Genomic DNA, 112195 nt, shown 5'->3' on the forward strand with positions numbered 1-112195 from the left:
GGGCTGCGCGAGAGCCGCGTGATTGCGCCGGGGCCGGCAACGGCCCCGATTTCCGCCATGGGCAGGCTGCGACGGTTGCGCTATATAAAATTCCCGAAAGGGAGTCTCGACCATGCTGACATTTTATTTCGCGCAAAGCACCTGTGCGCTGGCAAGTCTCATCGCGCTGGAGGAGTCCGGGCTTGCCTATGAAGCAAGGATGATAAGCTTCAAGGACAACGAGCAGCGCTCGCCGGAATATCTGAAGATCAACCCGAAGGGCCGCGTCCCGGCCCTCGTCACCGATCGCGGCATAGTCACCGAAACGCCGGCGATCCTCGCCTATATCGCGCAGACCGTCCCAGCGGCCAGGCTCGCGCCGCTCGACGACTCCTTCGAGTTCGCCCGCCTGCAGGCCTTCAACAGCTACCTCTGCTCGACCGTGCATGTGAACCATGCACACAAGCGACGCGGTTCTCGCTGGGCCGACGATCCCGCCGCGCACGAAGCCATGCAGGCCAAGGTGCCGCAGACCATGACGGAAAACTTCGAACTCATCGAGGAGACGATGCTCGCCGGCCCCTGGGTCATGGGCGAGCAGTATTCCGTCGCCGATCCCTATCTCTTCACCATGACCGGCTGGCTGCGCGGCGACGGCGTCGACCCGATGCGCTTCGCCAAGGCCACCGCCCATTACGCCCGGATGATGGATCGCCCGGCGGTGCAGCGGGCGCTGACGATTGAAAAGGGATGAGGCGTCCCTTGCTTCCTCCCCATCGTGTCGGTCGGCGAGAGGAGGTGAGGGTGGCTCATGCGGGCAACCCTCGCCGTGGCTGAGTTGGTGTCACAAGGACAGGAATGAGGTGCAAGGAGGGCCGGCGGCATCCAATCCATTGCCGTTGTTTGCGCAAAAGACCAAAGCAGCAATCATGCACATTTCGAAAGCGGCCGCGTCTCGTATCGCGTTGGCTTCGGCGCCGGATAGTTTAAAGGCAGATCGGCCATTTGCCGCAGCGACATTGCGGCGATCTCCGGATGCGACAGCGGATCATCGGCCTCAGGAGCCTTCGCGTCGGTTGCCTTATTCAAGAAAAACTTCAGCAATGACATTGCATGCCTCGCTTTCTCTGGTTCGCAAATGCACAGTGTGCGGCGATAATACCTCGCCGCTACAGGTGCTCCGCCTCAATATCGGAGCCATGAGGAACCTTTTCAATTGAGATTATCAGCGACGCGCTATAGAAAAAATATATGCGGAATCTCAACTCGGTGCATTTGAACGGGCTACGCGCGCTGGAGGCCGTCGGGCGTCTCGGTTCGCTGCAGCTTGCCGCGGAGGAACTCGGGGTCTCGATCGGTGCCGTCAGTCAGCAGGTTATCAAGACCGAAGCGCAGCTCGATCAGCTGATTTTCGAGCGCACGTCGAAGGGCATGGTGATGACGCAAGCGGGCGCGCCGGTGCTTGCCGCTCTGACGGAGGGTTTCAACCGTATGTCGCAGGCCGTCTCGATCGCGCAGCGCCGGGACGACGCGACGCTGACGATCTCTGTGGCACCCGTCTTCGCCGCTCGATGGTTGGTGTGGCGGCTCGATCGTTTCGCCGCGCGTTTTCCGGATATCAAACTGCGCATCGATGCGACGACATGCCTCGTCAATCTGTCGACATCCGACGTCGATATCGGCATCCGAGTCGGCGCCGGGCAGTGGCCCGGCGTCACGGCCGAACTGCTTGTGGAGCAGGAAGTATTCCCGGTCTGCGCACCGCACATGGCGCGCGATCTGAAGGAGCCCGCCGATATCCGGAAGTTGCCGGCCGTCATCGATGGCCGCGCCATGTTCGGCTGGGAGGTCTGGATGCGGGAGGCGGGCCTCTCAGGTTCGGCGCCGGCGACGCGCCACGTCTTCAACGACGCTTCGCTCTGCCTCGACGCGGCCATCGCCGGGCAGGGCGTCATGCTCGCCTGGCAGACGCTGGCAGACTATTCGCTGCAGGCCGGCCAGCTCGCCGTCCCCTTCGCCATCCGCGCGAAGACCGGTTTCGGCCATTATTTCGTGACAGCCGAAGGCGCGCGTGAGCCGAAGAAGGTGCGGGACTTCAAGGCCTGGATCCGCGAGGAGATGGCCGGAACGGTGAAGCTCTTTTCTTGAGGGCGTGACTGACAGCGTGCTGCGCTTCGCTGGCATTGGCATTGTATAGCTCGTGGGGCAAAGCTGTTCGCTAGAACCACATTTGCAGAGGACGATCCATCACAGTGCCCATTGGCGTCGCACACGCAGAACTGATCGCGGTCCTTGCCGCCGTAACCGACGAAGACCCGCGCGTCATGACGGTCAGGACTGGCGAGGCGCTGCCTTCCGGATCCTTCGAGATGGGGCACCGCACGCTGCAAAGCGGCCTGCGGGAGTGGATTCAGGAGCAGACGGCGCATCCGGTTGGCTATCTTGAACAGCTTTACACCTTCGCCGACCGCGACCGGCAGAACGAGATCCTCGGTGGACGGACGATCTCGATCAGCTATCTGGGGCTGGTGCGGGAGCACCCGGCCCCGGGTTGGCATAGCTGGTACGAATATTTTCCGTGGGAGGACCACCGCAAAGGCAAGCCGCCGGTCTTCGACGCGCTTGTCGACCGGCTGCGGCGCTGGGAAGCGACGGATGCCGCTCGCCAGCAGAACCGCAAGCGCCGGATCGCCTTTACCTTTGGCCTGGATGGCGCCGCATGGAACGAAGATCTCGCTCTGCAACGCTACGAACTGCTGTACGAGGCGGGTCTGGTGGCGGAGGCGGGCGCAACCATGGCGGAGAACCCGGGCCGCCGGATGTTTGCCGATCACCGGCGGATTCTCGCGACCGGAATAGCCAGGCTTCGCGCGAAGATCAAGTATCGCCCGGTCGTCTTCGAGCTCATGCCGGAGAGCTTCACGCTGCTGCAGCTTCAGCGCAGCGTCGAAGCGCTGGCGGGCCTTACGCTTCATAAGCCGAATTTCCGCCGGCTGATCGATCAGCAGCAACTGATCGAGGAAACCGGCGAGATGGCCAGCCAGACCGGCGGCCGCCCAGCGAAGCTCTTTCGCTACCGGCATGCCGTTCTCGAAGAACGCGCGCTGTCCGGCTCGAAACTCCCGCTCTCCCGCGCTTGACATAAACTCAAACTGAGAATAATTAGCTTGCCCTAGAAATACTCGTTTCGAGTATATTCAAGTATAAAGGAGCCCGCCGTGAACTCTCCCGTGTCCGCGCCCTCTCTCTATGACCGTGTCAGCCGAGTCATCCCCAAGGCGGAATGGCTGACTTTCCAGGACGATGTCGAAGCGATCCTCGATCTGAAGCGCCGCCGCAACGCCGTCATCCTCGCCCACAATTACCAGACGCCGGAGATCTTTCACGGCGTTGCCGATATCGTCGGCGACAGTCTGGCGCTGGCGCGCAAGGCGATCGAGGTGAATGCCGAGGTGATCGTGCTTGCCGGCGTCCACTTCATGGCCGAGACCGCCAAGCTGCTTAATCCTGGAAAGACGGTGCTCATTCCCGACATGGGCGCCGGGTGCTCGCTGGCGGATTCGATCACGCCGGAGGATGTCGCGCTGCTGCGCCAGGCAAATCCCGGCGTGCCGGTGATCACCTATGTCAATACCTCGGCGGCGGTGAAAGCCGCCTCGGATATCTGCTGCACCTCGGGCAATGCCAAGCAGGTGGTCGAATCGCTTGGTGTGCCGCGCGTGCTGATGATCCCGGATGAATACCTTGCCCGCAACGTTGCAAAGGAAACCGAGGTTGAGATCATCGCCTGGCATGGCCACTGCCAGGTGCATGAGCTCTTCAACGCAGATGATGTCCGCCAGCTTCGGGAAAATTATCCGGGCGTCACCGTGCTCGCCCATCCGGAATGTCCGCCGGATGTCGTCGCCGAAGCGGATTTCGCCGGCTCCACTGCCATCATGTCCGATTATGTCGGGAAGAAACGACCGGCGCGCGTCGTACTGCTCACCGAATGTTCGATGAGCGACAACGTCGCAGTGCACCACCCGGATGTCGAATTCATCCGGCCCTGCAATCTCTGCCCGCACATGAAGCGGATCACGCTCTCGAACATCCGCACGGCGCTTCAGGAAAACCGCCACGAAGTCACCGTCGATCCCGCCATTGCGGTTGCCGCGCGGCGTGCCGTGGAAAGGATGCTGGCGATATGACCGAAATCCTCACCCATCTTGCCGGCCGCCCGGTCATCGTCGGCAGCGGCATTGCCGGGCTGATGGCGGCGCTCACGCTGGCGCCGCAGCCGGTGGTCCTGATCACGCAAGCCGCCCTGGGCGCCGAGACCTCGAGCGCCTGGGCCCAGGGAGGCATCGCAGCAAGCATCGGCACGGATGACAGCGCGGACCTCCACCTTGCCGATACGCTTGCTGCCGGTGACGGCCTATGTGATCCCGAGACCGCCGCCGGAATCGTGAGCGAAGCGCCAGCGGTGATCGCGGCACTTGAGAAACTCGGCGTCCGATTTGATAGGAATGCCGAAGGTCGGCTAGCGCTCGGGCTGGAGGCCGCTCATTCCTGCCCGCGCATTGTACATGTCGAAGGCGACGGCTCCGGCGCTGCCATCATTCGCGCGCTGGTACGAGCCGTCTCGGCCACGCCGTCGATCACCGTGCTTGCCAATTTCGAAGTCCGGCGTCTTTCGCTCGCAGACGGTGCGATCGGCGGCGTCCTTTGCGCGTCCGGCGGAAAGTCTTTCATCGTGCCGACGCCGTATGTCCTCTTGGCAACCGGCGGCCTCGGCGGCCTCTACGAGGCGACGACCAATCCGGTCATCAATTTCGGCCAGGGCATCGTCCTCGCTGCAAGGGCAGGCGCGGTGCTTGCGGATATGGAATTCGTGCAATTCCACCCGACGGCACTCCGCTCGAAGCGCCGGCCGCTGGCGCTCGTCAGCGAAGCGGTGCGCGGTGAAGGGGCTATGCTGGTCAACGAGCGCGGCGAGCGCTTCATGGCGGATCAGCCTGCTCAGGAACTTGCACCGCGCGACGTGGTGGCGCGCGCCATCAGCGCCGAGATCGCCCGCGGCGGCAAGGTCTATCTCGATGCGCGCGAGGCACTCGGCGCTCGCTTTTCAAGCCGATTTCCGGTGATCGATACTCTCTGCCGCGAAGCCGGGATCGATCCGGCGCGGCAGCTGATCCCGGTTGCACCGGCCGTGCATTACCACATGGGCGGTGTCGCCACGGACAAGAACGGCCGCAGTTCCGTCCCCAGCCTCTGGGTCGCCGGCGAAGCAGCATCGACTGGCCTGCACGGCGCCAACCGCCTTGCCAGCAATTCGCTGCTCGAAGCGGCGGTCATGGGCATGCGCTCGGCCCGGGATATTGCCGGCACGACCGTATCCCTGCGGCCAACAGTGATCGAACCGCTGCCCCCGCAACCCGACGCATCGCCGATCCGGCGGATTGTCTCCACGCATCTCGGCGTGCTGCGCAACGGTGGTACGATCCATGGCGCGATCGGCGCGCTCCTGCCCTTCGTCGAGAAGGAGGGACCGGCAACGGATCCTGCCACCGTCGCGCTGTTGATTGCCGCCTTTGCGGCGCTGCGGACGGAGTCGCGCGGCGCCCATTCCCGAACCGATTTTCCCCTCAAGCACGTGCATGCCAAGCGCCAAAAGATGAATTTTCCTCATGTTTTAAACTTTGCGCGGGCCGTTGCATCCGACCCCTTTGCCAGGAGTGCCTGACATGACGCTTGTTCCCCTGCCGCGGCTGCTGATCGAGCCACCCGTCCGCGATGCTCTGCTGGAAGATCTTGGCCTTGCTGGCGATATCACCTCGGCTGCCGTCATTCCGCTGGATCACCGCTCCACGGTCGTCATGGTGGCCCGCCAGCCGGGCGTGATCGCTGGGCTCGACGCCGTCGCGCTGGCGTTTGAGCTTGTCGATCCCGCGATCATCATGACCCCTCATGTCGAGGACGGCGCGGCGGTGGAACCCGGGGACGTCATCGCCACGATCGAAGGTCGCTCGCGCGCCATTTTGACCGGAGAGCGGACGGCGCTGAACTTTCTCGGCCATCTTTCGGGCATCGCCACGGTGACGGCCGGGATCGTGGCGGCGATCGGCGGTACGAATGCCTCGGTCGCCTGCACCCGCAAGACGACGCCGGGACTGCGCGCCCTGGAGAAATATGCCGTGCGAGCCGGTGGCGGCGTCAACCATCGCTTCGCGCTTTCCGATGCCGTGCTGATCAAAGACAATCATGTCGCCATTGCCGGCGGCGTCGCCGAGGCTATTTGCCGGGCCAAGGCCGGCGCCGGCCATATGGTGAAGATCGAAGTCGAGGTCGATACGCTCGACCAGTTGCGTGAAGCGATGGAGACCGGCGTGGATGCCGTCCTGCTCGACAATATGACCCCGGACCAGCTTCGCCGGGCGGTTGAAATCGTCGCCGGCCGTGCGATCACCGAAGCTTCCGGGCGGGTGACGCCGCAAACCGCAGGTGCGATTGCCGCTTCCGGCGTCGATCTGATCTCGGTCGGCTGGCTGACGCACAGCGCGCCGACGCTGGACATCGGGCTCGATTGGAAATCCAGCCAATCGGAATAGGTGATCGAACTGTCGTTGGCTCAGACCGGCTCTTTCGAGCGTATCGCCTGCATGGCGAGATAGGCCGGGCGGGACTGGCAGCGCTTCAGCCAGGCGTTAACCTTCGGATGAGCGTCGAACAGTGCCTGTTGCGTCTGGCCATAGCGCAGCACTTCCGCAATGTTGAGATCGGCAACGGTGAAGCGGTCGCCTAAGATCCACTCCTTGTTGGCGAGGTGCTTTTCCAGCACGGCGAGGGGGCGCTTCATGGAGCGGCAGGCGACGTCGATCGTGGCCTTTCCGGCATCGGTGTTTTCGTGCTCGTTGTCATAGGTCACGACGATCCTTACCGTATGCGGCTCGAGTTCCGCCAGCGCCCAGAAGGTCCACATCGTCAGCAAACCGTCCTCCTCGACGGTTTTGCCGGAAATCGGACCGCCGTGCTTGCGCACGAGATAGAGATTGATCGCCAACGACTCGTGCATCACCAGCTCGCCGTCCTGGATCGAGGGGATCTGCGCCATCGGATTGATGGCAACGAATTCGGGCGAGAGCGTATTGATCGGTGCGTCCGGCGCCAGCGGATTGGCAAGCCGCTTCGCCTGGATCACCGGAACGGAGGTGAAGGCGATGCCGAGTTCCTCTGCCGTCCAGTAGACGCGCGCAGCGCGCGAGCGGTAAACGCCGTAGATTGTCAGCATGCTTGTCCCCCTTGAACGTTGCGCGCAAATTAGAGCGCTGCCGGGCCAAGGGAAAGCGGCTGGTCCTGATGGGTCAATGAAAGCTTTTGATGCGTCCTAGCTGATGCGGTTCCGCTCGATGGTGAGATGCGGGTATCGCTCTCTGCCTGCTTGCGTGAGATCCCCGGAGACCTTTTTTTCCCATTCGAAGCCTAAGACTGCGCCCTCGGTCATTTCCTGGAAGACGTTGTCGGTGATCACAGCCGTGCCTGAACCCTCCGCAACCGAGACCGCACAGCCGACAGGTGCCTTGCGTACGACATTTCCGGTGACAACGAGATTGCGCAGATACGGCCCCCAGCCGAGCTGCATGGCCCAGAGCGGCGCGTCTTCGATGACATTGCCCGAGATGGTCGTGTCGGCTTCCGCGGCAATTCCGATGCCGAAGCCGACCTCGGATTTGTAGGGGCCGTCGCGCCTCAGGTTCCGCACGATATTGCCGATGACGGTGGCTAACCTTCCGCCTTCGTTGAAATTGGCGATCGAGATGCCGTTCGCAGCACCATCGACGAGGTTGGCGGATATGACGGCGCCTTGAAAATCGAACTCTGCATAGATCGCCGTTTCGCCGGAGCGCAGGCATTGATTGCCGGTGATCTGCACGTTGTCGCCGGAATTGGCCCGCACGGCGGTAAAGGCGCAATCGGCAATCTGGTTATTTGCCACCATCACGCCGCCGGCGCGGAAGACATTGATGCCGTTGCCGTTCTGCCCCGTGCCGCCGTCATCCGCCCTAATGCGCCTAACGCGGTTTCCGGCAACAACGGTGCCATCCTCGCCCTTTTCCCAGCGGTGCACGAGGATGCCGCCATTGCCGCAATCGGCAACCGTGTTTCCGGTGATCGCAAGCCCGGTGGAATCGACAGCGAAGATACCGGCCTGCGCCACCCCTGAAATTCGGCTGCGTTCGATCCGGCCGCCGCAGCGCTCCAGGCGCAGGCCATGCTTGCCGGCCTCGGCAATTTCGCAGTTGTCGATGTGCACCTCGGCAATGCCGGTCAACTGCACGAGGCCGCTATTGTCCTCGCCGCTCATCCCGCCGCCACCCTCGATGACGATGCCGGAAAGCTCGATCCGCCGGGCGCCTTCGGCCGAATTGACACTGCCTTGAAGAACAATCCGCGACGCACCCGGGACGCCGATAATGCGGGCATTGTCCGGTAGCACGAGGTTCGAAGCTTCATAGGTCCCGGCCGGAAGATAAAGTGGCGTGTCGCTGCGTGCCGCCTCGTCAATCAGAGCCTGCAGCCCGCTCTTTGCCACGCCGGATGCATCCAGCGCCCCGCGCAGTGCGGGCCGTTTTGACGTAGCGAAGGCGCGACCGGCCATCGGCAGGATCAAAGCCGCACCGACAAAGCCGAGCATATCGCGCCGCAGATACATCAAGGAGCCTTTCGCCGTCCATACGACATCATTCGTGCCAAACGAATGTATGTTCTGACACAGAATCCTTGCCGCGAAGTATCTTGGGGAGCCTAATTTCCCCTGAGCTTGCCGATCGCCTCGATCTCGTTCGTCCAGATGCCGCCGGAATAATCGGCAGGCAGCTTTGCCAGCATTTCGGGCGTATCGATCCCCGTCGAAAAATCGCCGCCGCGATAAGGGCCGAGCGCAAAGACCACGCTGTTTCCAGCCTCCATGCGATTGAGGAAACGGTCCGGCCAGCCCCAAAGCCACGGAGCGATATTGACCGGCACCAGCATCATCGTGTTCTTGCAGGCTTGCGGCACCATGCCCGTCCAGCCGTAGCCGATATAGCCGAGCAAGCAGGCTTTGAGGCTTGCGCGCGATGCCGTCTTGATGTCCGGCGCCAGGCGGCGGATGGTTTCGATGGGCTCGTCGCCGCCATAGACCATGATCAGTTCCCGGCGCTCGGCGGGCAGGGCATTGAGGACGGCAGCCAGTTTCTCGCCTTCGGACGGATCCCGGCTCTTGACATTGATCAGCAGTCGCCTGTCCGGAAACGTCTGAAGCAGCTCAGCAAGCGTCGGCATCTGGCCGATGCCGGTGCCTCGGAATGGAAAGGTCTTCCCGCCGTCGGCCGTATAGCCGTAGCCGATATCGAGCGCCTTCATCTCCGCCATCGAGTGCTCGCGGGTGACGCCGTGCCCGTTCGTGCGGCAGTCGAGCGTCCAGTCGTGGAAGATCGCGAATTCCCCGTCCGTCGTCGGATGGACATCGACCTCGACGATATCCGCACCCAGATCGAAGCCTGCGCGCATCGAGCGGATCGTATTTTCCAGATAGTCGTGCTTCGGCGGCAGCATGCGTGCCGCCGTGCAGGTGTCGTTCGTCAAATTGCGCTCGTCGAAACGCTGCGCGATCCCGCGATGTGCCAGCAGCACCGGCTTGCCCTCCCGGTGCGATGCCAAACGATCGGTATTGTTCAGATAAACGGCAGCGGCGAAGACGGCGGTTGCTGCTATGCTGTAACGCAATTTCCTTCTCAAAACGGTTCCCTCCCCAACGAATGTGGCAAATCGCTAAGGCGAGATTTGGGTCGATCTGCGGCAGCCGGCGGCAGGCAGACGGAATTGCGGGAAACTACTGGCTCTCGGCCCGTTTCCCGCTATCTTCCCGTTGATGATGCGACCCGATGCTCTTCTTTTTTCGGCTCCCGAAGGGCTTTATTGCCCGCAGGGCGGATTCTATGTCGATCCGGTGCGGCCGGTGGAGCAGGCGCTCGTTACTCATGGCCATTCCGATCATGCCCGCCCGGGCCACCGGCATGTTCTCGCGACGCGCCAGACGCTCGACATCATGCGCCTGCGCTGCGGCGACGGTTTCTGTGGCAGCGAGCAGGCCGTCGGCTTCGGCGAAGAGCTAGATTTGAACGGCGTCAAGGTAAGCTTCCATCCGGCAGGCCATGTCCTCGGCTCTGCTCAGATCGCGATTGAAAAGAGCGGCACCCGCATCGTCGTTTCCGGCGATTACAAGCGCCGTCCGGACCCGACCTGTGCGGCCTACGTGCCGGTGCCCTGCGATGTCTTCATCACCGAAGCGACCTTCGGGCTGCCGGTGTTCCATCATCCCGATCCGATGGAGGAGATCGGCAAGCTGCTTGCCTCGCTCCGGCAGTTTCCGGAGCGCACCCATCTGATCGGTGCCTATGCGCTTGGCAAGGCCCAGCGCGTCATCCGTCTGCTGCGCGATGCCGGTTACGGCGAGCCGATCTATATCCACGGGGCCATGGAACGGCTCTGCGAATATTATGTCGGCCAGGGCATCGACCTCGGCGACCTGCGGCCGGCCACCATTGAAAGCCGCGACAAATCCGCCTTCAAGGGCGCCGTCGTCGTCGGTCCGTCGTCGGCCTTCGCCGATCGTTGGGCGCGCCGCTTCAACGAACCGCTCCCCGCCTTCGCCTCCGGCTGGATGATGGTGCGCCAGCGCGCCAAGCAGCAGGGTGTCGAGCTGCCGCTCGTCATCTCCGACCATTGCGACTGGCCGGAACTCACCGAGACGATTAGCGAACTCAGCCCCGCCGAAGTCTGGGTCACCCACGGCCGCGAGGAAGCGCTCGTCCGCTGGTGCGAACTGCAGGGCATCAAGGCGAGGCCGCTGCATCTGGTGGGTTATGAGGACGAGGGGGATTGAGGAAGATGTGTGGGACTATTCGCAACGACCCGCCCCCAACCCCTGACCACAAGGGGCACGGGTTACGATACGGCTCCCTTTCGACCCAATACGGCGTCGCTTCATGCTGCATCTTTGCGAATGGAACGCGGTGGGCACGGCGTCGAAGCCCCTCTTCCTTGTTGGGAGGGGTTGGGGAAGGGTCTTCAGAAGAAATGGCTTCTCGACCGGCCGGAGCGGTCCCATGAAACCCTTCGCCGACCTCCTCGACCGTCTCGTCCTGACGCCCAGCCGCAACGGCAAGCTGAAGCTCCTGACCGACTATTTCCGCGACACACCCGATCCGGACCGCGGCTATGGCCTTGCGGCGATCGCCGGCACGCTCGAAGTGCGCAACGTCAAGCCTGCCATGCTCCGCGATCTGACGCTTGAGCGGATGGACGAGGTGCTGTTCCGCTACTCCTACGACTATGTCGGCGACCTCGCCGAAACGATCTCGCTCGTCTGGGACAACGAAAAGGACGTCGAGCGCTCCGCCTTCGTCCAGCCGCGCCTGGGCGAGGTCATCACCCGCATGAATTCGCTCGGCCGCACCGAGGTTCGCAGTTTCGTGCGCGATACGCTAGACCGGCTGGATCCGTCTGGCCGCTTCGCCTTCATCAAGCTTGCCACTGGCGCCATGCGCATCGGCGTCTCGGCACGGCTTGCCAAGCAGGCGCTGTCCGATCTCGGTGGAAAGGACGTGATCGAGATCGAAACCCTGTGGCACGGTCTGGAGCCGCCCTATGAATCGCTTTTCGAATGGCTGGAGGGCAAGGGCGGCAAGCCGGTGCTCGCGACGCCGGCGATCTTCCATTCCGTCATGCTCGCCCATCCGGTGGAAGACAACGATCTCACCAGCCTCGACCCGGCGGATTATGCGGCCGAATGGAAGTGGGACGGTATCCGGGTCCAGCTTTCCCGCTCCGGCGAGACGCGCAAGATCTATTCACGCTCCGGCGACGACATCTCCAATGCCTTCCCCGATATTGTGGAGTCCATCAGCTTCAACGGCGTGCTCGACGGCGAACTGCTCGTCGGCGGAACCGCACGCTCGAACAGCCCGACGAGGACCTTTTCCGACCTCCAGCAGCGCTTGAACCGCAAGACGGTAACGGCGAAGATGCTTGACGAATACCCGGCCTTCATCCGTGCCTACGACCTGCTGTTCGACGGCGAAGAGGATGTGCGCGGCCATAGCTTCATCGACCGTCGCGACCGGCTTTCGGAGATTATCGAGCAGGCGCCGCACGATCGGTTCGACCTCTCGCCGCTCGTCGCCTTTTCGACATGGGAGGAATTGGACGAGCTGCGGACGTCGCCGCCAGACCCGGTGATCGAGGGCGTGATGATCAAACGGCGGGACAGCATCTATCAGGCGGGCCGCATGAAGGGCCCGTGGTTCAAGTGGAAGCGCAATCCTTACAACGTCGACGCCGTCTTGATGTATGCCCAGCGTGGCCATGGCAAGCGCTCTAGCTACTATTCCGATTTCACCTTTGGTGTCTGGGCCGAGACGCCAGACGGCGAACAGCTGGTGCCTGTCGGCAAGGCCTATTTCGGTTTCACCGATCAGGAGTTGGAGCTGCTCGATAAATTCGTCCGCAACAACACCATCGAGCGTTTCGGTCCGGTTCGTGCCGTGCGCGCAGATCGGGAGTTCGGCTTCGTCGTCGAGGTCGCCTTCGAAGGCATCAACCGCTCGACGCGGCACAAGTCCGGTGTGGCGATGCGCTTTCCGCGCATCTCCCGGCTACGGCCGGACAAGCCTTCCTATGAGGCAGATCGCCTCGAAACGCTTGTCGCGATGATCGACGAAAGCCGTGGAATGGGCCCGCCTGCGCGACAATGACGCAGGGCCGGATTTCAACGCAATGTGTATTGGCCGAAATGCCGATCTGGTGCAGATATTTGAGTACCCCGGGGGCTATCGGGTGCTGTGTCATGTCCCTTGACGACGATCGAAATGCCTTTTTCCGCCAACGCCGCGCTGTCCTTGCCGGTATTGCGGGTGCCCTCATGCTTCCCCGCGCCGCCTGCGCCTTTAATGTTCCGGATCAGCCGCGCCTGATCACCCACGACTATGCCAAGGTTCGCCGCCGCTTCCGTACGAAGCTGCTGCAGAAGGGGCCTGCGCCGGACAAATACGAGGCATTGGCCACGCCGTCGGATGGCGAGCAGATATTCTACCGCTCGGGCGCTGGCGGCGAGCTCGAACTGGCGGCCTGGGTCAGCAAATACAAGCGCGGGCACCACGCAAGGCCCGGCGTGCTTTTCCTTCATGGCGGCAACGCCATGGGTGCTGGCCAGTGGCAGCTCCTGAAACCCTATGCCGAGGCGGGTTTCGTGGTGCTGATGCCGTCTGTCCGCGGTGAAAATGGCCAGATGGGCAATTTTTCCGGCTTCTACGACGAGGTGGACGACGTTCTTGCCGCCGCCGACCGGCTGGCGCACCTGCCGGGTGTCGACCCAAGCAGGCTGTTTGTGGCGGGCCACAGCATCGGCGGCACGCTGACCATGCTTGCCGCCATGAGCACCCACCGTTTCCGCGCCGCCGCCCCGATTTCCGGCAATCCGGACGCCTTCCGCTTCTTCAATCGCTACCCGCAGGACATCCGCTTCGACGACGCCAACAAGCACGAATTCGAGGTCCGCTCGGCGCTCTGCTACGCGCAAAGCTTCAAGTGCCCCGTCCACGTCGTTCACGGCACGGAAGAGGATCAATTCAACGACCGTGCCGGCCTGCTCGCTGCCCGCGCCCGTGCAGCCGGTATCCGCATCGAGACCGATAGGGTGGCCGGCAACCACACCTCCGCGCTGCCGGCCGAGATCGAGCAAAGCATCCGTTTTTTCCGTGGGGTGGCCGCTTGAACGCGTCTTCAATTTTCGCCGCGACGGTCTATATTGGACGCATGATGGCGCAAATGGCAGACGAGATCATTCCGAACGACTTCCCGGAGCTGAAATCGCTCCTGATGGATCGTGATCCTCTATGCGCCATTTCCGCAAAGGAAGCCTTCGCCCTTTATGAGCGCAACTGGCGCTTTGTGGATGTTCGCAAGCTCACCGAACATGAAGCGCAGCTTGTGCGCGAATTGGCGAGCGTCTACGGCCACGGCGTCGTGCTCGTGTGATGTCCAGTCCCGTGAAGCCGGCGCATTTTCGGATGCTGACGCCAGCTTCACGCCAGCCGCAAATGCCATCCTCCCGCCAGATATCGCTCCGCTGACAATGGATAAAGGGTGGGTTTATGGATTTTTCGCGCCGGGTGTTTCCCTTTGCCGGCCTTGCCGTGGCGGCCCTTGGCCTCAGCGGCTGCAACATTCTGATTCCTGATACGGGCGCGACTGATCCGGCCCGCTTCGTGCAGGAGACTTCGCCGGTCTTCTATGAGCCGCCGGGCGTTGATCCGCGCAAGGTAAGGGCGATCCCCGATCCGCCGGTGCCGCAGGTGCGCGATCTCTACTCGACGCAATTTAACCAGACCTACGGCCTGCCGGTCACCAATCCGGTGAACGCCGCCTTGTACGGCGAGCTTCGCGATGGCGACTTCCTTTTGCCGGCCATTCCGGTCAGCCGCGTCAGCCCCGCGTATCTCCGTCAGGAAGTCGACTACCCGACGCAGGAAAAGCCGGGCACTGTCATCGTCGATACGCGGGCCCGCCATCTCTATCTTGTCGAGCCGAACGGCAAGGCGATCCGCTACGGCGTCGGCATCGGCCGCGAAGGCTTCGCCTGGTCGGGCCGCGGCGTCATCCAGTGGAAGCAGAAATGGCCGCGCTGGACGCCGCCTGCCGAAATGGTCTCGCGCCAGCCGGATATCCGCCCCTTCTCGGCCGAAAACGGCGGCATGAATCCTGGCCTCGGAAATCCGCTCGGCGCCCGCGCCATGTACATCTTCAACGACGGCCAGGATACGCTCTATCGTGTGCACGGCACACCGGATTGGCAATCGATCGGCAAGGCGACCTCGTCGGGCTGCGTGCGCATGCTCAACCAGGATGTCGTCGACCTATACGACCGCGTTCCGGCCAAGGCCGAGATCGTTGTGATGTAGCGGCGCAACAGGGGGGCGATATCGTCTGTCCGCACGGGGACACGACTTCGTGAGGGTATGGTTTATTTGGCCGCGGCAGATAGATTTCCGACTCATCACCGGCGTTGAATGAACCAACAGGGGTGCGTGCCGCATGCCGGCTCTCCCCGCGACACAAGGAACTCCGTCCCGCGCATGAGTCTCGAAAAATCTCTCTCCCGCCGCAACTTTCTCTCCTTTTCGGCTTTGACGGCGGCCTCCGCGCTTGCCGGCTGCGCTTCCACTTCGGCACCGAGCGTCCAGCCCGTCGGTTTCCGTTTCCCACGCCCTTTCGAGACGACGCCCGCTCCCACGGATGCCGAGCTTGACGTGATATACGGTCCCATCGAGGATGGCGGCTTCCTGATCCCCGCCGTCCCCTACCAGCAGATCGATCCGCGCTACTATCGCCAGCAGGTCATCGACCCGACAGGCGAGCGTCCAGGTACGATCGTCGTCGATACGCCGTCGCGCTTCCTTTATCTCGTCCAGCCTGGCGGGACAGCGATGCGCTACGGCGTCGGCATCGGACGCGAAGGCTTTGCCTGGTCCGGTAACGGCGTCATCCAATGGAAGCAGAAGTGGCCGCGCTGGAAGCCGCCGAATGAAATGGTTGCCCGCCAGCCGGAACTCGCAAAATATTCGATCGAACGCGGCGGCATGGAGCCTGGCCTCCTGAACCCGCTCGGCGCGCGCGCGCTCTATATCTTCTCGAATGGCGAGGATACGCTCTACCGCCTGCACGGCAATCCGGAATGGCGGTCGATCGGCAAGGCCGTTTCGTCCGGCTGCGTTCGCCTGCTGAACCAGGATATCATCGATCTCTACGACCGCGTGCCGAACAAGACGCCGATCGTCGTGTGGCAGTGATGAATGAACTCGACTTCCTTCCGCTTCGGAAGGAAGTCCTTTTGAGCGGCCTCAGCCGCCCGCCGGCAGATGGCCGGCAGCCAGTCCTGCGCTGTTATAGGCGGGGCGGGGCGTCGGTAGTGCGATTGGCGATCCTTCCGGCGGCATGACAGTGCCTGGGGCCGTCGATGCCGGGGAAGCAGCCGGAATGGCGGAGGTCGTGGTGGCATCCGGTATCGATGCCGCATCGGGCATGGCCCTCGGGATTGGCCCCTTCTCCGGGAGCAACACGTCGATTTTTGTGGAAGTCGCGAACGGTTGCACGCCTGCGAACTGAACCGGGCCTGATAGCCGCGGGTCGGAAACGTAGTTCATTGCGACGTCATAGGCCGGCAGCGGTGCCGGCGTTTGCAAGGCTCCGTCCCTGCCGCGCTTTTCGTAAAAGACGTTGCCGCCGGCCTCGACGACATAATGCATGTTGCGATAGGGGAATTTCAGGCCGTCGGTGTGGAAGAACATGGCGTTCTGCACGCCGGGATGCCGTTCCCCGCGCAAGATTCCGTCCACGGCAGAATCAAGTTCCGGCCCCGTCTTCGGGTCGACGACCCTGGTCATGACGCCGGGCGCGAACTGCTTTTCCTGCGCTACCACTTCGCAAATCGTGTCGGGATAGGCGGGCGATGTGAGCCGGTTCATTACCACGGTTCCGACCGCCATATAGCCATCGCGATCCGCGTGTTCGGATTCGAAATACATGGCGCGCTTCAGACAATCGCGGTCCCGTGCCGTGTAATTATAGGTCACTTTGGCTGATGCTGGTTTGGCGGTGGAAGAAGGACGTGCAGTCGGCGGTGGCGCCTTGGCGGCCGTCGTGCACCCTGTTGCAGCCAGTCCGGCAAAGAGAATCCCGGAGATGGTTTTGCCCAATGCGTATCGCGCCCTCAACGGCCGGTGCCTCCTATTGTTATAGTCCAGCCCAAATCACGTCGCGAAAACGTTTTAACTCACGTTCGTAAATATTCCAAACACATTTCGTGATTCACGGAAAAATACTGAGATTTCAAAGGGAAGGGGAGGTCTCTAGCGGCAAATTCGCTAGGCGGCCGCCCTGGAAATGCCCACCCGGCAGCCGGATGCTTCGAGTGCGGCGCTGGCAACGTCGATGAAGAGCCGGCGGAACCAGACGGAGCGTCCATCCGCCCGGTCGACGCGGCGGTAAAGCATCGTGATCGGTTCCGCAGGCAGCGGGATTGGCGGCACTGAAACCGTCAGCCCATGCAATTGCGCCATGCAGCGGGCGATCGATTCGGGGATCGTCGCGATCGCCGGCATCGCCCGCAGCGCCGTCGGCAAGGCGGAAAAGCGGGGCACGGTGGCCACCACCTGCCGGCTGCGCCCCAAGCGGGCGAGTGCGATATCGACATTGGTCGAGCCATTGCTGCCTTCGAACGAGACGCCGACATGGTCTGCCTTGGCGAAGTCCTCAAGGGTCAGCGGGGTCTTCAACCTGAGCTGCTTCTGATCGTAGATCGAGATCGAACACTGGTCGAAGAGCGGATCGCGGATATGCCAGGAGGCGGGCTCGTCGTGGATCGAGACACTGAAATCATAAGCGCCCTCGTCGAGCAGACGTGCGGCATCGCGTTTGTGGAAGGCCACACCGACCAGCCGGGCGCCCGGCGCCAGTTCCCGCAGGCGCGCCGCGAGCGGACCGAAGAACGCCGATTCGAGATTGTCGCACAGGCCGATGCGGAATTCGCCCTTCCAGCTGGCGGGGTCAAAGGCGGCGGGCGGGCGGATGGCCCGCTCGATGCCGGAAAGCGCATCCTCGATTGCCGGCGCGATGGCGAGCGCGCGCGGCGTCGGCTGCAGGCCGCGTCCGACGCGGACGAACAATTCGTCGTCGAGTGCTTCGCGCAGCCGCCGCAGCGCCGCCGAAAGTCCCGGCTGGCCAAGCAGCAGCCGCTCGGCCGCGCGGCTGACATTGCGTTCTTGCATCAGCACCGAAAAGGCCAGCAGGAGGTTCAGGTCGATTTTCCGAAGGATCGCGTCATTTATCATTATCAGTAATACCTGGCATGGTTACTATCAATTTGCAATAGGATTCGGAGATGATCATCTTCTCGTTCCTCTGCCGCTTCCTCCCAACCAGCGCGGCAGCAAAAGGAACGATCTCGATGACTCTCACACAATCTCGAAGAGGGGCGGGGCTGGCATTGCTGTTGCTCTGCGCCGCCAATTTCCTTGACGCCATGGACGTTTCGACCATCGGCGTCGCGCTTCCCGCCATTCAGGCCGAACTCGGCATGCAGGCAACTTCGCTGCAATGGGCCGTCAGTGCCTATGTCCTCGGCTACGGCGGCTTCCTACTGCTCGGCGGCCGCGTTGCCGACGTTTTCGGCCACCGCCGCGTCTTTCTCTGGTCGCTTGCCGTCTTTGCAGCTGCGAGTATCGCGGGCGGCTTTGTCGACAGCGGGCCGACGCTGATTGCCGCCCGTTTGATCAAGGGCATCGCCGCGGCCTTCACTGCACCGGCCGCGTTGGCGCTTCTGCTTTCCGTCTTCGGGGAGGGCAGCACCCGCGCCAAGGCACTCGGGGTCTTCTCCTCCACCGGCGCCGCCGGCTTCGTGCTTGGCATGGTGCTCGGCGGTGCGGCCACCATTTTCAGCTGGCGGGCGACGCTCGTCATGGGCGCTCCGGTAGCGATCCTCACGCTGGCGATCGCGCCATTCGTCCTGCCCGCAGACGAGCGCCGGGGAGCCGTCCGTCCGCGTTTTGACTGGGCAGGCGCCTTGACCATCACCCCCGGCCTGCTGCTCTTCGTCTTCGGCATCACCAACGCCGCAGCCGACGGCTGGAGCGCCTTTCCCACCTGGGGCGCACTGACGGCGGCGGCCGTCCTGATTTCGCTCTTCCTTGCCGTTGAGGCCCGGCATGCCGATCCGATGGTACCGCTTGCGATGTTCCGCCGGGCAAAACTCAGCCATGCCAATGCCGTCGCCGCCCTTTTTCAGGGCGTTTATGTCGGCTTCCAGTTCATTGCGACGCTCTATTACCAGAACGAGCTCGGCTGGTCGGCCTTCAGCACCGGCTTCTGCTTCGCTTTGGGCGGCGTCTTCGTCATGTTCCTGGCGCCACGCTTTGCCGCGATCGCGCAGAACCGCGGCACCACGGGCCTCATGGCGCTCGGCGTGGCGCTGCAGGCAGCAAGCTATATCTTCTGGGTCGCGGCTGTCGGTGACATCAATCCGATCCTGCTCGTCGTCCTGTCGCAGGTCCCGCTCGGCCTCGGTTACGCGCTGACCTATCCCTCCGTTCAGGTCGCGGCACTCGCTGATGTCGAGGAAGACAAATCGGGCCTGGCCTCCGGCATGCTCTTTGCCGCCTTCCAGATCGGCGGCGGCATCGTGCTCGCGGCCGCCTCCGCGGTCTTCGGCGCGGCGCCGTCCTTCGGCTGGGATCCTTATGTGGCAGGCGTTGCCTTCACGGCGTTGCTTTCCGTCGCGGTCGTGCTTCTCGCCGCCCTCGGTCCGAGGACGTCGCCGTTGCGAGCCGCAGCCTATCAGGCCGCCGAGTAAAATCTGCGAACGCCCGCGCTCAAAGGCGCGGGCGATTTCTCACACGGCTGCATTCAGGTTCCCGCGCAGCTTCTGCAAAGATCCTCGGATTTCCGCCATTTCCTCAAGCGTGCAGCCGGCCGCCTGGCCGATGGCCGTCATGATCGTTGCCGCCTCGCTCTTCATCGAACGACCCTTCGGCGTCAGCGAAACGATCACCTGCCGCTCGTCGCGTGCGTCCCGGGTGCGCTTGATCAGCCCGGTCTGCTCCAGCCGCTTGAGCAGCGGCGAGAGCGTGCCCGAATCGAGGTCGAGCTGCTCGCCGATCGTCTTCACCGGAAGTTCGGCTTTTTCCCAGAGCACGAGCATCACCAGATATTGCGGATAGGTGAGGCCGACCTTGTCGAGGATCGGCTTGTAGGCGCGCGTGAAGGCATGCGCCGTCGCGTAGACCGCGAAACAGAGCTGTTTCTCCAGCCGCCTCTCCTCTTGCGGGATTTCCATCGTCTTTGCCATCTGCGCTTTCATTGTCCTGTTCCTTTGAGGGGTAATTCTCCTCTTTTCAGATTCCGAATGCAATTTGCGAAATTCACTTGCGTACAATTTAATTGTGCAATATATGAAATCCAGCCCCAACGCAAAGGAGACTGACATGCCCATCCTCTATACGACCCAAGCTTCCGCCACCGGTGGCCGCGCAGGCCGCGCCGTTTCCGAAAACGGCGTTCTCGACGTGACGTTGACTGTTCCGAAGGAACTCGGCGGCGATGGCGCCACCGGCACCAATCCCGAACAGCTCTTCGCGGCCGGCTATTCCGCGTGCTTCCTCGGTGCCTTGAAATTTGTCGCGGGCCAGCAGAAGGTCAAGATTCCGGAAGACACGACGGTTTCCGCCAAGGTCGGCATCGGCCCGCGTGAAGACGGCACGGGCTTCGGCATCGACGTGGCGCTCACCGTCAATATCCCCGGCCTGGATCAGGCCGAGGCTGAAAAGCTCGCCGCCGCCGCCCACATCGTCTGCCCCTACAGCCACGCCATGCGCACCTCAACCGAAGTTCCGGTCATGGTGGCCTGATGCGGAATCACCTTCTCCCCGCCGGGGAGAAGGTGGCCGGCCGGGATGAGGAGCGACAAATGTATCTTTGCTTTTGCCTCAGACGCTCGCTCATTGCGTCCTCATCGCCTCGGCTTCGCTCCGGCACTTCTCCGCGGTTGGGGAGAGGAAACGAGCGGCACCCTTTTCATCTGAAATAAAACTGCTATATTATCTCCAAGGAAAGGATGCGCCGATGACCTCGTTGCATTTTCAGGACAGCCGCCGGACATCCGAGGCCGCGGTGATCACCAAGGCGGCGGTCAATGCCGCGGACCGGCTCGGCATCAGCGCCCGCGTGCTTGCCGTCGTTCTCGGCGTGTCGGAAGCCACTATCTCGCGCATGAAGCGGCAGGATCATCTTCTGGAGCGTGGCAGCAAGTCCTTTGAACTCGCTGTCCTGCTTGTCCGTCTCTTCCGCTCGCTGGATGCGATCGTCGGCGGCGACGAGGCGGTCGCCAGGCAATGGTTGCGCAATGCCAATACCGCGCTGGGTGCCGCACCGCTCGAAAAGATCGCTAGCATTTCCGGATTGACCGATGTCCTTGCCTATCTGGACGCCCGCCGCGCTCTCGTCTGAGGCGCGCGCGATATCCGGCAGTTTCTGGCGCCTGGTGGAGGCGCAGCATCATATCTCGACGCTGAAGCTCGTCGACACGCTGGAAGAGCAGGCGCTGCTCGAAACGCTGCTCGAGAAGAGCAAGCCGGCGCTGCCGCCCGAATGCGCCGACCTCGACTATCTGCTCGCCACGCCCTTCCGCTACGGCGCCGTCTACCCGCATGGTTCGCGCTTTCGCAGGGCAGGGCGCACGCTCGGCGTTTTCTACGCTTCGGAAAAGGTGGAGACGGCGCTTTCAGAGATGGCCTTCTACCGCCTGCTCTTCTTTGCGGATTCTCCTGAGACTCCACTGCCTGCGAATGCGGCCGAATACACCGCCTTTGCGGCTCTCGTCGCGACGAAGGCCGCGCTCGATTTGACTTTGCCGCCGCTCAACCGCGATCGCCCGAAATGGACCGATCCCATGAATTGCGAACCCTGCCAGGCCCTTGCCGATACCGCCCGCGCGATCGGCACCGAAGCGATCCTTTATGAATCCGTCCGCGATCCGCATCACGGCAAGAATATTGCGCTGCTGACGGCCAAGGCCTTCAGCGCCCGCGAACCGGCCGAGCGCCAGACATGGCGTATTCGCCTGTCGCCGGCAGGCGTTCAGGCGCTGTGCGAATTTCCGAAGATGCGGATCGGCTTTGCCAGGAGCGACTTCGGCAACGATCCACGCATCGCCCGTTGATCAGGTGAGCGCCTGCAGCTCGCTTCGCAGCCGCTCGCCGCTGCCGCCAGGCAGATTCTCTTCCAGCGCTGCATGCGTCCTTTCCCAGATTGGCAGCGCTGCGGAGAGCACCGCCTTGCCGTCCGGCGTCAGGCTGAGCAGCCGCCCCCGCTTGTCTTTCGGATTTTGCGTTACATTTACCCAGCCACGGCGTTGCAGCGGCTTTAGCGCCGCCGTCAGCGTCGTCTGGTCCATGGCGAGAACATTGGCCACGGGCCCCATCGGCGCCGGCTCCGGCCGGTTGAGGGACATCATCAGCGAAAACTGCCCGTTGGTGAGCCCGACTGGACGAAGCGCATCGTCGAAAAGCCGTGCAAGTGATCGCGCGGCGCGCTGAACATGCAGGCATAGGCAGGTGTCCCGTACCAGCAGTGTCGTCGAAAAGGGAATTTTTATCGCGTTTGACATGCTCTATTTCTATTGATATCAATGTATTTTGTCAAGCGAATGAGAACGAATGCCGGTCTTGCCGGCGGCGCCGGAGGAGGGCGCTCGCGATGCAGAATCAAGTCGTTTCCCGTGAACAATGGCTGGAGGCCCGCCGCGCGCTGCTTTTGAAGGAGAAGGAAGCAACTCATCTCAGAGACAGGATCAATGCCGAGCGCCTGGCCATGCCCTGGGTCAAGGTCGACAAGGACTATGTCTTCGACACCCCGCAGGGAAAGAAGGGCCTATCCGATCTCTTCGATGGCCGCAGTCAGCTGATGATCTACCATTTCATGCTCGGTCCGGACTGGGAGGCCGGTTGCACCGGCTGCTCGTTCCTTTCCGATCATGTGGATGGCGCCCTGCCGCATCTCAACCATCACGACGTCACCTGGGTCGCGGTTTCGCGCGCGCCGCTCGCCAAGATAGACGCCTACAAGAAGCGCATGGGCTGGAAGTTCCCCTGGGTTTCGTCCTTCGGCAGCGATTTCAATTTCGACTACCACGTTTCCTTCAGCCCGGAAGATCTCGCCAAGGATAAGGTTTTCTACAATTTCACCGGGATTGAACCCGCCGAGGCCCATGACGAACTGCCGGGGCTGAGTTCCTTCTACAAGAACGAGCGGGGTGAAATCTTCCATACCTACTCTAGCTATGCCCGTGGGCCGGAGGAACTGATCGGCACGCTGATGATCCTCGACCGCGCCCCGAAGGGCCGCAACGAGGAGGGCACGATGGATTTCGTCAAGCGCCACGACGAATACGAGGGCGCTCAAAAGACGCAATCCCGTCACTGAAATCTGCGAACATCGCCAAGGGAGAAGGATGATGGAAACTGCAAAAGCGTTGGAGGAGCACCGCTTCCTGGAGAGGATGGTGGGCGTATGGGATGTCACGGCATCCGAAATGACCGGTGACCAGCAATGGACGGAGATCGTGCGCTCGCTGCACGGCATCTGGTTCGTTGCCGAAGGCAATGGCGAGATGCCGGGCGGCGGGGCTGCCACCACCATGCTCACCCTCGGCTACAATGCGGCCAAGGGCAAATATGTCGGCAGCTGGATCGGCTCGATGATGGACCACATGTGGGTCTACGAGGGTGATGTATCGGCCGACGGCAAGGTGCTCAGCCTCTATACCCGTGGCCCCGATTTCCAGACCCAAGGCGCCGAGCAGGACTACCGCGAGCAGATCATCTTCGCCGATGACGATCACCGCACCTTCAACTCGTCGGCCAAGCAGCCGGACGGCAGCTGGAAGCAGTTTATGGAGGCGCACTACACGCGCAAGCCGTGATTCCGAACCAAACCCGATTCCATAGGCACGAAAAGGAAAAAGATCATGGCTTCCGACACGCATGGAAAATTCATCTGGTGCGAACTGATGACGGCGGATACCAAGGCAGCCGCCGGCTTCTACAGCTCTGTCATCGGCTGGACGACGAAAGAGATGCCGATGGAGGACCTTCCTTCCCCCTATACCATCTTCGAGGCGGACGGCCGCGGCGTTGCCGGCATGATGACATTTCCGGCCGAGCTCGAAGGGCAGGGCATTCCGCCGAACTGGACAGGCTATGTCTGTGTCGACGATGTCGACCAAGCCGCGAAGGATTTCGAGGCGAACGGCGGCCAGATCCGCCGCCCCCCCGAAGACATCCCGACCATCGGCCGCTTTGCCGTCGTCGCCGACCTGCACGGGGCCGTCCTCTGCATCATGACGCCGCTGCCGATGGAGGGCGATAGCGGTTGGGAGCCGGAAATGGGTACGCCCGGCCATATCGGCTGGCACGAACTGATGGCCGGCAACATGGAGGAAGCCTTCGCCTTCTACTCGAAGGTCTTCGGCTGGACCAAGGACCACGATTTCGACATGGGCGAGATGGGCGGTTATCGCATCTTCGCCGAACATGGAAAACAGATCGGCGGCATGATGACCAAACCCGCCGGTGTGCCGATGTGCTATTGGGGCTATTACTTCAACGTGCCGGCGATCGACAGTGCCATCGAACGCATCAATGCGGGCGGCGGCAAGGTAATCGTCGGTCCGATGGAAGTGCCCGGCGGCAGCTGGATCATCAATGCGACGGACCCGCAGGGCGCTTACTTCTGTCTCGTCGCGCCGGGCCGCTGACCTCGCAGCAACATCCCGGAAACGGGGAATCGAGATACGGAAAGTGATCGGCGGCGGCCCTTGGAAGCGGGCCGCCCCTTCATTTGAGCGGCTAAATCCGTTCCGCTAATCTGTTAAATTTATTCAAATTTTATCGTTCCGGCCAAAAAACGCCCCGCAAGGTTAACCCTTCCTGAACATTTTTGGGTGGATGCATAATCGGCTATATCTGCGTGGTTAAGGAAGTATTGCAATTAGAACGTCCGCGTAATTGATTGACCCCAGTTTTTCATTTTGGGGTACTGTCATGTCTATCGAAGAAGATCTGCGCATCTCGAACGTCGACGGCGAAAGCGCGCCGCACGAATTTCTTTCGGATATTCGCGAAGCTTCATACGACGAAACAAAGCCTGCCGAAGTCGAGCGTGTCGAGCTTGCCCAGGCGCAGAGCAGCGAACAAGCCCCGAAGACCGATCGCGTCGAGAATGTCGCGCCGGCACCTCAAAGTGGCAATCCCAACCAGGTTGTTCCGGACCAGAACAATGTTGCCCACCTTCCGGCCGGTGTTTCGCTCGACGACATCCGCATCGAGGGAAGCAACTTGGTGCTCGTCCAGGCAGACGGAACGGAAATCGTTATCGTCAACGGCGCCTTAAATGTCCCAACCTTCATGCTCGGCGACGTCGAGCTGCCGCGCGACACGGTCATCGCGGCGCTGAACGACAGCAACATCAACGTCGCCGCCGGCCCCGATGGCGGCGACACCGCAACCCCGGCAGCTCCGAGCTCCGGCGCCGAATTCCAGGATACGATCCAGCAGGATGGCGACGCCCCGCCCGAACTGGCGCAGCTATTGGCGGATACGCAGCAGCTCGACGCGGCCTCCGACAATGGCCCGGAACTGTTCGACGACGTCCCGGTAATCTCTGAGACGCAGCTTCTGACCCTGACCGAAACGGCAAACGGCGAGGGTGGCTTCGAAGAGCAGACCGTTACCGGCCAGTTCGGCTTCGATGGCGGAGAGGATGTCGGCGTCATCACCAGCATTGGCTTCGTCGGCACCACGAATATCGACGAAGAAGGCGGCACGGATGGCACGCCGAATGGCCTGACCTCCGGTGGAAAGCCCGTCACCGTCACCGTTTCGGCCGATGGCCTGACGATCACCGGTACCGTCGAAGGCAGCGCAACGCCGATCTTCGTCCTCAAGGTCACCAACATCGAGGCCGGTGCCTTCACCTTCACGCAGTCCGGCCCGCTCGACCACCCGGATCTGGGCCAGACAGGTGCTGCCGACACGCTCCGGCTGCGGTTCAGCTACACCGTCACCGACAAGGACGGCGATTCCGCAACTGGCACTGCCTCGATCGATATAAACGACGACGGCCCGGGCATCGATCTCGGCGAAGGCACCGATAACAGCGCGGTCAATGAAGCGGGCCTTCTCGGCGGCGAGAGCGCTGCCATCACCGGCAGGATCTCCCTCGGCGTCGACTGGGGAGCCGACCATGGCGTCCAACGCGACCTGACCTTCGACGCGCAGAGCGCACCCGAAGGCCTGACCTCGCATGGCGCAGCGATCCACTACGAAATCTCCGCAAACGGCCACACGCTGACGGCCTATACAGGCCCGGAGTCCGGCGAGGGTCGCATCGACGTCTTCGTCGTCAAGCTCGATCCTACCTCGGCGCACGGCAGCTACACCTTCCAGCTGTTGACCAGCATCGACCATCCGCAGGGTGAAACGCAGTCGCAAGACACGCAGATCGGCCTGTCGTTCGATGTGACCGCCAGCGACGCCGACGGCGATACCACGGCTAGCAGCTTCATGGTAACCATCAACGACGACGTGCCGAACGGCAACGATGCCGTGAACGAAGCCGTCATCAACGACGACCTGCAGGAGTTCTTCCCCGGCAATGCGGGCGGTGAAGGCGATGCAGGAACCGTCACCACCGTCAGCGGCGGCGCAGGCTCGCTGTTCACGCCAGGCGCCGACGGCTTCAAGAGCGTCGTGCTTGGCGAGCAGATGAGCTTCAGTGCCATCTTTAAGGGCGTCGACGGCTTTGCACACACGGAATCGGTCCAGTGGGGCGAACCTTCGATCAAGGGGACGGACACGACGTTCACAGCCACCGGCGGCACCAGCGGCCAGACGGTTGCAACTCTGGTCGTCCATGCCGATGGCTCCTACGAATTCATTGCCAGCGCGCCGCTCGTTCATTCCGATAGCGGAACGGTCGAGGACGAGCTGTCCCTGACGGTCAACTACACCGTCACCGACGGCGACAACGATAGCGCAAAGGGTTCGCTTACCGTCACCATCAACGACGACGTCCCGGTCGCCAACATCGTCACGGCTGAAACCGTGCTGGACGACGAAGCTCAGACGACCTTTGCAGGCAACAACGGCGGCAGCGGTGATGTTGCAGATGCCAAGTCGGTAACCGGTGCTGCAGGTGCATTGTTCACGGCTGGTGCCGACGGCGTCGCTTCCGTCGCCTTCACCACGCCCCAAGGCATCAAGGCCATCTACAATGTCGACGGCCATGGTGTTCAGGAAGCTCTCACCTACACGACGACCACCGGCGAAAACGGCGAAACCATCCTGACGGCAACCGGCGCTGACAGCCATGCCGTCGTCTTCACCCTGACGGTCGGCGCTGACGGCAGCTACAAGTTCGATCTCTCCGCTCCGCTGGTGCACCCGACCGTAGGCGCTTCCGAAGAAAACCTGCCGCTCACCATCGGCTTCACGACGACTGACGGCGACGGCGACACTGCGAGCGGCTCGCTGACGATCAACGTCAACGACGACGTCCCGGTCGCCAACATCGTCACGGCTGAAACGGTGCTGGACGACGAAGCTCAGACGACCTTTGCAGGCAACAACGGCGGCAGCGGTGATGTTGCAGATGCCAAGTCGGTAACCGGTGCTGCAGGTGCATTGTTCACGGCTGGTGCCGACGGCGTCGCTTCCGTCGCCTTCACCACGCCCCAAGGCATCAAGGCCATCTACAATGTCGACGGCCATGGTGTTCAGGAAGCTCTCACCTACACGACGACCACCGGCGAAAACGGCGAAACCATCCTGACGGCAACCGGCGCTGACAGCCATGCCGTCGTCTTCACCCTGACGGTCGGCGCTGACGGCAGCTACAAGTTCGATCTCTCCGCTCCGCTGGTGCACCCGACCGTAGGCGCTTCCGAAGAAAACCTGCCGCTCACCATCGGCTTCACGACGACCGACGGCGACGGCGACACTGCGAGCGGCTCGCTGACGATCAACGTCAACGACGACGTCCCGGTCCTTTCGGAAACGGTTGTCGGAGTTACTGCCGACGAAGGCGACATTTCCAATCTCCTCCTATCACAGGGCAACAGCCCCAATGACGGCACGGCGGATGGTTCGTCTTCGGAGCCCTCGCTGTTTGGTCTCGGCGATGCGGCGACTGTCTCCGGATCGGTCGCCTCTACGGTTGCCTTCGGCGCCGACGGTGAGGCTCGAGTCGGCAGCTTCTCGTTTACTGCCGACGCCACCCAGACACTCTCCGCATTGCAGCTATCGTCGAAGGGCGGCGAACTGTCCTACACGATGATCGGCAACATGGTCGTCGGCTATGTCAATACCGGCAGTGCGGGCTATAACCCGTTCACCGACCGTACGGTCCTGTCGCTGACGCTGAACAGCGACGGCAGCTTCAAGTTCCAGCAGTACGACCAGCTCGACCATGCACCGGGTGCCGGCAATGACCTGAAGTCTGCTGCAACGACGATCTCCGGCATCGACTTCGGCTCCGTCATCCAGGCGACCGACGGCGATGGCGACAGCGTCACGCTCGGCGGCAAGCTGGTCGTGACGATCACCGATGATCTGCCGACCGTTTCGATTTCTCTGACGGGCCGTACGGACACGCATGACGAAACCGGTGGCCTGAATGCCGGCAGTAACGATACCGGCGCGCTCTCCGCCTTCGCAGGCTTGGAAAGCGGCGAAAGCCTGCATGCCTTGGGTTATGCCCGCAACGGCAACGCGATCGTCCACTACGGCTCGAGTGCCGGTGCGGACGAGCCGAAGAGCGTTTCGCTGACGCTTGACGTCACGAATGCCAATTCCGATCTGAAGACGGCCGCGGGCGAGGCAATCACGCTGACGGAAGAAAACGGTCTTGTCGTCGGCCGTGATGCCCATGGCGATGCCGTCTTCGCGATCAGCATCGACAGCTCTGGCCGCGTCAGCATCGCCCAGTATCAGGCAATCCAGCATCCGAACAGCGGCGACGTCAATGACTTGGTGAACCTTGCCGGTAAGATTTCCGCTGTTGTCACCGCGACCGACTTCGATGGCGATGTCGCAACCAGGTCGATCGGCATCGGCGGCAAGATCCAATTCCGCGACGACGCGCCGGTCCTGTCCGGTCCGGCGGTTTCCGTCACCGCCGATGAAGGCGACATCTTCAATGTCCTGTCGCAGGGCAACAGCCCCAATGACGGCACGGCGGATGGTTCGTCTTCTGCGTTCAATCTGTTGCCCCTGGGCTTTTCTGCAACGGTGACCGGCTCCGTCGCCTCGACGGTTGCCTTCGGCGCTGACGGGGCGGCTCAAGGCGGCGGCTTCTCGTTCACAGCCAATGTAGCCCAGACACTCTCCGCATTGCAGCTATCGTCGAAGGGCGGCGAACTGTCCTATGCGGTGACCGGCAACATGGTCATCGGCTATGTCAACATCGGCAGTGCGGGCTATAACCCGTTCATCGACCGTCCGGTCCTGTCGCTGACGCTGAACAGTGACGGCAGCTTCAAGTTCCAGCAGTACGACCAGCTCGACCATGCGTCGGGTGCCGGCAGTGACCTGAAGTCTGGTGCAACGACGATCTCCGGCATCGACTTCGGTTCCGTCATCCAGGCGACCGACCGCGACGGCGATAGCGTCACGCTCGGCGGCAAGCTGGTCGTGACGATTACCGACGATGCGCCGGAGGTTGGTTCGAACGCGAACGTACAGCTTGACGACGACGCGCTTGCGGGCGGCAATGCAGGCGGCAACGGCGACGTTTCACCGAACCTGGCGAATGTCTCCGGCATCCTGGCACATTCCTATGGTACGGACGGTGCAGGCACGGTACTCTTGACGGGAGCCGGCCTTGCGTCGAGCGCCGCGAGCGAAGGTGCCTTTTCGCAGACGGTGAGCGCCGACGGGCTGACCATCGTCATCCATCAGGTCCAGCATGGGGTCTCCGTCGATGTCCTGACCGTGACGCTGACGAACGCCAGCTCCGGCGCCTATACGTTGACGCAGAACCACGCGATCCAGCATGCGGCTGGAAACGGCGAGAACAACCAGGGCTTCACGATTGACTACCAGGTCACCGACGGCGACGGTGACGCCGCCACTGGCTCGCTCACCGTCTCCGTCAATGACGACACCCCAGTCTCCACCGGCACGATCATCAACGTGTCGACCGACGAAGTTTCCTCGATCACCGGCAGCCTCGAGACATTGGTCTCGCCCGGCGCCGATGGGATCGGACGGTATGGCGTCGAACTGACCAATCTGTCTTCGATCCTGACTTCACTGAGCTCGAATGGCGTCGCACTCACTTATACGGTCGTCGACAACAGCTTGATCGCCAAGGCCGGTTCGGCCCTGATATTCACTTTCGCCGTCAATGCTGAGACGGGGGCCTACACCTTCACGCAGAACGGTGCGCTCGACAATATCGACAGACTGTTGATCAACGGCAACGTGATCACCCCAGCCACGGCGCTCGACGCGCCCGGTTCCCATTTCGCACTTGCAGATGTCGGGGGTAACAACCTCGCCTTCGAAGGCCGGATGGGCGATGGCGACGCAATCATCCGCGTCACCAACGACAGCAACACGAACCAGACCTGGACCCTCGACAACCACGGCGTAGGTACGGACTATGTCCTTAACATTCCAGCGCATACGACCTGGTATGTGAATGTCGGCAATGTCGCCAACAATACGCAGTTCGATCTGGACGGAAGTGGCGCTCCGAACGGCGTTACCGTGGTCAACAACGGCCATGGTGGCAATATTGTCGCCATCGATGGTGATACGTCCTTGGCCCTCGACCTGTCGTCGGCGGTGACGGTGACCGACGGGGACGGTGACAGCGTCGCGCTCAGCGGCCAGCTTATCGTCACTATCAGTGACGACGTGCCGGTTGCCACCGGTACGGCTCAGACGCTTACCCTCTCAGAAACAGGTCTTCCGGTCGTCGATTTCGCCAGCCTGAACATCAACATCGGCGCCGATAGCAAGAACACCCATGTGGAGATCGGCACAGATAGCAACGGGCTGCCGATCATCAATGCCGGCCTCACCTCCGACGGCGTGGCGCTGCAGTATATCGTCCGTGAGACGAATGGCGTCGATCAGGAAATCGTTGCGTTTAAGGCCGGCGATACTCCTGACAATCCGGTCTTCATCGTCAGTGTCCTGCATCCCGGCAGCTTCGCGACGACGCTCTTTCAGAACCTCGATCACGCCGCCGGCAGCGACAGTCTCTCGCTGAACCTCGTGGCGCGCGTCTTCGACGGCGATGGCGACTATGTCGATCAGCCCTTCGCCATCAATGTTGCAGACAGCGTTCCGACGCTGGTTGCAAACACGACGGTTTCCGGCAATGTCGTGGAAGGCGGCCCGACCCTCGAGACGCACAGCTTCGCGTCGGGTACGGTCAATCTTGCCATCCCGGACGTCAGCACGATCAGCTCGACCATCACGGCGCCAGCCGGCGGAACGATTCACGACGTCAACGTGTCAATCAATCTCACTCACACCTTCATGGCGGACCTTGAGATTACGCTCATTGCCCCGGATGGCACCAGGGTTCGGTTGGTTGACGACAATGGCGGAAGTGGCGACCCGAACGGCACCATCAAGTTCGACGACGAAGCTGCAAGCTCCTTTACCTCTGCCATCCAACCATACGTCGGCACATGGCGTCCGGCGATCGACCAGCTTTCCCTGCTCGACGGTAAGAGCATGGCGGGAACCTGGACGCTGGAAATCCGGGATGATCTGGGGGCCGATGTAGGCACGCTGCGCAACTGGACGCTCGAGATTGAGTCCGGCCACGACGTATCGTCTGACACTATCGATCTTTCCTCGCTGGTTTCCGTTGGTGCTGACGGCGCTGCGGTATTCGCACTGAAGACCATCGCAACCGCGGAAAATCTCGGTACGGTTACGGCCGGTGGCCAGCAGGTGAAGGTGGTTTCTGACGGCACCACGCTCACCGGCTATGCCGAAGGCACGCCCGGAACGCCGCTCTTCACCCTGACGGTCTCCGCGAACGGCACAGCCACCTTCGTGCTGCACGGCGAATTCGATCACGCCGCCGGCAGCGACAAGCTGGCGCTCGATCTCGGTGCCTATGTTCAGGCGCTCGACAGCGATCATGATGCCGTGACACTCGGCGTCGGCCAGTTCGTCGTCAACGTCGCTGACAGCCTTCCGACGGCAACTGACGTGGCCGCGGCCATGTCGGAGAACGAGAGCAAGAGCATCACGCTCACCGAAGGTACTCACTTCTCCTTCAGTGCTGATGAGAACGGCGCTGCCCTGTCCATCGGCACGCCGAGCTACACCGGAGTGCCGGCCGGTCTCACGCTGGGCATGCCGTCGATCACGCTCGGCGCCGATGGCCGGACCATCTCGATCGTACCCGGCACGGCATTCGACGGCCTGGCGGCAGGCGAAATCGCGGTCCTTCACATCCCCTTCACGGTCACGGACGGCGATCATGACTCGGTTACGAAGGATATCGCCGTCACGATCACCGGCGCGAATGATGCAGCAGACATCGGCGCGCCGACGGTTTCGGCGGTGACGGAAGATACGGGCGTGGTCGGCGGTCTCTTAAAAGCGACGGGCACGCTCTCAGTGAGCGACGCCGACCATGACCAATCGTCGTTCCAGACGGCGGTGACGAGCGGGGCAGGCAATCTCGGCACTTTGATTCTGGGAGCGAACGGCAACTACACCTATTCGGTGTCGAATGAAGCCGTTCAGTACCTGCAGGACGGTGAGCAGAGGACGGAAACCTTCACGATCAAGTCGGCCGACGGCACGGCGGAGGATGTCAGCTTCACGATCAACGGCGCCAATGACGCGGCGGTGATTGGTACGCCGACGGTTTTTGCGGTGACGGAAGACGTCGGCGTGAACGGCGGCTTCCTAGAAGCCACCGGCACGATCGCGGTAAACGATACCGACCACGATCAGTCGTTGTTCCAGACGGCGGTGACAAGTGCTGCAGGCAATCTCGGCACCTTGGTTCTGGATGTGAGCGGCAACTACACCTACTCGGTGTCGAATGCGGCGGTTCAGTATCTACAGGGCGGTGAGCAGAGGACCGAAACTTTCACGATCAAGTCTGCCGACGGCACGGTGAAAGATGTCAGCTTTATCATCAACGGCATGAATGACGCGCCGGTGATCACGTCGGGCGCGACCGGAAGCGAAGCCGAAAACAGCCCGGCCACAAATGTCGTCTACCAGATCGTCGCGTCCGATGCTGATGCGGGCGCCAATCTGACCTACTCGCTTACAGGATCCGACGCGGACAAGTTCAATGTTTCAGCAACCGGTGCGGTGACCTTCAAGACCTCGCCGAACTTCGAGGCTCCGACAGATGCCGGCGGCAACAATGTCTACGACATCATCGTGCATGCCAACGATGGGGCCGCCGATACGACAAAGGCGGTCGCGATTACGGTCACGAACGTCGCGGAAGGTTCCCCGCTATCCGTCAACGAGGCAGCCAGCCTGACCGGACGGTATGCGTTCGCTGACGACAACGGCTCGCCGAACAGGGTCAACTACAATGTTGCGAGCCTGTTCAGCGGAGGGGCGGGGACGGTCAGCCACAGCTTCGAAAAAGTCTATTCCACGGGCTCCGATGATTGGCTTTCCCACAGCGGCAGCACTGTCACGGGCAATCCAAGCACCGTTGACTTCTGGGATTGGGATGGCGATGCCGGTCTTTACATCTACCGGGTGACTGCCGCGGACTCCCAGCTCAGCCAGCAGTCGACCTATGTTGCTTTCAGCGCGATCGAGGAGTGGGGCACCACCTATTCCATCACCAACAATGGCAACGGAAATGAGAACGGATTGAGTTGGATCAATACGTTTAATGTCGACGGCGATCTGATTTTCATTAACAGCAATCTCAATGGCGCGCTGAATGCAGGTGGAGGTCACGACGTGGTGATCGGCTCCGGCAATGCCGAGACGGTAAACGGCGGCTCCGGTAATGATGCACTGTATGGGATGGGCGGCGGCGACACGCTAAATGGCGGCTATTCCACAGACTTCATTGACGGTGGAGACGGAAATGACAGTCTCTACGGCGAAAATGGAAATGATGTTCTGCTCGGCGGAGCCGGCAACGATATCCTCGTCGGCGGCGACGGTGACGACATCCTTGTCGGCGGCTCTGGCCTCAATACGATGACCGGCGGCGGCGGCAGCGACACCTTCGTCATCGATGCAGCCGCCTTGAAGGAAGTAAGCCTCGTTGACGTCATCACGGACTTCAAGAACAGCCAGGGTGACACGCTTGACGTTTCCAACCTCCTCAACTCGCTCCTCGGTCACGAGGCGAATGAGGCGGAGGCGCTTGCGAACGTCAAGGGCACGGTTGCCGGAGGCAATACGACGATCAGCGTCAATGACAACGGCACCTGGCACGATGTCGCGGTGCTTCAGAACTACGCGTCGACGGTGAAGATCATCTACGATGACGATCATCACTCGAGCACGACGCCGGTCGCTTGACCGGCTCGCGTTTCGGTCTTGGAAGAGTTGAACCTGGAAAAGGCGCTTCGGCGCCTTTTCTTCTACCTCACGCCGTGGGCAGCCTGGCAATCACGATCGGCTCGCCATCCTCGGTCGCGCTCTCGAACGCAACCTCATCTGCAAGTTGCCGGATCCGGTTGAAGTCTTCCGGCCCCTCGAAGAGGGCGCCACCGAGCTTGATCTGGAGGTCAAGCGGCGCTTCCTCGGTCTCGAAGGCGGCCTGCGAGACGCGCCTGCGGATGCGGGCGCCGATGTCCTGGGCGTTTTCGGGGGTAGCGCCGGGCAGGAAGATGCCGAGCTCGTTGGACGCGAGCCGGGCGACGAGGTCGCCGCTTCTGACCGAACTCTTGATGATGTCGGCCAGCGATAGCATCACCGTGTCGGCCCATTGCGGGCCGTAGCGGCGGCTGATTGCGTCGAGCGTCTCGATGACGACGGCGATCATGATGCCGCCGGTATCGGTCGCGATCTTCCGGCGGCGGTCGGAATAATTCTGCATCGCAGCGGCAAAGGCGGTGCCGTTGAGCGCATTCGTCACCGGATCATGCCGGGTGGCGTGGTTCATCTTGGCGCGCAGCGCCGCAAGCTCCGACTTTTGCAGCTGCAGCGCCAGGAGCAGCGGAAATGCAACAAGAAACGAAATTGGAGGGATGCTCACAAATCCTACCAAAAATGGTTTATCCGGGATTAGAAGGTTTAAGATAAGTAAAAGACCGAGCGATCCTGCCGTGCAGCATGATGCGCCGATCGCGGCGCGAAACAAGGCGGGTTTTACTGTGGCTGGGGAGTAACGGTTAATAAAAATCATGGGGTCGGATTACTCACTAGGGATGAGTGTCAAGCTAACCGTGAGCACAACAAGTACCGGTTAAAAAATCCTGTAAAATTGTTGCTTTAGGGGTGGAAACCTCATGAGTTAACTGTCTTCGCAGGAAGGTGGCTAGGGCTGTTGGAGTGTTGATAACTTAATGCTACTGACTTATCCGAGAAGAAATTTCGGTATATGGGGTAGCCGGGGCTAATCACAGGTGATGAGGGGCATCAAACTTGTTTAACGGCAAAAGAATTTTTGCAGCTTTGTCTGCGACTGTTGCTTTGAATTTTGCATTTTGCGTTGACGCCAATGCTATTTCGCTTCAGCAGGCTATTGAAAAAACGATGAAGACGAACCCGCAGATCTTGCAGGCTGCGAAGGATCGTGAAGCAATCGAGTTTGAACTTCGCCAGGCGCGTGGGCTTTACTTGCCCTCTATTGATCTCGACGCGGGGATTGGCCGCCGGCGGCTGTCGAATTCTACGACAGGCACTCTGACATCGGATACCGATTACTTGTCGCCGGGCGATGTCGGTCTCACCGTTACACAGCGGCTTTTCGACGGCGGCGGCCGCCGTGCACAGGTCGAACAGCAGGCATCGCGCGTCGATGGCGCCTCTTTCCGCGTGCTGGAGCGGTCCGAATCGCTGGCGCTCGAAGTGACGCAGGATTATCTCGAATACATTCTGCAGAATCAGATCGTGAAGGCCGCTCAGGATAATATGGCCTTCCACAACCAGATCCTCGGCAATATCGAGCAGAGCATCAAGGGCGGTACGTTGACTGATGCTGACCGCCTCCAGGGCGTCGAGCGCCAGCAGGCTGCGGCTGCCCGTCTGCAGGAAGCTAAGGAAGAGCTGGAGGCGACGAAGATACGCTTCCTCGAGGACGTTGGCGAGCCGATCACCGGCGCGCAGACCCCGACTTCGGTTGCCAAATACGTGCCGAAGACGGTCACCGATGCGGTCTTCGTGGCCACCAAGAACAGCCCGCGCATCTATTCCGCCAATGCGGATGTCGATGCGGCCGATGCCGGCGTGCGCGGCGCGCGCGCCAACTATCTGCCGAAGGTCGATCTCGAAGGCATCGCCCGGGTGGGTGACGACATCAATGGCGACGATGGTAATACGAATGACTACCAGGTGCGCGTCGTCGCCCGCTGGAACCTTTATCGCGGCGGCATCGATGTTGCCCGAGAGCAGGAGCAGATCCGCCGTGCAGGCGAGCAGCGCTATGCGCTGGCGCAGGTGCAGCGCGAAGTCGAGCAGTCGGTCCGCACAGCGTGGAACGAACGCGTCAGCCGCGGCAAGCTTGCCGGCATCCTCGGCCAGCAGGCCTCGACCAACGCCCAGCTCGTATCGTCCTACCGGCAGCAGTTCAGCGTCGGCCAGCGCTCGCTGCTCGATGTGCTCGATGCGCAGAACACCAATTTCAATACCAGGGTTCTTGCCGACACGGCGCGCCTTGCGTCGGTCTTTGCCGAGTACAAGATCCTGGCCGCTTCCGGCAATCTGCTCCAGACGATGAAGCTGAAGCCGGTCGAACAGGCAAAGGAATATGCACGGGAGGAGTTTGTTGTCCCCGCGGGCGTCGCAGATCCGGGATATGTCGAGCTTCAGTCGCATCAGAAAGCCGGCATGCCGATGGACCTTCTAGCGCCTATTCGACAGCAGTAGTCGAAACGGCCATGGAAAAATGCTGAACGTAGCGCTCGAGACTTCAAGCGGCACCCCGCTCCAGACCTTCAAAGCCGCTTTCAAGTCCGTCGCTGCGTTCTATGGCCGGCCGAGCTCCGATACGGTTCTCTTCTCCGGCCTGCCGGACGAGATCACCGAATCGCTCGAGCTCGATGACGTAGAGCAGATGGCCGAGCGCATCGGCCTCCAGGTCATCAGGCATCAGGAACGCGACTGCCGCCTGGGCAATTTCGATTGCCCGGCCATCGTTTGCTTTGTCGATGGCGGCGTTCTTCCGCTGCTCGAAGTGGCGGAGGACGGCTCGTATCTGACCGATATCGTTCCGATTGCCGGAACACCGATCAAGTTGGCGCCTGAGCAACTCGTGGCGCTGAATCCCGCGATGGCCTTTGCCTTCACGCTCTATTATCAGAACGCTTCCGAAGAAGCGCTGGTCGGCAATGCGGTGGAGATCGAAAAGCGCCATTGGCTGGCGACGACGCTGATGCCGTACTGGCGCACCTATGTCCGCGTCATGGTGGCAGCGCTCTTCATCAACCTGATTGCGCTCGGCTCGCCGCTTTTTACGATGAACGTCTATGACCGCGTGCTGCCGAACAAGGCGGTGGCGACGCTGTGGGTTCTCGCAGCAGGCATCTCGCTTGCCTACATCTTCGATTTTCTGTTGAAGACGGCTCGCTCGTCGCTGATCGATTACGCTGGCCGGAAGGCCGATCTCAGGCTCTCGCAGCTGATTTTCGACAAGGTGTTGAACTCGACGCTGGAATCGCGACCGCTCTCGACCGGCGAATATGCCAACCGTGTCACGCAGTATGAATTCGTCCGCGAGTTCTTCACGTCGAACACCATCGGCGTGCTGATCGACAGCCTCTTCGTCTTCATCTTCTTAGCCGTCATTTACCTGATTGCCGGCTGGCTGGTCGTCATCCCTGCCGTCGCCTTCGTCCTGTCGGTGGCGATCGGCCTTTGGGCGCAGGCGCAGATCGGCAAGCGTATGGCGACGGCCGCAAACGAAGCGTCCCGCCGGCAGTCGCTGCTCGTCGAGACCATCTCCACCATCGAAACGCTGAAGAGTCTGCGCGCCGAAGCAACGATGCTGCGCCGCTGGCAGGAACTCACCAAATATTCGAGCCGCACGAGCGAAGACATCAAGCATATCTCCACCAACGCCATCAACCTGACGACGTTCATCCAGCAGATGGTGAGCGTGCTGATCGTGATTGCCGGCACCTATGAGTTCTCCGAGGGTCGCATTGCCATGGGTGCGATCGTTGCGACCGTGATGCTCGCGGGCCGCGCCGGTGCGCCGCTCGGCCAGATCGCCATGACGCTGGCGCGGTTCCGTCAGGCGACCATGTCGCTGCGCATCCTCGACAAGATCATGGAGCAGCCGGACGACCGGCCTTCTACCGTCGGTTTCGTCAATCGCCAGATCAAGCGGGGCGGCTTCAGCTTCCAGAACGTCTCGTTCCAGTATCCGGGTTCGGACTATCCGGTTATCAACGGCCTGTCCGTCAATGTGGGGCCGGGCGAGAAGATAGGTATCATCGGCCGCATCGGCTCGGGCAAAACGACGCTCGGCCGCCTGCTCGACGGCCTTTTCTGTCCGTCGTCGGGCCGCGTTCTAATCGATGGCGTCGATATCCGGCAATACCATATGGCGGAAGTGCGAGCCGCCGTCGCCGTGGCGGGCCAGTCCTCCGATCTGTTTTCGGGCACTGTGAAGGAAAACCTCCTGATCGGCCGCGCCGATGCGACGGACGAAGAAATCCTCGAGGTCGCCACCATGACCGGCGTCGATGAGTTCGTCTCCAACCACCCGCGCGGCTTCGACATGCCGGTCGGCGAACGCGGCACCAATCTGTCGAGCGGCCAGAAGCAAGCGCTGACGATCGCTCGTCTGCTTTTGACCAAGCCGAAGATCGTCTTCCTGGACGAGCCCTCTGGCGCGATGGACCTCGCCACCGAGCGTCATCTGATCTCCAAGCTGTCCGGCGCTTTCGGTCGCGATACCACGCTTCTGATCGCCACGCACCGCCACAGCATGCTGGAGCTCGTCGACCGCCTGATCGTCATCGACAAGGGCCGTATTGTTGCCGATGGCCCGAAGCAGGCCGTGATCGAGGCCATGCGCAGACCGGCGGGTCAGCAATGAACGCAAACCGTCTCGACCACCCCCCGCTTTTTGCCCGCGCCATCCTGGCGCTCTGTGCGCTTTTGATTGCAAGCTTCATCGGCTGGGCGGCGATTGCCAGCGTCGATGAGATCGCCCGTGGCGAAGGCAAGGTCATTCCCGTTTCGAAAACCCAGATCATCCAGTCGTCCGAACCTGGTGTCGTCCAGCAGATTGCCGTGACGCTCGGCCAGGTGGTCCGCAAGGGCCAGCTTCTGGTTCAGCTCGACAATACGACGACGGCATCGACGCTTGGCGAATCCGTTGCCAAGGCACGCGCGCTGGGCGCCAAGGTTGCAAGGCTGAAGCTGGAGGAGGCGGGCCAGTACGAGATGCCCTATGTCTGCCCGCAAGACATTCTTGCTGTCGCCAAGGATGTCTGCAGCAACGAAGCGAGCCTCTTTGCCGCCGACCGCGCGAGCTACGAAAACAAGCTAGGCGTCCTCAAGGAGCGGGTGAGGCAGCGCGAAAACGAACTCAACGAGGCGCATGCCAATATCGCCCGTCTTCGGGACAACATCGCCGGAGCGCAGCGCCAGTACGACCTGATCAAGCCGCTCAGCGACAAGAAGCTTGTGGCCCAGACCGAAATGCTGAAGGTCGAACGCGACCTGACGGACCAGCAGGGCCAGCTCAAGGTCTATCAGGAAAGCATCGATCGCCTGGAGGCCGCCGTGCAGGAGGCGACGCTGCAGCTCGGCGATCTGGCGCTTGAACTGCGCCAGCAGGCTTTGACGGAAAACGCGACGACGCTTGCCGAACTATCTGTCGTCGACGAGACGATCCGCGGCGCCTCCGACCGTGTCAAGCGCACTGATATCCGCTCGCCGGTCGATGGCATCGTCAACACGCTTGAAGTCAATACGATCGGCGCCTATGTCGATCCAGGCCGCGTCATCGCCGGCATCGTGCCGACGGCCGATACGCTGCTCATCGAAGCGAAGATCTCCCCGCGCGACGTCGCTTTCGTGCGCCGCGGCCAGTCGGCGATCGTCAAGGTCACGGCTTACGACTTCTCGATCTTCGGCGGGCTCGAAGGCGTGGTGGAAAACATCTCGGCCGACAGCCTGGTCGAAAAGGAAAAAGGCGAGACCTATTACCTGGTTCAGGTAAAGACGGACAAATCGGAGCTGGAGCGTGACGGCAAACTCTATCCGATCATTCCCGGCATGGTGGCCTCGGTCGAAATCATGACAGGCAACAAGACGGTCCTCAGCTACCTGCTGAAGCCGATCAACAAGGCGCGTTCCGAAGCGCTGACGGAGCGGTGAGATGCTGATAGCCAAGCCCCGCTCGACCGATTTGGCCAACGCCGCACCCACCGAGGAGCCCCTGCCGGTCATAGGCGCGGAGGAAATCGAGCCGCGCTTCCGTGCGGTCGTCGGTCGGGGCGGCGAACGCCGCGGCATCCGCCTGGAGCGCATCTATTGGGATGGGCTTGGCCGTATGTCCTCCGCCGGCAAGATGACGACGTCCGATCTGGTGCACTATACGGCCTCGCAGATGCCGGAATCGGGCAACCTTGCCTCGCTCCTGCGCGTTCTCAGCCTGAAATGGGCATTGCGCCGACTGGACGCCGTTGAGGACGTCGCCTCGATGGCGAACCTCAATGCCGTCATCCAGGCTTCGCCGTCGCCGACGATCCTGCTCACCCAGGACAAGAAGATCCATCTCTTCAACGATCCGTTTCTCTCGATGCTGCGCCAGCGTCTGCCTCTGGGCGATACGGCGCAGTTGACCAGGAGCCTGCGCTTTTCCATCGATACTCAGATCGAGCAGGCGATCACGACGCTGAACCTGAACCGCGGCAAGACGCTGAACACCGGCTTCAGCATCGGTGTCGGCACGCAGTCGATGCGCGGCCAGGTCAACCTGGCGCTGGCGCCGACACACGAAAAATCGATGTTGATCGGCTATATTTCCCGCTACTGAGCGATGTGTGAAACAAAAAAAGCGGCCGGATCATGCGACTGCTTTGAACGTCATGCGTTTTGGCCTGTCTCAGTGTGCCGCTCCTTCGCCCGGTGCGACCTTTTCCAGCGGCATGCGGGAGGCAACCTGCTTGTTGCCGGCCCGCAGCCCGTGCAGATACCCCTTGCCGCCGGTGATGGAAAAAAGCGGCTGGTAGTCGGGCAGGCGGCTGTCGGGCAACACCTGGTCGCGCATGTTGTCCAGAATGAAGTGGTTGCCATCGACGGCGACCGAAAGCACCGCATGGTAGAAGTGGCGCTTCTGGTCGAAGAGCACGACGATCGACATGTCTTTCATGTCGACGCCCTCGGCGCGAAGTGCTGCCATTTTCAGGATCGCAAAATCTTCGCAATCGCCCTGCTGGCGGGCGAGCGTCTCGGAAGGTGCTGCCCAGTGATCCGCCGCCTGATAGGTGTCCATGTCCCGGCGGTAGCGGATCGCGCGATTGACCGCGACGTTCACCGCATTCAACTTGTCGCGGATCGAAGCTTGCCCGGTCTTGGCTATTGTCGCCTTGATGACGTCGGCCGCATCCGAGCAGCCCTTTGCGTCGCACTTAATGGACCCGCCGCTCGCCATTTCGCCCAGCGAAGGCGCGAAACGCTTGACCGCGGCAAGACGCTTGAACGGAATGGTGACAGAGCCGAAGACCGCGTCGTTCGAAGAGGCGGCCTTGCGCGGTATGTCCGGCTTGACGGAGGCGGTCGTTTCCGCTGTGAACGATGCGCTCTCGACCTGTCGCAATTGCATCACTGTGGTGAGATTAATCGTCCGAACTGCGCTTGAAACGTCGCTGGCGGCAGTTCTGAGGAGGTTGAAGACGCCTTTCATGCTGCCTGCCTGTGCCAGTGTGTAAGCAGTATTGGCTGTCAGCATTGATGTATAGGACGTCGCGCTGGTTTGCATTTCCGGCATTTTTGCCGCCGCCTGTGCGTTGGGAAGCAGCGGTGCGAACGACACGAAAGTAAAAGCTGCAAGTATTTTTGCTTTTGTTTTGCGCTTCATCGGGTTGTTTCTCCCTGTTTGAGAGAAATGTACCGAATAGCTATAAATATGCCGTTTGGAAGCGTAGATAAGCGTAGTATAAATATTCCGCAAAAAGACGCATAAAACTTTAGTTTTCGCGTCAACCAAGTTTGGGGGAAGGGTTTGATTTTCGCCCGCGTCCGATGCAGGAATAGGCGCCGTCAAAAAAGGCCGCAGAAGGCCGGGACGCCGCATTTGGGGGAAGCAGTGACATCGCATTCGAAGCTACGGACCGAACCTTCATATGGTTTACGCGGAAGGCTCGCTGACGCGATTCTGGCAGCCCGCACGCTGCCGCTGCTGGTTCTCCTTGCCGGCGCCGCAGGCTGCCAGTCGGATGCGGACGGCCTGAACACGGTCAAGAATACCGACATCAAGGCGCCATCGAGCAAAGTCGAAGAGACCTTCGGCGAGACCGGTACGGAGATCACGCTGCTGCTGCCGAGAGGTGCGAGCGGCGTTTACGAGGGTGCCGCCCGCGATGTGCGCGACGGCGCAGCGCTCAGCGTCGGCGAGCTCGGCAACGGCCAGGTCTTCATCAAGGTCGTCGATGTTTCGGGCGGCGCAGGTGCCGTGCCTGCCGCCGTCAGCGCCGCCAAGGCGCGCAATTCGTCGTTGCTCATCAGCTATGCTTCGCCCGCCATCACATCTGCAATAGCCGCTATGTCTTCCGATCAGCGCCCGCCATTGGTCAATCTTGGCGATGACGCTCCGGCAGCTGCCGGCAATGTCTACAACTTCGCCTCGGACGAACTCGACAGCGCGCTCGAAGGTATCCGGGCGGCTGCGGCGGGCGGCCACAAGAAGGTGATGGTTTTCGCGCCTAAGGATTTTCCGCCCGCCTCTGAGATGCGGCTCGCGGATGCCATTCGCGCAGGCGGCGGCACCTATGCCGGGACCGCACGTTACGATCTCAGCGATGCGGCCGCCGCCAATGTCGTGCAGCAGTCGAAGGCCGAGCTTCAGCGGGCCGATACGGTCGTCATCCTCGGCAAGAGCGTCATCGTGCCTACGGTCGCCAGTGCGATTAAAGCAAGCGGCCAGGCAAATCTCGTTCTTGTCGGCACCAGCGCCTGGCCGTCCCATGCCTACGCGGACCCGGCCGTCGCCGGCGCCATGATCGCCATGGTCGAACCGGATGATGCCAGCCTGATCGCCGACCGCTACAAGCGCCACCATGGCCGCACGCTATCTTCGGACGCCGCCTACGGCTACGACGCCGTCGCCATCGCCGCCGGCATCATCCGCGTGAAGGGCCCGGCGGGCCTGACTGCCGAGAACCTGACGATGAAGACCGGCTTCCGCGGCGTCACCGGGCTCTTCCGCCTGACCCCGGGCGGCAACGTCGAACGCAAGCTCAGCCTCTTCACGATCACTGGCGGCAAGCTGAACCTTTTGGGTGCTGCGCCGAAGGCATTCTAAGGGGTTTCCACTCTCATCCCTGTGACGAGCCTAGGAATGAAGACTGAAGTGCCGGCTTGCCGCCGGCACCTTCTCCCCGAGGGGAAGGGATATGTTGCAACGTTTCCGATCCCTTCTTCCCAGCTGGGATGAAGGAGGGGTCGAGACCGTTGGCTCGCGCCTTGCTGGTCAGCCCCTTGGCCAATCATCCCTACCAGCTGCCGACGCAAAGAACCCCTCGGGGCTCTCCACTTCCACCAGCCGCCGCTTCTCGATCAGCCAGAAGCGGTTGCCGACGGCGCGCACGAAGCTGCGGTCGTGGGAAACGAGCAGGCAGCTTGCCTGGTGCGCCATCAGCTCGCCTTCCAGCGCTTCCTGCCCGTCGATGTCGAGATGGTTGGTGGGTTCGTCGAGCAGGTAGAAGTTCGGGTTGGAGAGCCGGAGCACCAGCATGCCGAGCCTTGCTTTCTGCCCGCCGGAAAGCTGGCCGGTGGGACGGCCCTGCATTTCGATCGACATGCCGGCGCCGGCCAGCAGTGCGCGCGCCCGCTGATCACCGACGTCGAAGCGGCGGATGATCGTGTCCATCGGCGTGTCGGCATCGGGCAGATCGGCAAGCGCCTGGTCGCCGTAGCCGAGCGCCAGCGAAGGCGTCGCCTTGATGCCGTTTCCGGCCGTATCCGGGTTCGCGATCGCCTTGCGCAGCATAGCGATCAGCCGCGTCTTGCCGGCGCCGTTTTCGCCGAGCAGCACGATCCGGTCTCCCTGGCAGATGAACTGCCTGCCGGTCTTGAAGAGCAGCGTGCCGTCCGGCGTCTCAACCGTCGCATCGTCCAGCGTCACCAGCACCTTGGCATGCGTGCCGCGATTGGCAAGCCGAATCGCACCCGCCGAACGCTCCAGATGCGCGGGTTTCGCCACATCCTCGAGTTTGTCGGCGCGCTGCTTCAGCTGTTTGGTCTTGATGACCAGCAGGTCGCTGCCGGAATTGATGCCGATATTGTTGAGCTTCGCCGCCTGCTTTCGCAGTTGTTCCGCCGTCTTCATGTCGCGCTCGTAGCGGCGCGAATCTGCCGCATCGAGCTCGTCGATCGAAGCCCGCGCCCGGGAATAGGGCAAAGCGAAGATCTGCGATTGCTCCGGCCGCAGGAAGAGCGTGCGGTTCGTCACGGCGTCGAGGAAGGCGCGATCATGGCTGGCCAGGATCACCGGCACGTCGCGGGGGAGCGCATTCAGCCATTCCTCCAGCCGGGCGATCTTGCCGAGATCAAGATGGTTGGTCGGCTCGTCGAGCATCAAGAGGTCGGGTTCGGTCACCCAGATACGGGCAAGCATCGCCAGCCGCTGCCACCCGCCGCTGAGCGCCGAGAGCGAACGCCGGTGCAACTCCTCCGGCACCTCCAGAGATCCCAGCACGACATCGACGCGCCAGCTCTCGGTTTGCGTCTGCTCTGGAGCGAGCGCATCGAGAACGGCGTCGTAGAATGGCATGGCGAACAGAGCCGGCGGCACATTCTGCTCGACATAGCCGACCGTCAGCCCGCGCGCCCGCGTGATGTCGCCTTCGGTCGGCCCCAGCGTGCCGGCGATGCAGCGGAAAAGCGTCGATTTCCCGCGGCCGTTGCCGGCTACGATGCCGATGCGGTCGCCGGCATTGACGACGAGATTGAGCCTGGAAAACAAAGGGCTCGACAAGGTGATGCCGAGATTGCGGATATTGAGGAGGGTCATGATCGTTCTCTGGTCTTGACCGCGCGACCATCCATCGAGGGCTCCTGGCCATCATCGATGCGATGCGTCAGCGGTGGATCGAAATCGCAGGCGCTCAAGCGATAAAGCTCGGCGCTGCAGGCCACAAAGGGCAGACCAGAAGAGAGGTTTTGCGAGAAACGGTCTCTGGTCAGCCCTGCAAACGCATTTGCAGGGCGTTGACGGGGCCGCGCTGCCGGTTGAACCGGAAATAGTAATTATGCACGCGACCCTCCTTTCTCTTTAGAGTGCACGCATGAAATATCATCACCTATGCAGGAATGCAACCAAAGCGCTCGCATCAGGCCCTTGCCCCTTGTGGGCGAACTTGCGCAAGACGGGCTGGCTGTTATAAGCGGCTTGACCGGGAAATTCTTAATTTAGGAGAGACGACCATGGCGGGCGATGCCGACGAATACGTCTATGACGAAGTGACGGGCGAATGGCGTCCGGCTTCGGAATTGGCTGCCGCCGCGCAGGCGGCCGTCGAGGTCAGCGACGCTGCCGGAAATGTCCTCAAAGACGGCGATTCCGTCACCCTCATCAAGGATCTGAAGGTCAAGGGTGCCAATCAGACCCTGAAACAGGGCACGGTCATAAGGTCGATCCGGCTGACGGACAACCCGGATGAGATCGACTGCCGCCACGACACCATCAAGGGCCTTGTCCTGCGCACGGAATTCGTCCGCAAGCGTTGAGGATACAAATTTCGCCGAGCCAGGCATTCTAAGCCCCTTGGCATCCCATCTGCCGGCAGGGCACAGGGAGGTGAGCTTCCGAATGGCCTCACCCTTCGGGCTTGCCTCCGCGACCTACCGCTTCAAACTTCCGAGAATGCCGCGCACCAGCGCCCGGCCGACCTGCGTCGCAACTGTCCGCGCCACGCTTTTCATGGCTGCCTCGACGACCGTCTCTCGCTGATAGCCGGACGAACGCCCGCGCGATTGGCCGCGGTTCGGCTTTTCGTCGTCGCTGCCGCCGAAACCGGGCAGCGTCCAGCCAGAGGTCGTGCCGGCACTCGTCTGCTGCGCTTCGGCCTCTTCCTGCGCCCGCTTGGCGGCTTCCGCTTCGGCAGCCTTCTTCGCGCGGGCTGTGAGCATTTCGAAGGCAGAGTCGCGGTCGACATCTTCGTCATAGATCCCAAGTACCGGGCTCCGGTCCATGATCTGACGGCGTTCCGCTTCCGTGACCGGGCCGACGCGGCCGGATGGCGGACGGATCAGCGTGCGCTCGACGATCGATGGCGCGCCCTTGGTCTCCAGCGTCGAAACCAGCGCCTCGCCGGTGCCGAGATTGGTGATCACGGTGGCGCAATCGAAGGCCGGGTTGGGGCGGAAGGTATCGGCGGCTGTCCTGACCGCCTTTTGCTCGCGTGGCGAATAGGCGCGAAGCGCATGCTGCACGCGGTTGCCGAGCTGGGCGAGGACCGTTTCCGGCACGTCGAGCGGGTTTTGGGTGACGAAATAGACGCCGACGCCCTTAGAGCGGATCAGCCGCACGACCTGCTCGACGCGTTCGGTCAAGACACGCGGCGCGTCGTTGAAGAGCAGATGCGCCTCGTCGAAAAAGAAGACGAGCTTCGGCTTGTCCGGATCGCCGACTTCGGGCAACTCTTCGAAGAGCTCGGAAAGCAGCCAGAGAAGGAAGGTGGCGTAGAGCCTGGGGTTCATCATCAGCTTGTCTGCCGCAAGCACCGAAATCTGACCATAACCGTTGTTGCTGGTGCGCATGATGTCGGTAATCTTCAGCGCCGGTTCACCGAAGAAATGCTCGGCCCCCTGCTGTTCGAGTACGAGCAGCGCACGCTGGATCGAGCCGATCGACGCCTTGGAGATCAGGCCGAACTGGCTGGAAAGCTCGCTCGCATTCTCGCCCATGTAGTTCAGCAGCGAGGAGAAATCCTTGAGGTCGAGCAGCGGCAGGCCCGCCTGGTCGGCGATCTTGAAGGCGATATTGATGACGCCCTCCTGTGGCTCGGAGGCATCCATGAGGCGGGCAAGAAGGAGCGGCCCCATTTCCGCGATCGTGGTGCGGACCCGGTGGCCCTTCTCGCCGAAGAGGTCCCAGAAGATCACCGGGAACTGGTCGAATTCGTAATCGGCAAAGCCGATCTGCTCGGCCCGCTTGGTGAGGAATTCCTTCGCATCGCCCTTGGCGGCAATGCCAGAAAGATCGCCCTTGATGTCGGCGGCAAAGACCGGGACGCCAGCCTTGGAAAAACCTTCCGCCAGCACCTGCAGCGTTACGGTCTTGCCGGTACCGGTCGCGCCCGTCACCAGGCCATGGCGGTTGCCGAATTTCAGGTCGAGATATTCCGGCTTGTTGATGCTGTCGTCCGTATTGCGGCTGGCGCCGATGAAAATCTTGCCTTCCTCGAGCATGAAGCAGTTCTCCCTTCGGCCGATGCCGCCGCTTGCGTTTGAAATGCGGAGATCGCAATAGGCCGCATTCATCTTACTATCGTCCACCTGTTATAAGCAGGGACCGGGATGCCGACAACTGTTTGCATTGAAAGCAATTCCGGGGAAAATGACGGCTCTCGGCGACGCGGCTTGAGTTGCGGACGAAACTCGAATAACGTTGACGTCAACGTCAAATAACAGGAGGCTGACGATGAATGAAGTTGTGACCCAGATTGCCGATCGCGTGGGCATTGCGCCCGATCTGGCGGAGAAGGCGCTGGGCATGATGCTCGGTTTCCTGCAGCGTGAAGGGGATGATGCAGCTGTCGCCAAGATGATAGAAGCCATTCCCGGCGGCGCCGATCTCGTCGCCCAGTATAACGGCGAAGGTGCCGGTGGCGGCGGTCTGCTCGGCGGTTTGATGGGCGCGCTCGGCGGCGGCGGAATCATGGGCCTCGGCCAGCAGCTCATGAGCCAGGGCCTCGGCATGGGCGAAATCACCTCGCTCGCCAAGGAAACCATCGCCATTGCCAAGCAATATGCCGGCGAAGAAGTCGTCGACGAGGTCGTCGCCTCGGTCCCGGGCTTGAGCCAGTTCGTTTGATCCGGCATTCATGCCGAAACGGAAGGAGCCTCGCTTCCATGTGAAGCGGGGTTTTTATTTGTGCTTCGCATGCACCACGTCCAGCGCATGCCATTGCCGCCGGTCGCGTTCGATGAGGCCCTCGGCGCAGGCAGGCCCCATGCTGCCAGGGGCGTAGGCTTCCGGCTCGCCGCCCTTCGCCCATAGGTCGAGGAAAGGCTGCACCGCCGCCCAGCCGGCTTCGATGCCGTCGGCCCGCTGGAACAGCGTCTGGTCGCCGATCAGGAGGTCGTATATCAGGGATTCGTAGCCGGTCATCTTACCGATGTCGAACTGGTCGGCATAGCGGAAGTCGAGCGAAACCGGCACGGTATCGACCGAAAGCCCTGGCGATTTGATTGATATCTCCAGGCTCATGCCTTCGTCCGGCTGCACTTGTATGACCAACCTGTTCGGCGGCAGCCGGCGCGTGACGTCTGTCTCGCGGAACTGCGCGAAAGGCACGGGCTGGAATTCGACAACGATTTCCGTGTCGCGCAGTGTCATCGCCTTGCCGGTCCGCAGGTAGAAGGGCACGCCCGCCCAGCGCCAAGTATCGGCATAAAGCTTCAGCGCCACGAAGGTCTCGGTCTTGCTGCCGGGCGCCACTTGCGGCGTCTGGTGATAGGCGGGGATTTCCACCCCGTTCAGGGTCCCGCCGGAATAGACACCGCGAACGCCGTGTGTTGCCGCCTCCTCGGGCGTAAAGACCCGCAGTGCCTTCAGCACCTTGCTCTTCTCGTTGCGGATCGCTTCGGCGTCGAAGCTGTTCGGCGGCTCCATGGCGATCATGGCGAGGAGCTGGAACAAATGGTTCGGCACCATGTCGCGCAGCGCGCCCGTCGCGTCGTAAAAGGCGCCGCGACTGCCGACATCGACAGTTTCGGCCGCGGTGATCTGCACATGGTCGATATAGCGGCTGTTCCACAGCGATTCGATCATCATGTTCGCAAAGCGCGCCGTCAGCAGGTTCTGGACGGTCTCCTTGCCGAGGAAATGGTCGAGCCGATAGATCTGGCCCTCGCCGACCTTGTTCAGGATCTGCGCGTTCAGCGCACGGGCCGAGGCGAGGTCGGTTCCAAAGGGCTTTTCGATGGCGATGCGACGGAAGCTATTTTCACTCTCTGCGGCAAGTCCGTGAGCGGCGAGCTTCTCCACGATACCGCCGAAGAAGCGGGGCGGCACGGCGAGATAGAAGGCCGCATTGCCGCCCGGCGCCGACGAGAGCCGTTTGGCGATCTCCAGATAGATATCGTCGCCGGTGAAATCGCCGGAAATATAGCTGATCCGCTGCCGCAACCGTGCCCAGGCCGGATCCTTGACGAGCGGTTCGCCGTCGCCGAGGCCGGCCAGGAAATCGTCTAGCCGTTTGAGCAGCATCTCGTCGCCGCCGGGCTCGATGCCGATGCCAAGTATGTCGAGATCGTCGCCGACCATGGCGCCGCGGGTGAGATTGATGATCGCCGGAACGAGAAGCCGCCGGGTAAGGTCGCCGGTCGCCCCGAAGATGACCAGAGTGGTGGGCGGCGATGGCTTGGCGTCTGGCATAGGGATTGCTCTCCGTGATTGTCAGCGCCGGAATATAAGGCCGCCGGGCGCTACCGCAAGCATGGCCTGTTGTCACCAGGTCTGCTTCTCCTCCCCCATCAAGTCATTGGGCAACGTTCCAAGCGCTCGATCTCGGGCAAGGCTGCGGCAAGCAAGAGGTTGCCCTCTGCGCTGTCAATTATCCTATGCCTGTCACAGCAATCGAGCGCGCCGAAGTCTTTGGGCGCAGGAGGTTCCCTTCAGGGCAAATGAGTCCTTCACGGCGCGAACGCGCAGTGGCTGGATCTCTGTGACAAGCACAAAGATGAGGGAGAGTGTGGTCGCTGCCTTGCCAAATCATCCCCCGGGCACGGCGCGGCGACTGCGTCGCACTCCATGAAACGTGTCGCGCTTAACCCTTCACCGCCACCATGAAAATCCGCGGGAAGCCGAGCAGCACCCGCCCGTCCGCCATCTTCGGATAGGCCTTCTCGACACGCCCGAGATAATCTGCGAGAAACGCCTCGCGATGCTCTTGGTCGGCAGTCGCAAGGTAGGGCATCAGGCCCGTTGCCTTCACCCATTCGACGATGGCCGCGGCATCCGCCATCGGGTGGTTGTAGATCGTGTGCCAGATATCCAGGCGCTCGGATTTGCCGATCAGGCGGCTGTAATAGGCCGACGGCTGGGAAAGGGGATTGCGGCGCACGCTCTTCTTTTCGAAGGCCGTCTTCCATGGTCCGGCATGGGCGCTTTCCTCCATCAGCAGATGCGTCGGCTCGCCGAGATTGTCGGGCATCTGCACGGCGAGCACGCCGCCCCTGGTAAGCCCGTCCATCAGCCGGTCGAAGATGTCGAGATGGTTGGGCAGCCACTGGAAGACGGCATTGGCAAAGAGCAGGTCGGCAGGCTCATTCGGCTGCCAGGTGGCAAGGTCAGCCTCGGTGAAGGTGGTGTCCGGAAGCCGTTTGCGCGCCGCTTCCAGCATGTTGAGGTCGCTGTCGAGGCCGGACACGCCATCCTTGCCGTAGCGGTCGACGATGAGTTGGGTCGAATTTCCCGGCCCGCAACCGAGATCGATCGCCTTGCTGACCCTTTCCAGCGGCACCTGCGCCAGGAGATCGCGCGCCGGGCGCGTCCGCTCATCCTCGAACTTCACATACTGGCTGGCAGACCAGGCCATGGGCACCTCCTGTTTTTACCCGTGTTCCGATACGGCAATGGCTCAAAGCGCGTCATGCTAGCAGCAATTCTTGGCCGATTGTATGCGGCGTGTTGCAGCTGTCTTCGCATTGCCTGCACGAGCGGGCTGCATTATTGATGTCGTTCCTGGGTTGGGGGTTTCATGAGAGCCGGTTTCGTCTTTGCCGCAGTCTGCCTATCGGTCGGCGCGATGTCCGCAAGGGCCGAGCCGGCCGCTCCGCCGATTTTCCTTGTGGAAGACATGGGCAATGCGCGCGACCAGCATGTATCCAGCCATCTGGAGCGCTTTGCCGTCTACAGCGGTGCCGACCGCGCCCTCGATGAAGACGATATCGCCAGGCTCCGGCAGGTCGATGCCGCACGCCAAAGGGCGGCCGCCGCAATGCCGTTCTTCACCGGCGATCTCGATGCCGACGGGCGCATGACGCTCGACGAGTACAAGGTCGCCAACCTCTATGAAAGCCGCGACGAGGCCGAACTCGGCATGAAAGCGCGCTTTGCGAATTTCGATCGCAACGGCGACGGTATCGTGACGCTCGACGAAGCGCTGAAATCACCGCCGCTGCCTCGCATGCCGTTCGCTGACGGACTGAGCAATACGGAACGCGTCGCCGCCCAACTGGCGCTCGACCCCAACAAGGACGGCAAACTGACGGAGGATGAGTTCAAGACGCTCCTCCTTTCCGTCTTCGCCTTCTACGACAAGAACGGCGACGGCGCTCTTTCGAAAGCCGAAAAGGCAGAGCGCGCCGCAACCGTCAGGCATTTTAGGGAAGAGCAGGAGAAGCGCAAGAAGCCGTAGAGAAAGACGGCTTCTTGCGGCCCGTCAGGCCGTTGCGGCCCCTTTGACAATCGCCGCTACATTCGGGACGACCGTCGCGAAACGGTCGGCGATCTCCGCCAGCGCCGTACGATGTACGGTCTCGGCCGGGATCATGCTGCCGAGCGGATCCGGCAGATCGCGGCTTAAGGCGGCGGATTGCCCGAGCGGTCGCGTGCGGCTGACGACGACCCGTTCGATCGCCGATCTCGTCATCGCGCCGCGGCTCGGCGACGTGCTGCGCGGGCTTGCGGACGTCGAACTCGAAATCGTCACCGATATCCGCGTGCAGAGCCTTGCCCAGCGCGAGGCCGATATTGCCCTTTGGCTGCGGCACCCGAAGAACAGTGATCTCACCGGAAAACGCGTGGCGACGATCGGATACGCTTTCTACGCCTCGAAAGCGGCCGCCGAGACTGTTGCGGAAAGCGGGCCAGCCCGCCTCATCGGATTTGACCTGGATAGTGACGGCGTGGCCGAAGCGCGCTGGCTGGAAACGAAATTCGGCCCGGACGCCTTCGTCTTCCGCTCGAGCAGCAATGTCGTGCCGGCAAATGCCGCGGCCGCCGGGCTCGGAATCGCCATGCTTCCGCGCTTCGTCGCAAAACAAAATCCGGCTCTCTGGTCGAGATCGATTGCGGCGAGGCTATGCCCGATCGCGAACTCTGGATGCTTGCCCCGGCCAATCTGGTCGATATCCCGCGCATCCGCGCGGTATGGGATGGCGTGGCCGAGATATTCGCTGTGTCGAAGGATAGGCTCTAAGCCGATCTTGAGGCAGACGCTGACGGATGCCTCGAGCTCTCCGGGCCACGGTTGGTCATCCACCAGATCTCTCTATCGGAAGGAAACGTGACTGCTGACCAGCCGGCCATTGCGAAGATCATGGATCATGAGGCCTGGAGGATCGGTGACAGGCGGTTCATGTGTGGGATCGAGCAGCAAAGGATTGGCGGGACAGATCGAGCCGCATATGTATGCCGGAATGCCTGCGATCAGGCTCGACATCGGCCGATGGACGTGGCCGCTGCAGATTGCGATGGGGCGCCTTATGCCACTCGATAGCAGGTCGCCCAAGGCATCTGCACCCCTGCACATGACATCATCCAGAGGCGATATTCCCGTGGGGAAAACATGGTGATGCGTGAAGAGCAAGGGCATGCCCGATGGACCGCTCGCCAGCGTCTGCCGCAACCACGGAAGATGTTCCGTAACGTCACCATGGGCATGTCCGTCGACGCAGGTGTCAAGGCCGACGATCAACGCGTCTCCATGGGGTTCGGCAAAATGCATTTTCTCGTCATCGCCCCAATGGCCGGCCTCGGGCATCGCCTCGCGCATGACGGTGCGGTCGTCAACGTTGCCGGGGAGGATCAAGGTGCGGCACGCGAGGCTTTGCAACGCAGCAATGATCTGCCGGTAGCCCTCCCGCCAGCCGCCGTTGACAAGATCCCCGGTCACCACGACGATAGCCGGCTGCATCGCGGCGAGCCAGGAAATTGCCCTCTTAAGGCGGGCAAGGCCGTCATTGCCGGGGCTGGCGTGGATATCGCTGATCTGGGCGATGAGCATGGCGCCACCTCATTCAAAACCGCGTAATCACGCTGATCCCGGTTCCTTCCGCCCGGTCCATCGCCATCAGCGCCGGTACAGCCTCTTCCAGGCTGATTGTCTGGCCGATCAGTTTCTGCGGCGCGATCTTGCCGGCGGCAAGCATGGAGAGCATGGCATCGTAGCGCCATGCCTGCATGCCGTGGCTGCCGTAGATTTCCAGCTCATGGCCGATCACCAGCGCCATGGGGACTTGCGGCGTGGCATATTCGCCGAGCATCAGTCCGATCTGCACATGGCGGCCGCGGCGGCGCAAGTTCTTGATCGAGTTGAAGCAGGTCACGGGATGGCCGAGCGCGTCGATCGACACATGCGCGCCGCCCTTGGTGATCTCGCGCACGGCTTCCGCGACATCGGCAACCGCCGCCGCGTTAATCGTCGCCACCGCGCCGCATTCGCGCGCAAAGGCAAGCTTCTCTTCCGAAATATCGATCGCGATCGGATTGGCGCCGAGCGCGCTGGCGATCATGATCGCCGAGAGGCCGACGCCGCCCGCGCCATGGATGGCGATCCACTCGCCGGGGCCGGTGCGTGCCTGGTCGGCAACGGCGCGGAAGGAAGTGGCGAAGCGGCAACCGAGGCTCGCCGCCGTCGCATCGTCGATGCTGTCGGGCAGATGCACGAGATTGGTGTCGGCATAGTCGATCGCGACATATTCGGCGAACGAGCCCCAATGCGTGAAGCCGGGCTGGAACTGGTTCGGGCAGACCTGCTGATTGCCGGAGTGGCATTCGCTGCAATGTCCACAGCCGGAAACGAACGGCACGGTCACCCGGTCGCCCGCCTTGAAGCGCACCACGCCCTTGCCTGTGGCGACGATCTTGCCTGCAAGCTCGTGTCCCGGCACATGCGGCAGGCGGATATCCGGATCATGCCCCATCCAACCGTGCCAGTCGCTGCGGCAAAGGCCGGTCGCGCCGATGGCGATGACGACGCCATCCTCGGTCGGAGTCGGGTCGGGCACCGTGCGAATGTCTGGGCTCTGCTCGAAGGCTTCGTAATACATGGCTTTCATTGGACGGCCTCCAGCTCTTTTGTTTGAGATTCCGCCGCCATGATGCCACGCGGGAGCCTGCGATTCCAACACTCCGTTCGATCATTTCCGCTGATGGACCCATCGCTTTCATGCGGGCGAACGCGCATGATTGTTGCGGCGATATGGGCGGTTGCGGCATTTTTCTTGCGTCCCGCTTGAGCGGCCGAATTTCCGCTTGACCCTGTCTGCAGGGAAGGATTTTGCTTCTCGGACATTGGCAAGGAGAAGATCATGCCCGTCGATACATCGCCCCGCACGACCACCTGGACCCGTGTCGAGGGCGAGTGGCTTGTCGGCAACCCGCCGCTGATCGGCCCGACCTCGCATGCCATGTGGCTCGCGTCCATGGTCTTCGACGGTGCCCGCTGGTTTGATGGCATCGCGCCGGATCTCGACCTGCACTGCCAGCGTGTCAACCGCTCAGCCGTCAATATGGGGCTGAAGCCCATCAAGACGGCCGAGGAGATCGAGGCTCTCGCCTGGGAAGGCATCAAGAAGTTCGACGGCAAGACGCCGATCTATATCAAGCCGATGTATTGGGGCGAGCACGGTTCGCCGGGCAGCGTCGTATCCGTCGATGCGGAATCGACCCGCTTTGCGCTCTGCCTTTTCGAAGCGCCGATGGGCGGCCATAGCGGTTCGTCGCTGACCGTTTCGCCCTTCCGCCGCCCGTCGCCGGAAACGGCGACGACGGATGCCAAGGCCGGCGGGCTCTACCCGAACAGCGGCCGCGCGATCGCCGAGGCGCGAAGCCGCGGCTTCGACAATGCCCTGATGCGCGACCTGAATGGCAATGTCGCCGAAACGGCATCCTCCAACATCTTCATGGTGAAGGACGGCGTGGTCTTCACGCCGGTGGCCAACCGCACTTTCCTCGCCGGCATCACCCGCGCCCGCGTCACGGGGTTGCTGGACCAGGCAGGATTCGACGTGCGCGAGGTGACGCTCTCGGTCGAAGACTTCATGAATGCCGATGAGATATTCACCAGCGGCAACTATTCAAAGATCGTCGGCGTCAACCGCCTCGACGGCCGCAATTTCGAAGACGGCCCGGTCACCCGCAAGGCGCTCGATCTCTATATGGACTGGGCCAACGGGCGCAGCCACAGCCAAAGCGGCGAGTAGCAATCGGCGCGCAGGGGAGTGCGAACCGGTTGCAGCCTCACGAGAAAGGTACGCGCGGATCCTGCACCAAGTAGAACTCGGTAACCGGCGTGACGTCAGTGATAAAAAAGCCAAACGCCGGTCGGTCGAGGGGATCAACCTGGCCACTGGTGAAGCGCAGCCGGTCGAATTTCTCGAAGTGGTTCTCGAAACGGGCAAACCGGTTGGACGAAATGAGGTCCGGATTGGGGTTGGTCTGATCAAATGACAGACCGTCGTAAAAGTCGCTCGGTTTGCCAAGAATCTCTTGAAGTTCGAATTCGAACTCGATCCAGGCCAGTCCGCTTTCGTTGAGAGTGACAACGCGCAAGTGGAAGGCGCCCTCGGGAAACCCGTGATGTTGAATCGGCCTTTCGGCCCTAATCACCAAAGTGACGGGGCTGGCCGAGTTCAGTTCCTCGTTGATTTCGATTGGATCGGCTTTTGTACCTGAGCCTGTAACGGACAGGATGCGGAAGCCGCCAAGCTCATCGGAGAAGGAATAATCCCCAGCATACCAACGTCCGTCGTCAGCCGGTCCGGCACTGATGAGTGACAGTGTCAGCAACGCAACCAGGATTCGCATGTGACGCCTCATCGTGAGTTCCTCTGGAGCGCCGTCTATCCGTGCAGCGACCAAGTGACCGAAGTACCGGCGAGAGTTTTCCTCAGATGCTCGTTCGCCTCCACGCCCGCAGCATCCGCGGCATATTCCGGTTTCAGCCGGTCGAGGAAATACATCGTCATCTTACCCTTGTTTTTCACGTCAAGGGCACCTCGCGGGGTGCAGTCGAAATATGATTTTACGTGTTGGTAGGTGCTTTCGGAGATGTTCACCTGGTCTGCTTCGTCCGTGCTCTCCATACGAGCTGCGATATTCACCGCGTCGCCCCAGACGTCGTAGGCGAACTTCTTCCGGCCAACGACGCCGGACATCACACTGCCGGTATGCAGGCCAACGCGGAGGTGCCAGGGCCGCTGCCCGATCGCGACCCAGCGCTGGTTCGACGCCACGACAAAGCGTCGAATCTCGAGAGCAGCAAGGCAGCTGCGGATCGGATGGTCCTTGCGGCCCTGCATCAGGCCGCCGGCGCACATGTAGGAGTCACCGATCGTCTTGAGCTTCTCCAGCCCATGTCGCGCGACGATGGTATCGAACTCGGAGAAGTACATGTCGAGGTCATCGACCAACTCCCGAGGGGAGAGTTCAACGGCTGATTTGGTAAAGTCGACGAAGTCCGTAAAAAGGATCGTCGTCGAAGGGTGGTGGCGGGGCTCGACCGAGCCCCTCTCTGTCAATTCCGCGGCTATCTTAAGTGGGAGGATGTTGAGGAGCAGGCTGTTCGCGCGCTGCTTCTCAGCGGCCAGTTCCTGCTGGGAGCGCAGCACCTCGGCCATCCTCAGGCGCAGTTCGAGCTGGGCGATGGTCTGGCGCGCGAGGCGACGGATGCCTTCGGCAGCCTCGAAGGCGAGCTCGCGCGGGGTGAGGTCCAAGATGCAGAGCGTGCCGAGCGCATGGCCGCCTGAATCGATCAGCGGCATGCCTGCATAAAAGCGGAAGAAGGGTTCAGTCGCAATGAACGGCAGTGCCTTGAAGCGATCGTCGGCGTGGGTGTCGGGAACCACCAGCATGTCGCTACGGCAGAGCGCATAGGCGCAGCAGACGCCGCTGCGGGGCACTTCTTCGATACCGGGAGGAACTCCGTGACGGGATTTGAGCCAAACCTTGGTGTCGCCGACGATGTTGACCATCGCGATCGGGGCACTGGCAATCAGGGCGGCGAGATCGGTGAGATCGTCGAATCCGGCTTCCGGGTCTGTGCCGTAAACATCATAAGCCCGTACCGCGGCCAAGCGCTCAGCCTCGTTGTCAGGTAGAGGGAAGTCCATGCCGGCGCCCTCCATCGTGCGAAGCCAAAATGGCCCGCCCGTTCAGATCGGGCGCGCGCGGCTCGGCTTTTGTCGATCATCGGTTCGGTCTTGTTCTCGGGCCCTGCCGTGGCGAAGCAGCTCACGCCGCCCATTCCACACCTACTGCCACCCAAAACTTACTCTCGCTATCTCACTTAATCAATGAGGCCGGCTGCTATCCAGAGAAGCTGGGCGCCTTCGATCGCGATCAAGTTAGGTTGGGAGCAATCATGCGCGTCTCGCCGCTTCCTGCAAGCGGGGCAAGCTCGATCCACATTCGTTCCAAGTGTCTGCTTCCTGCGCAGGCGGACGGTGCGCCAGCGCCAACTATGGGCCGAGTTCGGCCGCTAGACCGCCTTTCGCCTTGCCCGACCGTCATTTCAGGAACATTAGCTCACTGTCCTCGTTTGGCGTCTATCACCCCAAGATGAGGGACGTAATCATGTCCGACAACCCGTTCGACACCAGCCGCGGCAATGGCGGCGAGACGCATCAGCATATTCCGGAAAAGGGCCCCCACGAGGGCCTCGATCATCTGACGACTAATCAGGGCATCCGCATTTCCGACAATCAGAACAGCCTGCGCTCCGGTGAGCGCGGCCCGACGCTGCTCGAGGATTTCGTGCTGCGCGAGAAGATCTTCCATTTCGATCACGAGCGCATTCCGGAGCGGATCGTGCATGCCCGTGGTTCGGCAGCGCACGGCTATTTCGAGCTGACGGAAAGCCTTTCCGGCATCACCAAGGCCGATCTCTTCCAGCGCAAGGGCGAGAAGACGCCGGTCTTCGTGCGCTTCTCGACGGTCGCCGGCGGCGCCGGTTCGGTCGACACCCCGCGCGACGTGCGCGGCTTTGCGGTCAAGTTCTATACGCAGGAAGGCAATTGGGATCTGGTCGGCAACAACATCCCGGTCTTCTTCATTCAGGATGCCATCAAGTTTCCCGATCTCGTCCATGCGGTGAAGATGGAGGCTGACCGCGCCTATCCGCAGGCCGCCAGCGCCCACGACACTTTTTGGGACTGGGCGTCCCTGATGCCCGAAAGCACCCATATGCTGATGTGGGCGATGTCCGACCGCGCCATCCCGCGCTCTTTCCGGATGATGCAGGGCTTCGGCGTCCACACGTTCCGCTTCGTGGACGCTGAGGGCAAATCGACTTTCGTGAAGTTTCACTGGAAGCCTAAGCTCGGCCTCCAATCGACCGTCTGGGACGAGGCGCTGAAGCTGCAGGCGGCCGATAACGATTTCCATCGCCGTGATCTTCACGAGGCGATCGAAGCCGGAAACTTCCCGGAATGGGAACTCGGCCTGCAGCTTTTTGACGAGGACTTTGCCAGCAAGCAACCTTACGACGTGCTCGATGCCACCAAAATCATTCCGGAAGAAGTGCTGCCGCTGAAAATCGTCGGCCGCCTCGTGCTGGACCGCAACCCGGACAATTTCTTTGCCGAAACCGAGCAGGTCGCCTATTGCCCCGCCAATATCGTGCCCGGCATCGATTTCACCAATGACCCGCTGCTGCAGGGACGCCTCTTTAGCTATCTCGATACGCAGAAATCGCGCCTCGGCACCGCTAACTTCCACCAGCTGCCGATCAACGCGCCGAAATGCCCGGTCATGAACTTCCAGCGTGACGGGCAGATGCAGATGAACGTGCCGACGGGTCGAGCCAATTACGAGCCGAACAGCCTTGGCGTGCATGGCGAGGGAGGCGGGCCGCGCGAATGTCCCGTCACCGGCTTCCCGACATTCAGCGCCGCGTCCGGAAAAGAGGAGCAGGGCGACAAGCTGCGCATCCGCGCCGAGCTCTTTGCCGACCACTACAGCCAGGCGCGGCTGTTCTGGAAGTCGCAGACGCACTCGGAACAGGCCCATATCGCCTCGTCCTTCGTCTTCGAGCTTTCCAAGGTCGGCCTGAAGCAGGTGCCACCACGCATGGTCGGCAACCTGCTGAACGTCGATCCGGAGCTTGCCAAACGGGTCGCCGAAGGCCTCGGCATCGATCTCCCGCAGAAGAACCCGGCCGCCCGCGAGCCGATCGACATGCCCCCGTCGCCGGCACTCTCGATCCAGAAAAACATGAAGCAGACGATCGAGGGCCGCAAGATCGGCATCCTGATCGCCGACGGCAGTGACGCTCACGCCCTGCAATCCCTGGTGAACTCGATCGAGGATGCGAATGCCACGGCTTTCGTCGTTGCGCCGAAGGTCGGGAAGGCGAGGCTTTCGGACGGCAGCACGATCAAGGCGGATGGCCAACTCGCCGGTTCCCCGTCGCAGATATTCGATGCAGTCGCGGTTCTCCTGTCCGGGGAGGGCACCGGGATACTGCTGAAGGAAGGTGCCGCCGTGCAATGGGTGATGAATGCCTTCGTGCATCTGAAGGCGATCGGCCACACGCCGGAAGCCTTGCCCCTGCTTCACAAGGCCGGCGTCGAACCCGACGAAGGTGTCGTCGCATTGGACGGCGCTTTCTTCGAGGCCGCCGCCAAACGCTACTGGTACCGCGAGCCGAATGTGCGCATGCTAGCATAGATGTGTCGCGCCGCGGAGCGCTTCCTGCCCGTGGACAAGTGCCGGGAGGCCACGTCAAATCACCTTCTTCCCAGGGGAGAAGGTGCCCGAAGGGCGGATGAGCGGCGCTCCCTCGCGCTTTGCGGTAGGCGACGCACAAGCAGCCAATGGAGCTAGCTCGTTTTCTCCCTCGGCCGCACCATCCACGCATAGGCAGCACCCGCCAACAGCAGCACGCAGGTGCCGAGAAAGACCGCTCGCATGCCGATATGCCCGCCCACGAAGCCGCCGAGCACGGGGCCAGCGACCTGACCGACGTATTGCGTCGAGATGGAGTAGCCGAGTATGCTGCCTGCGGCACTGTCCGGCACGCTGTGGCGGATGACGGCGGTGATGCAGGGCAACAGCCCGCCGAGCGCAATTCCCATCAGGAAGCGCAGCGCGATCAGCTGCCACGAATTGGTGACGAAGGCCTGCGGGATCAGGAGCAGCGCCGCAACAGCAAGCGCACCCGCAATCACCGGCCAATGCCCGATCCTGTCGGCGAGCTTGCCGAGGCGCGACGCCGAAAGGATGCTGCCGAGTGCTGTCGCCGACATGACGATGCCGGCGGTCATCGTTACGCGTCCCTGATCTTCGACCAGTTGCGCCACGTAGACGGTTATGATCGGTTCGATCGACATGTTGGCGAGCATCAGAAGTAGGCCGGTCGCCAGCATCGCGACCACCGGGCCCTTGTCCGGTATCGCTGGCCAGCCGCCGCTTGCCTTCGCCGCTTGTCTGCGGGCGGGGGACTTCTCCTCCTTGAGCAGGAAGGTGGTCGCCAGGAAGGCGAGGAAGATGACGCCGCCTGCCGCCAGGAACGTGCCGCGGATGCCGATGATGGGCGGCAGCGCCCCGCCGATCAGCGGTCCGACGAGATTGCCCGCCATGATGCCCGACGACAGCACGCCGAGTGCCCAGGCCGAGCGGTCTTTCGGCGTCTGCGTCGCGACCAGCACCATGGAGCCCGAGGCGTAGCCGCCTGCAAGTCCTACGAAAAGCCGGAGCGCCACCAGCTGCCAGACGTTCTCCGCCATGCCCATCAGCGAGATTGCGATCGTCATGCCGAGGCTGGCGCGCACCAGCATCAGCTTTCGCCCGTAGATATCGCCGAGCCGGCCCCAGAGCGGCGCGACGAGCGCGGCGGCAAAGAAGGTCGCGCCATAGGCGATGCCCGACCACTGCACGGTTGCGGCATGCTCGCTGACGCCGAGTTCCGCGACATAGAGCGGCAGGAAGGGGAGCAGCAGCGTCATTGCCACGATGGTGGTGAAGGACCCGGTCAGCGAAATCGCGAGGTTTCGTTTCCAGTAGGCGGACCCGGCCGCCGCATCTGCCGCGTCCATCTGCGTCTCTGTCATGTCGAAATCTCTATGGGTACCGGTTTGGAAGAAGCGGAAACTTACGCCCCGCCGGCTCCGGTGCCAAGGACGGATCGGGCTTGAACCGTCCGGCAGTTTGCGTTTTGCCCTACTTGTTGCTATAAACTGATTGCAATATGAAACCGGATGTCAAAAGGAGAGCGGCAGTGACCGCAGCGACCCGCGAAGACACCGTCCGGGGCCTTTACAAAGCCTATGTCGAAGGTCGTAAGGGTATCGTCGACGGCACGCTGAGCGAGGATTTCACCTTCTCGAGCCCGCGTGACGATCATATCGACCGCAACGCCTATTTCGACCGCTGCTGGCCGGAACCGCCGTTCGTTCGGGGCATCGAGATCGAATTCCTGGCGATCGACGGCGATGAGGCCGTCGTGCGCTACCGCGCCGAAAAAGCTGACGGCACCGCCTTCCGTAACATGGAGGCGCTGCGCTTCAAGGACGGCAAGCTTGTGTCGGTGGAGGTCTATTTCGGGCGTGAGGTTGTCTGACCGCATTGCCTTGGTCAAGGTGGGCTGGGCAGTCGGCAGCCTCGCCCGTGTTGCAGAACAGGCAACGCGGCGTTGATCGGCCCTCAGCAGCAGTGTGTCTTCAGAGCTCTCCTGTGCCGGGAGCGGGTTGTATCCGCGCTCGCAAGATATAGCCGTGACAATCAACACCGCCTCAATGGTAGCGTCGCGTTGTCAGCCCGAGCCAGGCGCCAACCGAGCGCAAAGTTCGGTAGTTTTCTAGCATTGATCGAGGCTTATTTCCGCAACAGCGACCCATAGATCTCAGGGCCTGCGCCAAATCGGAGGTGCCGACCATCGTGTCGTTGATCATGCGCCATTCGTCCCTAGAAAAACCGGATCGCCGACGTCGAGATGATGACGAGCGAGACGGCGATCATCAAGGGCCTTACCGGCAGGCGCTTGACGAGCATCGCGCCGAGCGGCGCGGCGATCACGCCGCCAACGATGAGGCCGACAGCCGAACGCAGTTCCGACCAGCCGAGCGTCAGAACGAAGGTAAGCGAGATGGTGAGCGTCACCGCGAATTCCGTAAGGCTGGTAGAGCCGATTACCTTCTTCGGATCGTGCCCGCGACTGACCAGCGTGCTGGTGACGATAGGCCCCCAACCACCGCCGCCGATCGCATCGAGCACGCCGCCGCATAGTCCGGCCGGCGGCACGATCCAGTCCTTGACGTCGCGCGGCCAGTGCGGCTGGAATGCCTTGAAGAGGATGACGAGGCCGATGGCGATCAGATAGGCCGAAACGAAGGGCTCGATCGCCTTGCCTTCGACATTGGCGAGGATATAGGCTCCGACCGCCCCGCCGATCATCCCTGCCGGCGCCAGACGCGCCACGAGTTTCCAGTCGACATTGCGGTGATAGACATGCGATGCGCCTGATGCTGCAGTCGTGAAAATCTCCGCCACATGTGTCATCGCACTGGCATTTGCGACCGGCACGCCAAGCGCCAGCAGGCTCGTCGTCGAAAGCACCCCGAACGCCATGCCGAGCGCGCCATCGACGATTTGCGCGCAGAAACCGACCAGCACGAAAAAGAAGAAATCAAGCGTCATTGAACTCCCCGAACTGGCGGCTTCGCAAGGGAACACGCAAAAGGCGAGAAAAGTTCCTTTCGCAATGTCCGGCAATCGCTTGCTTCAGGCGCCAAGTTTCGCGCGATAACGCCTTTGGAGCAATGGAAGAATCGTATGTGGCTGAAGCGGTCGAAGCGTTCATCAAACGCTGGCAGGGCCAAAAAGGCGGCCCGTAAAGACCGCTCTTCCTGACGGATCTTTGCGGTCCTGGGCCTGCACGGCGATCCCGCCTCCACGGCCACCGAAGCAACGTCTACGTCTTCGAAAGGGTCATGCGCGAAACGGCCAAGAGGGCTCGGTCTTCCGTAAGAGCATCGATCTTTACAAGCGCAACTGCTTCATTCTCGAAGCCAAAAGGAAGCTCGCCGGCCGGCAGGATGCGCCGACGCTGCCGCGGCATCGCTTGAGGTTTCTGCCGCAGTCGAAAAAGCACTTGGGACGAGGGCAGGCAGCATTGGCTGCAGCTAACTGACGACGTGATTGATCCCCGTCGCGTTGATTGCGGGTTCATGCCCGAGGATTTCACCAGACCAAAGCTGCAATAGCTGCAGAAACGAGAAGGAAGAGGCTCTCTTTCACGCCGCGAGATGAGTTGCCTTGGCGCATGGATTCAACGTTGTGGCATTTTGCTACAATATTTTGCGCTTAACCATACCGCTTAGGCTTTCGTTCATCCTCCGGCATCAGTTTGCGCCCCGGTGGCTGGGAACCAACCATTGAGGATCGGAAGCTATGACCCATGCACTCGTGCTTTTCTCGGCCGTAACCGCGATCGTCGTATCGATATCGGCGATCGGCAGTCAGCCGGCGCCGAACAATTCGAAATGGCCGGAAATCCATCCGGCGAAGACCTCGCGTGTTCTTTCAGCGCCTGAGCGTTGATGAACGGCCAGTTCATTATCGGTTCAGGACCGCACGGCTAAATCTCGCTTCGGCTGGATTTATGGAGACTCGCAATGAAGATTATCTCGCTGGCAGCAGCGCTCGTTATCGGAGGCCTTTCGGCAGTTTCCGCCGAAGCGATGCCGATGGCGCCGGCGCGTGCCGATACCGCCGCCCCGTCTGCGATCACGAAAGTCGATTATGCCTGCGGGCCCGGATGGCGCCTGAACCGCTGGGGCGAATGCCGCCCGCGCTTCCACCGTCCGCCGCCGCCGCGCTACTGGCATCGCCCGTCGCCACGTTGGGGCTGGGGCTGGGAGCGTCCGCGCCATCGACGCGACCGCGACTGGGGCCGCTACGACCGTTATGACCGCTACGAGCGCAGCAGCTTTTGAGCGGCGCAGCGATCGGTAAACGCTGAGATTGACGAAGCCGGGACGAAATGTCGCCCCGGCTTTATTTTGCTTTCCGGGTTGCCACCTTCTCCGGCGTCGTCGCCAGCGCGAATTTCGCGATTTCCTCCTGCGTCAGATAGTAGAGCCGGTCGGGTGGCGTCTCCATCGCATGCAGCCAGAGGCCGGGCTTGATGCCCATGTCGCCGAGATGGCGGGTGACGCCGGCCGTTGTGCGCTGCGCCTCCGACATTGCGCGCTCCGGCGAAAGCTTCTCCTTCGAGCCGTTGAAGACCTGATGTACGCCGATGACGGCGCCATCCTCGGCCTCGCGGGTCACGCCGCCGGCCATGATGATCGGGCAGGAGGAAGCGCAGAGCGCGCCGCTTGCCACCCTGGTGCCGATCTTCCGTTCGCGAATGAGCTTCGACATCGCCAGCGCATCGCCGACGGCGCCGCCCGGCGAATCCAAAGAAACGGTCTTCACATATTCGCCGCGCGCCGCAATCTCTTGTTCGAAGCGGGCGGCAGCGCCGAGCTCGATTGCCCCCTGCGCCAGAAGTACACCGCCCGGCTGTAGCTCGAAACGGATCGGCTGCTTGAGCAGCTCGATGCTGGTCGTGATCTCGGAAGGTGGCGCCTGCGGTCCACCCTCCGTCAGCGCCGGCGGCAGCACCGGCATGGTCTCCGGCTGTGCCGGATCGAAGCCCGGCAGCTTGGCGTTGGCGGCGCTGATCTCGCGCCAGTCGATGACCGCAAGCACGATCGAAGCGGCCAACAGCGCGTGGAAGGCGTGCCGTACCAGCGTGCCGTCCTCTGTGGAAAGCACATAATCCTTCAGCCGCTGCCCTGCCGTTTCCAGCCTCATACAGGCGGTCCCTTCCTCGGTCCCTTGCCAGAGAGATCGAAGCTCGCAATGTTCGATTGGTCCGGCGTTTCCGTTTTCTCTGCCTCAGTGAGCGCGGCTTCGAGATCGAGGCCACGCTGCTGGACGGCCCGCTGCACCTCCAGTGCCTGCAGAAGCTCCGCCGCGGTGATCCGCTCGGCAAATGGCAGGCGCTGGTCCTGGCGCCGCAGCGTCGAGTGGACAATCGACAGCATGAAGATCAGCACCGCCGGCAGGATATCGATCGAGATTGCGCCGGCCCAGCTCGGGATGAAGTCGGAAGCATAGCGCAATACGGCTTCGGCAGAGGAGAGGGGCACGAACCGCCGCTCGGCGACCGGTTCGCGCGAAAGGATCTGGTCGGCCGCCTGCGACAGCACCTTGGATTGTGCCGCAACCGAGGATCGGATCGTCTCCATGACCTGATCCTGCCGGTTGGCGAGATCGGCCTCGCGGCCGTCAGCGACGGGGGCGATGAAACCGAGCGAAAGGTCTTCGGCCGCACGCTTCACCGAAGGGGCGATGGAGGTCTGCTCCAGCGAGGTAATGACGCCGGAAAGCCCGACGACTTCGGCGGCGAATTGGTCGGCGCGCGGATCGATCGCGCCGGGGGCCGAAACCAGCGTACGCATCGTTTCCAGATGCTTGCGGCCCTCGTCGAAGAGCGAGGTGACCCGGTCGCGCGAGGCATTGATGCCGTTTTCGAGCTCCGTCAGCTGCGAGGCCATCTGCGAAAGAAGCTGCACGACGCTGCCTGCGCCCGTCGTGCCCGTCAGCGCGCCGGTTTCCCGCTCCTGGTCGGCCAGCCGCTCGAAGCGCTCCTGCGTGCGCTGGATGTCCGGCAGCAGGCTCTGGGCCGCAAGCGCGTTCTGATGCGCCTTGTCGAGGTCGGCGGTGTAATCCTCCAGCGTCTCGGCAAGATGCTGTTCGAGTGCGGCCGATCCTGCAAGGGCAGCCGCATTCAACCAGCTCGACATGGCGATGATCATCGCGCAACCGAGCGCCATGACGCCGAGCATCGCGCCGCGTCCTGCCGCACCCGTCACATGCGGATAGAAGCGCGCCATATAGGTCCAGAAGGCATAGATCGCCACCGAGACCGCGCTGGAATAGATGAGGGCGGCGAAGAACACGGCCGTTGCCGAGCCGTCGAGGATGCTGCGCACGCCGAGATAGGTGTAGACGCCCGACGCGAGCGCCAGAACGGCGAGCGCGAAACGCGTCATTGTTTCGACGGCGTCGATGCCGTCCTGCAGGCGATGGGATGCGCCGAGCGCCATGGGTTTCCTCCCGGTGGTATCCTCTTAAGAAACCATTAAAATCCCGGCGAAAACAAGGCCCGCAAAAGCAGCGGATCGGCTACGCCGCAGGAGGTATGCCCGGGCAGGCCCGCACCTTACTCTTCCGGCAGCAGGTTGAGCGTCTGCGTGTCCAGTTCGCTGCCGATTTCCGCGCCTTTCGATTGCTTGTCGTAGACACAGATATGGGTGACGAAGCCGTTGGCGCCTTTCGGTCTGCCGGTGACCAGCGCCAGCCCATAATGCGCGCTGCCGATGGGATCGACGACCGCCCTTGCATCCGCGATGGATGCGGCCGCCGCTTGCCTGCACTTGGCCTCCACATCCGCGGCAAATTCCTTCCATGCCTCGTCGGAGGAGGCGAGTGCACGAGCTGCCGTCATCAAAAAGAGGATCGTTGCGGAAAGGCGGATATTATTCCTCTGCATCGTGGTTTCCTTGGGCGCGGTGTCTGCCGCAAGCGCGGCTATATGCCGATGATGGGCGATTTTTGCCACCGAAGCCAGGGCTGTAGGCGAGGCAAATTTTCCTCGCAGGCGGCCGATTTTTGATGTTTCCACCGTTGCCTCCCTACGTTTCCGCTCCTATGTTCCGCCTCACCTGCCGATCCCGCAATCTTTTGCCAAGAGGAGATCTACAATGGCTTTCGAATTGCCCGCACTCCCGTACGACTACGAAGCTCTCGCACCTTTCATGTCGAAGGAGACGCTGGAGTTCCACCACGACAAGCACCACAAGGCTTACGTCGACAACGGCAACAAGCTGGCGGCTGAAGCAGGCCTGGCCGATCTCTCGCTCGAAGAGGTCGTGAAGACGTCCTTCGGCACCAATGCCGGCCTCTTCAACAACGCGGCCCAGCACTACAACCACGTCCATTTCTGGAAGTGGATGAAGAAGGGCGGCGGCGGCAACAAGCTGCCGGGCAAGCTGGAAGCGGCGTTCAACTCCGACCTGGGCGGCTATGACAAGTTCAAGGCCGATTTCGCCAATGCCGGCGCCACGCAGTTCGGCTCGGGCTGGGCCTGGGTATCGGTCAAGAACGGCAAGCTCGAAATCTCCAAGACGCCGAACGGTGAAAACCCGCTCGTGCACGGCGCTTCCCCGATCCTCGGCGTCGATGTCTGGGAGCATTCCTACTACATCGACTACCGCAATGCCCGCCCGAAGTACCTGGAAGCCTTCATCGACAGCCTGATCAACTGGGACTACGTCCTGGAGCGCTACGAAGCCGCCACGAAGTAAGCGGTCCTTCGCGTTGAAATCCAGCACCCGGCGCCTTGAAACGCCGGGTGCTTTCGTTTCCGCTCCCTATCACGGCCCTGTCACGGCCTTCTCATCCGACGCTCCTAAAGCAACCGCCATGCCTTTCTCGGACACTCTCCTTTTCCGCTTCGGCATCATTGCCGACCCGCAATATGCAGCGATCGCGCCGAATGCCGCGATGGACCGCTATTATACCAACAGCCTCGCGAAGCTCGCCGAAGCGATCGAGGTTTTCAACGGCGAGGAGCTGAGCTTCGTGATGACGCTCGGCGATGTCATCGACGGGATTTGGGAGAGCTTCGACGATATCCTGCCGGTCTACGAAAAGCTCCGCCACGAGAACCTCTTCCTGCTCGGCAATCACGATTTCGCGGTTCCGGCGCAGCATCTTGCCTCTGTTTCCGCGCGCGTCGGTCTGCCGTCGCCCTATTACGCCTTCTCGTGCCGTGGCTGGCGTTTCGTCGTTTTGAACGGCAACGAAGTCAGCACGTCCGCGCCGCCGGAAGGGCATCCATACCGCGAACTCGCAGCCGAGCGTCTGGCGGCGCTGGCGGCAACGGGCGCGATCAACGCCCATCGCTGGAATGCATCACTGAGCGACGAGCAGTTCGCATGGCTTGCGGCCCAACTGGATGCGGCAGGAGCCGCCCGCGAGCGTGTGATCGTGATGAACCACTATCCCGTCTATCCGCCGAACGAGCACGACATGTGGGACCGGGAACGCATCATCGATCTCATCTCCGGCCATGACAACGCCGTTGCCTATTTCTGCGGCCACAACCACGTCGGCAACTACGGCAAGACCGGCGGCTGCCACTTCGTCAATTTCAAGGGCATGGTCGACACCGAAACGGAAAATACCTTCGCCATCGTCGAGGTCTTCGAAGGCCGCCTCGAAATCCGCGGTTTCGGCCGCGAGGAAAGCCGCACGCTGGCGCTTTAGAGCCGCCATCGTTATCCGCCGGATGGAACCGATGCCTCTCCTGAAAAGTTAGGCATGAGACCCTTCAGGAGGCCACACGATGTTCCAGGCTCTTGAAATACTGACTGTTCTCATCGTCGCCGTCGCAATGGCACTGGCCCTTGCCCACGCGCTCGAGCTGCCGGGCAAGATGCGGCTGTCGAAGGAGCAGTACCTTGCCGTGCAGCCCATCTATTATCCCGGCTTTACCTTCGGCGGCGTCGCCGAGCCGCTCGGCCTGATCATGATCCTGGCGCTGGTCGTGCTGACGCCGCCCTTCAGCGGCACCTACTGGCTGACCGCCGGCGCTTTCGTGGCGCTGCTCACCATGCATGCGATCTATTGGATGGTGACGCATCCGGTAAACAATTTCTGGCTTAAGGAAAATCAGCCGGAAGGAGCCGGGAAACGCTTTTTCAGCTTCAGGTCTCATGGGGACGCCGAAGCGCCGGAGTGGACCGTCCTGCGCGACCGCTGGGAGCGCTCCCACCTTGTGCGCGCCGTCTTCGGCCTGGTCAGCCTGATCCTGCTCGTCATCGCCGTCGCCGTCTGAGACATCGCCGGGCGGGCCCCTGCGATGTCTCAGCGTTAGGACGAGACGGTAAGCGGTCTTTCCGCCCAGCCGTTCATCCATTCTTCGCGCAACCTGTCGCCTTCCCCCCGGAAGAAGGCGCCGGCCGCTTCGCAATGCTCGACGCGGTCGCTGCGGAAATTGCGGATGGCCTGGCGCAGTTCGCACCAGCCGACGATATTGGCGTAGTGTGAATAGTAGATTAGCGCGATCGGGCGGATGGTGCGCTCGGTGGCGCGTCCCAGTTCGTCGCGGTAGTTAAGCGCCAGCTTCTGCTCGTCGCGGATCGCCCGGCGCACCATGCCGAGATCAAAGCCGGCAGGCGGCTGGGCGACCGTGCCCCAGGCAAAGAGCGCCTTGTTCTCCATCGCCTGTCGCAGCGGTACCGGCACCGCGCCTGCGATCTTCTGGTTCACCCGCTTTGCCGCCTGCTTCAGCTCCGCGTCGCCGGTGCGCTCCAAAAGCGCCAGCGACAACACGATCGCCTCCAATTCCTCGATAGAAAACATCAGCGGCGGCAGGTCGAAACCGGGGCGCATGATATAGCCGATGCCGCGCCCGCCCTCGATCGGCACGTGCATCGCCTGCAGTGCGGCGATATCGCGATAGATGGAGCGCACCGTCACCTCCAACGCGTCCGCCATCGCCTGCGCCGTCACCGGTTTCTTTGCCAACCGCAGGATCTGGATGATCTCAAAAAGGCGTGATGCCTTGCGCATTTTGCCGGTTTCCTCCAAGGCTCCTGACAATACACTGTCAGTTGGGCTTTGGTATAGCACTGCCTATCGAATTGAAATCCAAGGCGCTCCGCCAAAATGGCCGCCGGCTCGAAGGCAGACAACTGACATGACCTACACGGAAAACCTCTGGCTCTACTTCACCCTTCTATTCGGCATCATCATCGTGCCGGGCATGGACATGCTCTTCGTGCTCGCCAATTCCCTTTCCGGCGGCAGAAGCCGTGGTATGGCGGCAACGGCAGGCATCATGGCGGGCGGCGCGGTGCATTCGCTCTACGGCGCAATTGGCGTTGGCATCCTCGCGAGCCTCATTCCCTGGCTCTTCAACCCGCTGCTTTTCTTCGGCGCTGCCTACATGATCTGGATCGGCTTCACGCTGATCCGCAGCTCGATCACCGTGGATACGGTCGGCGAGGGGAGCCTGCGCTCCGGCTGGCGCGCCTTCCGGCAGGGCGCGATCACCTGCCTCATCAATCCGAAGGCCTACCTCTTCATGCTCGCCGTCTATCCGCAGTTCCTCAAACCCGTCTACGGGCCGATCTGGTTGCAGGGCCTGATCATGGGCGCCATGACGCTTGCGACGCAATTCGCGATCTACGGCGCAGTGGCGCTCACCGCCTCGCGAAGTCGAACGCTTTTGATCTCCAATCCCGGCGCTACCATCATCGTCGGCCGCGCCGCCGGAGCACTGCTGATCGCCGTCTCGCTGCTGACTGCCTGGCATGGCTGGAAGGCGGTCGCATGAGTGCGACGAGCAGATAGGTAGCGAGACTTGACCGAGCCCATCTTATTCCTGTGCCTGTTACGGAAAACCATTCACGGCGCGGACGCGCCGTGAATGACCTCTCCTTCTTAAAACGAGTCTCCGGCGCCATCGACATGGTGCTGCTGGAACCCTGCGACAGGCACAGGGATGAGGATTGCGGGTGAATTACCATTTTGAAGTCCTTTTCGTATCACCCACTTGTTACTTCGCGCCTCGTATAAATTTGCCATCATGCGGCCGCGAATATCAGGCGCCGGGTTCGGAGAGACCTCGGTATCGAGAGGAGCGGACATATGAATTTCAGAACAATTGCGGCGGCTGTGCTCGTTGCCGGCATGGGGGTGACGGCGGTCTTCGCGCAGCAGCAGGGCACGCATGAAGCGCGCGAAGCGCTGATGAAGAAGGTCGGCGGCTCGGCTGGCGCCATGACGGCAATCGCCAAGGGCGAAAAGCCCTATGATGCAGAGGTGGTGAAGGCAGCGCTGACGACGATCTCTGAAACCGCCAAGGTCTTCCCCGACCAGTTCAAGCCGGGCACGGAGACCGGCGACAAAGCGGCGAGCCCGAAGATCTGGGAAAACATGGATGACTTCAAGGCGCGCGCCGCAAAGCTGAGTAGCGACGCCGAGAAGATCCTCGCGCAGCTTCCGGCCGACGCTGCCGGTGTCGGCGGTGCGTTGAAGACGCTCGGTGCCAATTGCGGCGGCTGTCATGAGAATTACCGCATAAAGACGGATTAAACGCTAGCCGTCCCCATCCGAATCCATCGGTCCGCACCTGCCTTGCCGTAGGTGTGGACCGGTTTATCTTAGACCGTTGCAATCGCTAAAAAGGGTTCGGCATGGTCCGCAGGTTCATCCGGTTTGTGCTTTGTCTTGTCGGCATTGTCGCCCTCGGCGGTGCGGCCTTTTATTTTGTCACCGCGCCGAACCCGCTGCCGGAAAGCCATTGGGCCAATCTCGGCACGCCGGATGTGAAGAACGGCGAAACGGTGTTCTGGGCGGGCGGCTGCGTCGGCTGTCATGCCGCTCCCGGTTCCGAAGGCGATGCCAAACTCACGCTATCCGGCGGTCTTGCGCTGAAGAGCCCCTTCGGCACTTTCCATGTTCCGAATATCTCGCCGGACGAGAAGGCGGGCATCGGTTCCTGGACGCTCGCCGAATTCGGCAATGCCATGAAGCGCGGGATCACCCCCGGCGGCCAGCACCTTTATCCGTCCTTCCCCTATGGCTCCTATGCGCGCATGAGCGACAAGGACGTCAACGATCTTTTCGGCTACATCAAGACGTTGCCCAGGAGCGGCAATGTCGCGCCGCCGCACCAACTGCCGTTCCCCTATGATATCCGGCTCGCACTTGGCGGCTGGAAGCTCCTCTATTTCAACGACGCGCCCCGTGTCGTGCTCGCCAACGCCGACGACAAGCTGAAGCGCGGCCGGTATCTCGTCGAGGGCCCCGGCCATTGCGGCGAATGCCATACGCCGCGTGACGCGCTCGGCGGCTTCGAGCCCGATATGTGGCTCGCAGGCGCTCCGAATCCGGAGGGCCGTGGTCGTATCCCGAACATCACCCCGGGCTCCAAGGACATCGGTTCCTGGAGCGAGGCCGATATCACCAACTACCTCGAAACCGGCTTCACCCCGGACTTCGACACCGCCGGCGGCTCGATGGCCGAGGTCCAGCGGAGTCTCGCGCATCTTCCGAAAGGCGATCTCGAAGCGATCGCCGCGTATTTAAAGGCGGTGCCGAGCCGATGATGCGTCGATCCCGAGATCGATCCGCGCGAGGCGGCGGACCGGCAGGAGCCTCAACCAATGGGCGGAAGTGATACTGTCGAGAGCGGCCGGAAAGTCGGCCGCCTGAGCCTCACGCAGCCTTCGGCTGGTGCTCCGCGCCAAACATCAAAAGATACTGGTCGAGATCCTCATTGCGGAAGTCGAGCGCCCGGTAGATTTCGGCGGCAAAGGTGGTCGGGGCGGAACCGGGGGCGGTGACCAGCATCCCGTCGCGCACCGCCGCCGGCGCGTCCTTGTAATGCGCATGCCCGCAATAGCCGGGCAGGTCGGCGATGAAACGCAAGGCATTGCTGGTATGCGCCGCATTGTTCAGCGCGCCCGCCTTTGCAAGCGCCAGCGTTGCGCCGCAGATCCCAGCAACCAGTTTGCCGCGGCCCATGAAATCGTCGATGACGGGCTTTAGATCCGGCGCCTTCTCGGTCTCCCAGATCATGCCGCCGCAAAGCACCAGACCGTTGAACGCCTCCGCCCGCAGCGCTTCGGCCGCCGTATCGGGCGTCACGCGCAGGCCGCCCATGGACCGCACCTCGGCGCCACCGGGCGCCGCCGTCACCACGTCGAAGCCGAATTCGGTGCGGGCGGAAGCCGTCAGCTGCCCGACCTCCCAGTCCGCGAAAGCCTCCGTCAGAACCACAGCAAGCCGTGTCATTTGTCTCTCCCTCGTCCGTTGGAGCGGCAGGCGCTCAAGCCAGCGCCTGCATATAGCGCATGCCGGTGACCGGGCGAGGGGTGAAGTCCATATGTTGATAGAAGCGGTGTGCCTGGATGTTTCCAGTCGCCGCACTCACTGAAAGGTAATCGCAGCCCGCATTCCTCGCGGTTTCGCGGGCGCGGTTGACGAGGTGCAGGCCGATGCCGTGGCCGCGATGGCCGTCGCGCACGAAGAGGTGGTGCAGGTCCATGCCACGCTTGCCTTCCTGCGCCCTGTAGAGCGGCACAAGGATGGCATAACCGATCAGCCCGTCGCCGGTTTCGGCCACTAGCGCCGTGATCCACGGAACCGGGCCGAAAAGGTCGCGTTCCAGTTGCTCGGGGGTGGCGATCGCCGCATCGCCGTGATGGGCGGCAAGCAGGGCGATCATCTCGTTGAGTGCCGGCAGGTCCCGCGGTTTTGCCGTGCGGATCGTCACCACCGGGGGGCGGATCAATGAAATTTCGCTGTCTTCGATTGCAATCATGGCCTTCGCGTCCTTGTATGGTGTTCTGCCGTCAGGACGCTGCCGATTACAACAAAGCCGCCTGACGGCGGCTTGTTGACAATATGATCTGTCTGGCCGCCCTTTACAGGTACAGCCAAAAATACGTGCTGGTGATGTGCGCGTTGTTGATCATGTGCGATAGATTCTCCAGAACGCGCGATTTGTCAATGGGGCGTCATCATCCGCGGATACTATCTGTTAAGTTGCGTCGCGTGGCGCTGTGGCCTTTTGTAGAAAATCCCATAATTCCAGACGAACGCTTTTACGGAGGGGCATCATGCGTTTCGTTTCCAAGGACGTTGAAGGATATCGCATTTTCGCAGTCACCGGTGTCAACACCGTCTCGTTTGCCGTCGACTACCAAAATGCCGATACGAAAGGCCTGCTCGGTTTCGCGGTCGAGCGTTACGACCCCACGGAAAACCAGCGCTATTTCGTCTATGGCATGAAGGTGTTCGCAAGCGTCATCCCGCAGCCGGACGAAAAAACGGTCGTCACGACCTACGATCACCCGGTGCAGAGTTTCGTGTGGGACGACTTCACGGCAAAGCCGGGCCGCCGATACGAATATTTCTTCTATCCGCTGAAAGGCAAGCCGAAGAACATCGACCGCAGCGCGCCGCCGGTAAAGATCGTGGTCACGACTGAGCCGCTCTTTACGGAGCTTGAGCATGATGTCTTCTTCAACCGCGGTGTTGCCAGCAGCCAGGCCTATCAACGCCGCTTCGGCAACGAAAAGCCTGACGATCTGCAGCCGGCGGAGAAGCGCCTTGAAGCGTTGCAATGGCTGAGCCGCGACCTCGACGAGGCGCTTTTCAGGTTCATCGATCAGGCGAGGGCCGGCGACACGCTCCTCGGATGCTTCTACGAATTCCGCTATCTGCCGGTCGCCGAGCGCCTGAAGGATGCCATCGATCGCGGCGTCGTAGTAAAGCTCATCCTCGACGCGAAGATCAACGAATACACCGACGGCAAGGGCAAGTTCCATCCGAGTTTTCCGCGCGAGGACAACAAGGCTATGGTCAAAGACGCCGGGCTTCCGGCGACGGTGATTGCCCGCTGGCGGGAAAACAATCCGAACAACATCCAGCACAACAAGTTCCTGGTCCTGCTGAAAGGTGCTGCGCAAAAGCCGGCGGAAGTCTGGACAGGTTCGACGAACATGTCGCCGGGCGGCATCCACGGGCAGACGAATGTCGGCCATTGGGTGCGCAATGCGGATGTTGCTGCGGCCTTTGAGGCTTACTGGAAGGCGCTCGAAAGCGATCCGGGCGCAGTTGAGGGAGAAACGAGAGCCGTATCCGATGCCAAGCGCAAGGCCTATCGCGACGCCGTGATGGGGCTGGCGCCGATTCCGGCGGACTGGGAGAATATTCCGAAAGGCGTATCGAGTGTCTTCAGTCCGCGGTCAGGAAGCAAGGTGCTCGATATGTACGTCGACGCGCTTGATTCCTCTACCGATTACGGCGGCATCACGCTTGCGTTCGGCATCGGCAAGAAATTCAAGACGGCGCTGGTCGACAACACGGAAGCCGAGATGCCACAGCGTCCCGTGATCTTCCTGCTCTTGGAAAAGCAGGACAAGCCCAATCCCCGTGCCAGCGATCCCTTCGTGCCGCTGAATGCGAAACATAACGTCTATCAGGCCTGGGGATCGTTCCTGCGCGATCCGGTCTACCAGTGGACGCGGGAAACCAATGCCCGGGCGCTCGGGCTCAACCAGCATGTGGCTTACGTCCACTCGAAATTTCTGCTGAAGGACCCGCTCGGCGCCGACCCGATCGTCGTGTCCGGTTCGGCGAATTTTTCAGAAGCTTCGACCAACGACAACGACGAGAATATGCTGCTGATCCGCGGCAGCGAACGCGTGGCCGACATCTACTTCACCGAGTTCAACCGGCTCTTCAACCACTATTATTTCCGCTCGATCCAGGAGGTCATGGCCGGGCGGAGCGACGGGCAAGCGAACGCCTCAGCCGACACCAGTGCAAGCCTCTTCCTGGACGAGAGCGAGACCCAGGAGTGGCTGAAGAAATACAAGCCCGGCACGCTGCGCTGGAAGCGCGTGCAGGTGTTCGCCAAGATGGCGGGCGCGAAGACGCTGTAGCGTTGCGGATCCGACAGAATATTCTATGGGATGTTGCGCAGCCCAAGCGGCGGCTCATCAAGCCGGTGGATGGGGGACGCAAGGAAGACCGCACCCCATGAGCGCCCCCGTCGGGGCTGCGCCCTGCGGGCTTGCAATCTCAGGATAAGGGTTGCTCGCCGGCGCCCGCCGCACGGCACTCGTCCTGAGGTGCCTGAAGGCGAAGATGCAGCGCCTCGAAGGGTCTCCTCCTCACACGCCGCCTTGGCTGTATGGATCGCTGAATGCGTGCCTTTTGCCGCCAGCGCCCATCCCGTACTCTCCTCATTCCTGTTCCTTCAGCAAGGAGAGGAACGAGGGCGGAAAGGATGGGCAGCGCCAGTCAGCAACGTGGTCTTTACCGTTCCGCCCGTCGAACATCACATGGAAAGCCAAGGATACGCTTCCCTTTCGCGGCTTCTGCATATACTATAGCCCCCTATACTAAAATGGTAGCAGCCCCTTGTCGCACACCATCCGTCAAAAGAAAAAGCTCATCGCCCGCGTCAGCCGCCTCAAGGGCCAGCTGGAAGCCGTCGAGCGTGCTCTGGAGGCCGAGCGCCCCTGTGGTGACATCCTGCAGCTGCTGGCCTCGATCCGCGGCGCGCTGAACGGGCTGACCGGCGAGGTACTTGAGGATCACCTACACGAGCACGTGCTGCATGCGGCCGACGAGAAGGCCCGCGCCGAGGCGGTCGAGGAAATTTCGCAAGTGCTGCGGACCTACATCCGCTGAAGAGATCGAAGGAACGCGCGATGAGTACACAAACGCTGGAACACGACCATGTCTTCCTGGGTGCTGGTCACGAGCGCAACGAGCGCCGCGTCTGGTTCGTGATCGCGCTGACGGTGGTGATGATGGTCGTGGAAATCGGCGCCGGCACAATATTCGGCTCCATGGCGCTCGTCGCCGATGGCTGGCACATGTCGACGCATGCCAGTGCGCTTCTGATCTCCGCTGTTGCCTATCTCTATGCCCGCAAGCAGGCCCGCAATCCGCGCTTTACCTTCGGCACCGGCAAGCTAGGCGATCTGGCGGGTTTCGCAAGCGCCATCATTCTTGCCATGATCGCGTTGCTGATGGCCTGGGAGAGCGTCTTGCGCATTGCCAATCCGGTACCCATCAGCTTCGCACAGGCGATCGGCGTCGCCGTCATCGGCCTTGCCGTCAATCTTGTCAGCGCCTGGCTGTTGAAGGATAGCGGCCATCACCACGGGCACAGTCCCCATCATCACCACGTCGATCATGCGCATCATGATCACGGCGAGCTTACCCACCACGCCGGGACCATCGACAACAACATGCGCGCCGCCTACACCCATGTCCTTGCCGATGCGCTGACCTCGGTTCTCGCGATTGCGGCCCTTTCCTTCGGCAGCCTTTACGGCTGGCTCTGGCTCGATCCGCTGATGGGCGTCGTCGGCGGCCTCATCATCGCGCAATGGTCCTGGGGCCTGATGAAGTCCTCCGGCCGCGTGCTGCTCGATGCGATCGCGGACGGCGAGGAGCTGCCAGGCGAAATCCGCAAGGTGATTGAAACCGACAGCGACCGCATCACGGATCTGCATGTCTGGCAGCTCGGCCCTGGCCATCACGCCGCGATCGTCGCCGTCGCGACATCCGAGCCGCGCGAGCCTGCTTTCTACAAGGCGAAGCTCGAAAGCCTGGACGAGCTCTCGCACGTGACCGTCGAGGTCACGCAATTGCAGGCGGCCTGACGACGCCGCAAAGGCGACGACAAGGCGCCACAATCGCGGCCTAGCTCTTTGGCTTGTTGATTCAGCCGGAGTGATTTCATGAATGACTTTTCGATCCCTCGCCGCACGATCTTGACGACGGCGATGCTCCTTCCCGCACTTTGCCTTGCTTCGTTCGCCCGCGCCTCCGAAACCGATGACGACATTGAGCGCCGGTTGGCAGAGCTTGAAAAGCGCACCGGCGGCAGGCTCGGCGTTTCCGTCATCGATACCGAAACAAAGGTCACCCTCGGCTATCGCGAAACCGAACGCTTTCCGATGTGCAGCACCTTCAAGGTGCTCGCCTCGGCCATGGTGCTTTCGCGCGTCGACAAGGGCGAGGAGAATCTCGAGCGCCGCGTGATATATGACCAGGACAAGCTCGTCTCCTATTCGCCGGAAACGGAAAAACACGTCGGCGGGGAGGGGATGAGCGTCGGCGAACTTTGCAAGGCGGCAATTACGCTGAGCGACAATACCGCCGGCAACCTGTTGCTTGAAAGCGTCGGAGGCCCCAAGGCACTCACCAAATGGCTTCGCTCGATCGGCGACCGCGCGAGCCGCCTCGATCGCTGGGAGACGGCGCTGAACGAAGGCAAGAAAGGCGATCCGCGCGACACGACGACCCCGGACGCGATGCTCGACACGCTCGGCAACCTCGCGCTCGGCTCGGTGCTGTCCGAGCCCTCACGCGAAAAGCTGATCGAATGGATGCTGGCCAACACCACCGGCAATGCACGTCTTCGCGCCGGTCTGCCGGGAGCCTGGAAGGTGGGCGACAAGACCGGCACGGGCGACAATGGTACCGCTGCAGACATCGCCATCATCTGGCCGAAGGGCCGCGGCCCGATTCTCGTGACGGCCTATATCGCCGAGGCGACGGCGCCGGTGAAGGAGTTGAACCCCGTCTTTGCCGAAGTCGCGAAGATCGTCGCGGGCATGGCGGGATAATCAGCAAATTCAAGACCATGCGACGGAGAAATGAATCTCCGTCGCATCCTCTTGAATCATTTTGCGAACTTAGACGGTCTGTTCGCCTTGGGTGTCGGCCGCCAGGGACCTGGAAGCGGCGCCCTCGGTGTCGTCTGAGCTGTCGATGCCGGGAAGCTCGCGCTTGATCGCCTTGGCGATCTGCTTTTCGCTTGCGTCGCGTTCCTCAGGCTGTATGGCGGCAAGGTCATCCTCGCGTATACCGGGTTCCTTGAAAACGCGCTTGCGGATAATCACGTCCGACGCTTCGTGCTGGCATAGTCGTTCACCTCGTCGACCAACTGGGCATGGTGTTTCTTGGGCGACGAGATCGGCTTCGGTTTCTTCGGCAATCGCTGCGTCTCCCACATGGCGCTGAAAATGGAAGGTCCTGTATTAGCTCAGCTGCAGTCTACCGCCGCTCGCTTGGCGCGCCGCTCTCCGGGACTGAAAAGCTTCAAATGCTTCTCCCGATTTCCATGAAAAGATGTCCTTAAAGATTGCCGGCAGACATGGGCGGCAAAACATGCGCATGCTTCTTGCTTCTATTTCAGGTTGTATTTCAGGAGGCGGTGTTTAAATTATGCGGCTTGAGGTGGAGGCCGCATCATAGCGCACCCGACCCCGTAACGCCTACGGCAGCGTATAAGCGATCACGTAATCGCCGGGCTTCGTCCCCACCGACCCATGCCCGCCGGCAACCATGACGACATATTGCTTGTTGTCGCTGGCCGTATAGGTCATCGGCGTTGCCTGACCGCCGGCTGGGAGACGCGCTTGCCAGAGTTGGTTGCCGTTGGTGGCGTCGTAGGCACGCAGGTAGTTGTCGACGGCAGCGCCGAGGAAGGCAAGGCCGCCCTTGGTGAGTATCGGCCCGCCGATTCCCGGCACGCCGACCTTGAAGGGTAGCGGCAGCGGCGTCATGTCATGCACGGTGCCGTTCTTGTGCATATAGGCGATCTTGCCGGTCCGGAGATCGACGCCCGCGACATAGCCCCATGGCGGCGCCTGGCAGGGGATTTGGAGTGGGCCGAGGAGCGGTCCCATGAACACGCCATAGGGCGCCCCGTCATTACGGTTCAGGCCCTGCTCGCTGCCCTTTTCGTCCTGTCCGCGCGGGGGAAGCTCGGCGGCCGGAACGAGCCTCGAGGTGAAGGCGAGATAAGTCGGCATGCCGAACATGATCTGCCGCTCCGGATCGACCGCGACGCTGCCCCAGTTGAAAGTGCCGAAATTGCCCGGATAGACGATCGTTCCCTCCACCGAGGGCGGCGTATAGCGGCCCTCGTATTTGTAGCGGTGAAAGGCGATGCGGCAGGCGAGCTGGTCGATGAGCGTAATCCCCCACATGTCCTTCTCCTTCAGCGGATCGGGCGAGAAGCTGAGGTCGGAGATCGGCTGCGTGGGCGCCGTATGGTCCTCGGGGATCGCGCCGCCCGGCGCCGGAATTTCCTTGAAGGGAATGATCGCCTCGCCGTTGCGCCGGTCGAGCACGTAGATGTCGCCCTGCTTCGTCGGGGCGACGAGAGCGGGAACGACGCTGCCGTCCGGCTTCGTCATGTCGAAGAGCACGGGCTGCGCCGGCACGTCCATATCCCAGAGGTCGTGGTGGACGAACTGCTGCACCCATTTCAGCTGGCCCGTATTGATGTCGAGCGCCACGACGGAGGAGGAGAACTTTTCGACATTGGCGCTACGGTTCATCCCGAGTTGGTCCGGCACCTGGTTGCCGAGCGGGATATAGACGGAGCCAAGCCCTTCATCGACACTGAAGACGGACCAGCTGTTCGGCGAGTTGGTGACGTAGGTCTGGCCTTCGGGCAGGGGCGCGGTCTGATCCGGATTGCCGGAATCCCAGTTCCAAAGAAGCGCGCCGGTGTTGATGTCGAAGGCGCGGATGACGCCGGATTGCTCCTGGGTCGAATAGTTGTCGTTGACGGCCCCGCCGATGATTAGCTTGCCGGCGACCGCGACCGGCGGCGAGGTGGAGTAATAATAGCCGGCCGGGTTGTATTTCATGCCGGTCTCCAGATGCAGCACGCCCTTGTCGGCAAAGCTTTCGCAGATTTTGCCGTCGGCTGCATCGAGCGCGATCAGCCGTGCATCGGACGTCGGCAGATAGACCCGTGCGGCGCAGGGCTGGCCGGCCGCGACGGCCGGAACGGCATAGTATGTCACGCCGCGGCAGGTCTGGTGCTGCCGGTCCGGGTTCATGCCGGAATTAGCGTCGTATTTCCATTTCTCCTTCCCCGTCTTGGCGTCGAGCGCGATCGCCCAGTTGTGCGGTGTGCAGAGATAGAGCGTGTCGCCGACTTTGAGCGGCGTCACCTGATAGGTCGTCTCGCCGACATCGTCAGGCCGCTTCACGTCGCCGGTCTGGTACTCCCAGGCGACCTTCAAATCCTTCACATTGTCCTTGTTGATCTGGTCGAGCGGCGAATAGCGCTGGCCGAAAGGCGTACGGCCATACTGATGCCACTCGCCGTCCGGCACATTGCCGCCGAAGGGCGGCGCTGCCGCCACGACCTCGTTGGGAAGATCGCCGGCAAGATCATGCGGATCGGTCGTCATCGAATAACCGGCAACGAGAATGGCGATGATCACCGGCACGGCGAGCGGCCAGGGATTGGCAGGGTAGGGAAGGCCACTCGGGCTCGAAAACCCGAGCGGCCTTCGGATCCACGGCGTCAATAGCCAAAGCCCGAGAAGAATGATCAAGCCGCCGCGCGGCCCGAGCTGCCACCAGTCGAACCCGGCTTCCCACACCGCCCAGATGAGCGCCATGGCAACCAGCACCGCATAGACCCAGAGCGCCATGGCCTTGCGCATGAAAAGCAGCGCTGCGGTGATAACGAACATCAACCCTGCGAACAAATAGAAGACGCTGCCGCCGAGCGTCACGAGCCACACCCCGCCGCCGCTAAGAACCAGTCCGATGACAAGAAAAAGGATGGAAGTAATGACGATCGCCATAAAGCCGGTCTCCCGCTAAGGTGAGCTGGGCATGGTGGGATGGGGACAATTCCGCCGAATCAGCGACTTAGGGCGAAGGGGCTGCCGTTCAATGGTCACATTTGGCGCAGGCAGGCATGGATCGACGGCCTATCACCTCGCATGCACCGCTCCTGGTAGTCCCATCCCCTTCGTCCTCCAGCATTCCCGTGCTTGTCGGAGAGATCAAGCAGCGCCATGTCCCTGGCGCCGAGACTCCTTGTTGTGAGCGGTTTATTTCACGGCGCAGACGCGCTGCGGCGGGGTTTCGTGCGACAAGCATAGAAACAAAAAAAGTGAGGACTACTCATGTTTTCTGAAAGCGCCTGTAGTACCTACTCCTTGGCCTCCCGTGGAGCGTGAAGCAATCGCAAAACCTGGCTTCCCGCTCGCAAGAAGCACGCAGCCGTGGTATGCAACCGCATCATCGGAATCGGATACAGGCGACGAGGTTCAAGATGATTTCTGTTTCCAGGGCGATTGGTGCGGCGGATTTTGAGATTGCCGCGCGATTGTGCGATGCGCTCGCGGCCTGGGATGCGGCCGAGGTGCAGGCCTATGGCGTCGCCGCGGAAGAAGTGCTGGCGATATACCACGGCGAGACGAGCAGCAGCCTGGCCGCGAGATTCAGTTCGACGGACGCCATGATGTTCATCGCCAGATGGGAGGGCTCGCCCGCGGGATGCCTGGCCTTTGCTCCATTCGATGACGCAACCATGGAGATTCGCAAGTTCTACGTCGATCCCGAGTTCCGCGGCAAGGGCATCGGCAGTGCGTTGATGCGAGTGGTCCTGGCTGAAGTCGAAAAAGGCCATTGCCGCGCAATCGTGGCTCACACGACGGTTTATATGGAGAACGCGATCTCGATCTACGAAGCCTTCGACTTCACACGCTGCACGCCGTTCCGCCGGATGCCGGACAGCATCGCGCACACCGAAGTCTTCATGTCGCGGCCGATCTGAACAGGCGCCGCGCGGAGACAAATCACGTCCCGCAAAACGTCTTTAGCACCCGCTCTTCCGGCTTCGGTGGCTCCATGTAGGCTGCAAACATCGGCTGGTCATCGTAGGGCTTGGAAAGAACCGTCAGCAGCGCCTCGAAGAGCGAGAAGTCGCCGTCCTCGGTCGCGGCAACGATCGCCTGCTCGATGCGATGATTGCGCGGAATGAGGGCCGGGTTGACCTTGCACATCGCCTCCGCGCGTTCGGCCGGTGATTGCAGGTCGCGCGACAGCCGCTCGCGCCAGCGTGCCAGCCATTCGCCGCAGGTCTCCGGCTCGCGGAAGCTCGCGGTAAAGGCCGTCTCCGCCGCACCGTCGCCGGCAAGGGCGCAAAGCCGCCGGAAGGCCAGCGTGAAATCCGCCTTTCCGTCCTGCATCAGCGCCAGCAACGACTGAATCAGGTCCAGATCGCCGTCCTCTTCCGAGACGAGGCCAATCTTGCGGCGCATGCCCGAAAGCCAATGTGCCTGGAACCGCTTGCCATAGTCCGTAATGACGTCGTTGGCGCGCTCGACGGCCCTGTCCTGATCCGAATCGATCAGCGGCAGCAGCGTCTCGCCTAGGCGCGCAAGGTTCCATTGTCCGATGCCGGGCTGGTTGGCATAGGCATAGCGACCGTGATGGTCGATCGAGGAGAAGACGGTTGCCGGATCATATGCATCCATGAAGGCGCACGGCCCGAAGTCGATCGTCTCGCCGGAGATTGACATGTTGTCGGTGTTCATCACGCCGTGGATGAAGCCGACATGCAACCAGCGGGCAATCAGCGCCGCCTGCCGCTCGCAGACCGCTTGGTAGAGTGCAAGATATGGGTTTTCGGCAGCCTCCAGCTCTGGATAGTGCCGTTCGATCACATAGTCGGCGAGCGCCTTGATGCCTTCGACATCGCCGCGGGCCGCGAAGAACTGAAAGGTGCCGATGCGGATATGGCTTCCCGCAACGCGGGTGAAGACCGCACCCGGCAGCACCTCTTCGCGATAGACGGGCTGGCCGGTCGAAACTGCGGCGAGCGCCCGTGTCGCCGGGATACCGAGGGCATACATCGCCTCGCTGACGATATATTCGCGAAGCACCGGCCCGAGTGCTGCACGCCCGTCGCCGCGGCGTGAGAACGGTGTCTGTCCCGCGCCCTTCAGCTGGATGTCCTGCCGCTTGCCGTTCCGGTCGATCACCTCGCCGAGCAGGATCGCGCGGCCGTCGCCGAGCAGCGGCACGAAGCCTCCGAACTGGTGCCCGGCATAGGCCATGGCCAGCGGTTCGGCGCCTTCCGGCAGGAGATTGCCGGAAAAGATCGCGGCACCCTCGCGTCTCAGCAAATCCACATCGAGCCCCAGTTGGGCGGCGAGTTCCTCGTTCAGCTTGATCAGCCAGGGCTCCGCCGCCCGCGACGGCTCCTGCAGCGCAAAGAAGTGCTGCGGCAACCGCGCATAGCTGTTGTCGAACGGAAAGGCGCACACGGGCGCAGCTTTTTTAAGAACAGAGGTCATAGGCCATAGGTAGGGCCGCGCCGCTGCGCATGCAAGCGCACGGCAGCGGACACATCTGCCGCCATCGGTCACTGAGCATGCACCGGCCCTGGTTTGTCGGTTCCGGTTGGCTGATCGGCGACATGCGCATGATACCCGTTCGGACCGATGCCGATATCCCGCAACAGGTGACCGTCGAGGCCCTCAAAGGGTATCAGCCCGGCATCGAACAGCTCGAAGGCTTCGTGCTGATGCTTGTGTTTGTGGCGGAAAGCATAGCGCACTGCTTCTTGGAGCAGGTGGCTCGGCCGCCATTGTTGGATCGTAACCATCATTACACCTCATGCGCTCGCTGCCTGCGGCGGTAGGCAGGCTTCGCAGATTGCCATGACATGCCGGTGATCAGTACCGCAGCAGCCGCCCAGCACGCGCAGCTGCGGCATGCTGGACAACAGCCTCCGGTAGCGATTGCCGAAATCGATCGGATCGCCGGCGTCCAGCGTTTCGCTATCGTCGAGCTCGGCATGGCTCATCATCGAGGCATTGGCCCGGATGCCGCAAACACGCTTCACCCAGGCGCTATCATGATCGAGTGCGGCCTCGAAATGCGTCGGGTGCGCGCAGTTGATCATGTAGTAGGCTGGCGCGCCGCCGGTCGCCGCATCCGTCGTTTCGATCGCATCCTGGATGCTGCGCCCGGTCACGAGCCTGCCGTCCGTTTCCACGGTAAAGGAGATCGCCGACGGCATGCCATGGGCCCTGGCGGCGCGGGCAACCCCGATCGCCTCGTCGATACTGGTGAGCGTGAAGGCCGTCACCATGTCCGCCTTTGTCCCGGCGAAAGCCGCGATCTGCTCGCCGTGGTAGTCCTCGGCTTCCGAAGCGTTCATCGCGCCCGCTTTGTAGCCGTCGCCGCGCGGGCCGATTGCGCCGCTGATGACGATCGGCATCTGCGGCCGCTCGTATTCGCCCCTCAGCTCGGCGAGCAATTCGACGGCATCCTCGTTTGCAGTCTTCAGAGCTTGCGGCGAATAGCCGAGCTTGTTGCCCCAGTCGGCGTTGGCGCGCCAGGTCGCCGTGTCGAGCACGAAGCCGGTGCCGTGCTGGCGCGCGATATCGAGATAGCGCCGGTAGTATTCCTTCAGCTTTCGCCGTCCTTCTGGCGAGGCGAGAAGGACGAAGGAAGCGAAATGCGCAAGCTCCATGCCCTCGTGGAAGATCAGCGTGGTTTCCATGCCGCCGTCGGTGATGAATGTGCCGCCGCTTAACTGCGGCAGTCTGTCTCTGTATCTGCTCATCGGTAGCTCCGCCCCTCGTTTGACCGGTCGGATCGATCGGCCATGTGAGATTTCTCCCCCTTTAGAGCCTGCTAAACTAGCCAGCTTGCGGTATACTGGTGGCGATTTCCAAAGTTGCTGTTTGAAATCAAACGGTTGGGAGGATGAGGCGGTAGGGTGTTGCGTTAGGCCGCGATGAAAAACTGTACCGGCGGTACAGGAGGGGTTAATGCGCAAGGGCGAGGAAACGAGAACCCGCATTCTTGATGTGGCGGAGGCGGCCGTACTCCAGAAGGGTTTCGGCGGCACCTCCATCGAGGAGCTGATTGCCGAGACCGGCATCACCAAGAGCGGATTTTTCTATCATTTCAAGGATAAGAACGAACTCGCGAAAGCACTGCTCAACCGCTACATCGAAAACGACGAGCGGATCTATGACGAGATCTTCAGCCGCGCCCGCGACCTTGTGGACGATCCGCTGCAATCCTTCCTGCTCGGCCTCAAGCTTCTGTCCGAACTGCTCTGCGATCTGCCGAACGGCCATCCCGGCTGCCTCGTCGCCACCATCTGCTATTACGAACGGCTCTTCGACCGCGAGATTCGGGAGACGAACAGGAACGCGGTACTCGCTTGGCGCTACCGCTTCCGCGGCATGTTCGAAGAGATCATGGCCGTCTACACGCCGCGCGAGCCGGTTAATATCGACCACCTCGCCGACATGGTATCCTCCGTCCTGGAAGGCGGCATCGTGCTGTCGAAGGCCCTCAAGGAACCGAACACGCTTGCCGAGCAGATCCTGATGCTGAGGACCTTCGTCAAGTTGCTGTTCCAGCCTTTCGTGGAGGTCTCGAGGGCGTAGGCTTAGCGAATGCGGCTACGTGGGGCCATGCGGTGCAGAAGGTCTCGGCGTCTCCACTTTCTCCCTCATCTGTGTGCCTGTCAAAGAGATCCAGCCACGGCGCTTCCGCTCCGTGAATGACGTCGTGTCTGAATGTGGTCTCCCGCGCTGAAGGACTTGGGCGCGCTGGATTCCTGTGACAGGCACAGGAACGAATATGGGATGGGCCTGGTGGCAAAATGCGCGCATCCAGCGGATCCATACCGTCAAGGCGGCGTGCGAGGAGTGACCCTTCGAGGCCCTGCGGCTTCGCCTCAGGCACCTCAGGACGAGGGCCGTGCCCGCGGGCACCGGCGATCAGCCCCCATCCTGAGATGCAAGACCGCAGGGCGCAGCCTCGAAATATTCTACGGTGCGTCTTACCCGCGGTCCTCCATCGCCGCCGCCATCTCGGCGAGCTTGCGCACGGTGTTGAGGTTGCGCGACGTCCCTGCCTTCAGCGCCGGAAGCTTGAGCTTCGATTTTCCGGAGCCGATCGGATAGTGCACGTAGATCTCGCGCCCAGCGACCTTCGCCTCCTCGCCGTCCGGCGCCACCATATTGTCAAGGGCACCCTTGGGGGCAGCCTCGGGCAGGAAGGTCACCAGCAGGAAATTCGGCTTGGCATCGGGAAAGGGCGCCTCGTCGACGATCTTCTGCAACTCCTTGCGGCTGCGGATCATCACGCCCGGCTTCTTGCCGAAATTCCGGGCCAGGGCCTCGTCCAGCCGCCTCTCGAGCGTCGCCCCTGTCTCGTCCGAGCGGAAAAGCACATTACCGCTCTGGATGTAGGTCTCGACGTTATGAAAGCTCAGCCGCTCGCAGATCACCTTGAGCTCCGCCATCGGCAGGGCGCCCGTTCCGCCGACATTCACAGCTCGAAGCAGTGCGACATAGACCGGCATGGGTTTGCTCCTTTCACGAACCTGGTATCCGGGACAGGCGCCACCCCAGCGACCCTCATTCCTGTGCTCGTCACAGGCGTCCAGCGCACCCAGGTCCTTGGGCGCAGGAACTCCATGAGAATAGTTCACTGCGCGAACGCGCCGCGGCTGGGTTCCTGTCACAAGGACCGGAACGAGGAAAGCCAATTCCCGTGCCGTCTCCCGCTCACACCTTCCCAACCACCTTGATTGCAAACGCGTACTCAAACGCGATCTCCTCCAGCCGCTGGAAGCGCCCGGCGGCGCCGCCGTGGCCGGCGTCCATGTTGGTCTTGAGCAGGATCGGCGCTGCGCTTGTGGTCTTGTCGCGGAGCTTGGCGACCCACTTTGCCGGCTCCCAATAGGTGACGCGCGGGTCGGTCAGGCCGCCGAGCGCCAGGATCGGCGGATAGGCCTTCTCGCTCACGTTGTCGTAGGGCGAATAGGACGCGATCTGCTCATAATCCTCGCGGCTCTCGATCGGGTTGCCCCATTCCGGCCATTCCGGCGGCGTCAGCGGCAGGCTGTCGTCGAGCATGGTGTTCAGCACATCGACGAAAGGAACGGCAGCGATGACGCCTGCGAACTTCTCCGGCGCCATGTTGGCGACGGCGCCCATCAGCATGCCGCCTGCCGACCCGCCCTCGGCGACGATCTTCGCGTAAGACGTGAACTTCTGTTGATTCAGATAGTCAGCGGCGGCGATGAAGTCCTTGAACGTATTGGTCTTGAAGGTCATCTTGCCGTTCTCGTACCAGGCAAAGCCCTTGTCCTTGCCGCCGCGGACATGGGCGATGGCGTAGACGAAGCCGCGGTCGGCGAGCGACAGGCAGTTGGTGTTGAAACCGGCCGGAATGCTGATGCCGTAGGCGCCATAGCCATAGAGCAGGCAGGGCGCCGAGCCGTCGAGCGGCGTATCCTTGCGGTAGAGCAGGGTGGCCGGCACCTGCTCACCGTCCCATGCCGGCGCGAAGACGCGCCGCGTGACGTAGTCGTCCGGATTGTGGCCCGAGGGAACCTCCTGTGTCTTCAACAGCGTCCGCTCTCGCGTCGTCATGTTGTAGTCGTAGAGCTGCGAGGGCGTCGTCATCGACGAATAGGAGAAGCGGATGACGTCGGTGTCGTACTCCGCAGCGCCCTGCAATCCGAGCGAATAGGCTTCCTCGGCAAAGGCGATCGCATGTTCCTCGCCGGTCTTGCGATCGCGGATGATAATCTGCGGCAGGCCGTCCTTGCGCTCCAGCCACAGCAGGTGGCGGGCATAGGCCATGTGGTTGATGATCAGCGTTCCGGCCTTGTGTGGTACGACCTCGCGCCAGCTCTCCTTGGCGGGATTGTCAACCGGCGCTTCCATGATCTTGAAATCCTTGGCGCCGCCGTCATTGGTGAGGATGTAGAAGACGTCGCCGCCTTCCGTCAGCGTATATTCGATGCCTTCCTGGCGCTTGGCGACGAGCTTCGGCTCGGCCGTCATATCCTTGGTCGAGAGCAGCCGGTATTCGCTGGTCTCATGGTCGTGAATGTCGATGAAGATGAAATCATCGAGCAGCGAGCCGCCGACGCTCATGAAGAAGCCGGCATCCTTTTCCTCGTAGACGAGCCGGTCCTCACTCTGCGGCGTGCCGATGAAGTGGTGGAACACCTTGGAGGGGCGGTGGTTCTCGTCGAGCGCCGAATAGAAGAAGCTCTTGCCGTCCGGCGCCCAGACCCCGCCGCCGCCGGTGTTCTCGATCACGTCGGGCATGTCTTGTCCGGTCGCAAGGTCGCGCACCCTCAGCGTGAAGAATTCCGATCCCCTGTCGTCATAGCCCCAGATGGCGCGGCTGTGATCGGTCGAGTGGTCGAGGCCGGCGAGCCGAAAATAGGATTTGCCGACCGCCTCTTTGTCGCCGTTGAGCAGAACGGTTCGGATCGTCTCGTCCTTGACGTCGCCGTCGCGCGGGATCCGGAAATAGCGCGGCTGCTCGCCGCCGGTCACGAAGAAGGTGCCGTAGGCGTGAGCGCCGTTCTTCATCGGCACCGAGCTGTCGTCCTCCTTGATGCGGCCGCGCATCTCGGCAAAAAGCGTCTTCTGCAGCGGCTTGGTATCTTCCATTGCCACGTTCATATAGGCGTTTTCCGCCTCCAGGTGCCTGCGGATTTCGGGGTCGAGGATCGACGGATCCTTGAACATCGCCTGCCAGTTATCGGCGCGCAGCCAGGCATAATCGTCCGACCGGGTAATGCCGTGGCGTGCATCGGAAACGGGCTTCTTGGCGGCAGAAGGCGGGGTCGGCAGGTTCTTGAAAACAGACAAGGAAAGGCTCCGGATCGGAATTGCGGGGTGGAGAAGAGATAGAGGTGGAGGCGGGCTGGATCAAGCGCCAAGGCAGGCGCGAGAACCCCTGCGGCAAATCGGAGTCTTCCTCTCGTTGCCTTGATGTGACCACATTGTTTAACAAAGTCCGCTACCGTCGCGCGGAATTTACGCTTCGTTTTGGCTTAGGCTGAGGCCATAGACCGGGCGGATTCTGCCATAAGCATAAAGAGGAATTTGCCCGCAATGCCGAAATGTCTGGTCCTGTCCGTGTGTCTCGTCAGCTTTGCCTCCTGCGCCTTCGCCGTCGATCCCGCCATCAAGAAGCAGCTGGAAAAACTCGATCCCGCCACCCGCCTCGAACAGAGCTGCGACACCGAAGCGATGAGCCGCATCAACAAGGACAAGACCGGCTTCAAACCGGACAAGGTGATCGCCTACACCTTCAAGGACCCGATCCCCAGCGACGACAAGCTCGAAGCCCCCGGAGCCGTCTTCCGCAGCCAGGGCGACTGGTACCACCTCTCCTACACCTGCATCACCGGTCCGCAGCACATCAACGTGCGCGAACTGCAATACGAGATCGGCGAGAAAGTGCCGCGGGAAAAGTGGAGCACATATTATTTGTATGATTGAGATGTGGCGCGGCCTTTTGCGCGGTCTTTACGCCTTGCTTTCTCATTCCTGTGCCAGCGACAGGAATGAGAAAGCAAGGGAAGGCTCTCGATGCTGAAAGGATATTGGGAGGATGAGGCGTTGAGCGGCCAGTCTCACCCCATCACTTCGGCAATTGCGGCAGCAATTTCTCCTCGATGAAGAGTTCATCGACAATCGTCATGACGATCAGCGAGAGCGGCAGAGCGAGCATGGCGCCAACGGCACCCCACATCCATGTCCAGAAGATGATGGCGACGAAGACGAGGAAGGGATTGATTTCCAGCCGACGGCCCATGACGGCGGGGAACACCAGATTTTCCATGACAAGGTGCACGATGAAGAAGGCGGCCGCCGGCAGGAGGCCGATGATGATGCCGTTATGGGTGAGGATGCCCGCGACCGCGATGGAAAACGTCATCATGGTGATGCCGAGATAGGGAATGAAGCTCGAAAGGAAGGCGAAGAAGCCCCAGAGCGCCGGCGCTGAGAGCCCGCCCGCCCAGGCAATCATCGCCATGACGACGCCGAGCGCCGCATAGATGACCGAGGCGGTTGCGAAATAAAAGCCCAGCACCCGCTCGACGGAGCTGATGACGCGGATGGCCGTGAGCCGCTGCTGGCGGGTGCGGAAGGTCAGGATGATCGTCTTGCGCAGGTTGACGCGCCCGGAGAGAAAAAGCAGCAGGGCGGCGAAGAATATCAGCGCCTGCACGAGCGCCGGCGTCAGGTTTGTCGTCACCACATGCAGCACGTTGCCGGTGTTTTCGAGCAGCGCATTAATCGAGATCGGCCCGCTCTGGAGGCTTGCGGGGGTAATGCGCAACCAACGTATCTGCTCCAGATAGGGCATGATCCGGTTGATCGTCCTTTCGATGAACGCCGGAGCTTCGTTGGTCAGCGTCGTCAAAGGCCCGGAAAGCGAGCTGACGACGAAGAAGATGACCAGCGCAACGGCGCTTGAAAGGATGATGGCAACGGTGACGCGCGGTACGCCGAGCTTGCTCAATTTTTCCGCCGCCATGCCGAGGATCATGCCTACCACTACGGCGAGCGTGATGGGGATCAGGATCAGCGACATCTGGTAGAGAACGGCAAGGCCAAGGATCGCGAAAATCCCGATCATCGCCCAGGCCATGCTGACGTCGAGCGCATCCTTGTGGACGCGGTGCGCCGGCACCTGCGGCATCTCCTCCGTCGCGGTGGTCAGTGCGTCTTCCCATGCGCTCGTCCGCCGCTCGCCGATTGCGATTTTCTTTGCTTGTTTCCGGATGCCGTTGGCAAAGCCCATCTATGGAATGTCCCCGAAAGCCTCATTGGCTCGAAACGGAAACGCACGGAATGCGTGTTTGGTTCCCGGCAGGCTGGCGTGCCGAGGGATACTCAGTTTGGGCAAATTGACAATCGCGCGGCCTACTCGGAATAGTTTTGCGGGCTGGACTTTCCTCGGTGGAAATGGAGGGTGACATTGCGCGAACCCGATAGGCAGAAACTCGACAAATTGGTCGAACGGCTGGTCGGCGATGTCGGAGCTGCGGTCTCCGGCGCGCTCGTCGTGCTCGGCGATGATCTCGGTCTGTTCAAGGCTCTGGCGGACGGCGTGCCGCGGGATGTGGCGCGGCTTGCAAAGGAGACCGGGCTGAAGGAGCGCTATCTGCGCGAATGGCTCTCGGCGATGGCCGCGGCCGATTACATAACCTATGACGACGGGACGGACCGCTTCCATCTCACGCCCGAGCAGGCGATGGTGTTTGCACAAGAAGACAGCCCCGCCTTCTTCGCCGGCGCGTTCCAGGTGACGCAGTCCATGTGGATGGACGAGCCGAAGATCGCCGAAGCCTTCCGCAGCGGACGGGGCGTCGGCTGGCACGAACATAGTGTCTGCCTCTTCCGCGGCACCGAACGCTTCTTCCGGCCCGGCTACAACACGCATCTGGTTTCAAGCTGGATACCGGCGCTGAATGGCGTTGAGGCAAAGCTCAAGGTTGGTGCCAGGGTCGCCGATGTCGGCTGCGGCCATGGTGCGTCGACAATCCTGATGGCGCAGGCCTATCCTGCCTCGCGATTCTTCGGCTTCGATTATCATGCCCCCTCGATCGAGAAAGCCAGGGCCGCGGCCGAGGAGGCAGGTGTCGGCGACCGCGTCACCTTCGAGCAGGCCACTGCGGCCGAATTTCCCCCGCAGGGATATGACATGGTCGCAATGTTCGATTGCCTGCACGACATGGGAGATCCGGTCGGTGCCGGCCGTCATGTCAAGGAAACGCTGGCGCCCGGCGGCACCTGGCTGATCGTCGAGCCATTTGCCCACGACAATCTGAAGGACAACCTCAATCCGGTCGGACGCGTCTATTACGGCGCTTCGACAATGATCTGCACCCCGGCGTCGCTGTCGCAGGAGGTTGGCCTCGGCCTTGGCGCCCAGGCGGGCGAGATGAGGCTCAGGAAAGTGGCGCTCGACGCCGGCTTCTCGCATTTCCGCCGGGCGAGGGAAACGCCGTTCAACATGGTGTTCGAGGCGCGGGCGTAGCGGCTCGAAGGATTGGGGGACCGACCATTGCCTCAAGCCGAAAGCGTCAGCCCGATGCCCCACGGATCCTTGAAGAACACGCCGCCGTCGCGCTTTGCGCTGTCGATCTCCAGCCGGTCGAGTGCCGCCACCGCATTGTCGAGCGCCGCCTTGTCGTTGAAGCGTAGGGTGTAGTCGGAAAGGCCGGTCATACCGTCGGCGCGAGTGCCGGCGCCGCGGCTGTTCCAGATGTTGGCGGCGATGTGATGGTGGTAGCCCCCAGTTGCAAAGAAGCTCGCGCCGGGATAGCGCGCCATCAGCTTCAGGCCGAGGACGTCGCGATAGAAGGCATCGGCTTGCGGAATGTCGCCGACCTGCAGATGGATATGCCCGATCGCCGTGCCGTCGGCCATGCCGCCCCAGGTATCCTCGGGCGCACTGTCGTAGAGCGCCTGCAGATCGAGGCGCATCGTTGCCATTTCGACCTGGCCGTCCTGGTGGAAATGCCAGGCCTCGTGCGGCCGGTCGGCGTAAATCTCGATGCCATTGCCTTCTGGATCGGAGAGATAGATGGCTTCGCTGACGAGATGATCGGAGGCGCCGTCGAGCACGACATCGTTATGGGCCGCATGGCGCAGCCAGCGGGCAAGTTCCGTGCGGTTCGGCATCAGGAAGGCGGTGTGAAAGAGGCCGGCCGCATTGCGCGGCGCGATCGTCGCCTTGCTGTCCGTCGTCAGCATCAAGAGCGGCAGCCCGTTCACACCGAGCACCTCGCCGCTCGGCGCCTTCTCGATCACCTTGAGGCCGAGCATCGACTGATAAAAGCTCGAGACCAGCGAAAGGTCGGTAACGGCCAGATGCGACTGGCCGACATAGGCAGGCCGCGTCAGCGCATAAGAGGTTTCGCTCGTCATTTGTTTATCTCCTGCCTTGGAAGGGAAAGGCGCGCCGGCGGCGGCAGCGAAAGCGCTGCCCGTAGCAAGCTCGAGGAATGTTCGCCGGTCCATCACGCCTTCACGTCCTCTCGAGCCGCTGTACTTGTAGTCTATATGGCGGATTCCGATTGTTCACAGAAGATCAGTTTTTGAGGATAAAGCGTTGAGCGAATGTTGACGATCGCTTGTGCCCACTTGAACCTGTCCATCGCGCGTTATCTTCTATTGTAGGTAAGCCCGCTGTGGAGGAAACCATGTACAAGAAGATCATCGTCCCTATCGAGATGGGTACGGTCGAGAGGGGGGAAAGGGCATTCCGCAAGGCTGCGACGCTGCTTGATGCGGGCGGTGAGATCATCCTGCTCAATGTCGTGCAGGACGTGCCGACCTATATCGCCGTCGACCTACCGGCTGAACTGATCGACAATGCGATCGATGATGGACGCGCGCAGCTGGAGCAACTGCGGCTGAAGACCGGAATTCCGGCGAAGGTGGAGATCGGCCGTGGCCCGCCGGCGCACGGCATACTCGCCGCCGCCGAGGCGCACCACGCCGACCTCATTATCATCGCCTCGCATGTTCCGGATTTCTCGAACTATTTCATCGGTGCGACCGCTGACCGGGTGGTACGCCACGCCAAATGCTCGGTGCTGGTGGATCGGTAAGGATTAAAGCGTTTCATGAAGTTTTACCGCGCGCGGTGCTGCCGGCTGTTGCGCCGCCGGCCGTTCAGTGAGAGCATCGGTAAGGGTCGAGGAATGGGTGCGTATTCATGGGCGAGTTCAACGGCATTCGCTGGGCTTACGACAGATATGAGCTGATCGCCGACGGCATCGTGCACGGCGTTGGCCTTGCGCTTGCGCTCGTGGGTGCGACCGTGCTGATCTTCTATGCGATGGTCTGGAGCTCCTACGGCGAGATCGCGGCCGCCTGGATTTACGGCATCGGCCTTGTGCTGACACTCGGCATTTCCTTTTCCTACAATGCCTGGCCGGTCTCGCCCACCAAATGGTACCTGCGCAGGCTCGATCATTCGGCGATCTTCATCCTGATCGCCGCGACCTATACGCCCTTCCTCGAACGCGGTGCCGACGACCCGCTGCTCTTCGCCATGCTGATTGCCATCTGGGCGATGGCGGCCGCCGGCATCTACCTGAAATGCGCCTTTCCGGGGCGCTACGACAAGCTGACGATCCTGCTCTATCTCGCCATGGGCTGGAGCGGCATTCTCGTTGCCGGGCCGGTCGCCTCGCGCATTCCCTTCGCTTCGATGCTTTTGATCGTCATCGGCGGCATCATCTATTCGGCAGGTGTGATTTTCCACGTCTGGGAAAAGCTGCGCTTCCAGAACGCCATCTGGCATGGCTTCGTGGTTGCTGCCGCAGCGGTACATTATTCGGCGGTACTCACCTGCTTCAGCATGGGCGCTGCCAGGCTCTGATCGTTCTTTCTTCGCGCCAATTCGCGGTTTACATCGCCGAAGGCCAGGCGTATGCGCTTGGGCGAACGAACCGGAATGGACATGACATGACCGACGCCGTCCTCGTGCGCGACGCCACCGAAGCCGATCTTGCGGCGATCCGCGACATCTACAACCACGCCGTCGAACACACGACGGCGATCTGGAACGAAACCCTTGTTGATCTCGAAAACCGCGCAGAATGGTTCCGGGCGCGCAAGGCGAGGGGCTTTCCGGTTCTGGTCGCGGAAAAGGCGGGGCAGGTCGCGGGTTACGCCACCTACGGCGACTGGCGGGCCTTCGACGGCTATCGCCATACGGCCGAGCACTCCGTCTATGTCGACAAGGACTGCCGCGGCGGCGGCATCGGAAAGCTTTTGATGCAGGCGCTTATCGAGAAGGCCAAAGAGAACGGCGTTCACGTCATGATCGCCGGCATCGAGTCGGAAAACGTCGCCTCGATCCGCCTGCACGAAAAGCTCGGCTTCCGCATCGCCGGCACCTTCTCCGAGGTCGGCACCAAGTTCGGCCGCTGGCTCGATCTCACCTGCATGGAACTCAGGGTTTCGAAGTGACCGCCTCGCCGTTCAAGCGGGCATCTGGCACTTCAATCGCAGGCAAGGGAGCGGCAAACGAGGTATCGCTGTCTTGCGCTAACCTCATGCCCTGACGGGCACAGGTGGTCGATCGTTTCCCTTTCCGGAAAATAGCTGGCGGTGGTGATGAGCCCCCGTATATTGCCTATTTCCCCGGCTCGAACACCATCGAATGTCCGTTGATGCAGTAGCGCAGGCCCGTCGGCGGCGGGCCATCGGGGAAGACGTGGCCGAGATGTGCATCGCATCTGCTGCAGCGGATCTCCGTACGGACCATGCCGTAGGAGCTGTCGCGATGCTCTGTCACGCCATCCGGCGAGACCGGTTCGAAATAGCTCGGCCAGCCGCAGCCGGCATCGAATTTGGTATCGGAGCGGAAGAGCGGAGCGTTACAGCCGACGCAGCGGTAGAGGCCGGTCTCGAAGCTGTCCCAGTAGGGGCCGGTAAAGGCGCGTTCCGTGCCGTGCTGGCGCGTGATGCGGTATTGCTCCGGCGTCAGCTGCTCTTTCCATTCTGCATCCGTCTTGCGGACTTTGGCGGTCGTGGTGTCGGACATAAGGCATGCTCCTTTCGCGCCGGAGGGGCGGTTCCGTCTTGGCCAGAATGTGGGGCGCAAGACAAGCCGGATCAAGGCAGGACGGATTAGCCCGGCAATCAGGTTCTATCGCGGGCCTTCGAAATATCCGCCCAAGGCTCATCCAGTGTGCATCCGCGATTTCGCGCAAAGGCTGCGGCGTAGCGGACGGCCCCTCGAGGAGAGGGCAGGGTAAGGGCAATCGGCGAAATGCCCGGCCTATAGCTAATCCGAATTGATGGTTTGATCCCGACCGCGCCGTTAACGTACTCTTAGCCATGGCGGCTGATGCCAGGCGGGGGATATGGACGTGTTCATCGTTGTTCTACCGTGGGCCTATTGCCTTGTGGCTGTGCTCTTTCTGACGATGACTTTGCTGGAAGGCTGGGCCAACCACGATGGTTGGACGTTGGCCCGCCTCGCAGGCGCGGTGGCATGCATTCTCTGGCCGCTGACGGTAGTTGTCCTGCTGTTTCACATGTTTGCGTCTGCCGCTACGCTCCGCCAGGCCTGATCGGTCCTGCCTCCGATCATTCATCCAAACCTTCTCCGAAAATGCTTGAGGGCGCTTGCCGATTACCCTAAGTTCGCGCCAACGCATCACTTTCTGGCAATGAGGAGGGGACATGGCCGGTGTCACTGGTCTGACATTTTTGGCCTTGTGCCTGCCGCTTCTCGGCGCCTTGCTTTCCCCTTTCGTCATTCGCCGGCTCGGCGCAAGCGGCGCCTGGCTGCTGGCTGCCGTGCCGTTCCTGTCGTTCCTGCACTTCCTCCGCTTCATATCAGGCGTCGCCCGTGGCGAGGTGGTGACCGGCGGATATTCCTGGGTGCCGAGCTACAATCTGAGCTTCTCTTGGTTTCTCGACGGCCTGTCGCTCACCTTTGCGCTGCTGATTACCGGCATCGGCACGCTGATCGTGCTTTATGCCGGCGGCTACCTGAAGGGGCATCCGCAGCAGGGGCGCTTCTTCTCCTTTATCTTCCTGTTCATGGGTGCGATGCTCGGCGTCGTCGTCTCGGACAGTTTCCTGATGTTCTTCATCTTTTGGGAGCTGACCTCGATCACCTCCTTCCTGCTGATCGGCTTCGACCATGAGCGGGAGGCGGCACGACGGGCGGCACTTCAAGCACTGGTGGTGACCGGCGGTGGCGGGCTTTGCCTGCTGGCCGGCCTGCTCTTTCTCTGGAACATCACCGGCGTCACGCAGATGTCGCTGCTTTCGCCCTTCGGCGATGTCGTCCGCGGCAGCCCGTTTTATCTGGCAACGCTCGGTCTCGTGCTGTGCGGCGCCTTTACCAAATCGGCGCAGTTTCCATTTCACTTCTGGCTGCCGAACGCCATGGAGGCGCCGACGCCGGTATCGGCCTACCTGCATTCCGCAACCATGGTTAAGGCCGGCGTATATCTCCTGATGCGGCTGAACCCGGTGATGGGCGGCACACCGGCCTGGGAAATCCTGCTGCCGTTCTTCGGCGGCATGACCCTGGTTGCCGGTTCGGCGCTCGCCATTGCCCATGCCGACCTGAAGCTGAAGCTCGCCTATACGACGGTTTCTTCGCTCGGCCTTCTCGTCCTGCTAACCGGTTTCGGTTCGGAATACGCAATCGAAGCCGCGGTGCTTTACCTGGTGGCGCACTCGCTCTTCAAGGGTGCACTCTTCATGATAGCAGGCGTCCTCGACCACGAGACGGGCACCCGCGATATCACGAAGCTCGGCGGTTTGCTGAGCGCCATGCCGCTGACCTTTGCAATTGCGATGCTCGCCGCGATCTCGATGGGCGGCCTTCCGCCCTTCTTCGGCTTCCTCGCCAAGGAGGAGATCTACGCTGCGCTCGCCGGCGGCAACCTGCGCTCGCTGGTCTTCACCGCGGTCGCGATCTTCGGCAATGCGCTGATGTTTGCAATTGCCTTTTCGGTCGGCCTGAAACCCTTCGTCGGTCAGGCGGCCGAAACCCCGAAACATCCCAACGAGGCGCCCGTCCTGCTCTGGCTCGGTCCCGGCATTCTGGCAGCGCTGGGCCTTGCTCTCGCGCTCTTTTCCGGCATCACGCATCACTACATATCGTCTCCGATGGCTTCGGCCGTTCAGGGCGATGCGATCGACGTTGCGATCTCGCCGATGCCGCATCTGGGCCTTCCGCTCGCGCTTTCGGTATTGACCGTCATCCTTGGCGTTGCGGTCTATTGGAAGATTGAGCTGGCCCGGGCGCTGATGGTGTCGTTCTTGCAGGCGGCAGGGCCGGGGCCGGACCGCGGCTTCGATAGCTTTATCGCCGGGCTCGTCCGCCTTGCCTGGCGCGTCACCCGCATCGTCCAGCCGGGACGGCTGGAAATCTACGTGACCTGCACCTTTGTCTGCCTCGCCTTGATACTCCTCGTGCCGCCGCTGCTTTACGGCGAACTGCCGTCGTTTCCCGTCTGGCCGCGCGGCGTCCAGCTCCATGAATGGGCGATCTTCCTGCTCGCCGTGATCGGCCTTGCGGCAGTGCTTTGCGCCCGCGACCGGCTGACGGCAATCATCTCGCTTGGCATCCAGGGCTTTTCCGTGGCGTTGATCTTCCTGCTCTTCGGGGCGCCCGATCTTTCCTTCACGCAGTTCATGGTCGAGACGCTGTCCGTCGTCATCCTGGCGCTCGTCATGACGAGGCTTCGCCTCTCGCCGACCGACCCGCGTCCGCTGCTTCAGCGGCTTGGCGACGGCTCGATCGCGCTTGCCTGCGGCCTCGGCTTTGCGCTGCTTCTGATGCGGGCGACGGAGGGGCCGTTCAATGCGGCGCTGACGGATTTCTTCAACACCTATTCGAAAACCATTGCCCACGGCGCCAATGTCGTGAACGTCATCATCGTCGATTTCCGCGGCACCGACACCCTCGGCGAGATCGCCGTTGTCGCCATCACCGGCCTCGCCATCATCGCACTGATCCGCATGCGGGCAGGGGGAGAGCGGAAGCTGGTCGCGCCTGATCCGGACCGAGTGGAGGTGGCGGAGTGAAAGGCGTTTGTTTCCATCTCGGAGGTTTAAAGTCCGGCAGGTTTGGAGCGCCAGGTGATGTTGTCTGGAGACGACATTGCCTCAACCGCCATCATTGCCGTGCCCGTCACAGGAACCATGCAAAAGGCGGTTCATTCACGGCGCAGGCGCGCCGAGGCCTCGATCCTGCGACGAGCACAGGAATGAGGGGATCTTGGGATGAGCGCTGTTGGCAAAGCGCACGCATTCAGCGGGATTCAGATCGCCAGGGTGGCGCACGAGGAGGTGGTGCTTCGAGAATGAGGGCGGGTGATGAGGTAGGGTTGTCCTTGCGTGCCCCATCGACTGACTTGATGGGCAAAGAAGGTAGCCTCGTCCGACGATTGCCGCCAAGCGGAGCACCCACCCGATGAACACTCTCATCTTCCGCACCATCGCCCCCTTCCTCGTCGCACTCATGCTGCTCTTTTCGGTTTTCATCCTGCTGCGCGGCCACAACGAGCCGGGCGGGGGCTTCATCGGCGGGCTTATCGCCGCTTCGGCACTGGCGATCTACGGCATCGCGGCCGGCGTGCCGGCTGTGCGCCGGGCAATCCTCTTTCATCCGCTGTCGATCGCCGGTGCCGGGCTGATGATGTCGGCGGTCGCCGGCCTGGTCTCGATTGCCGCAGCCGTGCCTTTCATGACCGGCCTTTGGGTCTATCCTTCAATCCTTGGCGTCGAGGTGCCGCTCTCGACGGTCATGCTCTTCGATATCGGCGTCTATTTCGTTGTCGTCGGCGCGATCACCGCCATTGCGCTAGCCCTTGAGGAAAGGGAGGTGGAGTGATGGAGCCGCTTTTTGCGATCCTCGTCGGCCTGTTCTTTTCTGCCGCCATCTACCTGCTGCTGTCGAAATTCTCGATCCGCATCATGCTCGGTATCGCGATCCTTGGAAACGCCGTGAACCTCCTGCTCTTTACCGCCGGGCGCCTGACGCGCGAGGTGCCGCCGATCATTCCGGCGGGCCTCGACGCGCTGCCCGCCGGTGCAGCCAACCCGCTGCCGCAAGCCCTCATCCTGACGGCGATCGTGATCTCCTTCTCTTTCCTCGCCTTCCTGCTGGTGCTGACCTACCGGGCCTATCAGGACATCGGCACGGACAACACCGACGAGATGCGCGTCGCCGAGCCCGACGATCCGCCGCTTCCGCCAGTGGGGTATTGAGATGAGGATGGTGCGGATGATACCCCCCCTCCGTCCTGCCGGCCATCGCCCCCACAGGGAGGGAGATCGGCTGGTGGCGCTGGCTTTTTCCATTGGGGCTGCCGCGTGTTCAGCCTTCTTGCCGGCGGGCAGAAGCGGCCCGGAAGGATCGGATGAGGGGGTAGACCTGGCATATGGTATCCGTCGCTTGCGCTCCCGACGCTTGCGGCCTGCGCCGTTCACCTTCCTCGTCGCCTTGCTCCGCGCGGCACTAATCCTTGCCGGAGAGAAGGGGAGGAAGCTTTAAATGGCCGCCCCCATCGGCACCGACCTTTCCGCCGCGTTCCTCACCGCACCCGTTCCCCCAAGCAATTGGCTGGTGATCTTGCCGGTTGTGCATTGCATCGTGCTCGGCGCGCTGATGCTGATGCTTCGCGCCCATGTCCGCCTGCATGCGTTGATCGCCGTCCTCGGCCTGGCGGCCTTGGTGCTGGTCGACGCGGTGTTGTTGAAACGGGTGATCGACGATGGCCCAGTCACGATGGTGATGGGGCGCTGGTTGCCGCCTTTCGGCATTGCCTTCACCGTCGACCTCTTCGGCGCGCTGATGGCGCTTGCAGCCGCGATCGCGGCGCTTGTGAGCAGCCTCTATGCTCTCACCGACATCGACGCGGGCGGGCGGCGCTTCGGCTTCTTCCCGTTCCTGATGCTCCTGATGGCAGGCGTGTCCGGGGTGTTTCTCACCGGCGACATTTTTAACCTCTATGTCTGGTTCGAGGTGTTGCTGATCTCGTCCTTCGGCCTGCTGATCCTTGGATCCGAGCGCGAGCAGATCGACGGTGCCATGAAATATGCGGTGCTGAACCTGATCGGCACGACGCTCTTTCTGATTGCGGTCGGCTACCTCTACGCGATCTTCGGCACGCTCAACATGGCCGACATCGCCCTGAAGGCCGCGGGCCTGCGCGATACCGCGCCGCTGATGACGTTGGCTGCCCTCTTCCTTTTTGCCTTCGCCATGAAGGCCGCCGCTTTCCCGGTAAACTTCTGGCTGCCGGCCTCCTATCATACGCCGCGCATCGTCGTCTCCGCGCTCTTTGCCGGTCTGCTCACCAAGGTCGGCATCTACGCGTTGATCCGGGTGGTGGTGATGCTGCTGCCGGTGGAGCGCGAGGCGCTGAGCCTGATGATCGCGCTTGTCGGCGCCGCAACCGTCCTCATGGGCGCACTCGGCGCGCTGGCGCAAACCGATATCCGCCGCATGCTCGGCTACGTCGTCATTTCCGGCATCGGCAACATGCTTGCCGGTATCGCGATCGGCACGCCGGGTGGCGTCAGCGGCTCGGTCTTTTACGCGCTGCATTCCGTCATGCTGATGATGGCGCTCTACCTCTTGGCGGGGCAGGCGGCCCGCCTCGGGGGCAGCTTCCAGCTCAGCGCGCTTGGCGGGCTCTATCGCGAGTGCGGCTGGTTTGCCGCCGTCTCGCTCATCCTCTTCCTCGCCGCCTGCGGCCTGCCGCCGTTTTCCGGCTTCTGGCCGAAGGTCATCCTCGTCAAGGCAGCGCTCGATATCGGCGCATGGTGGCTTGCCGCCGCCCTTTTGGCCGGCGGGTTCCTGACGACCATCTGTTTCGGCCGCGTCTTCCTGCTCGCCTACTGGCGCCCGGCGCCGGCGCCTGTCGAGGCGGTCGCGATCGGCTGGCAATCGGCGCTGCCGCTTCTGGCGCTGACCGCACTCGTCACCGGTTTCGGCATCGCGCCGGAGCCGTTGCTGTCGCTGGTGCAGGCGGCCGCCGGAAGCCTCGCCGATCCGGGCGCCTACATCCATTCTGTCTTCCCGGAAGGAGCGGCGCAATGATCGCCTTCCTCGTCAATCTGCTGCTTGCCATTGCCTGGGTTGCCGTTTCCGGCAGCGCCTCGCTGCACAATCTTGTTTTCGGCTTCGTTCTCGGGGCCGTCGCTTTGGCGATCGTGCGCGAGCCTTTCGGCAGCAAGGGCTATCTTCACCGCACGCGCCTTGTCCTGTCACTCGCGCTGCTTTTCTTGAAGGAACTGGCGCTTTCGGCTTGGACCGTCGCGCGGACGGTGCTGCGGCCGAGGATGGAGATCCGGCCCGGCATCTTTGCCTTTCCGCTGACCGTCGATCGTGATCTCGAGATCACGCTGCTTGCCAATCTCATCACGCTGACGCCCGGCACGCTCTCAGTCGATGTTTCGGAGGACCGCAGGACGCTTTATGTCCACGCGCTCGACTGCGCCGACCCGGAAGCGACGAAGCGCGCCATTGCGAGCGGCTTCGAACGCAAGATCATGGAGGCTTTCCGATGATTGCGCCGTTTACGCTTGTTTCGGCCGCCGCCGCGGTCACGCTTGCGATCCTCGGGATCGCCTTCGTGCTCACCGCCTATCGCGTGATCATCGGACCGACGCTGCCGGACCGCATTCTCGCTCTGGATACGCTGACCGGCATTGCCATCGGCTTCATCGCGGTGATCGCCGTCAAGACGCGCTTTGCGCTTTACATCGATATCGCGATCGCACTGAGCCTCGTCGGCTTTCTCGCGACGGTTGCCTTCGCCCGCTTCGTCCTGTCGCGCCGTGGCCCCGGAGCCAGGCCGCCGCCGGCCAGGCAAGAACAGGCAGCGGCGCCGGCGCCGGGCGATACGGAAGGGAAGGCACGATAATGGAACACGTTATCGCCGCGGCAACCGCCCTCACGATGCTTGCCGGTGCGTTTTTCGCGCTCTCGGCGGCGATCGGCGTCGTCCGGTTGCCGGACCTTTACTCGCGTATGCATGCAGCCTCCAAGGCGGGTTCCGTCGGCTCCGGCTTGCTGCTGCTTGCCGCCGGCCTTTATTCCGGCGAACTTGCGATTTTCGCGCGCGCTGCCGCAGGCGTCGTCTTTCTGCTGCTGACTGCCCCGGTCGCAGCGCACCTTTTGGCCAAGGCGGCGCATGAAACGGGGCATAAATTGTGGGAACTCTCGGTTCGCGACGACATGGAGGGCCGATGAGAGTATAATTTTCAGCGATTTAGCTCGTTTTACGCAAGTTATGCACGCGATTGTGAACTAAAGCCGCAGCCTTGCTTGCGAAATCTTAGTGTTTTGAACTTTTTAAGTAGAAAAACCGCAAATAAGAATTGGACTTTCGGTAAAACAGTGATAATTGAAGTGTAAGTAGAGTTCTGATTTCGAATTAGAATCGTTTCGCCTATTCCATCTCTAGCTTTGATTTCGAATGTCTAATGAAGGCTATGGTCGAAGAGTGCGGCGATTGTGATTCGTATTCGGGCAGTATTAGAACAGGTTTCGGTCTCAAGAATCTAGGGGTGGATTCGCGTTTTTAGGACATGATGCCGCTGTCTGGGCCTTTTACTGTTTGCCTCTACGAAGGCGATCCTCCGAAAGAGGGTCATCCACGCATGCGAACAGGAGATACACAATATGACGGATACCGCGACCGGCAACGGGCCGGAATTGCTGGTAGAACTGACGGCCGATATCGTAGCGGCTTATGTCAGCAATCATGTGGTCCCGGTCAGTGACCTGGCCAATTTGATTTCCGACGTGCATTCCGCACTGAGCAACACGTCTGCACCGCAACCCGCCGCAGCCACCATCGAAAAGCAGAAGCCCGCCGTTTCGGTACGCAAGTCAGTACAGGATGATCAGATCACCTGCCTGGAATGCGGCGGCAACTTCAAATCTCTCAAGCGCCATCTGATGACCCATCACAGTCTCTCGCCGGAAGAATACCGCGAGAAGTGGGATCTTCCCGCCGATTATCCGATGGTCGCTCCCGCCTATGCCGAGGCGCGCTCGCGCCTCGCCAAGGAAATGGGCCTCGGCCAGCGCCGCAAACGCGGCCGCGGCTGAACCTTGCACGTTCCTAAGCGCGAAAGCCGGGCCCCAAGCCCGGCTTTTTCTTTGCGCGGACTTGGAGGAAAATAATCCCAGTATATTCAGCCCATGGCGAAAAAGGCGAATTGAATAAAAAAGAGTTGCACCTGGTGCTTTTCCGGTCGTCCGGATCGAATCTGGCGCCTGCGGCAAAATCCCCGTTGACCTCAATCTAAGTTGAGACGCGAACATGACGCAGTCTGTCAGCCAAGGAGGCGCCGATGGCCATCGTTTTAAGTGACGACGATCTGGACCGAAGCACGACTATGCCGATCGCCATCAAGGCGATCGAGGAAGCAATGGCAGCGCGATCAGCAGGGGTATTGATCTCGCCGCCCAGGCATAACGTGGTCTTTGGCGGCAAAGGCGACCTTGTCTTCACCATCGGCGGGACGATCGGCGAGGGTTCCATTGCGGGCTTCAGGGTTTATGAAACATTCAACGGGCCGCGTCACGAACAGGTCGTCGCGGTCTGGTCGACTGAAACGGCAGAGCTTCAAGGCCTTGTCGTCGGCAGCCGCTTGGGAAATATCCGAACCGGCGCGATTGGCGGCATTGCCATTCGTCACATGTCATCGCCTAGCGTCAGGACTGTAGGCGTCATTGGAAGCGGGCAACAGGCGCGGACACAGTTGGAGGCCGCGGCACTTGTCCGCAGGCTGGATCATGTCCGAGTCTATAGCCGCCACGAACAGAACCGTTGCACATTCTCAGCGGAGATGGAGCAGCGCTTAGGTATCCCCGTGGAGCCCGTGGATTCGCCACGGCGCGCTGTAAGCGAGGCCGATATCGTCATTTGTGCAACGACCAGCCGAACACCGGTGATGGAGGCGGCTTGGCTGAAGCCCGGAGTTCACATCAACACTCTCGGTCCGAAGACCGTGGACGAGCATGAGTTGGGCTTCGATATCGCCGCGGCCGCCCATCTTATCGCGACCGACTCTCTGGAGCAGACAGACGCTTACAAGGCTCCATTCTTCCTGCGTGGGTCGCCCGATGCTGTGCGCTTGGTGGATTTGGCAGCGATCGTCAGCGGCAGGCTGCCTGTTCGCCAGGCGCACGATCAAACGACGTTGTTTTGCTCGGCGGGCCTTGCAGGCACCGAAGTCCTGGTGGCATCGAAGCTGCTTGCGGCTTCCGGCGGCGGCAAGGCTCCTGCGGCCTGAAGTGGGCGGAGAGCCTGGATTATCTCGGGAACAGTAGCCAACTTGGCAATCTTTCCATTCATGTAATCGAGCGAGACCCTTCCATGCTCGGCATCATAGGAATCGATGCATTCCTCCGCCAACACCACGCGAAGGTCGCGTTGGTAAGCGTCGATAGCGGCCATGCGAATACAAGCGTGCGTGTTGATGCCGCACAATACCAGCTCGGCCACGCCCATCGCCGATAGAATGTCTTCAAGTTCGGTCCGGTAAAAGGCACTATAGCGTTTCTTTACGATGGTCGTGTCGCTTGGCTGGCAATTGAGGCCAGCATGAAGATGGGCGCCTGAAGTTCCCTCGATCGCGATCTTCAGGTTCTTGTCGCGCATCTCGAGAAAGGCGTCGCTAAGGTCAGGCCGAAATTCCGGCCGCACCCATATGACGGGCAACGCGGCCTGTCTAAAGGCCACAGCCAGCTTGTTGGTTTCACCGATCAGCCGAGCTGCTTTATCTGCGCTCCAACGGTCGAGGTAGTCATTGATTAGGTCGATGATAACAAGGGCGCGTTTGGTCATTAAGCGATTAAACGTCACAACAGTTGCAGTGTTGTGACGCCACACGGCATGCCGGTTTGGAACGTTTCTTGTTCATGCCGCGGACATCAAAATGCGCTCAATCATTCCCGAACATCAGCGACTGATGCGCCGCCGTTCCGGCCAGCGCCCCATCACCAACGGCGAGAGCAACGGAGCCTGCGGCCCTTGCTGCATCGCCGCAGGCGAAGATGCCCTTCGCGGTCGTCTGCTTTACGGCATCCGTCCTGATGAACTGGCCGAGCGGCCCCTCTTCCATCACGCAGCCCAGTTGCTCGGCCCAAGGGATTTGCACTGAAGTCCGCGTCAAGGTGAACAAACCGTCCATTGCGACAATCCTGCCATCGTCCAGCCAGACATCCGCACGGTCTCCTGCGATCTTGCGCACTGGTGTCGTCTCGACCTTGACTGCGCGCGCACGCAATTGCGCTACCTGATCGGCATTCGGGACGACGATACCGTTAGTGAAAAAAGTCGTCTCGCCCCAGTCAGGAAGCATTAGGGCATGATGCATGGAATGCTCCCCGGATGCGATGACGCCGATCCGCCCCTGGTTCAGTTCGTAACCATGGCAATAGGGGCAATGGAAGACAGATTTTCCCCATCGTTCCTGCAGGCCTGGAATTTCGGGCAGTCGATCGGCAACCCCTGCTGCCAGGATCAGACGCCTGCCTTCCTTCATAGGTTTGCCATCGATTTCGATGGCAAATCCATTGCTTGTCCTCTCTGCGGCTTGTGCCTTGGCATTCAGCCAGTGGACAGTCGGATAGCGTTCGAGCTGGTGGCGGGCCTCGGATACGATGAGGCCGGGTTCACGGCCATCCTGCCCCAGAAAACCGTGCGAGACAGCGGCAAAGCGATTGCGGCGCTCACCGGCATCGATCACCAGGATCTTCCGTCTGGCACGGGCGAGCGGCAGCGCCGCTGAAATGCCTGCAAAGCTGCCGCCGATGATGATGACGTCGAAATGCATAAATAACCTCTCACGGTCGATCCGGTTCATCGCCCGGCGGGACGGCCGAACGTTGCGTCATGGAACTTGTTAAGTTACGTGAAATGGTTTGTCAATAATCATGCAACTAATATTGTTGCATGATTATGCATCTGTTACATCTGTGAACCGCAAACGAGTGAACCAGGCCATGAGACACGACACCCGCTTATCCCGCATGCTGCATGTGCTTGTTCACATGGATCGCCACGAAGGCGCCGCAACATCCGAAACCATTGCAGCGATGCTGGGCACCAATGCCGTTGTCGTGCGCCGAACCATGGCCGGCCTGCGAAATCAGGGGTATGTCCGGTCCGAGAAGGGGCACGGCGGCGGCTGGGTCCTGGCACGCCCTTTGGAGGAGATCACCCTGCTCGACATCCACAACGCCTTGGGCGCGCCGCAACTCTTCTCGATCGGACTGGCGGGCGACAATCCGAACTGCGTCATCGAACAGGCCGTCAACGCCTCGCTTGCCGGGGCGATGCATGAGGCGCAAGCCATCTTGCTGGCGAAGTTTGGCAAGGTCACATTGGCCGCCCTTGCCGAAGAATCCTCCAAGCGATGGGCAAAACCTGCGCACTGCTCTTTAGCAATGGAGCATTCCTAGAATTGCCCTTTTAAGGCTATTTTCTGGACCAAAGATGTTTCCGCCCTCAAGGTCGCTCGAAGGCCGGCGGGACACTCGCGCCAAAGAATGCGGCAATAAACAAGGCCGGGCGAAATCGCACGGCATCGCCTTTTCACACCAGTGCAACGACATCCGTGGTCAATTGTCTGAAGCGACTGAGGGCATCGCGCAGCGGTCCGTTCAGACGCCGCGAACCGCCTCACGATATATAAGGGAATGCGAAAGATATCGTTTGCTTTGTATTGCCTGAAAGCGCACTGTCCGGCCTCCAGCAGCCATTTTCACGGGCGCTGCTGTCTGAGGGCGGTCATGCCCTAGCCCCGACCGAAAGGAGGACTGCATGTCTTCCGAAGTCACCATGAAATATCTGAACAGCGGGGACCTTGGCATACTGCAGCAGGTGCTGAGCGATGCAGGCTATACCGGCGACATTCGTTTCGATCAGCCTCGCACTTTTAATGCTGCGGCACTGCTGCTCATCCAGCTGTTCCAGGCAGGCACGACCTCGCCCGCCGAGCTTGCAAGTGAACTCGACCGCCACTTCGGCAAGGCAAAACGTGTCGTCGCCATGCCTCCTACCGTTGCGCCGTTTCACCGTTTTGCAATTCAGGGCCTTCCGTCCTCGCGTTCCGCGATCGTCCACTGAACATGAACATAAGGCCACCCACCTTCGACGTCGACGATGCCCGGCGCGCGAACGAGTGCGCCTGCCTCTTCGACCATCTGGCGACGCAGATTTCGATTGAAGCCGCAAACGCGGGGTGGCTGCAGAGCGAGGTTGCATTGGCCCTTGCTGACGCCGCCGAGCGCTACGTGATGCATCTCGCAGCTGGCACCCACGAGATGCCGATTGCCGCCAACTGCAACGCCGTTCGGGAGGCCTGACGCATGCGGAGCGGCCTTTTCATCGCCTTCTTTTGCACCGCCGCGGCTCTCTATGTGGCGTGGGGACAGATCGCTGCCTATCAGGAGCGGGAGCGCATTCAAACCGCCGATGCCGCCGAGCGCCGAACACGACGGGCGGAACTTTCCGCAGACGGCTGCAATGGTGCCGTTGGCTCCCTTTCGGCGATGGAACATCGGCTCCTCAAGGCCGGAGGCATCGAGATCCCCGAGGCTCTGGCGAGCGACATCACGTTATGTCTCGAAGAGAATATCATGTCCGGCCGTTCACGGCTGCAGATGGAGCGGACGCACTTGATCAGGCTGTTTCCACGCGAGACGAGCGGATTGCCAAACGAATGACGGCGCGCTTAAGCCGCGACCCTCACCCGCGCTTCTTCCCGGATTCGGTTCACCATTGACCTCAGCCCGTTGGAGCGCTGCGACGACAGGTTCTCGACAAGGCCGATCTTCGAGAAGATATCGAAAGCATCGAGGCCCGCGATCTCCGAGGCCCTCTTGCCGGAATAGGTGGCAAGCACGATGGCGACGAGGCCACGCACGATATGCGCGTCGGAATCGCCCTCGAAGATCAGCACCGGATTTTCCGGATCCCCCTCGGGATGCGTCACCAGCCAAACCTGGCTGGCGCAGCCCATCACCTTGTTCGCGGACGTCTTCTTGTCGTCCGGCAGGTCCGGCAGCCCCTTGCCGAGTTCGATGACATAGCGGTAGCGGTCCTCCCAGTCGTCAAGGAAGGAGAAGTCGTCGATGATCTCGTCGAGAGATGCCATAAGCGGGCCTTTCACTATTGTGAGTGATATAGGTGAACTGCCGCCGCTTTTGAACCATTAAAAAGAAAAACGTCTGCCAGGCGGCAAACACCACAGGCCTACTTCGGCAGCATTGCGGGGGGCGCGCCGCTCAGGATATCATGCCGATGCCGCTGGCGGCCATGCCGAGAATGACGACGCCAACGGCATCCTGATCCTCGTTCCTTCCGCCCTGTTCCTCGCCTCAAGATCAAAAGGCGCCTTCGTCCGCCAGCCCCGCCTATCGCTCGAACGCATAGAAAAAAAGCCGTGAAGGATGGGCACCCTCACGGCGCAGCACAATGCTGAAATCAAACAGGGCAGGCACGTCAGGCACGGGCATCTCCGTATCATGCGGATCGCCGGTGCAAGCTTGGGGCGGAGAACTCCGCTGAATTCTTAAAGGACCGGCTTCGGTGTCGGCAAGGGAATGGCGCCGGTTACGACCTTGTCGGAAACCGATTCGTCCTCCACCGGCGGGCGGTAGGGCATCGGCTGGTTCAGTGCGGCAGCCCTGTGCTCTTTTGCGGAAGGAGCATCGGCTGCGACCGGCGCTTCGGTAAGCGGTGCGGCCGGCGTCGCCTCCGCAAGGGCCGGTGCCTTCTCGTCCGAGAACTGGCTGTCCAGCAGCTCATAAGCGACACGGGCGCCTTCGCGGGCCCGGTAGCCGAGGGCGGTGAGCGTTTCGGCGCCCTTGACGCAGACCTCCGGCTTCTCGTTGCACATGCCGGTGAGATATTCGTAGGCGCCGCTTGCGGCGGTGACGGCGTCGAAGAATTGGATTTGCGGGTCGTTGCCAAGCCGCGTCGAACTCTCCGAGCTGAAGAGCGGCAAGAGGACCAGCACGAGGCCGAACCAGAACGATCCTTTGATCAGAAGCCACATTGTCGTTGCCCATCCTGTTTTCCCGTCCGGTCTTCTCGCCGAATCAGGCCCGGTCTTCCGGTGTGCTTTCACCCTAGCGGGGAAATGCGAATGCCACTTTTCGAAACTCGACGGCATTTGCGGCAAATTTAATTCGAATTTTAAATAAAGGCATTCTGAGCGCATTTCAGTCAAATTGTAGCCATCGGGGTTAAGCATAGCGCAAAGCGCTGCCTGGAAATGCAGGGATTCCCTACGGGCAGCGTGCCGCAAAGGTTAACGCAAAGCCGAAATGCGAGCGAAATCCATCGCTTACCCCATATTAACCACAAAAACCAAAGGGCCCTGCGGATGGCTCAAAATGGGATTTTTCCAGCTTTTGGGCTGTGGAGGGCCGCTTTGCCTTATCCTTTCCTTAAGCCGCCGGGGCCTATTGTCCGCACTGTGTAAAGAGCCTTTTCGGCGGGTATTGCGTGCGCGTATTGAGTGACATTGGCGGACGGGCGGCGGCCCTCGTGGATCGGGCAGCGGCAGGCTGGCTTTCCCGCACGGGAAGCGGCGAAGCCGTTGCCGAGCGAGAGCTTGCGATCCTTCGCCGCCTCGTCTTCCTCTCTTCCGCGGCCTTGATCGCTGCGCCTGTCGGCCTCTCCTTCGTCACCAGCCCGGCCGTGGCACTGCCTGCAGGTGTCGCGACCGTCTGCGCTGCCTTCCTCTTTTCAGCCGTGGGCAGCATCGCGCTTGCCCGCCAGAGCGCTGCAGTGTCGGGTGTCGCCGCGGCGCCCGCGGAAGACTTCTTCCTGGAAAACAGCGCCGGCCTCGTTCTCTTCCTCGATCCGCAAGGCAACGTCACCACCGCCGGTGGCCGCGACTGCCGCGAGTTCCTCGCCTGGATGCGCGATCCGAAGGGCAGGGGCTTCATCGAACAGGTGCATGTCTCCGACCGCATCTTCGTCCTGCAGGCGCTCGACCGGCTGCGCCAGGGCGAGGAGTGCGCCAGCGTCGACCTTCGCCTCGACCGCCCCGGCGTTTCCCTTGATCTTCGCCAGTTCGCCCATCTCAGAATGGACATGACGGCGCGGCGCGACGAGGACGGCGAGCTCCTGGCCGTCGTCGCCCAGCTCCGCGACGTCTCGGTCGAACAGCGGCTGCGCATGGAAGCCCAAAGCCGGGCGGACGATGCCGAATCCGCCAACGATGCCAAGTCGCGCTTCCTGGCCGCCGTCAGCCATGAGCTGCGCACGCCGCTGAACGCCATCCTCGGCTTCTCGGATATCTTGCTCGGTGAATATTTCGGCAAGTTCGACAATGAGCGCCAGCGCGAATACGTCACCCTGGTCCGCGAGTCCGGCGCGCACCTGCTCTCCGTCGTCAACACCATGCTCGACATGAGCAAGATCGAGGCCGGCCGCTATGAGCTGCTGCTCGAACCGTTCGATATCGGCGCCTCGGTCCGCTCTTGCGAGGCGATGCTTGCGCTGCAGGCCAAGGGCAAGGGTGTAACGCTGACGAGCCGCATCCAGCGTGGCCTCGACGAGGTTGTCGCCGACCAGCGCGCCATCCAGCAGATCCTCATCAATCTCGTCGGCAACGCCGTGAAGTTCACCGATGCCGGCGGCGCCGTCACCGTTGATGCGGCGGTGCGGGACGGCATCCTGCAGATCAGCGTCAGCGACACCGGCATCGGCATTCCCGCCGACAGGCTCGAATCGCTCGGCCAGCCCTTCATGCAGGTTCAGAACGATTATACGCGTCATTACGAGGGCACGGGCCTCGGCCTATCGCTGGTGAAGGGCCTCGTGGCACTGCATGGCGGCCACTTCGCGATTGCCAGCGTTCCCGGCGAAGGCACGATCATCACCATTTCGATCGCGGCGGACGGTTCCGGAGCCGGTGCCGTGCATGCGCAAAAGGACGGGGCGGTCGATTTCCCGCCGCGCCTGAAAATTGCGGCGACGAACGTCGCCGGACTGGAAGAGGGGCTTTTCGATGGCCGCGCGCAAGCGAAAATCGCCTAAGGGAAGGAGAGGCCGGCAGCAGCCGAGCCTGCTTTTCACAGGGGCTGCCGCCCTCGGCGGCGTGGGCATGACGGGCGCATCCGCGCTCGGCGGCGTCATTGCGCGCAATCCGTCGGTCGCAGGCGGGACCACTGCCTTTGTCGTCATCTTCAGCTTCGTCGCCGCCAATGCACTTTGGTATCAGCCGGGTACGCATCCGCATCCCTTCTTTCGCACCCGCGATGTGCTAGCGCCCTTCTCGATCGGCCGACCGTC

Annotated in this window: 108 protein-coding genes (2 of these 108 only partly in view); 68 read left to right on the top strand and 40 right to left on the bottom strand. The window is 61.8% G+C overall.

Annotated features, from left to right (window positions below; all coding sequences use genetic code 11):
• The 7 genes from RGR602_RS05315 to nadC form a co-directional block, all read left to right on the top strand.
• Window positions 1-22: the 3' end of an NUDIX hydrolase gene (locus tag RGR602_RS05315; protein ID WP_039844248.1), read on the top strand. 344 nt of this gene lie to the left of the window's left edge; the window shows 22 of its 366 coding nt (coding positions 345-366); its start codon lies beyond the left edge, outside the window; the stop codon is at window positions 20-22.
• A 90-nt stretch (window positions 23-112) separates the two neighbouring features.
• A complete protein-coding gene (locus RGR602_RS05320) occupies window positions 113-733 on the top strand; it encodes a glutathione S-transferase family protein (protein ID WP_039844249.1) in 621 nt (206 codons plus the stop codon).
• A 497-nt stretch (window positions 734-1230) separates the two neighbouring features.
• Entirely contained in the window at window positions 1231-2127 is an 897-nt protein-coding gene (locus RGR602_RS05330) for a LysR substrate-binding domain-containing protein (protein ID WP_039844251.1), read from the top strand.
• 104 nt (window positions 2128-2231) lie between these two features.
• A complete protein-coding gene (locus RGR602_RS05335; protein WP_039844252.1) occupies window positions 2232-3119 on the top strand; it encodes an NUDIX hydrolase in 888 nt (295 codons plus the stop codon).
• 78 nt (window positions 3120-3197) lie between these two features.
• Window positions 3198-4169: a quinolinate synthase NadA gene (nadA, locus tag RGR602_RS05340; protein WP_039844253.1), complete on the top strand. Its 972-nt coding sequence runs from the start codon at window positions 3198-3200 to the stop codon at window positions 4167-4169.
• A complete protein-coding gene (locus tag RGR602_RS05345; RefSeq protein WP_039844254.1) occupies window positions 4166-5704 on the top strand; it encodes an L-aspartate oxidase in 1539 nt (512 codons plus the stop codon). Before nadA ends, RGR602_RS05345 begins: the two co-directional genes overlap by 4 nt.
• A gap of 1 nt (window position 5705) precedes the next feature.
• Complete coding sequence (gene nadC, locus RGR602_RS05350; protein WP_039844255.1) at window positions 5706-6569, top strand: carboxylating nicotinate-nucleotide diphosphorylase; 864 nt, start codon at window positions 5706-5708, stop codon at window positions 6567-6569.
• Window positions 6570-6589: 20 nt separating this feature from the next.
• On the opposite strand, the gene RGR602_RS05355 is transcribed toward nadC, so the two are convergent.
• The 3 genes from RGR602_RS05355 to RGR602_RS05365 form a co-directional block, all read right to left on the bottom strand.
• Window positions 6590-7249, bottom strand: a complete 660-nt coding sequence (locus RGR602_RS05355; RefSeq protein WP_039844256.1) for a glutathione S-transferase family protein — start codon at window positions 7247-7249, stop codon at window positions 6590-6592.
• A gap of 96 nt (window positions 7250-7345) precedes the next feature.
• A complete protein-coding gene (locus tag RGR602_RS05360; protein WP_039844257.1) occupies window positions 7346-8671 on the bottom strand; it encodes a TIGR03808 family TAT-translocated repetitive protein in 1326 nt (441 codons plus the stop codon).
• Window positions 8672-8763: 92 nt separating this feature from the next.
• Entirely contained in the window at window positions 8764-9738 is a 975-nt protein-coding gene (locus RGR602_RS05365; protein ID WP_039844258.1) for a glycerophosphodiester phosphodiesterase family protein, read from the bottom strand.
• A gap of 136 nt (window positions 9739-9874) precedes the next feature.
• On the opposite strand from RGR602_RS05365, the gene RGR602_RS05370 reads away from it, so the two are divergent.
• From RGR602_RS05370 to RGR602_RS05395, 6 genes are all read left to right on the top strand, one after another.
• Window positions 9875-10885, top strand: a complete 1011-nt coding sequence (locus RGR602_RS05370; RefSeq protein ID WP_039846662.1) for a ligase-associated DNA damage response exonuclease — start codon at window positions 9875-9877, stop codon at window positions 10883-10885.
• Between the two features lie 223 nt (window positions 10886-11108).
• Window positions 11109-12755 (top strand): cisplatin damage response ATP-dependent DNA ligase, encoded by a 1647-nt coding sequence (locus tag RGR602_RS05375; protein ID WP_052451486.1) that lies wholly within the window; start codon window positions 11109-11111, stop codon window positions 12753-12755.
• A 92-nt stretch (window positions 12756-12847) separates the two neighbouring features.
• Window positions 12848-13774, top strand: a complete 927-nt coding sequence (locus RGR602_RS05380; protein ID WP_039844259.1) for an alpha/beta hydrolase family protein — start codon at window positions 12848-12850, stop codon at window positions 13772-13774.
• 41 nt (window positions 13775-13815) lie between these two features.
• On the top strand, window positions 13816-14037 hold the full coding sequence (locus tag RGR602_RS05385) for a hypothetical protein (RefSeq protein WP_039846664.1): 222 nt from the start codon (window positions 13816-13818) through the stop codon (window positions 14035-14037).
• A gap of 116 nt (window positions 14038-14153) precedes the next feature.
• On the top strand, window positions 14154-14960 hold the full coding sequence (locus tag RGR602_RS05390; protein WP_039844260.1) for a L,D-transpeptidase: 807 nt from the start codon (window positions 14154-14156) through the stop codon (window positions 14958-14960).
• Between the two features lie 174 nt (window positions 14961-15134).
• Entirely contained in the window at window positions 15135-15848 is a 714-nt protein-coding gene (locus RGR602_RS05395; protein WP_039844261.1) for a L,D-transpeptidase, read from the top strand.
• Window positions 15849-15899: 51 nt separating this feature from the next.
• Here the strand turns inward: RGR602_RS05395 and RGR602_RS05400 are convergent, their stop codons facing one another.
• Window positions 15900-16772 (bottom strand): cell wall hydrolase, encoded by an 873-nt coding sequence (locus tag RGR602_RS05400; protein WP_039844262.1) that lies wholly within the window; start codon window positions 16770-16772, stop codon window positions 15900-15902.
• 150 nt (window positions 16773-16922) lie between these two features.
• Complete coding sequence (locus tag RGR602_RS05405; protein WP_039844263.1) at window positions 16923-17888, bottom strand: LysR family transcriptional regulator; 966 nt, start codon at window positions 17886-17888, stop codon at window positions 16923-16925.
• A 116-nt stretch (window positions 17889-18004) separates the two neighbouring features.
• Here RGR602_RS05405 and RGR602_RS05410 point away from each other — a divergent pair, with 116 nt between their 5' ends.
• The gene (locus RGR602_RS05410) at window positions 18005-19405 is read left to right on the top strand and encodes an MFS transporter (protein WP_039846665.1); all 1401 of its coding nucleotides are present in this window, start codon (window positions 18005-18007) and stop codon (window positions 19403-19405) included.
• A 39-nt stretch (window positions 19406-19444) separates the two neighbouring features.
• Here the strand turns inward: RGR602_RS05410 and RGR602_RS05415 are convergent, their stop codons facing one another.
• Window positions 19445-19912: a MarR family winged helix-turn-helix transcriptional regulator gene (locus RGR602_RS05415; protein ID WP_022716337.1), complete on the bottom strand. Its 468-nt coding sequence runs from the start codon at window positions 19910-19912 to the stop codon at window positions 19445-19447.
• A 124-nt stretch (window positions 19913-20036) separates the two neighbouring features.
• Between RGR602_RS05415 and RGR602_RS05420 the strand changes: the two genes are divergently transcribed.
• The 3 genes from RGR602_RS05420 (at window position 20037) to RGR602_RS05430 (ending at window position 21769) form a co-directional block, all read left to right on the top strand.
• Window positions 20037-20459 carry an organic hydroperoxide resistance protein gene (locus tag RGR602_RS05420; RefSeq protein ID WP_039844264.1) on the top strand — a complete coding sequence of 141 codons (423 nt, stop codon included), beginning with the start codon at window positions 20037-20039 and terminating at the stop codon, window positions 20457-20459.
• 214 nt (window positions 20460-20673) lie between these two features.
• Window positions 20674-21057: an antitoxin Xre/MbcA/ParS toxin-binding domain-containing protein gene (locus RGR602_RS05425; protein ID WP_052451487.1), complete on the top strand. Its 384-nt coding sequence runs from the start codon at window positions 20674-20676 to the stop codon at window positions 21055-21057.
• Window positions 21017-21769 (top strand): RES family NAD+ phosphorylase, encoded by a 753-nt coding sequence (locus RGR602_RS05430; protein ID WP_039844265.1) that lies wholly within the window; start codon window positions 21017-21019, stop codon window positions 21767-21769. The genes RGR602_RS05425 and RGR602_RS05430 overlap by 41 nt, the downstream gene beginning before the upstream one ends.
• Here the strand turns inward: RGR602_RS05430 and RGR602_RS05435 are convergent, their stop codons facing one another.
• Window positions 21770-22216 (bottom strand): MarR family winged helix-turn-helix transcriptional regulator, encoded by a 447-nt coding sequence (locus tag RGR602_RS05435; protein WP_039844266.1) that lies wholly within the window; start codon window positions 22214-22216, stop codon window positions 21770-21772. It lies immediately after the preceding gene.
• A gap of 89 nt (window positions 22217-22305) precedes the next feature.
• Between RGR602_RS05435 and RGR602_RS05440 the strand changes: the two genes are divergently transcribed.
• From RGR602_RS05440 to RGR602_RS05455, 4 genes are all read left to right on the top strand, one after another.
• Window positions 22306-23031 carry a DUF899 domain-containing protein gene (locus RGR602_RS05440; protein ID WP_039844267.1) on the top strand — a complete coding sequence of 242 codons (726 nt, stop codon included), beginning with the start codon at window positions 22306-22308 and terminating at the stop codon, window positions 23029-23031.
• Window positions 23032-23062: 31 nt separating this feature from the next.
• Window positions 23063-23530, top strand: a complete 468-nt coding sequence (locus RGR602_RS05445; protein ID WP_203226187.1) for a DUF1579 domain-containing protein — start codon at window positions 23063-23065, stop codon at window positions 23528-23530.
• 45 nt (window positions 23531-23575) lie between these two features.
• Window positions 23576-24364, top strand: coding sequence for a VOC family protein (locus tag RGR602_RS05450; protein ID WP_039844269.1), 789 nt, complete (start codon window positions 23576-23578; stop codon window positions 24362-24364).
• A 286-nt stretch (window positions 24365-24650) separates the two neighbouring features.
• A complete protein-coding gene (locus RGR602_RS05455) occupies window positions 24651-34157 on the top strand; it encodes a T1SS-143 repeat domain-containing protein (RefSeq protein ID WP_039844270.1) in 9507 nt (3168 codons plus the stop codon).
• Between the two features lie 67 nt (window positions 34158-34224).
• Here RGR602_RS05455 and RGR602_RS05460 read toward each other — a convergent pair whose 3' ends face one another.
• Window positions 34225-34836: a GGDEF domain-containing protein gene (locus tag RGR602_RS05460; RefSeq protein WP_223843974.1), complete on the bottom strand. Its 612-nt coding sequence runs from the start codon at window positions 34834-34836 to the stop codon at window positions 34225-34227.
• A gap of 470 nt (window positions 34837-35306) precedes the next feature.
• On the opposite strand from RGR602_RS05460, the gene RGR602_RS05465 reads away from it, so the two are divergent.
• Genes RGR602_RS05465 through RGR602_RS05480 form a run of 4 tightly spaced genes read left to right on the top strand, consistent with a single transcriptional unit; the run spans window position 35307 to window position 40794 of the window.
• Complete coding sequence (locus RGR602_RS05465; RefSeq protein WP_039846667.1) at window positions 35307-36668, top strand: TolC family outer membrane protein; 1362 nt, start codon at window positions 35307-35309, stop codon at window positions 36666-36668.
• A gap of 19 nt (window positions 36669-36687) precedes the next feature.
• Window positions 36688-38844, top strand: coding sequence for a type I secretion system permease/ATPase (locus RGR602_RS05470; protein WP_039844272.1), 2157 nt, complete (start codon window positions 36688-36690; stop codon window positions 38842-38844).
• Entirely contained in the window at window positions 38841-40133 is a 1293-nt protein-coding gene (locus RGR602_RS05475) for an HlyD family type I secretion periplasmic adaptor subunit (RefSeq protein WP_039844273.1), read from the top strand. Before RGR602_RS05470 ends, RGR602_RS05475 begins: the two co-directional genes overlap by 4 nt.
• Before the next feature lies 1 nt (window position 40134).
• Window positions 40135-40794 carry a ribbon-helix-helix domain-containing protein gene (locus RGR602_RS05480; protein ID WP_039844274.1) on the top strand — a complete coding sequence of 220 codons (660 nt, stop codon included), beginning with the start codon at window positions 40135-40137 and terminating at the stop codon, window positions 40792-40794.
• 69 nt (window positions 40795-40863) lie between these two features.
• Here RGR602_RS05480 and RGR602_RS05485 read toward each other — a convergent pair whose 3' ends face one another.
• Window positions 40864-41838 (bottom strand): transglutaminase-like cysteine peptidase, encoded by a 975-nt coding sequence (locus tag RGR602_RS05485; RefSeq protein ID WP_039844275.1) that lies wholly within the window; start codon window positions 41836-41838, stop codon window positions 40864-40866.
• Between the two features lie 228 nt (window positions 41839-42066).
• Between RGR602_RS05485 and RGR602_RS05490 the strand changes: the two genes are divergently transcribed.
• Entirely contained in the window at window positions 42067-43281 is a 1215-nt protein-coding gene (locus tag RGR602_RS05490; protein ID WP_039844276.1) for an ABC transporter substrate-binding protein, read from the top strand.
• Window positions 43282-43449: 168 nt separating this feature from the next.
• Here RGR602_RS05490 and RGR602_RS05495 read toward each other — a convergent pair whose 3' ends face one another.
• Window positions 43450-44991 (bottom strand): ABC-F family ATP-binding cassette domain-containing protein, encoded by a 1542-nt coding sequence (locus tag RGR602_RS05495; protein WP_039844277.1) that lies wholly within the window; start codon window positions 44989-44991, stop codon window positions 43450-43452.
• 413 nt (window positions 44992-45404) lie between these two features.
• Here RGR602_RS05495 and RGR602_RS05500 point away from each other — a divergent pair, with 413 nt between their 5' ends.
• The gene (locus RGR602_RS05500) at window positions 45405-45707 is read left to right on the top strand and encodes an alkylphosphonate utilization protein (protein WP_039844278.1); all 303 of its coding nucleotides are present in this window, start codon (window positions 45405-45407) and stop codon (window positions 45705-45707) included.
• A 114-nt stretch (window positions 45708-45821) separates the two neighbouring features.
• Here RGR602_RS05500 and RGR602_RS05505 read toward each other — a convergent pair whose 3' ends face one another.
• A complete protein-coding gene (locus RGR602_RS05505; RefSeq protein WP_039846668.1) occupies window positions 45822-47390 on the bottom strand; it encodes a helicase HerA-like C-terminal domain-containing protein in 1569 nt (522 codons plus the stop codon).
• 232 nt (window positions 47391-47622) lie between these two features.
• Here RGR602_RS05505 and RGR602_RS05510 point away from each other — a divergent pair, with 232 nt between their 5' ends.
• Window positions 47623-48015 (top strand): hypothetical protein, encoded by a 393-nt coding sequence (locus tag RGR602_RS05510; protein ID WP_039844279.1) that lies wholly within the window; start codon window positions 47623-47625, stop codon window positions 48013-48015.
• A 54-nt stretch (window positions 48016-48069) separates the two neighbouring features.
• Here RGR602_RS05510 and zwf read toward each other — a convergent pair whose 3' ends face one another.
• Entirely contained in the window at window positions 48070-49581 is a 1512-nt protein-coding gene (zwf, locus tag RGR602_RS05515) for a glucose-6-phosphate dehydrogenase (RefSeq protein ID WP_039844280.1), read from the bottom strand.
• A gap of 391 nt (window positions 49582-49972) precedes the next feature.
• Window positions 49973-50743, bottom strand: a complete 771-nt coding sequence (tam, locus tag RGR602_RS05520) for a trans-aconitate 2-methyltransferase (protein ID WP_039844281.1) — start codon at window positions 50741-50743, stop codon at window positions 49973-49975.
• Window positions 50744-50905: 162 nt separating this feature from the next.
• Between tam and RGR602_RS36885 the strand changes: the two genes are divergently transcribed.
• The gene (locus RGR602_RS36885; RefSeq protein ID WP_039844282.1) at window positions 50906-51565 is read left to right on the top strand and encodes a CREC-EF hand family protein; all 660 of its coding nucleotides are present in this window, start codon (window positions 50906-50908) and stop codon (window positions 51563-51565) included.
• Window positions 51566-51589: 24 nt separating this feature from the next.
• Here RGR602_RS36885 and RGR602_RS37925 read toward each other — a convergent pair whose 3' ends face one another.
• Window positions 51590-51799: a hypothetical protein gene (locus RGR602_RS37925; RefSeq protein WP_223844034.1), complete on the bottom strand. Its 210-nt coding sequence runs from the start codon at window positions 51797-51799 to the stop codon at window positions 51590-51592.
• Here RGR602_RS37925 and RGR602_RS05530 point away from each other — a divergent pair.
• Window positions 51759-52439 carry a LysR substrate-binding domain-containing protein gene (locus RGR602_RS05530; RefSeq protein WP_170251118.1) on the top strand — a complete coding sequence of 227 codons (681 nt, stop codon included), beginning with the start codon at window positions 51759-51761 and terminating at the stop codon, window positions 52437-52439. The genes RGR602_RS37925 and RGR602_RS05530 overlap by 41 nt on opposite strands.
• Here RGR602_RS05530 and RGR602_RS05535 read toward each other — a convergent pair.
• Both RGR602_RS05535 and RGR602_RS05540 read right to left on the bottom strand, forming a co-directional pair.
• Window positions 52421-53155: a phosphodiesterase gene (locus RGR602_RS05535; RefSeq protein WP_039844283.1), complete on the bottom strand. Its 735-nt coding sequence runs from the start codon at window positions 53153-53155 to the stop codon at window positions 52421-52423. The genes RGR602_RS05530 and RGR602_RS05535 overlap by 19 nt on opposite strands.
• Before the next feature lie 13 nt (window positions 53156-53168).
• Complete coding sequence (locus RGR602_RS05540; RefSeq protein ID WP_039844284.1) at window positions 53169-54209, bottom strand: zinc-dependent alcohol dehydrogenase family protein; 1041 nt, start codon at window positions 54207-54209, stop codon at window positions 53169-53171.
• Window positions 54210-54461: 252 nt separating this feature from the next.
• Between RGR602_RS05540 and RGR602_RS05550 the strand changes: the two genes are divergently transcribed.
• On the top strand, window positions 54462-55355 hold the full coding sequence (locus tag RGR602_RS05550; protein ID WP_039844286.1) for a branched-chain amino acid aminotransferase: 894 nt from the start codon (window positions 54462-54464) through the stop codon (window positions 55353-55355).
• 37 nt (window positions 55356-55392) lie between these two features.
• On the opposite strand, the gene RGR602_RS05555 is transcribed toward RGR602_RS05550, so the two are convergent.
• Together RGR602_RS05555 and RGR602_RS05560 are read right to left on the bottom strand one after the other, a co-directional pair.
• Window positions 55393-55971 (bottom strand): hypothetical protein, encoded by a 579-nt coding sequence (locus tag RGR602_RS05555; RefSeq protein WP_170250466.1) that lies wholly within the window; start codon window positions 55969-55971, stop codon window positions 55393-55395.
• Between the two features lie 23 nt (window positions 55972-55994).
• Window positions 55995-57278: an adenylate/guanylate cyclase domain-containing protein gene (locus tag RGR602_RS05560; RefSeq protein WP_052451489.1), complete on the bottom strand. Its 1284-nt coding sequence runs from the start codon at window positions 57276-57278 to the stop codon at window positions 55995-55997.
• A gap of 448 nt (window positions 57279-57726) precedes the next feature.
• On the opposite strand from RGR602_RS05560, the gene RGR602_RS05565 reads away from it, so the two are divergent.
• Window positions 57727-59820 (top strand): catalase, encoded by a 2094-nt coding sequence (locus tag RGR602_RS05565; RefSeq protein WP_039844288.1) that lies wholly within the window; start codon window positions 57727-57729, stop codon window positions 59818-59820.
• A gap of 152 nt (window positions 59821-59972) precedes the next feature.
• Here RGR602_RS05565 and RGR602_RS05570 read toward each other — a convergent pair whose 3' ends face one another.
• Entirely contained in the window at window positions 59973-61202 is a 1230-nt protein-coding gene (locus RGR602_RS05570; protein WP_039844289.1) for an MFS transporter, read from the bottom strand.
• A gap of 167 nt (window positions 61203-61369) precedes the next feature.
• Between RGR602_RS05570 and RGR602_RS05575 the strand changes: the two genes are divergently transcribed.
• Entirely contained in the window at window positions 61370-61711 is a 342-nt protein-coding gene (locus RGR602_RS05575) for a nuclear transport factor 2 family protein (protein ID WP_039844290.1), read from the top strand.
• 344 nt (window positions 61712-62055) lie between these two features.
• On the opposite strand, the gene RGR602_RS05580 is transcribed toward RGR602_RS05575, so the two are convergent.
• Complete coding sequence (locus RGR602_RS05580) at window positions 62056-62787, bottom strand: sulfite exporter TauE/SafE family protein (protein WP_039844291.1); 732 nt, start codon at window positions 62785-62787, stop codon at window positions 62056-62058.
• Window positions 62788-63540: 753 nt separating this feature from the next.
• On the opposite strand from RGR602_RS05580, the gene RGR602_RS36890 reads away from it, so the two are divergent.
• Both RGR602_RS36890 and RGR602_RS05590 read left to right on the top strand, forming a co-directional pair.
• Window positions 63541-63690, top strand: a complete 150-nt coding sequence (locus tag RGR602_RS36890) for a hypothetical protein (RefSeq protein ID WP_166677401.1) — start codon at window positions 63541-63543, stop codon at window positions 63688-63690.
• 74 nt (window positions 63691-63764) lie between these two features.
• Window positions 63765-64085 carry a GCG_CRPN prefix-to-repeats domain-containing protein gene (locus RGR602_RS05590; protein WP_039844293.1) on the top strand — a complete coding sequence of 107 codons (321 nt, stop codon included), beginning with the start codon at window positions 63765-63767 and terminating at the stop codon, window positions 64083-64085.
• 61 nt (window positions 64086-64146) lie between these two features.
• Here the strand turns inward: RGR602_RS05590 and RGR602_RS05595 are convergent, their stop codons facing one another.
• From RGR602_RS05595 to RGR602_RS05605, 3 genes are all read right to left on the bottom strand, one after another.
• Window positions 64147-64950, bottom strand: coding sequence for a COG3904 family protein (locus RGR602_RS05595; RefSeq protein WP_039844294.1), 804 nt, complete (start codon window positions 64948-64950; stop codon window positions 64147-64149).
• A complete protein-coding gene (locus RGR602_RS05600) occupies window positions 64947-66248 on the bottom strand; it encodes a hypothetical protein (protein ID WP_039844295.1) in 1302 nt (433 codons plus the stop codon). Before RGR602_RS05600 ends, RGR602_RS05595 begins: the two co-directional genes overlap by 4 nt.
• A 116-nt stretch (window positions 66249-66364) precedes the next feature.
• Entirely contained in the window at window positions 66365-66694 is a 330-nt protein-coding gene (locus RGR602_RS05605) for a hypothetical protein (protein ID WP_039846670.1), read from the bottom strand.
• Between the two features lie 211 nt (window positions 66695-66905).
• Between RGR602_RS05605 and RGR602_RS05610 the strand changes: the two genes are divergently transcribed.
• From RGR602_RS05610 to RGR602_RS05620, 3 genes are all read left to right on the top strand, one after another.
• Window positions 66906-67508 carry a superoxide dismutase gene (locus tag RGR602_RS05610; protein ID WP_039844296.1) on the top strand — a complete coding sequence of 201 codons (603 nt, stop codon included), beginning with the start codon at window positions 66906-66908 and terminating at the stop codon, window positions 67506-67508.
• Window positions 67509-67626: 118 nt separating this feature from the next.
• Window positions 67627-68472 (top strand): metallophosphoesterase, encoded by an 846-nt coding sequence (locus RGR602_RS05615; protein ID WP_039844297.1) that lies wholly within the window; start codon window positions 67627-67629, stop codon window positions 68470-68472.
• Between the two features lie 79 nt (window positions 68473-68551).
• A complete protein-coding gene (locus RGR602_RS05620; RefSeq protein WP_039844298.1) occupies window positions 68552-69043 on the top strand; it encodes a DUF1772 domain-containing protein in 492 nt (163 codons plus the stop codon).
• Window positions 69044-69078: 35 nt separating this feature from the next.
• On the opposite strand, the gene RGR602_RS05625 is transcribed toward RGR602_RS05620, so the two are convergent.
• Window positions 69079-69780: a helix-turn-helix transcriptional regulator gene (locus RGR602_RS05625; protein WP_039844299.1), complete on the bottom strand. Its 702-nt coding sequence runs from the start codon at window positions 69778-69780 to the stop codon at window positions 69079-69081.
• Between the two features lie 127 nt (window positions 69781-69907).
• On the opposite strand from RGR602_RS05625, the gene RGR602_RS05630 reads away from it, so the two are divergent.
• The 3 genes from RGR602_RS05630 to RGR602_RS05640 all read left to right on the top strand — a co-directional run bounded on the left by RGR602_RS05630 (window position 69908) and on the right by RGR602_RS05640 (window position 72323).
• Complete coding sequence (locus RGR602_RS05630) at window positions 69908-70546, top strand: LysE family translocator (RefSeq protein ID WP_039844300.1); 639 nt, start codon at window positions 69908-69910, stop codon at window positions 70544-70546.
• 314 nt (window positions 70547-70860) lie between these two features.
• Window positions 70861-71307, top strand: a complete 447-nt coding sequence (locus tag RGR602_RS05635; RefSeq protein ID WP_039844301.1) for a c-type cytochrome — start codon at window positions 70861-70863, stop codon at window positions 71305-71307.
• A gap of 101 nt (window positions 71308-71408) precedes the next feature.
• Entirely contained in the window at window positions 71409-72323 is a 915-nt protein-coding gene (locus RGR602_RS05640) for a cytochrome c (protein WP_039844302.1), read from the top strand.
• Window positions 72324-72432: 109 nt separating this feature from the next.
• Here the strand turns inward: RGR602_RS05640 and RGR602_RS05645 are convergent, their stop codons facing one another.
• Complete coding sequence (locus RGR602_RS05645) at window positions 72433-73011, bottom strand: type 1 glutamine amidotransferase family protein (RefSeq protein WP_039844303.1); 579 nt, start codon at window positions 73009-73011, stop codon at window positions 72433-72435.
• A gap of 34 nt (window positions 73012-73045) precedes the next feature.
• Window positions 73046-73540, bottom strand: a complete 495-nt coding sequence (locus tag RGR602_RS05650) for a GNAT family N-acetyltransferase (protein ID WP_039844304.1) — start codon at window positions 73538-73540, stop codon at window positions 73046-73048.
• 298 nt (window positions 73541-73838) lie between these two features.
• Here RGR602_RS05650 and RGR602_RS05655 point away from each other — a divergent pair, with 298 nt between their 5' ends.
• The 4 genes from RGR602_RS05655 to bla all read left to right on the top strand — a co-directional run bounded on the left by RGR602_RS05655 (window position 73839) and on the right by bla (window position 78374).
• A complete protein-coding gene (locus RGR602_RS05655) occupies window positions 73839-75668 on the top strand; it encodes a phospholipase D-like domain-containing protein (protein ID WP_052451491.1) in 1830 nt (609 codons plus the stop codon).
• A 481-nt stretch (window positions 75669-76149) separates the two neighbouring features.
• The gene (gene dmeR / locus RGR602_RS05660; RefSeq protein ID WP_039844305.1) at window positions 76150-76422 is read left to right on the top strand and encodes a Ni(II)/Co(II)-sensing transcriptional repressor DmeR; all 273 of its coding nucleotides are present in this window, start codon (window positions 76150-76152) and stop codon (window positions 76420-76422) included.
• Window positions 76423-76442: 20 nt separating this feature from the next.
• Window positions 76443-77405 (top strand): CDF family Co(II)/Ni(II) efflux transporter DmeF, encoded by a 963-nt coding sequence (gene dmeF, locus RGR602_RS05665; RefSeq protein ID WP_039844306.1) that lies wholly within the window; start codon window positions 76443-76445, stop codon window positions 77403-77405.
• Window positions 77406-77483: 78 nt separating this feature from the next.
• Complete coding sequence (gene bla / locus RGR602_RS05670; protein ID WP_039844307.1) at window positions 77484-78374, top strand: class A beta-lactamase; 891 nt, start codon at window positions 77484-77486, stop codon at window positions 78372-78374.
• A gap of 69 nt (window positions 78375-78443) precedes the next feature.
• Here bla and RGR602_RS05675 read toward each other — a convergent pair whose 3' ends face one another.
• Together RGR602_RS05675 and RGR602_RS05680 are read right to left on the bottom strand one after the other, a co-directional pair.
• Window positions 78444-78650, bottom strand: coding sequence for a hypothetical protein (locus RGR602_RS05675; protein ID WP_039844308.1), 207 nt, complete (start codon window positions 78648-78650; stop codon window positions 78444-78446).
• A gap of 375 nt (window positions 78651-79025) precedes the next feature.
• A complete protein-coding gene (locus RGR602_RS05680) occupies window positions 79026-81365 on the bottom strand; it encodes a glucose/quinate/shikimate family membrane-bound PQQ-dependent dehydrogenase (protein ID WP_039844309.1) in 2340 nt (779 codons plus the stop codon).
• Between the two features lie 377 nt (window positions 81366-81742).
• Between RGR602_RS05680 and RGR602_RS05685 the strand changes: the two genes are divergently transcribed.
• Window positions 81743-82345, top strand: a complete 603-nt coding sequence (locus RGR602_RS05685) for a GNAT family N-acetyltransferase (RefSeq protein WP_223843975.1) — start codon at window positions 81743-81745, stop codon at window positions 82343-82345.
• A gap of 22 nt (window positions 82346-82367) precedes the next feature.
• On the opposite strand, the gene RGR602_RS05690 is transcribed toward RGR602_RS05685, so the two are convergent.
• The 3 genes from RGR602_RS05690 to RGR602_RS05700 all read right to left on the bottom strand — a co-directional run bounded on the left by RGR602_RS05690 (window position 82368) and on the right by RGR602_RS05700 (window position 85147).
• Window positions 82368-83870: a protein adenylyltransferase SelO gene (locus tag RGR602_RS05690; RefSeq protein ID WP_039844310.1), complete on the bottom strand. Its 1503-nt coding sequence runs from the start codon at window positions 83868-83870 to the stop codon at window positions 82368-82370.
• A gap of 68 nt (window positions 83871-83938) precedes the next feature.
• Window positions 83939-84184, bottom strand: a complete 246-nt coding sequence (locus RGR602_RS05695) for a hypothetical protein (RefSeq protein ID WP_039844311.1) — start codon at window positions 84182-84184, stop codon at window positions 83939-83941.
• A gap of 6 nt (window positions 84185-84190) precedes the next feature.
• A complete protein-coding gene (locus RGR602_RS05700) occupies window positions 84191-85147 on the bottom strand; it encodes a homocysteine S-methyltransferase family protein (RefSeq protein ID WP_039844312.1) in 957 nt (318 codons plus the stop codon).
• A 208-nt stretch (window positions 85148-85355) separates the two neighbouring features.
• Here RGR602_RS05700 and RGR602_RS05705 point away from each other — a divergent pair, with 208 nt between their 5' ends.
• Complete coding sequence (locus RGR602_RS05705) at window positions 85356-85985, top strand: TetR/AcrR family transcriptional regulator (protein WP_039844313.1); 630 nt, start codon at window positions 85356-85358, stop codon at window positions 85983-85985.
• Between the two features lie 398 nt (window positions 85986-86383).
• On the opposite strand, the gene RGR602_RS05710 is transcribed toward RGR602_RS05705, so the two are convergent.
• Window positions 86384-86908 (bottom strand): DUF1697 domain-containing protein, encoded by a 525-nt coding sequence (locus RGR602_RS05710; protein ID WP_039844314.1) that lies wholly within the window; start codon window positions 86906-86908, stop codon window positions 86384-86386.
• A 205-nt stretch (window positions 86909-87113) separates the two neighbouring features.
• On the bottom strand, window positions 87114-89222 hold the full coding sequence (locus tag RGR602_RS05715) for a S9 family peptidase (RefSeq protein ID WP_039844315.1): 2109 nt from the start codon (window positions 89220-89222) through the stop codon (window positions 87114-87116).
• A gap of 246 nt (window positions 89223-89468) precedes the next feature.
• Here RGR602_RS05715 and RGR602_RS05720 point away from each other — a divergent pair, with 246 nt between their 5' ends.
• On the top strand, window positions 89469-89858 hold the full coding sequence (locus RGR602_RS05720; protein ID WP_039844316.1) for a DUF930 domain-containing protein: 390 nt from the start codon (window positions 89469-89471) through the stop codon (window positions 89856-89858).
• Window positions 89859-90000: 142 nt separating this feature from the next.
• On the opposite strand, the gene RGR602_RS05725 is transcribed toward RGR602_RS05720, so the two are convergent.
• The gene (locus RGR602_RS05725; RefSeq protein WP_039844317.1) at window positions 90001-91167 is read right to left on the bottom strand and encodes an AI-2E family transporter; all 1167 of its coding nucleotides are present in this window, start codon (window positions 91165-91167) and stop codon (window positions 90001-90003) included.
• A gap of 177 nt (window positions 91168-91344) precedes the next feature.
• Here RGR602_RS05725 and RGR602_RS05730 point away from each other — a divergent pair, with 177 nt between their 5' ends.
• On the top strand, window positions 91345-92406 hold the full coding sequence (locus tag RGR602_RS05730) for a class I SAM-dependent methyltransferase (protein WP_039846673.1): 1062 nt from the start codon (window positions 91345-91347) through the stop codon (window positions 92404-92406).
• Between the two features lie 32 nt (window positions 92407-92438).
• On the opposite strand, the gene RGR602_RS05735 is transcribed toward RGR602_RS05730, so the two are convergent.
• Entirely contained in the window at window positions 92439-93299 is an 861-nt protein-coding gene (locus tag RGR602_RS05735; protein WP_039846674.1) for a VOC family protein, read from the bottom strand.
• Between the two features lie 275 nt (window positions 93300-93574).
• Between RGR602_RS05735 and RGR602_RS05740 the strand changes: the two genes are divergently transcribed.
• The 3 genes from RGR602_RS05740 to RGR602_RS05750 all read left to right on the top strand — a co-directional run bounded on the left by RGR602_RS05740 (window position 93575) and on the right by RGR602_RS05750 (window position 95354).
• On the top strand, window positions 93575-93985 hold the full coding sequence (locus RGR602_RS05740) for a universal stress protein (RefSeq protein WP_039844318.1): 411 nt from the start codon (window positions 93575-93577) through the stop codon (window positions 93983-93985).
• Between the two features lie 107 nt (window positions 93986-94092).
• Entirely contained in the window at window positions 94093-94761 is a 669-nt protein-coding gene (gene trhA, locus RGR602_RS05745; protein WP_039844319.1) for a PAQR family membrane homeostasis protein TrhA, read from the top strand.
• Window positions 94762-94847: 86 nt separating this feature from the next.
• Window positions 94848-95354 carry a GNAT family N-acetyltransferase gene (locus tag RGR602_RS05750; protein WP_039844320.1) on the top strand — a complete coding sequence of 169 codons (507 nt, stop codon included), beginning with the start codon at window positions 94848-94850 and terminating at the stop codon, window positions 95352-95354.
• 166 nt (window positions 95355-95520) lie between these two features.
• Here the strand turns inward: RGR602_RS05750 and msrB are convergent, their stop codons facing one another.
• On the bottom strand, window positions 95521-95931 hold the full coding sequence (msrB, locus tag RGR602_RS05755; protein WP_039844321.1) for a peptide-methionine (R)-S-oxide reductase MsrB: 411 nt from the start codon (window positions 95929-95931) through the stop codon (window positions 95521-95523).
• Window positions 95932-96259: 328 nt separating this feature from the next.
• Here msrB and RGR602_RS05760 point away from each other — a divergent pair, with 328 nt between their 5' ends.
• From RGR602_RS05760 to RGR602_RS05810, 10 genes are all read left to right on the top strand, one after another.
• On the top strand, window positions 96260-96463 hold the full coding sequence (locus RGR602_RS05760; RefSeq protein ID WP_318299899.1) for a hypothetical protein: 204 nt from the start codon (window positions 96260-96262) through the stop codon (window positions 96461-96463).
• Window positions 96464-96575: 112 nt separating this feature from the next.
• Window positions 96576-98942: a putative monovalent cation/H+ antiporter subunit A gene (locus tag RGR602_RS05765; protein WP_039844323.1), complete on the top strand. Its 2367-nt coding sequence runs from the start codon at window positions 96576-96578 to the stop codon at window positions 98940-98942.
• A 388-nt stretch (window positions 98943-99330) separates the two neighbouring features.
• Complete coding sequence (locus tag RGR602_RS05770; RefSeq protein ID WP_039844324.1) at window positions 99331-99750, top strand: Na+/H+ antiporter subunit B; 420 nt, start codon at window positions 99331-99333, stop codon at window positions 99748-99750.
• Complete coding sequence (locus tag RGR602_RS05775; protein WP_039844325.1) at window positions 99750-100127, top strand: Na+/H+ antiporter subunit C; 378 nt, start codon at window positions 99750-99752, stop codon at window positions 100125-100127. Before RGR602_RS05770 ends, RGR602_RS05775 begins: the two co-directional genes overlap by 1 nt.
• A gap of 286 nt (window positions 100128-100413) precedes the next feature.
• Entirely contained in the window at window positions 100414-101964 is a 1551-nt protein-coding gene (locus tag RGR602_RS05785; RefSeq protein WP_039844327.1) for a Na+/H+ antiporter subunit D, read from the top strand.
• Entirely contained in the window at window positions 101961-102434 is a 474-nt protein-coding gene (locus RGR602_RS05790; protein WP_039844328.1) for a Na+/H+ antiporter subunit E, read from the top strand. The genes RGR602_RS05785 and RGR602_RS05790 overlap by 4 nt, the downstream gene beginning before the upstream one ends.
• Window positions 102431-102790: a cation:proton antiporter gene (locus tag RGR602_RS05795; protein ID WP_039844329.1), complete on the top strand. Its 360-nt coding sequence runs from the start codon at window positions 102431-102433 to the stop codon at window positions 102788-102790. The genes RGR602_RS05790 and RGR602_RS05795 overlap by 4 nt, the downstream gene beginning before the upstream one ends.
• Window positions 102790-103119, top strand: coding sequence for a monovalent cation/H(+) antiporter subunit G (gene mnhG / locus RGR602_RS05800; protein WP_170250762.1), 330 nt, complete (start codon window positions 102790-102792; stop codon window positions 103117-103119). The genes RGR602_RS05795 and mnhG overlap by 1 nt, the downstream gene beginning before the upstream one ends.
• A gap of 432 nt (window positions 103120-103551) precedes the next feature.
• Complete coding sequence (locus RGR602_RS05805) at window positions 103552-103983, top strand: MucR family transcriptional regulator (RefSeq protein WP_022714520.1); 432 nt, start codon at window positions 103552-103554, stop codon at window positions 103981-103983.
• A 245-nt stretch (window positions 103984-104228) separates the two neighbouring features.
• Window positions 104229-105173 carry an ornithine cyclodeaminase family protein gene (locus RGR602_RS05810; RefSeq protein ID WP_039844330.1) on the top strand — a complete coding sequence of 315 codons (945 nt, stop codon included), beginning with the start codon at window positions 104229-104231 and terminating at the stop codon, window positions 105171-105173.
• On the opposite strand, the gene RGR602_RS35345 is transcribed toward RGR602_RS05810, so the two are convergent.
• Window positions 105071-105772 (bottom strand): cysteine hydrolase family protein, encoded by a 702-nt coding sequence (locus RGR602_RS35345; RefSeq protein WP_223843976.1) that lies wholly within the window; start codon window positions 105770-105772, stop codon window positions 105071-105073. The genes RGR602_RS05810 and RGR602_RS35345 overlap by 103 nt on opposite strands.
• Before the next feature lie 52 nt (window positions 105773-105824).
• Window positions 105825-106718, bottom strand: a complete 894-nt coding sequence (locus RGR602_RS05815; protein WP_039844331.1) for an NAD(P)/FAD-dependent oxidoreductase — start codon at window positions 106716-106718, stop codon at window positions 105825-105827.
• 169 nt (window positions 106719-106887) lie between these two features.
• Here RGR602_RS05815 and RGR602_RS05820 point away from each other — a divergent pair, with 169 nt between their 5' ends.
• From RGR602_RS05820 to RGR602_RS05835, 4 genes are all read left to right on the top strand, one after another.
• Window positions 106888-107346: an Rrf2 family transcriptional regulator gene (locus RGR602_RS05820; RefSeq protein ID WP_039844332.1), complete on the top strand. Its 459-nt coding sequence runs from the start codon at window positions 106888-106890 to the stop codon at window positions 107344-107346.
• 361 nt (window positions 107347-107707) lie between these two features.
• A complete protein-coding gene (locus tag RGR602_RS05825) occupies window positions 107708-108013 on the top strand; it encodes a hypothetical protein (protein ID WP_039844333.1) in 306 nt (101 codons plus the stop codon).
• A gap of 2 nt (window positions 108014-108015) precedes the next feature.
• A complete protein-coding gene (locus tag RGR602_RS05830; RefSeq protein ID WP_052451492.1) occupies window positions 108016-108252 on the top strand; it encodes a hypothetical protein in 237 nt (78 codons plus the stop codon).
• Window positions 108253-108255: 3 nt separating this feature from the next.
• Entirely contained in the window at window positions 108256-108612 is a 357-nt protein-coding gene (locus tag RGR602_RS05835; protein ID WP_039844334.1) for a hypothetical protein, read from the top strand.
• Between the two features lie 8 nt (window positions 108613-108620).
• Here the strand turns inward: RGR602_RS05835 and RGR602_RS05840 are convergent, their stop codons facing one another.
• A complete protein-coding gene (locus tag RGR602_RS05840; RefSeq protein ID WP_022714528.1) occupies window positions 108621-109043 on the bottom strand; it encodes a SufE family protein in 423 nt (140 codons plus the stop codon).
• A 417-nt stretch (window positions 109044-109460) separates the two neighbouring features.
• Window positions 109461-109946 (bottom strand): DUF5330 domain-containing protein, encoded by a 486-nt coding sequence (locus RGR602_RS05850; RefSeq protein WP_039844336.1) that lies wholly within the window; start codon window positions 109944-109946, stop codon window positions 109461-109463.
• 452 nt (window positions 109947-110398) lie between these two features.
• Here RGR602_RS05850 and RGR602_RS05855 point away from each other — a divergent pair, with 452 nt between their 5' ends.
• Both RGR602_RS05855 and RGR602_RS05860 read left to right on the top strand, forming a co-directional pair.
• Window positions 110399-111940 carry a sensor histidine kinase gene (locus tag RGR602_RS05855; RefSeq protein ID WP_039844337.1) on the top strand — a complete coding sequence of 514 codons (1542 nt, stop codon included), beginning with the start codon at window positions 110399-110401 and terminating at the stop codon, window positions 111938-111940.
• Window positions 111912-112195, top strand: the 5' end (the start) of a protein-coding gene (locus RGR602_RS05860; protein WP_039844338.1) for a peptidoglycan-binding protein. The gene runs 646 nt beyond the window's last position; the window shows 284 of its 930 coding nt (coding positions 1-284); it begins with the start codon at window positions 111912-111914; its stop codon lies off the right edge, out of view. The genes RGR602_RS05855 and RGR602_RS05860 overlap by 29 nt, the downstream gene beginning before the upstream one ends.

It is taken from the genome of Rhizobium gallicum bv. gallicum R602sp (genome assembly GCF_000816845.1).
Lineage (GTDB): Bacteria > Pseudomonadota > Alphaproteobacteria > Rhizobiales > Rhizobiaceae > Rhizobium > Rhizobium gallicum.

Excerpts from the sequence above, each read along its gene's own strand:
- RGR602_RS36885 (WP_039844282.1), top strand. The coding sequence starts at position 50,906 with ATGAGAGCCGGTTTCGTCTTTGCCGCAGTCTGCCTATCGGTCGGCGCG.
- RGR602_RS05810 (WP_039844330.1), top strand. The coding sequence starts at position 104,229 with ATGGCCATCGTTTTAAGTGACGACGATCTGGACCGAAGCACGACTATG.
- RGR602_RS05700 (WP_039844312.1), bottom strand. The coding sequence starts at position 85,147 with ATGAGCAGATACAGAGACAGACTGCCGCAGTTAAGCGGCGGCACATTC.
- RGR602_RS05765 (WP_039844323.1), top strand. The coding sequence starts at position 96,576 with ATGGCCGGTGTCACTGGTCTGACATTTTTGGCCTTGTGCCTGCCGCTT.
- RGR602_RS05390 (WP_039844260.1), top strand. The coding sequence starts at position 14,154 with ATGGATTTTTCGCGCCGGGTGTTTCCCTTTGCCGGCCTTGCCGTGGCG.
- RGR602_RS05535 (WP_039844283.1), bottom strand. The coding sequence starts at position 53,155 with ATGCTCATCGCCCAGATCAGCGATATCCACGCCAGCCCCGGCAATGAC.
- trhA (WP_039844319.1), top strand. The coding sequence starts at position 94,093 with ATGGGCGAGTTCAACGGCATTCGCTGGGCTTACGACAGATATGAGCTG.
- RGR602_RS05450 (WP_039844269.1), top strand. The coding sequence starts at position 23,576 with ATGGCTTCCGACACGCATGGAAAATTCATCTGGTGCGAACTGATGACG.
- RGR602_RS05440 (WP_039844267.1), top strand. The coding sequence starts at position 22,306 with ATGCAGAATCAAGTCGTTTCCCGTGAACAATGGCTGGAGGCCCGCCGC.
- RGR602_RS05370 (WP_039846662.1), top strand. The coding sequence starts at position 9,875 with ATGCGACCCGATGCTCTTCTTTTTTCGGCTCCCGAAGGGCTTTATTGC.
- RGR602_RS05790 (WP_039844328.1), top strand. The coding sequence starts at position 101,961 with ATGATCGCCTTCCTCGTCAATCTGCTGCTTGCCATTGCCTGGGTTGCC.
- RGR602_RS05445 (WP_203226187.1), top strand. The coding sequence starts at position 23,063 with ATGGAAACTGCAAAAGCGTTGGAGGAGCACCGCTTCCTGGAGAGGATG.
- RGR602_RS05680 (WP_039844309.1), bottom strand. The coding sequence starts at position 81,365 with ATGGCGATCGTCATTACTTCCATCCTTTTTCTTGTCATCGGACTGGTT.
- RGR602_RS37925 (WP_223844034.1), bottom strand. The coding sequence starts at position 51,799 with ATGACGAGATCGGCGATCGAACGGGTCGTCGTCAGCCGCACGCGACCG.
- RGR602_RS05650 (WP_039844304.1), bottom strand. The coding sequence starts at position 73,540 with ATGATTGCAATCGAAGACAGCGAAATTTCATTGATCCGCCCCCCGGTG.
- RGR602_RS05690 (WP_039844310.1), bottom strand. The coding sequence starts at position 83,870 with ATGACCTCTGTTCTTAAAAAAGCTGCGCCCGTGTGCGCCTTTCCGTTC.
- RGR602_RS05345 (WP_039844254.1), top strand. The coding sequence starts at position 4,166 with ATGACCGAAATCCTCACCCATCTTGCCGGCCGCCCGGTCATCGTCGGC.
- RGR602_RS05740 (WP_039844318.1), top strand. The coding sequence starts at position 93,575 with ATGTACAAGAAGATCATCGTCCCTATCGAGATGGGTACGGTCGAGAGG.
- RGR602_RS05735 (WP_039846674.1), bottom strand. The coding sequence starts at position 93,299 with ATGACGAGCGAAACCTCTTATGCGCTGACGCGGCCTGCCTATGTCGGC.
- RGR602_RS05355 (WP_039844256.1), bottom strand. The coding sequence starts at position 7,249 with ATGCTGACAATCTACGGCGTTTACCGCTCGCGCGCTGCGCGCGTCTAC.
- RGR602_RS05655 (WP_052451491.1), top strand. The coding sequence starts at position 73,839 with ATGCGTTTCGTTTCCAAGGACGTTGAAGGATATCGCATTTTCGCAGTC.
- RGR602_RS05630 (WP_039844300.1), top strand. The coding sequence starts at position 69,908 with ATGACCTACACGGAAAACCTCTGGCTCTACTTCACCCTTCTATTCGGC.
- RGR602_RS05425 (WP_052451487.1), top strand. The coding sequence starts at position 20,674 with ATGACCTCGTTGCATTTTCAGGACAGCCGCCGGACATCCGAGGCCGCG.
- RGR602_RS05560 (WP_052451489.1), bottom strand. The coding sequence starts at position 57,278 with ATGGAGGGCGCCGGCATGGACTTCCCTCTACCTGACAACGAGGCTGAG.
- RGR602_RS05505 (WP_039846668.1), bottom strand. The coding sequence starts at position 47,390 with ATGCTCGAGGAAGGCAAGATTTTCATCGGCGCCAGCCGCAATACGGAC.
- RGR602_RS05485 (WP_039844275.1), bottom strand. The coding sequence starts at position 41,838 with ATGAAGCGCAAAACAAAAGCAAAAATACTTGCAGCTTTTACTTTCGTG.
- dmeF (WP_039844306.1), top strand. The coding sequence starts at position 76,443 with ATGAGTACACAAACGCTGGAACACGACCATGTCTTCCTGGGTGCTGGT.
- bla (WP_039844307.1), top strand. The coding sequence starts at position 77,484 with ATGAATGACTTTTCGATCCCTCGCCGCACGATCTTGACGACGGCGATG.
- RGR602_RS05475 (WP_039844273.1), top strand. The coding sequence starts at position 38,841 with ATGAACGCAAACCGTCTCGACCACCCCCCGCTTTTTGCCCGCGCCATC.
- RGR602_RS05830 (WP_052451492.1), top strand. The coding sequence starts at position 108,016 with ATGAACATAAGGCCACCCACCTTCGACGTCGACGATGCCCGGCGCGCG.
- RGR602_RS05455 (WP_039844270.1), top strand. The coding sequence starts at position 24,651 with ATGTCTATCGAAGAAGATCTGCGCATCTCGAACGTCGACGGCGAAAGC.
- RGR602_RS05435 (WP_039844266.1), bottom strand. The coding sequence starts at position 22,216 with ATGTCAAACGCGATAAAAATTCCCTTTTCGACGACACTGCTGGTACGG.
- RGR602_RS05330 (WP_039844251.1), top strand. The coding sequence starts at position 1,231 with ATGCGGAATCTCAACTCGGTGCATTTGAACGGGCTACGCGCGCTGGAG.
- RGR602_RS05795 (WP_039844329.1), top strand. The coding sequence starts at position 102,431 with ATGATTGCGCCGTTTACGCTTGTTTCGGCCGCCGCCGCGGTCACGCTT.
- RGR602_RS05695 (WP_039844311.1), bottom strand. The coding sequence starts at position 84,184 with ATGATGGTTACGATCCAACAATGGCGGCCGAGCCACCTGCTCCAAGAA.
- RGR602_RS05835 (WP_039844334.1), top strand. The coding sequence starts at position 108,256 with ATGCGGAGCGGCCTTTTCATCGCCTTCTTTTGCACCGCCGCGGCTCTC.
- RGR602_RS05580 (WP_039844291.1), bottom strand. The coding sequence starts at position 62,787 with ATGACGCTTGATTTCTTCTTTTTCGTGCTGGTCGGTTTCTGCGCGCAA.
- RGR602_RS05550 (WP_039844286.1), top strand. The coding sequence starts at position 54,462 with ATGCCCGTCGATACATCGCCCCGCACGACCACCTGGACCCGTGTCGAG.
- mnhG (WP_170250762.1), top strand. The coding sequence starts at position 102,790 with ATGGAACACGTTATCGCCGCGGCAACCGCCCTCACGATGCTTGCCGGT.
- msrB (WP_039844321.1), bottom strand. The coding sequence starts at position 95,931 with ATGTCCGACACCACGACCGCCAAAGTCCGCAAGACGGATGCAGAATGG.
- RGR602_RS05395 (WP_039844261.1), top strand. The coding sequence starts at position 15,135 with ATGAGTCTCGAAAAATCTCTCTCCCGCCGCAACTTTCTCTCCTTTTCG.
- RGR602_RS05510 (WP_039844279.1), top strand. The coding sequence starts at position 47,623 with ATGAATGAAGTTGTGACCCAGATTGCCGATCGCGTGGGCATTGCGCCC.
- zwf (WP_039844280.1), bottom strand. The coding sequence starts at position 49,581 with ATGCCAGACGCCAAGCCATCGCCGCCCACCACTCTGGTCATCTTCGGG.
- RGR602_RS05635 (WP_039844301.1), top strand. The coding sequence starts at position 70,861 with ATGAATTTCAGAACAATTGCGGCGGCTGTGCTCGTTGCCGGCATGGGG.
- RGR602_RS05410 (WP_039846665.1), top strand. The coding sequence starts at position 18,005 with ATGACTCTCACACAATCTCGAAGAGGGGCGGGGCTGGCATTGCTGTTG.
- RGR602_RS05415 (WP_022716337.1), bottom strand. The coding sequence starts at position 19,912 with ATGAAAGCGCAGATGGCAAAGACGATGGAAATCCCGCAAGAGGAGAGG.
- RGR602_RS05705 (WP_039844313.1), top strand. The coding sequence starts at position 85,356 with ATGCGCAAGGGCGAGGAAACGAGAACCCGCATTCTTGATGTGGCGGAG.
- RGR602_RS05720 (WP_039844316.1), top strand. The coding sequence starts at position 89,469 with ATGCCGAAATGTCTGGTCCTGTCCGTGTGTCTCGTCAGCTTTGCCTCC.
- RGR602_RS05645 (WP_039844303.1), bottom strand. The coding sequence starts at position 73,011 with ATGACACGGCTTGCTGTGGTTCTGACGGAGGCTTTCGCGGACTGGGAG.
- RGR602_RS05380 (WP_039844259.1), top strand. The coding sequence starts at position 12,848 with ATGTCCCTTGACGACGATCGAAATGCCTTTTTCCGCCAACGCCGCGCT.
- RGR602_RS05620 (WP_039844298.1), top strand. The coding sequence starts at position 68,552 with ATGTTCCAGGCTCTTGAAATACTGACTGTTCTCATCGTCGCCGTCGCA.
- RGR602_RS05385 (WP_039846664.1), top strand. The coding sequence starts at position 13,816 with ATGATGGCGCAAATGGCAGACGAGATCATTCCGAACGACTTCCCGGAG.
- RGR602_RS05610 (WP_039844296.1), top strand. The coding sequence starts at position 66,906 with ATGGCTTTCGAATTGCCCGCACTCCCGTACGACTACGAAGCTCTCGCA.
- RGR602_RS05595 (WP_039844294.1), bottom strand. The coding sequence starts at position 64,950 with ATGAGGCTGGAAACGGCAGGGCAGCGGCTGAAGGATTATGTGCTTTCC.
- RGR602_RS05850 (WP_039844336.1), bottom strand. The coding sequence starts at position 109,946 with ATGTGGCTTCTGATCAAAGGATCGTTCTGGTTCGGCCTCGTGCTGGTC.
- RGR602_RS05825 (WP_039844333.1), top strand. The coding sequence starts at position 107,708 with ATGTCTTCCGAAGTCACCATGAAATATCTGAACAGCGGGGACCTTGGC.
- RGR602_RS05625 (WP_039844299.1), bottom strand. The coding sequence starts at position 69,780 with ATGCGCAAGGCATCACGCCTTTTTGAGATCATCCAGATCCTGCGGTTG.
- RGR602_RS05405 (WP_039844263.1), bottom strand. The coding sequence starts at position 17,888 with ATGATAAATGACGCGATCCTTCGGAAAATCGACCTGAACCTCCTGCTG.
- tam (WP_039844281.1), bottom strand. The coding sequence starts at position 50,743 with ATGGCCTGGTCTGCCAGCCAGTATGTGAAGTTCGAGGATGAGCGGACG.
- RGR602_RS05570 (WP_039844289.1), bottom strand. The coding sequence starts at position 61,202 with ATGACAGAGACGCAGATGGACGCGGCAGATGCGGCGGCCGGGTCCGCC.
- RGR602_RS05710 (WP_039844314.1), bottom strand. The coding sequence starts at position 86,908 with ATGCCGGTCTATGTCGCACTGCTTCGAGCTGTGAATGTCGGCGGAACG.
- RGR602_RS05360 (WP_039844257.1), bottom strand. The coding sequence starts at position 8,671 with ATGTATCTGCGGCGCGATATGCTCGGCTTTGTCGGTGCGGCTTTGATC.
- RGR602_RS05590 (WP_039844293.1), top strand. The coding sequence starts at position 63,765 with ATGAAGATTATCTCGCTGGCAGCAGCGCTCGTTATCGGAGGCCTTTCG.
- RGR602_RS05480 (WP_039844274.1), top strand. The coding sequence starts at position 40,135 with ATGCTGATAGCCAAGCCCCGCTCGACCGATTTGGCCAACGCCGCACCC.
- RGR602_RS05785 (WP_039844327.1), top strand. The coding sequence starts at position 100,414 with ATGGCCGCCCCCATCGGCACCGACCTTTCCGCCGCGTTCCTCACCGCA.
- RGR602_RS05470 (WP_039844272.1), top strand. The coding sequence starts at position 36,688 with ATGCTGAACGTAGCGCTCGAGACTTCAAGCGGCACCCCGCTCCAGACC.
- RGR602_RS05640 (WP_039844302.1), top strand. The coding sequence starts at position 71,409 with ATGGTCCGCAGGTTCATCCGGTTTGTGCTTTGTCTTGTCGGCATTGTC.
- RGR602_RS05375 (WP_052451486.1), top strand. The coding sequence starts at position 11,109 with ATGAAACCCTTCGCCGACCTCCTCGACCGTCTCGTCCTGACGCCCAGC.
- RGR602_RS05770 (WP_039844324.1), top strand. The coding sequence starts at position 99,331 with ATGAACACTCTCATCTTCCGCACCATCGCCCCCTTCCTCGTCGCACTC.
- RGR602_RS05605 (WP_039846670.1), bottom strand. The coding sequence starts at position 66,694 with ATGCAGAGGAATAATATCCGCCTTTCCGCAACGATCCTCTTTTTGATG.
- nadC (WP_039844255.1), top strand. The coding sequence starts at position 5,706 with ATGACGCTTGTTCCCCTGCCGCGGCTGCTGATCGAGCCACCCGTCCGC.
- RGR602_RS05430 (WP_039844265.1), top strand. The coding sequence starts at position 21,017 with ATGTCCTTGCCTATCTGGACGCCCGCCGCGCTCTCGTCTGAGGCGCGC.
- RGR602_RS05495 (WP_039844277.1), bottom strand. The coding sequence starts at position 44,991 with ATGACCCTCCTCAATATCCGCAATCTCGGCATCACCTTGTCGAGCCCT.
- RGR602_RS05555 (WP_170250466.1), bottom strand. The coding sequence starts at position 55,971 with ATGAGGCGTCACATGCGAATCCTGGTTGCGTTGCTGACACTGTCACTC.
- RGR602_RS05840 (WP_022714528.1), bottom strand. The coding sequence starts at position 109,043 with ATGGCATCTCTCGACGAGATCATCGACGACTTCTCCTTCCTTGACGAC.
- RGR602_RS05540 (WP_039844284.1), bottom strand. The coding sequence starts at position 54,209 with ATGAAAGCCATGTATTACGAAGCCTTCGAGCAGAGCCCAGACATTCGC.
- RGR602_RS05805 (WP_022714520.1), top strand. The coding sequence starts at position 103,552 with ATGACGGATACCGCGACCGGCAACGGGCCGGAATTGCTGGTAGAACTG.
- RGR602_RS05500 (WP_039844278.1), top strand. The coding sequence starts at position 45,405 with ATGGCGGGCGATGCCGACGAATACGTCTATGACGAAGTGACGGGCGAA.
- RGR602_RS05565 (WP_039844288.1), top strand. The coding sequence starts at position 57,727 with ATGTCCGACAACCCGTTCGACACCAGCCGCGGCAATGGCGGCGAGACG.
- RGR602_RS05320 (WP_039844249.1), top strand. The coding sequence starts at position 113 with ATGCTGACATTTTATTTCGCGCAAAGCACCTGTGCGCTGGCAAGTCTC.
- RGR602_RS05820 (WP_039844332.1), top strand. The coding sequence starts at position 106,888 with ATGAGACACGACACCCGCTTATCCCGCATGCTGCATGTGCTTGTTCAC.
- RGR602_RS05815 (WP_039844331.1), bottom strand. The coding sequence starts at position 106,718 with ATGCATTTCGACGTCATCATCATCGGCGGCAGCTTTGCAGGCATTTCA.
- RGR602_RS05420 (WP_039844264.1), top strand. The coding sequence starts at position 20,037 with ATGCCCATCCTCTATACGACCCAAGCTTCCGCCACCGGTGGCCGCGCA.
- RGR602_RS05775 (WP_039844325.1), top strand. The coding sequence starts at position 99,750 with ATGGAGCCGCTTTTTGCGATCCTCGTCGGCCTGTTCTTTTCTGCCGCC.
- RGR602_RS05725 (WP_039844317.1), bottom strand. The coding sequence starts at position 91,167 with ATGGGCTTTGCCAACGGCATCCGGAAACAAGCAAAGAAAATCGCAATC.
- RGR602_RS36890 (WP_166677401.1), top strand. The coding sequence starts at position 63,541 with ATGACCCATGCACTCGTGCTTTTCTCGGCCGTAACCGCGATCGTCGTA.
- RGR602_RS05750 (WP_039844320.1), top strand. The coding sequence starts at position 94,848 with ATGACCGACGCCGTCCTCGTGCGCGACGCCACCGAAGCCGATCTTGCG.
- RGR602_RS05615 (WP_039844297.1), top strand. The coding sequence starts at position 67,627 with ATGCCTTTCTCGGACACTCTCCTTTTCCGCTTCGGCATCATTGCCGAC.
- RGR602_RS05600 (WP_039844295.1), bottom strand. The coding sequence starts at position 66,248 with ATGGCGCTCGGCGCATCCCATCGCCTGCAGGACGGCATCGACGCCGTC.